104 protein-coding genes and 1 riboswitch (2 of these 105 running past the window's edge) are annotated in these 111,766 nt (G+C 72.0%); of the genes, 53 read left to right on the plus strand and 51 right to left on the minus strand.

The window, feature by feature from the left end:
- Positions 1-44, minus strand: the start of a protein-coding gene (locus HND91_RS08500) for a phosphatase PAP2 family protein (RefSeq protein WP_181706136.1). The gene continues 673 nt to the left of window position 1, outside the view; the window shows 44 of its 717 coding nt (coding positions 1-44); it begins with the start codon at positions 42-44; its stop codon lies off the left edge, out of view.
- Between the two features lie 312 nt (positions 45-356).
- On the opposite strand from HND91_RS08500, the gene HND91_RS08505 reads away from it, so the two are divergent.
- From HND91_RS08505 to HND91_RS08520, 4 genes are read left to right on the plus strand one after another with little or no spacing between them, the layout of a single operon-like run.
- Entirely contained in the window at positions 357-1,964 is a 1,608-nt protein-coding gene (locus HND91_RS08505) for a carboxyl transferase domain-containing protein (protein WP_181706137.1), read from the plus strand.
- Positions 1,961-2,734, plus strand: a complete 774-nt coding sequence (locus HND91_RS08510) for an enoyl-CoA hydratase-related protein (protein ID WP_181706138.1) — start codon at positions 1,961-1,963, stop codon at positions 2,732-2,734. The genes HND91_RS08505 and HND91_RS08510 overlap by 4 nt, the downstream gene beginning before the upstream one ends.
- A 3-nt stretch (positions 2,735-2,737) precedes the next feature.
- Positions 2,738-4,723, plus strand: a complete 1,986-nt coding sequence (locus HND91_RS08515; protein ID WP_181706139.1) for an ATP-binding protein — start codon at positions 2,738-2,740, stop codon at positions 4,721-4,723.
- On the plus strand, positions 4,720-5,619 hold the full coding sequence (locus HND91_RS08520) for a hydroxymethylglutaryl-CoA lyase (RefSeq protein ID WP_181706140.1): 900 nt from the start codon (positions 4,720-4,722) through the stop codon (positions 5,617-5,619). Before HND91_RS08515 ends, HND91_RS08520 begins: the two co-directional genes overlap by 4 nt.
- Before the next feature lie 273 nt (positions 5,620-5,892).
- On the opposite strand, the gene HND91_RS08525 is transcribed toward HND91_RS08520, so the two are convergent.
- The 6 genes from HND91_RS08525 to HND91_RS08550 form a co-directional block, all read right to left on the minus strand.
- Positions 5,893-9,378, minus strand: a complete 3,486-nt coding sequence (locus HND91_RS08525) for an indolepyruvate ferredoxin oxidoreductase family protein (protein ID WP_181706141.1) — start codon at positions 9,376-9,378, stop codon at positions 5,893-5,895.
- 107 nt (positions 9,379-9,485) lie between these two features.
- Complete coding sequence (locus tag HND91_RS08530) at positions 9,486-10,652, minus strand: isovaleryl-CoA dehydrogenase (RefSeq protein ID WP_181706142.1); 1,167 nt, start codon at positions 10,650-10,652, stop codon at positions 9,486-9,488.
- Between the two features lie 146 nt (positions 10,653-10,798).
- The gene (locus tag HND91_RS08535; RefSeq protein WP_181706143.1) at positions 10,799-11,728 is read right to left on the minus strand and encodes a phosphatidate cytidylyltransferase; all 930 of its coding nucleotides are present in this window, start codon (positions 11,726-11,728) and stop codon (positions 10,799-10,801) included.
- A complete protein-coding gene (locus HND91_RS08540; protein WP_181706144.1) occupies positions 11,725-12,399 on the minus strand; it encodes a lysophospholipid acyltransferase family protein in 675 nt (224 codons plus the stop codon). Before HND91_RS08540 ends, HND91_RS08535 begins: the two co-directional genes overlap by 4 nt.
- Positions 12,396-13,004: a CDP-alcohol phosphatidyltransferase family protein gene (locus HND91_RS08545; protein WP_181706145.1), complete on the minus strand. Its 609-nt coding sequence runs from the start codon at positions 13,002-13,004 to the stop codon at positions 12,396-12,398. Before HND91_RS08545 ends, HND91_RS08540 begins: the two co-directional genes overlap by 4 nt.
- 132 nt (positions 13,005-13,136) lie before the next feature.
- Entirely contained in the window at positions 13,137-13,457 is a 321-nt protein-coding gene (locus HND91_RS08550) for a hypothetical protein (protein ID WP_181706146.1), read from the minus strand.
- A gap of 161 nt (positions 13,458-13,618) precedes the next feature.
- Between HND91_RS08550 and HND91_RS08555 the strand changes: the two genes are divergently transcribed.
- From HND91_RS08555 to HND91_RS08575, 5 genes are all read left to right on the plus strand, one after another.
- Positions 13,619-14,386, plus strand: coding sequence for a response regulator (locus HND91_RS08555; protein WP_181706147.1), 768 nt, complete (start codon positions 13,619-13,621; stop codon positions 14,384-14,386).
- Positions 14,383-16,446: a hybrid sensor histidine kinase/response regulator gene (locus tag HND91_RS08560; protein WP_181706148.1), complete on the plus strand. Its 2,064-nt coding sequence runs from the start codon at positions 14,383-14,385 to the stop codon at positions 16,444-16,446. Before HND91_RS08555 ends, HND91_RS08560 begins: the two co-directional genes overlap by 4 nt.
- Positions 16,447-16,602: 156 nt before the next feature.
- Positions 16,603-18,033: an ATPase domain-containing protein gene (locus HND91_RS08565; RefSeq protein WP_181706149.1), complete on the plus strand. Its 1,431-nt coding sequence runs from the start codon at positions 16,603-16,605 to the stop codon at positions 18,031-18,033.
- Positions 18,034-18,063: 30 nt separating this feature from the next.
- A complete protein-coding gene (locus tag HND91_RS08570; RefSeq protein WP_181706150.1) occupies positions 18,064-18,435 on the plus strand; it encodes a response regulator in 372 nt (123 codons plus the stop codon).
- A 98-nt stretch (positions 18,436-18,533) separates the two neighbouring features.
- A complete protein-coding gene (locus HND91_RS08575) occupies positions 18,534-21,464 on the plus strand; it encodes a bifunctional diguanylate cyclase/phosphodiesterase (RefSeq protein WP_181706151.1) in 2,931 nt (976 codons plus the stop codon).
- 23 nt (positions 21,465-21,487) lie between these two features.
- On the opposite strand, the gene HND91_RS08580 is transcribed toward HND91_RS08575, so the two are convergent.
- Together HND91_RS08580 and parA are read right to left on the minus strand one after the other, a co-directional pair.
- The gene (locus HND91_RS08580) at positions 21,488-21,907 is read right to left on the minus strand and encodes a cupin domain-containing protein (RefSeq protein WP_181706152.1); all 420 of its coding nucleotides are present in this window, start codon (positions 21,905-21,907) and stop codon (positions 21,488-21,490) included.
- Positions 21,908-22,069: 162 nt separating this feature from the next.
- Complete coding sequence (gene parA / locus HND91_RS08585; protein ID WP_181706153.1) at positions 22,070-22,720, minus strand: ParA family partition ATPase; 651 nt, start codon at positions 22,718-22,720, stop codon at positions 22,070-22,072.
- A 285-nt stretch (positions 22,721-23,005) separates the two neighbouring features.
- Between parA and HND91_RS08590 the strand changes: the two genes are divergently transcribed.
- Positions 23,006-23,458: a hypothetical protein gene (locus HND91_RS08590; RefSeq protein WP_181706154.1), complete on the plus strand. Its 453-nt coding sequence runs from the start codon at positions 23,006-23,008 to the stop codon at positions 23,456-23,458.
- 71 nt (positions 23,459-23,529) lie between these two features.
- On the opposite strand, the gene cobD is transcribed toward HND91_RS08590, so the two are convergent.
- On the minus strand, positions 23,530-24,555 hold the full coding sequence (cobD, locus tag HND91_RS08595; RefSeq protein WP_181706155.1) for a threonine-phosphate decarboxylase CobD: 1,026 nt from the start codon (positions 24,553-24,555) through the stop codon (positions 23,530-23,532).
- Here cobD and cbiB point away from each other — a divergent pair.
- Positions 24,554-25,537, plus strand: a complete 984-nt coding sequence (gene cbiB, locus HND91_RS08600) for an adenosylcobinamide-phosphate synthase CbiB (protein WP_181706156.1) — start codon at positions 24,554-24,556, stop codon at positions 25,535-25,537. The two genes, cobD and cbiB, sit on opposite strands and share 2 nt — an antisense overlap.
- A 246-nt stretch (positions 25,538-25,783) precedes the next feature.
- Positions 25,784-26,746: a DMT family transporter gene (locus HND91_RS08605; RefSeq protein ID WP_181706157.1), complete on the plus strand. Its 963-nt coding sequence runs from the start codon at positions 25,784-25,786 to the stop codon at positions 26,744-26,746.
- Positions 26,747-26,800: 54 nt separating this feature from the next.
- On the opposite strand, the gene cobO is transcribed toward HND91_RS08605, so the two are convergent.
- Positions 26,801-27,418, minus strand: coding sequence for a cob(I)yrinic acid a,c-diamide adenosyltransferase (gene cobO / locus HND91_RS08610; RefSeq protein ID WP_343057226.1), 618 nt, complete (start codon positions 27,416-27,418; stop codon positions 26,801-26,803).
- A 111-nt stretch (positions 27,419-27,529) separates the two neighbouring features.
- Positions 27,530-27,746: riboswitch (cobalamin riboswitch) on the plus strand.
- 34 nt (positions 27,747-27,780) lie between these two features.
- Between cobO and HND91_RS08615 the strand changes: the two genes are divergently transcribed.
- From HND91_RS08615 to cobJ, 9 genes are all read left to right on the plus strand, one after another.
- A complete protein-coding gene (locus HND91_RS08615) occupies positions 27,781-27,999 on the plus strand; it encodes a CbtB domain-containing protein (RefSeq protein WP_246329372.1) in 219 nt (72 codons plus the stop codon).
- A gap of 19 nt (positions 28,000-28,018) precedes the next feature.
- Positions 28,019-28,786, plus strand: a complete 768-nt coding sequence (locus HND91_RS08620; protein ID WP_181706158.1) for a CbtA family protein — start codon at positions 28,019-28,021, stop codon at positions 28,784-28,786.
- A gap of 14 nt (positions 28,787-28,800) precedes the next feature.
- On the plus strand, positions 28,801-29,199 hold the full coding sequence (locus HND91_RS08625) for a DUF1636 family protein (RefSeq protein ID WP_181706159.1): 399 nt from the start codon (positions 28,801-28,803) through the stop codon (positions 29,197-29,199).
- Positions 29,199-30,263 (plus strand): cobalamin biosynthesis protein CobW, encoded by a 1,065-nt coding sequence (cobW, locus tag HND91_RS08630; protein WP_181706160.1) that lies wholly within the window; start codon positions 29,199-29,201, stop codon positions 30,261-30,263. Before HND91_RS08625 ends, cobW begins: the two co-directional genes overlap by 1 nt.
- 469 nt (positions 30,264-30,732) lie before the next feature.
- Positions 30,733-34,155, plus strand: coding sequence for a cobaltochelatase subunit CobN (cobN, locus tag HND91_RS08635; RefSeq protein WP_181706161.1), 3,423 nt, complete (start codon positions 30,733-30,735; stop codon positions 34,153-34,155).
- The gene (gene cobG, locus HND91_RS08640; protein WP_181706162.1) at positions 34,152-35,654 is read left to right on the plus strand and encodes a precorrin-3B synthase; all 1,503 of its coding nucleotides are present in this window, start codon (positions 34,152-34,154) and stop codon (positions 35,652-35,654) included. Before cobN ends, cobG begins: the two co-directional genes overlap by 4 nt.
- The gene (locus tag HND91_RS08645) at positions 35,651-36,352 is read left to right on the plus strand and encodes a precorrin-8X methylmutase (RefSeq protein ID WP_181706163.1); all 702 of its coding nucleotides are present in this window, start codon (positions 35,651-35,653) and stop codon (positions 36,350-36,352) included. Before cobG ends, HND91_RS08645 begins: the two co-directional genes overlap by 4 nt.
- The gene (locus HND91_RS08650; RefSeq protein WP_181706164.1) at positions 36,349-37,122 is read left to right on the plus strand and encodes a precorrin-2 C(20)-methyltransferase; all 774 of its coding nucleotides are present in this window, start codon (positions 36,349-36,351) and stop codon (positions 37,120-37,122) included. The genes HND91_RS08645 and HND91_RS08650 overlap by 4 nt, the downstream gene beginning before the upstream one ends.
- The gene (gene cobJ, locus HND91_RS08655) at positions 37,119-37,898 is read left to right on the plus strand and encodes a precorrin-3B C(17)-methyltransferase (protein ID WP_181706165.1); all 780 of its coding nucleotides are present in this window, start codon (positions 37,119-37,121) and stop codon (positions 37,896-37,898) included. The genes HND91_RS08650 and cobJ overlap by 4 nt, the downstream gene beginning before the upstream one ends.
- On the opposite strand, the gene HND91_RS08660 is transcribed toward cobJ, so the two are convergent.
- Complete coding sequence (locus HND91_RS08660) at positions 37,847-38,680, minus strand: cobalt-precorrin-6A reductase (RefSeq protein ID WP_181706166.1); 834 nt, start codon at positions 38,678-38,680, stop codon at positions 37,847-37,849. The genes cobJ and HND91_RS08660 overlap by 52 nt on opposite strands.
- Before the next feature lie 53 nt (positions 38,681-38,733).
- On the opposite strand from HND91_RS08660, the gene cbiE reads away from it, so the two are divergent.
- The 4 genes from cbiE to HND91_RS08680 all read left to right on the plus strand — a co-directional run bounded on the left by cbiE (position 38,734) and on the right by HND91_RS08680 (position 41,740).
- Complete coding sequence (gene cbiE, locus HND91_RS08665; RefSeq protein ID WP_181706431.1) at positions 38,734-40,038, plus strand: precorrin-6y C5,15-methyltransferase (decarboxylating) subunit CbiE; 1,305 nt, start codon at positions 38,734-38,736, stop codon at positions 40,036-40,038.
- A complete protein-coding gene (locus HND91_RS08670; RefSeq protein WP_343057228.1) occupies positions 40,035-40,484 on the plus strand; it encodes a cobalamin biosynthesis protein in 450 nt (149 codons plus the stop codon). The genes cbiE and HND91_RS08670 overlap by 4 nt, the downstream gene beginning before the upstream one ends.
- Positions 40,481-41,245, plus strand: a complete 765-nt coding sequence (gene cobM / locus HND91_RS08675) for a precorrin-4 C(11)-methyltransferase (RefSeq protein ID WP_181706167.1) — start codon at positions 40,481-40,483, stop codon at positions 41,243-41,245. The genes HND91_RS08670 and cobM overlap by 4 nt, the downstream gene beginning before the upstream one ends.
- A 120-nt stretch (positions 41,246-41,365) precedes the next feature.
- Entirely contained in the window at positions 41,366-41,740 is a 375-nt protein-coding gene (locus HND91_RS08680; RefSeq protein WP_181706168.1) for a GSU2403 family nucleotidyltransferase fold protein, read from the plus strand.
- A gap of 404 nt (positions 41,741-42,144) precedes the next feature.
- On the opposite strand, the gene HND91_RS08685 is transcribed toward HND91_RS08680, so the two are convergent.
- Together HND91_RS08685 and HND91_RS08690 are read right to left on the minus strand one after the other, a co-directional pair.
- On the minus strand, positions 42,145-42,480 hold the full coding sequence (locus HND91_RS08685; protein WP_181706169.1) for a hypothetical protein: 336 nt from the start codon (positions 42,478-42,480) through the stop codon (positions 42,145-42,147).
- A gap of 275 nt (positions 42,481-42,755) precedes the next feature.
- Complete coding sequence (locus HND91_RS08690) at positions 42,756-43,841, minus strand: cobalt-precorrin-5B (C(1))-methyltransferase (RefSeq protein WP_181706433.1); 1,086 nt, start codon at positions 43,839-43,841, stop codon at positions 42,756-42,758.
- Positions 43,842-44,074: 233 nt separating this feature from the next.
- On the opposite strand from HND91_RS08690, the gene HND91_RS08695 reads away from it, so the two are divergent.
- From HND91_RS08695 to HND91_RS08710, 4 genes are all read left to right on the plus strand, one after another.
- Positions 44,075-45,409, plus strand: coding sequence for a cobyrinic acid a,c-diamide synthase CobB (locus HND91_RS08695; RefSeq protein WP_181706170.1), 1,335 nt, complete (start codon positions 44,075-44,077; stop codon positions 45,407-45,409).
- A gap of 397 nt (positions 45,410-45,806) precedes the next feature.
- Positions 45,807-47,063 (plus strand): CynX/NimT family MFS transporter, encoded by a 1,257-nt coding sequence (locus HND91_RS08700; protein WP_181706171.1) that lies wholly within the window; start codon positions 45,807-45,809, stop codon positions 47,061-47,063.
- 250 nt (positions 47,064-47,313) lie between these two features.
- Positions 47,314-48,054 (plus strand): Crp/Fnr family transcriptional regulator, encoded by a 741-nt coding sequence (locus HND91_RS08705; RefSeq protein ID WP_181706172.1) that lies wholly within the window; start codon positions 47,314-47,316, stop codon positions 48,052-48,054.
- Positions 48,055-48,118: 64 nt separating this feature from the next.
- Entirely contained in the window at positions 48,119-49,228 is a 1,110-nt protein-coding gene (locus tag HND91_RS08710; RefSeq protein WP_181706173.1) for an HWE histidine kinase domain-containing protein, read from the plus strand.
- A gap of 36 nt (positions 49,229-49,264) precedes the next feature.
- On the opposite strand, the gene HND91_RS08715 is transcribed toward HND91_RS08710, so the two are convergent.
- From HND91_RS08715 to HND91_RS08725, 3 genes are all read right to left on the minus strand, one after another.
- Positions 49,265-50,110, minus strand: a complete 846-nt coding sequence (locus HND91_RS08715) for an endonuclease/exonuclease/phosphatase family protein (RefSeq protein WP_246329373.1) — start codon at positions 50,108-50,110, stop codon at positions 49,265-49,267.
- Positions 50,111-50,755: 645 nt separating this feature from the next.
- A complete protein-coding gene (locus HND91_RS08720) occupies positions 50,756-51,814 on the minus strand; it encodes a hypothetical protein (RefSeq protein WP_181706175.1) in 1,059 nt (352 codons plus the stop codon).
- A gap of 265 nt (positions 51,815-52,079) precedes the next feature.
- A complete protein-coding gene (locus tag HND91_RS08725; RefSeq protein WP_181706176.1) occupies positions 52,080-52,388 on the minus strand; it encodes a hypothetical protein in 309 nt (102 codons plus the stop codon).
- Positions 52,389-52,668: 280 nt separating this feature from the next.
- Between HND91_RS08725 and HND91_RS08730 the strand changes: the two genes are divergently transcribed.
- Complete coding sequence (locus tag HND91_RS08730; RefSeq protein WP_181706177.1) at positions 52,669-52,839, plus strand: hypothetical protein; 171 nt, start codon at positions 52,669-52,671, stop codon at positions 52,837-52,839.
- A 43-nt stretch (positions 52,840-52,882) separates the two neighbouring features.
- On the opposite strand, the gene HND91_RS08735 is transcribed toward HND91_RS08730, so the two are convergent.
- Positions 52,883-53,062, minus strand: a complete 180-nt coding sequence (locus HND91_RS08735; RefSeq protein WP_181706178.1) for a hypothetical protein — start codon at positions 53,060-53,062, stop codon at positions 52,883-52,885.
- Positions 53,063-53,235: 173 nt separating this feature from the next.
- On the opposite strand from HND91_RS08735, the gene HND91_RS08740 reads away from it, so the two are divergent.
- Together HND91_RS08740 and HND91_RS08745 are read left to right on the plus strand one after the other, a co-directional pair.
- Positions 53,236-54,048, plus strand: a complete 813-nt coding sequence (locus HND91_RS08740; RefSeq protein ID WP_181706434.1) for a transglycosylase SLT domain-containing protein — start codon at positions 53,236-53,238, stop codon at positions 54,046-54,048.
- Between the two features lie 346 nt (positions 54,049-54,394).
- Positions 54,395-55,213, plus strand: a complete 819-nt coding sequence (locus HND91_RS08745; protein ID WP_181706179.1) for a LysR family transcriptional regulator — start codon at positions 54,395-54,397, stop codon at positions 55,211-55,213.
- Here HND91_RS08745 and HND91_RS08750 read toward each other — a convergent pair.
- On the minus strand, positions 55,195-56,652 hold the full coding sequence (locus HND91_RS08750) for a multicopper oxidase family protein (RefSeq protein ID WP_181706180.1): 1,458 nt from the start codon (positions 56,650-56,652) through the stop codon (positions 55,195-55,197). The two genes, HND91_RS08745 and HND91_RS08750, sit on opposite strands and share 19 nt — an antisense overlap.
- A gap of 278 nt (positions 56,653-56,930) precedes the next feature.
- Between HND91_RS08750 and HND91_RS08755 the strand changes: the two genes are divergently transcribed.
- Complete coding sequence (locus HND91_RS08755; RefSeq protein ID WP_181706181.1) at positions 56,931-57,662, plus strand: copper homeostasis protein CutC; 732 nt, start codon at positions 56,931-56,933, stop codon at positions 57,660-57,662.
- 36 nt (positions 57,663-57,698) lie between these two features.
- Here the strand turns inward: HND91_RS08755 and HND91_RS08760 are convergent, their stop codons facing one another.
- From HND91_RS08760 to HND91_RS08790, 7 genes are all read right to left on the minus strand, one after another.
- A complete protein-coding gene (locus tag HND91_RS08760) occupies positions 57,699-58,631 on the minus strand; it encodes a mechanosensitive ion channel family protein (protein ID WP_246329375.1) in 933 nt (310 codons plus the stop codon).
- A gap of 147 nt (positions 58,632-58,778) precedes the next feature.
- Positions 58,779-59,942, minus strand: a complete 1,164-nt coding sequence (locus HND91_RS08765; RefSeq protein WP_181706182.1) for a YihY/virulence factor BrkB family protein — start codon at positions 59,940-59,942, stop codon at positions 58,779-58,781.
- Positions 59,943-60,107: 165 nt separating this feature from the next.
- Positions 60,108-60,950, minus strand: coding sequence for a metallophosphoesterase family protein (locus tag HND91_RS08770; RefSeq protein WP_181706183.1), 843 nt, complete (start codon positions 60,948-60,950; stop codon positions 60,108-60,110).
- A 175-nt stretch (positions 60,951-61,125) separates the two neighbouring features.
- A complete protein-coding gene (locus HND91_RS08775) occupies positions 61,126-62,307 on the minus strand; it encodes an OmpA family protein (RefSeq protein WP_181706184.1) in 1,182 nt (393 codons plus the stop codon).
- Positions 62,304-63,341 carry a hypothetical protein gene (locus HND91_RS08780; protein WP_181706185.1) on the minus strand — a complete coding sequence of 346 codons (1,038 nt, stop codon included), beginning with the start codon at positions 63,339-63,341 and terminating at the stop codon, positions 62,304-62,306. The genes HND91_RS08775 and HND91_RS08780 overlap by 4 nt, the downstream gene beginning before the upstream one ends.
- The gene (locus HND91_RS08785) at positions 63,341-64,171 is read right to left on the minus strand and encodes a hypothetical protein (protein ID WP_181706186.1); all 831 of its coding nucleotides are present in this window, start codon (positions 64,169-64,171) and stop codon (positions 63,341-63,343) included. The genes HND91_RS08780 and HND91_RS08785 overlap by 1 nt, the downstream gene beginning before the upstream one ends.
- Positions 64,152-65,597: a hypothetical protein gene (locus tag HND91_RS08790; protein ID WP_181706187.1), complete on the minus strand. Its 1,446-nt coding sequence runs from the start codon at positions 65,595-65,597 to the stop codon at positions 64,152-64,154. The genes HND91_RS08785 and HND91_RS08790 overlap by 20 nt, the downstream gene beginning before the upstream one ends.
- Positions 65,598-65,937: 340 nt before the next feature.
- On the opposite strand from HND91_RS08790, the gene HND91_RS08795 reads away from it, so the two are divergent.
- Positions 65,938-66,603 carry a thermonuclease family protein gene (locus HND91_RS08795; protein ID WP_181706188.1) on the plus strand — a complete coding sequence of 222 codons (666 nt, stop codon included), beginning with the start codon at positions 65,938-65,940 and terminating at the stop codon, positions 66,601-66,603.
- 31 nt (positions 66,604-66,634) lie between these two features.
- On the opposite strand, the gene HND91_RS08800 is transcribed toward HND91_RS08795, so the two are convergent.
- Positions 66,635-67,414: an SDR family oxidoreductase gene (locus tag HND91_RS08800; RefSeq protein WP_181706189.1), complete on the minus strand. Its 780-nt coding sequence runs from the start codon at positions 67,412-67,414 to the stop codon at positions 66,635-66,637.
- Between the two features lie 220 nt (positions 67,415-67,634).
- Here HND91_RS08800 and ku point away from each other — a divergent pair, with 220 nt between their 5' ends.
- Both ku and ligD read left to right on the plus strand, forming a co-directional pair.
- A complete protein-coding gene (gene ku, locus HND91_RS08805; RefSeq protein ID WP_181706190.1) occupies positions 67,635-68,786 on the plus strand; it encodes a non-homologous end joining protein Ku in 1,152 nt (383 codons plus the stop codon).
- Positions 68,786-70,537: a non-homologous end-joining DNA ligase gene (gene ligD, locus HND91_RS08810; RefSeq protein WP_181706191.1), complete on the plus strand. Its 1,752-nt coding sequence runs from the start codon at positions 68,786-68,788 to the stop codon at positions 70,535-70,537. Before ku ends, ligD begins: the two co-directional genes overlap by 1 nt.
- A gap of 14 nt (positions 70,538-70,551) precedes the next feature.
- Here the strand turns inward: ligD and HND91_RS08815 are convergent, their stop codons facing one another.
- From HND91_RS08815 to HND91_RS08825, 3 genes are all read right to left on the minus strand, one after another.
- Positions 70,552-71,994: a UdgX family uracil-DNA binding protein gene (locus HND91_RS08815; RefSeq protein WP_181706192.1), complete on the minus strand. Its 1,443-nt coding sequence runs from the start codon at positions 71,992-71,994 to the stop codon at positions 70,552-70,554.
- Positions 71,994-73,229, minus strand: coding sequence for a putative DNA modification/repair radical SAM protein (locus HND91_RS08820; protein WP_181706193.1), 1,236 nt, complete (start codon positions 73,227-73,229; stop codon positions 71,994-71,996). The genes HND91_RS08815 and HND91_RS08820 overlap by 1 nt, the downstream gene beginning before the upstream one ends.
- Positions 73,230-73,383: 154 nt before the next feature.
- A complete protein-coding gene (locus HND91_RS08825) occupies positions 73,384-73,791 on the minus strand; it encodes a DUF2177 family protein (protein WP_181706194.1) in 408 nt (135 codons plus the stop codon).
- A gap of 152 nt (positions 73,792-73,943) precedes the next feature.
- Between HND91_RS08825 and HND91_RS08830 the strand changes: the two genes are divergently transcribed.
- The 4 genes from HND91_RS08830 to HND91_RS08845 all read left to right on the plus strand — a co-directional run bounded on the left by HND91_RS08830 (position 73,944) and on the right by HND91_RS08845 (position 78,504).
- The gene (locus HND91_RS08830) at positions 73,944-74,300 is read left to right on the plus strand and encodes a hypothetical protein (protein WP_181706195.1); all 357 of its coding nucleotides are present in this window, start codon (positions 73,944-73,946) and stop codon (positions 74,298-74,300) included.
- A 463-nt stretch (positions 74,301-74,763) separates the two neighbouring features.
- Positions 74,764-77,007: an ATP-binding protein gene (locus HND91_RS08835; protein ID WP_181706196.1), complete on the plus strand. Its 2,244-nt coding sequence runs from the start codon at positions 74,764-74,766 to the stop codon at positions 77,005-77,007.
- Positions 77,007-77,474 carry a response regulator gene (locus HND91_RS08840; RefSeq protein ID WP_181706197.1) on the plus strand — a complete coding sequence of 156 codons (468 nt, stop codon included), beginning with the start codon at positions 77,007-77,009 and terminating at the stop codon, positions 77,472-77,474. The genes HND91_RS08835 and HND91_RS08840 overlap by 1 nt, the downstream gene beginning before the upstream one ends.
- A gap of 28 nt (positions 77,475-77,502) precedes the next feature.
- Positions 77,503-78,504: an HWE histidine kinase domain-containing protein gene (locus tag HND91_RS08845; protein ID WP_181706198.1), complete on the plus strand. Its 1,002-nt coding sequence runs from the start codon at positions 77,503-77,505 to the stop codon at positions 78,502-78,504.
- A 54-nt stretch (positions 78,505-78,558) separates the two neighbouring features.
- Here the strand turns inward: HND91_RS08845 and HND91_RS08850 are convergent, their stop codons facing one another.
- Positions 78,559-78,936 (minus strand): response regulator, encoded by a 378-nt coding sequence (locus HND91_RS08850; RefSeq protein WP_181706199.1) that lies wholly within the window; start codon positions 78,934-78,936, stop codon positions 78,559-78,561.
- A 296-nt stretch (positions 78,937-79,232) separates the two neighbouring features.
- Here HND91_RS08850 and HND91_RS08855 point away from each other — a divergent pair, with 296 nt between their 5' ends.
- From HND91_RS08855 to HND91_RS08875, 5 genes are all read left to right on the plus strand, one after another.
- On the plus strand, positions 79,233-80,420 hold the full coding sequence (locus HND91_RS08855) for a DNA topoisomerase IB (RefSeq protein ID WP_181706200.1): 1,188 nt from the start codon (positions 79,233-79,235) through the stop codon (positions 80,418-80,420).
- Between the two features lie 137 nt (positions 80,421-80,557).
- The gene (locus HND91_RS08860) at positions 80,558-82,666 is read left to right on the plus strand and encodes a VTT domain-containing protein (RefSeq protein WP_181706201.1); all 2,109 of its coding nucleotides are present in this window, start codon (positions 80,558-80,560) and stop codon (positions 82,664-82,666) included.
- 13 nt (positions 82,667-82,679) lie between these two features.
- Entirely contained in the window at positions 82,680-83,357 is a 678-nt protein-coding gene (locus tag HND91_RS08865; RefSeq protein ID WP_181706202.1) for an endonuclease/exonuclease/phosphatase family protein, read from the plus strand.
- Positions 83,358-83,465: 108 nt separating this feature from the next.
- Positions 83,466-84,437, plus strand: coding sequence for a ring-cleaving dioxygenase (locus tag HND91_RS08870; RefSeq protein WP_181706203.1), 972 nt, complete (start codon positions 83,466-83,468; stop codon positions 84,435-84,437).
- Positions 84,438-84,491: 54 nt separating this feature from the next.
- Positions 84,492-85,166 carry an alpha/beta hydrolase gene (locus HND91_RS08875; protein WP_181706204.1) on the plus strand — a complete coding sequence of 225 codons (675 nt, stop codon included), beginning with the start codon at positions 84,492-84,494 and terminating at the stop codon, positions 85,164-85,166.
- Positions 85,167-85,365: 199 nt separating this feature from the next.
- On the opposite strand, the gene HND91_RS08880 is transcribed toward HND91_RS08875, so the two are convergent.
- Positions 85,366-86,031 (minus strand): methyltransferase family protein, encoded by a 666-nt coding sequence (locus tag HND91_RS08880; protein WP_181706205.1) that lies wholly within the window; start codon positions 86,029-86,031, stop codon positions 85,366-85,368.
- A gap of 122 nt (positions 86,032-86,153) precedes the next feature.
- The gene (locus tag HND91_RS08885; protein WP_181706206.1) at positions 86,154-88,493 is read right to left on the minus strand and encodes a Tex family protein; all 2,340 of its coding nucleotides are present in this window, start codon (positions 88,491-88,493) and stop codon (positions 86,154-86,156) included.
- A gap of 244 nt (positions 88,494-88,737) precedes the next feature.
- On the opposite strand from HND91_RS08885, the gene HND91_RS08890 reads away from it, so the two are divergent.
- Positions 88,738-89,997, plus strand: coding sequence for a D-amino acid dehydrogenase (locus tag HND91_RS08890; RefSeq protein ID WP_210272634.1), 1,260 nt, complete (start codon positions 88,738-88,740; stop codon positions 89,995-89,997).
- Positions 89,998-90,100: 103 nt separating this feature from the next.
- On the opposite strand, the gene HND91_RS08895 is transcribed toward HND91_RS08890, so the two are convergent.
- The 3 genes from HND91_RS08895 to HND91_RS08905 form a co-directional block, all read right to left on the minus strand.
- Positions 90,101-90,403: a DUF2934 domain-containing protein gene (locus HND91_RS08895; protein WP_181706208.1), complete on the minus strand. Its 303-nt coding sequence runs from the start codon at positions 90,401-90,403 to the stop codon at positions 90,101-90,103.
- 124 nt (positions 90,404-90,527) lie between these two features.
- A complete protein-coding gene (locus HND91_RS08900) occupies positions 90,528-91,013 on the minus strand; it encodes a con-10 family general stress protein (RefSeq protein WP_181706209.1) in 486 nt (161 codons plus the stop codon).
- Between the two features lie 451 nt (positions 91,014-91,464).
- Positions 91,465-91,878, minus strand: coding sequence for a DUF2934 domain-containing protein (locus HND91_RS08905; protein WP_181706210.1), 414 nt, complete (start codon positions 91,876-91,878; stop codon positions 91,465-91,467).
- Positions 91,879-92,177: 299 nt separating this feature from the next.
- Here HND91_RS08905 and HND91_RS08910 point away from each other — a divergent pair, with 299 nt between their 5' ends.
- Complete coding sequence (locus HND91_RS08910) at positions 92,178-92,336, plus strand: DUF3309 family protein (RefSeq protein ID WP_181706211.1); 159 nt, start codon at positions 92,178-92,180, stop codon at positions 92,334-92,336.
- A gap of 72 nt (positions 92,337-92,408) precedes the next feature.
- On the opposite strand, the gene HND91_RS08915 is transcribed toward HND91_RS08910, so the two are convergent.
- The 4 genes from HND91_RS08915 to HND91_RS08930 all read right to left on the minus strand — a co-directional run bounded on the left by HND91_RS08915 (position 92,409) and on the right by HND91_RS08930 (position 94,011).
- A complete protein-coding gene (locus HND91_RS08915) occupies positions 92,409-92,720 on the minus strand; it encodes a hypothetical protein (RefSeq protein ID WP_181706212.1) in 312 nt (103 codons plus the stop codon).
- Positions 92,698-93,105 carry a hypothetical protein gene (locus tag HND91_RS08920; RefSeq protein WP_181706213.1) on the minus strand — a complete coding sequence of 136 codons (408 nt, stop codon included), beginning with the start codon at positions 93,103-93,105 and terminating at the stop codon, positions 92,698-92,700. The genes HND91_RS08915 and HND91_RS08920 overlap by 23 nt, the downstream gene beginning before the upstream one ends.
- Before the next feature lie 335 nt (positions 93,106-93,440).
- Positions 93,441-93,716, minus strand: a complete 276-nt coding sequence (locus tag HND91_RS08925; RefSeq protein ID WP_181706214.1) for a hypothetical protein — start codon at positions 93,714-93,716, stop codon at positions 93,441-93,443.
- An 82-nt stretch (positions 93,717-93,798) separates the two neighbouring features.
- Complete coding sequence (locus HND91_RS08930) at positions 93,799-94,011, minus strand: hypothetical protein (RefSeq protein WP_181706215.1); 213 nt, start codon at positions 94,009-94,011, stop codon at positions 93,799-93,801.
- Positions 94,012-94,190: 179 nt separating this feature from the next.
- Between HND91_RS08930 and HND91_RS08935 the strand changes: the two genes are divergently transcribed.
- Both HND91_RS08935 and HND91_RS08940 read left to right on the plus strand, forming a co-directional pair.
- A complete protein-coding gene (locus HND91_RS08935) occupies positions 94,191-94,694 on the plus strand; it encodes a ferritin-like domain-containing protein (RefSeq protein ID WP_181706216.1) in 504 nt (167 codons plus the stop codon).
- Between the two features lie 256 nt (positions 94,695-94,950).
- Complete coding sequence (locus tag HND91_RS08940) at positions 94,951-95,493, plus strand: sigma-70 family RNA polymerase sigma factor (protein WP_246329376.1); 543 nt, start codon at positions 94,951-94,953, stop codon at positions 95,491-95,493.
- Positions 95,494-95,613: 120 nt separating this feature from the next.
- Here the strand turns inward: HND91_RS08940 and HND91_RS08945 are convergent, their stop codons facing one another.
- The 6 genes from HND91_RS08945 to glgX form a co-directional block, all read right to left on the minus strand.
- On the minus strand, positions 95,614-95,841 hold the full coding sequence (locus HND91_RS08945; RefSeq protein ID WP_181706217.1) for a DUF2934 domain-containing protein: 228 nt from the start codon (positions 95,839-95,841) through the stop codon (positions 95,614-95,616).
- Between the two features lie 81 nt (positions 95,842-95,922).
- Positions 95,923-96,195: a hypothetical protein gene (locus HND91_RS08950; RefSeq protein ID WP_181706218.1), complete on the minus strand. Its 273-nt coding sequence runs from the start codon at positions 96,193-96,195 to the stop codon at positions 95,923-95,925.
- Positions 96,196-96,445: 250 nt separating this feature from the next.
- Positions 96,446-97,099 (minus strand): PRC-barrel domain-containing protein, encoded by a 654-nt coding sequence (locus HND91_RS08955; protein WP_181706219.1) that lies wholly within the window; start codon positions 97,097-97,099, stop codon positions 96,446-96,448.
- Positions 97,100-97,238: 139 nt separating this feature from the next.
- Positions 97,239-98,081 (minus strand): response regulator, encoded by an 843-nt coding sequence (locus HND91_RS08960; protein WP_181706220.1) that lies wholly within the window; start codon positions 98,079-98,081, stop codon positions 97,239-97,241.
- 13 nt (positions 98,082-98,094) lie between these two features.
- The gene (locus HND91_RS08965) at positions 98,095-98,268 is read right to left on the minus strand and encodes a hypothetical protein (RefSeq protein WP_181706221.1); all 174 of its coding nucleotides are present in this window, start codon (positions 98,266-98,268) and stop codon (positions 98,095-98,097) included.
- Positions 98,268-100,520: a glycogen debranching protein GlgX gene (gene glgX, locus HND91_RS08970; RefSeq protein WP_181706222.1), complete on the minus strand. Its 2,253-nt coding sequence runs from the start codon at positions 100,518-100,520 to the stop codon at positions 98,268-98,270. The genes HND91_RS08965 and glgX overlap by 1 nt, the downstream gene beginning before the upstream one ends.
- Before the next feature lie 706 nt (positions 100,521-101,226).
- On the opposite strand from glgX, the gene HND91_RS08975 reads away from it, so the two are divergent.
- On the plus strand, positions 101,227-101,649 hold the full coding sequence (locus HND91_RS08975) for a response regulator (protein ID WP_181706223.1): 423 nt from the start codon (positions 101,227-101,229) through the stop codon (positions 101,647-101,649).
- 117 nt (positions 101,650-101,766) lie between these two features.
- On the opposite strand, the gene HND91_RS08980 is transcribed toward HND91_RS08975, so the two are convergent.
- From HND91_RS08980 to HND91_RS08990, 3 genes are read right to left on the minus strand one after another with little or no spacing between them, the layout of a single operon-like run.
- On the minus strand, positions 101,767-102,852 hold the full coding sequence (locus HND91_RS08980) for a histidine kinase dimerization/phosphoacceptor domain -containing protein (protein WP_181706224.1): 1,086 nt from the start codon (positions 102,850-102,852) through the stop codon (positions 101,767-101,769).
- Positions 102,849-103,280, minus strand: coding sequence for a response regulator (locus HND91_RS08985; protein WP_181706225.1), 432 nt, complete (start codon positions 103,278-103,280; stop codon positions 102,849-102,851). Before HND91_RS08985 ends, HND91_RS08980 begins: the two co-directional genes overlap by 4 nt.
- Entirely contained in the window at positions 103,281-104,972 is a 1,692-nt protein-coding gene (locus HND91_RS08990) for a sensor histidine kinase (protein WP_181706226.1), read from the minus strand.
- 384 nt (positions 104,973-105,356) lie between these two features.
- On the opposite strand from HND91_RS08990, the gene glgA reads away from it, so the two are divergent.
- Genes glgA through treY form a run of 3 tightly spaced genes read left to right on the plus strand, consistent with a single transcriptional unit; the run spans position 105,357 to position 109,701 of the window.
- Entirely contained in the window at positions 105,357-106,778 is a 1,422-nt protein-coding gene (gene glgA / locus HND91_RS08995) for a glycogen synthase GlgA (RefSeq protein WP_181706227.1), read from the plus strand.
- A gap of 56 nt (positions 106,779-106,834) precedes the next feature.
- On the plus strand, positions 106,835-107,113 hold the full coding sequence (locus tag HND91_RS09000) for an early set domain-containing protein (RefSeq protein ID WP_181706228.1): 279 nt from the start codon (positions 106,835-106,837) through the stop codon (positions 107,111-107,113).
- On the plus strand, positions 107,110-109,701 hold the full coding sequence (treY, locus tag HND91_RS09005) for a malto-oligosyltrehalose synthase (protein WP_181706229.1): 2,592 nt from the start codon (positions 107,110-107,112) through the stop codon (positions 109,699-109,701). Before HND91_RS09000 ends, treY begins: the two co-directional genes overlap by 4 nt.
- Before the next feature lie 81 nt (positions 109,702-109,782).
- On the opposite strand, the gene HND91_RS09010 is transcribed toward treY, so the two are convergent.
- Entirely contained in the window at positions 109,783-110,970 is a 1,188-nt protein-coding gene (locus HND91_RS09010; protein ID WP_246329377.1) for a lytic murein transglycosylase, read from the minus strand.
- 111 nt (positions 110,971-111,081) lie between these two features.
- Positions 111,082-111,766 carry the 3' portion of a pirin family protein gene (locus HND91_RS09015; RefSeq protein ID WP_181706230.1) on the minus strand. The gene runs 221 nt beyond the window's last position, so only the last 685 of its 906 coding nucleotides appear in the window; its start codon lies beyond the right edge, outside the window — the gene reads right to left on this strand; it ends in the stop codon at positions 111,082-111,084.

Genomic DNA, 111,766 nt, shown 5'->3' on the forward strand with positions numbered 1-111,766 from the left:
AAGGGCAGCCAGCCGAGCCGGCGGCGAACGGCGTGTTCGGACATGTGGGTTCCGTCTCCTTCGTCCGCCGGATTTGGCGTCCCGCCGGACGACGGTCAACCCCACGATGAGGTTCCGGCCGATCGCACCGACCGCCGGATATTCTTCCCCGGGAAAGACGCTGTCATCCTTTCCCCCACCCGCCGCCACTCCCCCTCCCCCCTCGCGGGGAAGGGCCGGGGTGGGGGTCCCCCGCCGCCACGCCACTCCCTCTCCCCTCTCGGGGGAGGGGGAGTGGGGGTCCCCCGCCGCCACGCTCCCGCCCACCTTGACCCACCCTTTAAACAAACGTACGTTCGTTAAATCGGAGGTGCGCGATGGCGGTGATCGAGGACACGGTCGAACGGAAGAGCGATGCGGTCCGGGCGAACCGGGACGCCATGGCCGAGCGGGTGGCGGACCTGAAGGTCCGCGTCGCCCGGGCGGCGGAGGGCGGCGGCGCGGCGGCCCAGGCGCGGCACGCGGCGCGCGGCAAGCTGCCGCCGCGCGAGCGGGTGCGCCTCCTCCTCGACCGGGGCACGCCCTTCCTGGAGCTCAGCCAGCTCGCCGCCAACGGCCTCTACGACGACCAGGTGCCGGCCGCCGGCCTCGTCACCGGCGTCGGCCGGATCGCCGGGCGCGAGTGCATGGTGGTGGCCAACGACGCCACCGTGAAGGGCGGCACCTACTATCCGATGACGGTGAAGAAGCATCTCCGCGCCCAGGAGATCGCCGCCAAGGCGGAACTCCCCTGCGTCTACCTGGTCGACAGCGGCGGCGCCAACCTGCCGAACCAGGACGAGGTCTTTCCGGACCGGGACCATTTCGGCCGCATCTTCTTCAACCAGGCCAACCTGTCGGCCCGCGGCATCCCCCAGGTGGCGGTGGTGATGGGCTCGTGCACCGCCGGCGGCGCCTACGTGCCCGCCATGGCCGACCAGTCCATCATGGTGCGCGAGCAGGCGACCATCTTCCTCGGCGGCCCTCCGCTCGTGAAGGCCGCGACCGGCGAGGTGGTGACGGCGGAGGATCTCGGCGGCGCCGACCTCCACACCCGCACGTCGGGCGTCGCCGACCTCCTCGCCGAGGACGACGCCCACGCGCTCGGCCTCGCCCGCCGGGTGATCGGCGGCCTCAACCGGGTGAAGCCGCATGGGCCCGAGGTGCGCGCGCCGCGCCCGCCCCGGCTCGACCCGGACGACCTCTACGGCCTCGTCCCGGTGGATCCGAAGAAGCCGATCGACATCCGCCAGATCATCGCCCGCATCGTGGACGGCTCGGAGTTCGACGCCTTCAAGCCGCTCTACGGCCAGACCCTCGTGTGCGGCTTCGCCCACATCTGGGGCTATCCGGTCGGCATCGTGGCGAACGACGGGATCCTGTTCTCCGAGAGCGCCCTCAAGGGCGCCCATTTCGTGGAGCTCTGCGCCCAGCGCGGCATCCCGCTCCTTTTCCTGCAGAACATCACCGGCTTCATGGTCGGGCGGAAGTACGAGGCGGGCGGCATCGCCAAGGACGGCGCCAAGCTGGTGACGGCGGTCGCCTGCGCGGCCGTGCCGAAGATCACCGTCATCGTGGGCAACTCCTTCGGGGCCGGCAACTACGGCATGTGCGGCCGGGCCTACGATCCGGACTTCCTGTTCCTGTGGCCGAACGCCCGCATCTCGGTCATGGGCGGCGACCAGGCCGCCAACGTGCTCGCCCAGGTGAAGCGCGAGCAGGTGGAGGCGCGCGGCGGCGTCTTCTCGGCCGAGGAGGAGGAGGCCCTGAAGGCCCCCATCCGGGCGAAGTTCGAGGCCGAGGGCCACGCCTATCATTCCACCGCCCGGCTCTGGGACGACGGCGTCATCGATCCGGCGGACACCCGCCTCGTCGTCGCCCTGTCGCTCTCCGCCGCCCTCAACGCCCCGCCGAGGGAGACGCGCTTCGGCGTGTTCCGCATGTGACCGTCCGAACCGACACCCACGGCCCCGTCGGCCATCTGGTCATCGACCGGCCGGAGGTCGCCAACGCCTTCGACGGTCCCACGGTGCGGGCCCTCCACGGCGGGCTCGACGCGCTCGTGGCCGATCCCGCCGTCAGGGTGATCGTGCTCCGGAGCGTGGGCAAGGCCTTCTCCGCCGGGGCCGACCTCGCCTGGATGCGCCGCATGGGCGAGGCCGGCTTCGACGAGAACCTCGCCGACGCGGCGGCGCTCGCCGCCCTCCTCGCGGCCGTGGACCGGTCGCCGAAGCCCGTGGTGGCGCGGGTGCAGGGCGCCTCCATGGCCGGGGCGACCGGCCTCGTCGCCGCCGCCGACGTGGCGATCGCCTCGGAGGCGGCGGTGTTCGCCGTCACGGAAGTGCGGCTCGGCCTCGTTCCGGCGGTGATCTCGCCCTACCTCGTCCGCGCCATGGGCCTGCGCCAGACCCGCCGCCTCGCCCTGACGGCCGAGCGATTCGACGCCGAAACGGCCGCCGTCCTCGGCCTCGTGCACGGGGCCGTGCCCGCCGAAGAGCTCGACGCCCGGGTGGACGCGGTCGTGGCCGATTTCCTCAAGGCCAGCCCCGCCGCCCTCGCCGCCGCCAAGGACCTCTTCCGGACGGTCGCCCCCCTGCCCGGCGACGACCTTATCGCCGACACCGCCCGGCGCATCGCCGAGCGGCGCATGAGCCTTGACGCCCGCGAGGGCCTCGCCGCCTTCTTCGCCAAGCGCCCTCCGGACTGGAGCCTCTGACCCATGCGGCCGATCCGCACCCTCCTCGTCGCCAACCGGGGCGAGATCGCCGTCCGCGTGATGGCGACCGCCCGGCGCATGGGCATCCGCACCGTGGCGGTCTTCTCCGACGCGGACGCGACCGCGCTCCATGTGCGCAGCGCCGACCTCGCCGTCCGCATCGGCCCCGCGCCGGCGCGGGAAAGCTATCTCGACGCGGCCGCCATCCTGGACGCGGCGCGTTGCACCGGCGCCGACGCCATCCACCCCGGCTACGGCTTCCTGTCGGAAAACGCCGACTTCGCCGAGGCCGTGGACGCTGCGGGCCTCGTCTTCGTCGGGCCGCCCGCCGCCGCCATCCGGGCGATGGGCTCCAAAAGCGCCGCCAAGGCCTTGATGGAGACGGCCGGCGTGCCGCTGGTGCCCGGCTACCACGGCGAGGACCAGGACGACCGCCGGCTCGCCGAGGCCGCCGACGCCGTCGGCTATCCGGTGCTGATCAAGGCGAGCGCGGGCGGCGGCGGCAAGGGCATGAAGGTGGTGACCGCCCCGGCGGACTTTCCCGCCGCCCTCGCCTCCGCCCGCCGCGAGGCCGCCGGCGCCTTCGGCGACGACCGGGTGCTGGTGGAGCGCTATCTCACCCGCCCCCGGCACATCGAGGTCCAGGTGTTCGCCGACCGGCACGGCGATGCGATCCACCTGTTCGAACGCGACTGCTCGGTCCAGCGCCGGCACCAGAAGGTGATCGAGGAGGCGCCCGCCCCGGGCCTTTCCGCCGACCGCCGGGCCGCCATGGGGGCGGCCGCCGTCGCCGCCGCCAAGGCGGTCGGCTACGTGGGCGCCGGCACGGTGGAGTTCATCGCCGAGGGCGACGGCTTCTGGTTCATGGAGATGAACACCCGCCTGCAGGTGGAGCATCCGGTGACGGAGGCGATCACCGGCCAGGATCTGGTCGAGTGGCAGATCCGGGTGGCGCGCGGCGAACCGCTGCCGCTCGGCCAGGACGACCTGACGATCCGAGGCCACGCCGTGGAGGCCCGCCTCTATGCGGAGGACCCGGCGAGGGGCTTCCTGCCCCAGACCGGCCGCCTGGACCTCCTCTCCTTCCCGGAGGGCGTGCGGGTGGACACGGGCGTCGCGGCCGGCGACGCGGTCTCGCACCACTACGACCCGATGATCGCCAAGCTGATCGCCCACGGTCCGACCCGCGCCGACGCCCTCGCGGCGTTGGCCCGGGCGCTCGACCGGACGGTCGTCGCCGGGCTGCCCACCAATCGGGCGCTCCTCGCCCGCATCCTGCGCCACCCGGCCTTCGCGGACGCCCGCCACGACACCGGCTTCATCGAGCGCGAGGCGGACGGCCTCCTCGCCCCCGAACCGCCGCCCTCGGCGGACGAGGCCGCGCTCGCGGCGCTCGCCCTCCTCGCCCACGCGGCGGCCCGCCAGCCGGCCGCCGCCGCCGACCCGTGGTCGCCGTTCGCGACCGCCGGCCCCTTCACGCCCAACCTGCCGGCCGTCGAGACCGTGACGCTCGCGGCCGGCGACGTCTCGCTCGCCGTCCGAGTCGAGACCGACGGCGGCCGCCGCACGGTCTCGGTGGACGGCGCCGAACCGCGGGCCGCCCATGCGCGCCTGGAAGGCGAGCGGCTGGACGCCCGCCTCGGCGACCTCCGCGTCTCGGCGCGGGCGATCGTCCAGGACGATGCGGTCCACCTGACGCTCGGCGACCGGCAGATCGCCTTCCGGGTCGCGGATCCGCACGCCGGTGCCCATGCGGGCGCGGAGGCGGACCATCGGCTCGTCGCCCCCATGCCGGGCGCGGTCATCGCCGTGTCGGTCTCGGCGGGCGAGCGCGTGGAGAAGGGCGCTGCCCTCGTCGTCGTGGAGGCCATGAAAATGGAGCACGTGGTCCGCGCGCCGCACGCCGGAGTCGTCGCCCGCATCGACGTGGCGGTCGGCGACGTGGTGGCCGAGGGCACGGAACTCGTCGTGCTGGACGAGGCCGCATGAGCCGCGCTTCCGCCGTCACCGTCGTGGAGGTCGGCCCGCGCGACGGGCTGCAGAACGAGCCGACGCCCGTCCCGGTGGACGACCGGGTGCGCCTCGTGGAGGACCTCGCCGCCGCCGGCCTCCGCCGCATCGAGGTGGGCAGCTTCGTGTCGCCGAAATGGGTGCCGCAGATGGCCGGCACGGACGCGGTGCTGGCCCGCGTGCCCGCTCGGGCGGGGCTCGTCCGCTCGGTCCTGGTGCCCAACGAGGTGGGCCTTCAGGCTGCCCTCGCGGCGGGCGCCGACGAGGTCGCGGTGTTCGCCGCCGCGTCCGAAACCTTCTCGCGCACGAACACCAACGGCTCCATCGCCGACGTGCTCGCCCGGTTTCAGCCGGTGGCCGACGCCGCCCGGGCGGCGGGGGTGCCGGTTCGCGGCTACGTCTCCTGCGCGCTCGGCTGCCCGTACGAGGGCGCCGTGCCGGTCTCCGCCGTGGTGGACGTGGCGGAGCGGCTGGTGGCGCTCGGCGTCCGCGAGGTCTCGCTCGGCGACACCATCGGGGTCGGCACGCCGGACGGGGCCAAGGCCATGACCGCCGCGGTGATCGGCGCGATCGGCGTGGAGCGGGTGGCCGTCCACTTCCACGACACCTACGGCCAGGCCCTCGCCAACGTCCTCGCCTGCCTGGACCTCGGCGTCCGGGTGATCGACAGCGCCGTCGCCGGCCTCGGCGGCTGCCCCTATGCCATAGGGGCGAGCGGCAATCTGGCGACGGAGGATCTCGTCTACATGCTGGAGGGCCTGGGGCTGGACACCGGCGTCGACCTCGACGCGGTCATCCGCGCCGGCGAGCGGATCAGCCAGGTCCTCGGCCGTCCGACCGGATCGAAGACGGCGCGGGCGCGGACAAGCCGATAGGCCGAAATGCCTCATCCAACGAAGGAGCGCCACTATCCTTCCCCTCAGGGGAAAGTGGACGGCGGAGCCGGCCGGAAGGGGTCGTTTTGGGCCGACAGCCTTAACACGGACCTCGTCGGGTCAGCCGCTCGATAGCCAAAAACAAGAATACAACCCCTTCCGGCCCCTGCGGGGCCACCTTCCCCTGAGGGGAAGGATTATCTGTGCCCATGCAATACCGCCTTCCCCCTCACCACACCCCTGCCCTGCCCAACGGCGCGTCCGGCCTTTTCCCTACTCCGCGGCCACTCTCTCCACCGGCACCGGTCCGCGCGACATCCGTCCCACCAGTTCCTCGTGCCGCTTCTTCGCCCGCTCGGCGTTCGCCTGCTTCACCGGGCCGAAGCCCCGGATCGACTGCGGCAGGGCGGCGAGGTCCACGGCCGTGTCCAGGGTGTCGGCCGACAGCCGCGCCTCGATCAGGTCGAGGTCCGCCTCGAAGTCGGCGATCATGGCGCGCTCGTGCCGGCGCTCGGCCGTCCAGCCGAACGGGTCGACCGGCGTGCCGCGGAGGACGCGGCCCTTGGCGAGCATGCGGAACACCGGCAGCATCCAGGGGCCGAAGGTCATCTTGCGCGGCCGGCCGGTGGCCGGGTCCGTGCGGGCGAGGAGCGGCGGGGCGAGGTGGAACTCGATCCGGCTGTCCTTGCCGCGCTCGAACGTGTGGTCCAGGGAGGCGAGGAAGGCCTCGTCGGCGAAGAGCCGCGCCACCTCGTACTCGTCCTTGTAGGCCATCAGCTTGAAGAGGCTCTTCGCCGCCTCCCGGGTCAGCCGCTCGCCGCCGGTGCGGTTGTCCTCCAGGGCACGCAGGCGCTCGATCCGCCGCCGGTAGCGCTCCGCCCAGGCGGCGTTCTGGTAGGCCGTCAGGAAGGCGGCGCGCTTGTCGATGAGGGCGTCCAGCGTTTCCGCCTCGCGCGGGTCGGCCTCCTCGGTCGCCGGCAACGGCAGCACGGAAGGGTCGTGGGCGATCAGCCGGCCCCAGCGGAAGGCCGCCACGTTGGCGGCCACCGCCTCGCCGTTCATGCCGATCGCCTGCTCGATGGCGGCCGGCGTCACCGGCAGCAGGCCCATCTGGGACGCGACGCCCAGCATCAGCACGTTGGTCTCGATGGAGTTGCCGAGGAGGCTCGTCGCCACCGCGGTCGCGTCGAGGAAGCGGGTGGAGAGCGCCGTCGCCTCGATCGCCCGCCGGATGCCGGCGATCGGCAGCGAGAAGTCCGGGTTGCGGGTGAAGTCGCCCGGCATCACCTCGTGGGTGTTGACGAGGAAGTGGGTGCGCGCCCCGTCGGCGGCGGCGAGGATCTTCTTCGAGCCGGCCACCACCATGTCGAAGCCGAGCACCAGGTCGGCGCTCCCCGCCGACACCCGGATCGCCTTGATGGCGTCCGGCGTCTCGGCGAAGCGCAGGTGGCTGATCACCGCGCCGCCCTTCTGGGCGAGGCCGGCCATGTCGATGATGCCGACGCCCTTGCCCTCGATGTGGGCCGCCATGCCGAGCACGGCGCCGGCGGTCACGATGCCGGTGCCGCCGATGCCGGTCATCACCACGTTCCAGGTCCCGGCGGGGCGCACCACCGCCGGCTCCGGCAGGGCCGCCGCGAGGGCGTCGAGGTCGCTGCCGGCGCCGCGTCCCGCGTGCTTCCGCGGCTCGGCGTTCTTCACCGTCACGAAGGACGGGCAGAAGCCCTTCAGGCAGGAATAGTCCTTGTTGCAGCTCGACTGGTCGATCTGCCGCTTGCGGCCGAACTCGGTCTCCTTCGGCTGGATCGACACGCAGTTGGACTGGACGCCGCAGTCGCCGCAGCCCTCGCAGACCCGCTCGTTGATGAACACCCGGGTCTTCGGGTCCGGATAGGTGCCGCGCTTGCGCCGGCGGCGCTTCTCGGCCGCGCAGGTCTGGTCGTAGAGGAGGATGCTGACGCCATCCACCTCGGCGAGCTCCTTCTGGACCGTCATCAGGTCCTCGCGCGGGCGGATCTCGGTGCCCTCCGGCCAGCGCATGCCGGGCGGATACTTGGCCGGGTCGTCCACCACCACGACCAGCCGGTTCACGGCGAGCGCCGCCACCTGGCGGGCGAGCGCGTCCACCGTCAGGCCGCCCTCGTGGGCTTGGCCGCCGGTCATCGCCACCGCGTCGTTGTAGAGGATCTTGAACGTGATCGTGGTCCCGGCCGCCACGGCCGCCCGCACCGCCTGCACGCCGGAGTGGTTGAACGTGCCGTCGCCGAGGTTCTGGAACACGTGCCGGCGCCTGGAGAACAGGCTCTCGCCGATCCAGCTCGCCCCTTCGCCGCCCATGGCGGTGATGCCCTCGGTCTCCCGGTCCATCCACTGGACCATGTAGTGGCAGCCGATGCCCGCGATGCCGCGGGCGCCGTCCGGCAGCACGGTGGAGGAATTGTGCGGGCAGCCGGAGCAGAAGTGCGGCACGCGCTTGCCGATGTCCGGGGTCGCCGCGGCCCGGGCCTCCACGGCCTTCAGCCGCTCCAGCCGGGCGGCGATCCGCTCGGTCGGACGCAGGCGCTGCAGCCGCTCGCCGAGGGCGATCGCGATGGCGTTCGGGTCGAGCGCGCCCTTCACCGGGAACAGCCACTCGCCCGCCTCGTCCTTCTTGCCGATGCAGACCGGCATGTCGGGCAGGCCGAACAGCTCCTCGCGGAACTGCACCTCGATCAGAGAGCGCTTCTCCTCCACCACCATCACGAGCGTCAGGCCTTCAGCGAAGCGGGCCAGCTCCTCGCGCGAGAGCGGCCACGGGCAGGCGACCTTCAGGATGCGGATGCCGAGCGCGTCCGCCGCTTCGAGATCGAGGCCCAGCTCCTCCAGCGCCTGCAGCGTGTCGAGGTAGGACTTGCCCACGGTGAGGATGCCGATCACCGGGTCGGACCCGCCGGCAGTGACGGTGCGGTTGAGCCCGTTCGCCTTCACGAAGGCCAGGATCGCGTCCCGCTTCAGGTCGTGGACGCGCGCCTCCTGGGCGAGCGGCGTGTCGCCGAGGCGGATGTTCAGCCCGCCCGGCGGCATCGGAAAGTCCGCGGGCGTCACGATCTCGAGGTCGGCGAACGAGCCGTCGATGGAGCCGGTCGACTCGATGTTGTCCTTCACGCACTTCATCGCCACCCAGGTGCCGGTGAAGCGGCTCATCGCCCAGCCGTAGAGGCCGTATTCGATCAGCTCGTGCACGCCGGCCGGGTGCAGGATCGGGATCATCAGGTCGACGAAGTGGAACTCCGACTGGTGCGCGGTCGACGAGCTCTCCGCGTTGTGGTCGTCGCCCATCAGGGCGAGCACGCCGCCGTGGCGCGAGGTGCCGGCGAAGTTGGCGTGGCGGAACACGTCGCCGCAGCGGTCGACGCCCGGACCCTTGCCGTACCAGAGCCCGAACACGCCGTCGAACCGGCCCTCCCCGCGCAGCTCCGCCTGCTGGGTGCCCCAGACGGCGGTGGCGGCCAGCTCCTCGTTGATGCCGAGCGAGAACACGATGTCGTTGGCCGCGAGGTGCTTCTTCGCCCGGCGGAACTGGCCGTCGATGCCGCCGAGCGGCGAGCCCGGGTAGCCGGTCACGTAGCCGGCCGTGTTGAGGCCGCGGCGGCGATCCATCTCCTTCTGGGCGAGGCACAGGCGCACGATCGCTTGGGCGCCGGAGACGAACACCCGGTCCTCCGTCAGGTCGTACTTGTCCTCGAGGGAAGGCCGCCTCGGGGCGGATCCGTCAGCCATGGGTCTTCCTCCGGAAAAACCCGTCCCGGCTCTCGATGCTGGCCGTTCTTGCGCGGCCGGCCGTGGGCGGTCTCGATCAGTCCTGACCCCCGTTCGTCCGGGAGCCGTCAGCCCGAACGGGCGAAGAGCTCCCGTCCGATCAACATGCGGCGGATCTCGCTCGTTCCGGCGCCGATCTCATAGAGCTTGGCGTCGCGCAGCAGCCGCCCGGTCGGGTAGTCGTTGATGTAGCCGTTGCCGCCGAGGAGCTGGATGGCGTCGAGCGCCATCCGGGTGCCCGCCTCGGCCGCGTAGAGGATGGCGCCGGCCGCGTCCTCGCGGGTCACGGCGCCCCGGTCGCAGGCCTTCGCCACGCTGTAGACGTAGGCGCGGGCCGCGTTGAGCGTCACGTACATGTCGGCCATCTTGGCCTGCACCAGCTGGAAGGTGCCGATCGGCTGGCCGAACTGCCGGCGCTCGTGCACATAGGGCAGCACCACGTCGAGCGCCGCCTGCATCAGGCCGAGCGGCCCGCCCGCCAGCACCGCGCGCTCGTAGTCGAGCCCGGACATCAGAACTTTCACGCCGCCGTCCACCGGCCCGAGCACGTTCTCGGCCGGCACCTCGCAGTCGGTGAAGACGAGTTCGCCCGTCTCCGAGCCGCGCATGCCGAGCTTGTCCAGCTTCTGGGCCACCGAGAAGCCCGGAAATCCCTTCTCCACCAGGAAGGCCGTGATGCCCTTGGGGCCGGCGGCCGGGTCGGTCTTGGCGTAGACGATCAGCACGTCGGCCGAGGGGCCGTTGGTGATCCACATCTTGGTGCCGTTGAGGATGAAGCGGTCGCCGCGCCGCTCCGCCTTCAGCGCCATGGAGACCACGTCCGAGCCGGCCCCCGGCTCCGACATGGCGAGCGCGCCCAGGTGCTCGCCGGAGATCAGCTTCGGCAGGTGGCGGCGCTTCTGGTCGTCGGTGCCCCAGCGGCGCAGCTGGTTCACGCAGAGATTGGAGTGGGCTCCGTAGGAGAGGCCGATCGAGCCGGACGCCCGGGAGATCTCCTCCATGGCGACCACGTGCTCCAGATAGCCGAGCCCGGCGCCGCCCCAGTCCTCCTCCACGGTGATGCCGTGAAGGCCGAGCGCCCCCATGGCGGGCCAGATCTCGCGCGGGAAGCGGTCCTCCCGGTCGGTCGCCTCGGCGATCGGCGCGATGGTCTCGGCCGAGAAGGCGCGCACGCTGTCGCGGATCATGTCGGCGGTCTCACCGAGACCGAAATCCAAGCCGGTCGTCACGGCCATCGGCGGTCCTCCCCGGAGCGCTCGAACCGCCTCTTCGCCGGGCGGTTTCGACCCACCTACTGTCCGGCCGTTGCCGCTCAGAATCAATCGATCGTTCGTTTTTATTTTGGACCCGTTCCCGACCGAAAATTACGTCAGCATGGCTGTCACGATCCGTACCGGACCAGGTGGAAGAAGATCGGGGCGGCGAACACCACGCTGTCCAGCCGGTCCAGCATGCCGCCGTGCCCCTCGATCATGCGGCCCCAGTCCTTCACGCCGCGGTCGCGCTTGATCGCCGACATGACGAGCCCGCCGAAGAAGCCCATCAGCGTGATGACGAGCGCCATGAAGGCGGCCTCGAGCGGCGAGAAGGGCGTGATCCACCAGAGCGCCGTCCCGATCGCGACCGCGCTCGCCACGCCGCCGACGAGGCCCTCCCAGGTCTTCGACGGCGAAAGGCTGGGCGCCACCTTGCGCCGCCCGAACAGCTTGCCCCACACGTACTGCAGCACGTCGCTGATCTGGACGACGATCACCAGGAAGGCGATCAGCAGCAGTTCGCGGCCGTCGTAGCCTGGAATGTCCAGCGTCAGCAGCGCCGGCACGTGGCTGAGGCAGAACACGCAGATCATCAGCCCCCACTGCATCTCGGCGACGCGCTCCATGAAGTCGCGCACGTCGCCGCGCACCGCCACCACGATGGGCAGCAGCAGGAAGACCCAGACCGGCACGAAGATGGAGTAGAGCCCGTACCACTCGATCCAGATCAGGTAGTACTGCACCGGCAGCACCACGAAGATCATCAGGCTGAGGGCGAGGTGATCGGCCCGCCTTGTGTCCGTCAGGGTCAGGAACTCCCTCAGCGCCGCGAAGGACGCGAAGGCGAACAGCAGGATCACCCCCGCCTTGCCGGCCAGGAAGGCGATGCCGATCGCCGCCACCATCACCCACCAGGCCTTGATGCGGGCGTTGAGGTTCTCGATCGCCGGGCTCGGCGTGTCGCCCGCCCGCCGGGCGAGGATCGCGCCGATCAGGGAGGCGACCATCAGGACGGCGCCGATGCCGGCGAAGAGCGGAAGGGTCGGGTCGGTCATCGGGTCTCGGCGGGCGTGGAGGGGGAGGCCGTCCGGGGCGCGCCGCGCGGGGCGAGCGCGAGGAGCGAGGCTTCCGCCCGGGCGAGGAAGGCGGGCTTCGGTTCGCCGGCCCGGAGCCGCATGGGGGCGCCGAAGGTCACCGTGCAGAGAAGCGGCACCGGCACCAGGGCGCCCTTCGGCATCACCCGGTTGAGGTTCTCGATGTAGACCGGCACCAGGTCCACCTCCGGCCGGGCGGCCGCCAGATGGTAGAGGCCGGACTTGAACGGCAGGAGCGGCGCCTCGGTCATGTTGCGCGTCCCCTCCGGAAAGAGGATCAGCGAGGAGCCCGCGTCGAGGGCGTCGGTCATGCGGCCGATCGGGTCGGCGGCGCGGGCGGCGCGGTCGCGCTCGATCAGCACCGCGTCGAACACGTCGATGCCGAGGAAGCGGCGCAGCCTGTCCTTCAGCCAGTAGTCCGCCCCGGCGACGGGCCGGGTGCGCCGGCGGATCGCCGGCGGCAGCACGGTCCAGATCAGCACGAAGTCGCCGTGGCTGGCGTGGTTGGCGAAATAGACCCGCGGCGCCGGGTCCGGCAACGCGCCGACCCAGTTGGGCCGCACCCCCGTCACGACGCGCGCGAAGGCCGTGACGGCGACGGTGGCCGCCGCGGCGGCGAGCCGGCGCGTCATGGCGCGCCCGCTTCGGCAAGGCCCGCCCGCACGCGCCGCACGATGGTGGCGACGAGGCCGAGGGCGAGGAGCGGCATCAGGTAGCCCGCCCCGTCCGGCACCGGCAGGCCGAGGCCGATCCAGAGGCCGAGCGCGCCGAGAAGGAGCGCGCGGTCGCTCTTGCCGACCGGCCCGTCGTAGCGGCGCGAGGCGCCCACCATGAGGCCGAGGACACCGGCGAGTTCGGAGACAATCGCCAGCACCGCCACCAGGGCGACGCCGGTGGGATCGAACGCCGGCACCACCGCGAAGGGCAGGATGAGGGCGGCGTCCGACACCACGTCGCCGAGTTCGTTGAGGTAGGCGCCGAGGCGGCTCTTCTGGCCGAACTCGCGCGCTAGCATGCCGTCCATGGCGTTGAGCGCCATGCGCGCGAACAGCCACACGGGCAGCGCCAGGAAGGCCGCCCAGGCGGGCGCGGCGTGCGTCACGGCCAGACCGGTGGCGACGGACCCGACCGCCGCCACCATGGTCACCTGATTGGCCGTGACGCCCCGCTCTGCGAGACGCTTCACGATCGGACGCAGCAGGTCCTGGAACCGCGGCTTCAGAGCGTAGAGCGTCATGGGGAAATGTCCTTGCGGCCGTATGCCGGCCAGAATGAATTAGAAGTCGTAAATAGATCACCAGAAAAGGCAGTCGTCATCGAAAGATGATCACCCGGCGGCCGCTTCCGCCGCGCGCCCGCCCCGCCGCCCCTACTCCGCCACGACGGCCACGAGGGCGGACGCCTCCTCGCCGACGCGGGTCTCCACCGTCACCCAGCGCACCGGCGCCACGCGACGGCCGTCGGCCCGGTGCAGGCACTCGGCCGGGCGATAGGGCCACTGCGAGGTCCGGCAGACGGACGCGGCTTCGGGCAGGTCTCCACGCGGCGCCTCCGTAAGCGGAGGCGGCGTCGCGGCAGCTTCGGCGGTCGCGGTCACGGCGTGGGTCGGCGGAACCATGCCGGCAAGACCGGTTCCGACGGCGACGATGAAGGACGCGATGGCGGCCTGGCGAAGAAAGGCGAAAGACATGGCTGAAATCCGGTCTGTCACGTTGAGATGAGGCGTTCTAGTCCCCGCCGGTTTCAGGAATTTGCCGCGAGCCCCCCGACTGTGTTTCAATTGTTTCAATGAATGGGTCAGACAGGCCGCCCGTGCGGCCGGTGGCCCGTTCTCGCATGCGGGGCCGGGGGATGGGGCTCGAGACCTTCCAGACGACGGAGCAGGCGGCGGCCGAGGCCGCGCCCGTGCACGTCCTCGTCGTCGACGACGAGACGGAGGTGCGCGAGCTCGTCCGGGATTATCTCGTCCGCCACGGGTTCGCCGTCACGGCGGCCGAGAGCGGCGCGGCCATGCGGGCGGTGCTGGCGGTCCGCCCCGTCCACGTGGTCATCCTCGACCTGAAGATGCCCGGCGAGGATGGGCTCAGCCTCGCCCGCTACCTGCGCCAGTCCGGCGCGATCGGCATCATCATGCTGACGGCGAGCGCCGAGACGGTCGACCGGATCGTGGGCCTGGAACTCGGCGCCGACGACTACATGGCCAAGCCCTTCGACCCGCGCGAGCTGCTGGCGCGGGTGCGCAGCCTCGTCCGCCGGCTCGCGCCCGCCGACGGCGCGACGCCCCAGGCGCGGCACGGCCACGAAGTCCGGTTCGGCCGCTTCACCCTCAACCTGGAGGCCCAGCGGCTCTACAGCCTCGCCGGCGAGGAGGTGCCGCTCACCGCCATGGAGTTCGACCTTCTCAAGGCCTTCGCCGAGCGGCCGAACCGGGTGCTCAGCCGCGACCAGCTGCTGACCCTCGCCCACAACCGCGACGCGGAGGCGTTCGACCGCAGCATCGACATCCGCATCATGCGCCTGCGCAAGAAGATCGAGGACAACCCGGACAAGCCGCGCGTGATCCGCACCGTGCGCGGCGCCGGCTACCTGTTCGATCCGTCCGCCGCGGGGACCGCATGACCTCCCCCGGCGGCCTCGCGGACCCGGTCCGCCCCGGCGCGGACGACGACGGCCTCGCAGCCGGCATCGCCGACGTGGTCCGGCTGCTGCGCTCCAGCCGCACCTGGACGGCGCACATGGACGAGATCCTGGCGGGTCTCGGCCGCCGGCTGAGGGTCAGCCGGGTCTACCTCTTCCAGATCCACGAACTGCCCGGCGCCGGCCTCGGCCAGACCTGCCTGTTCGACTGGGCGGCGCCCGGCCTCGCGCCGCTCGCCACCGACCCGCGCAACATCGACGAGGCGGTCTCGCCCGATCCGGTGTTCGCCGACTGGACCGAGCGCCGCCGTCGCGGCGAGGCCATCATGGGCCACACGCGGGACCTGACAGGCTATCTGCGGGCCGACTTCGAGCACCAGCGCATCCTGTCGTTCCTGTCCATCCCGATCATGGTCAACGACGCCTGGTGGGGGCATATCGGGTTCGACGATTGCGAGCGCGAGCGCGAGTGGACCGCGGGCGAACGATCGGTCCTGCAGTCGGTCGCCTACCTGATCGGCAGCGCCATCGAGCTGTCCGGCTCCAGCCTGATGATGAGCGAGGCGAGCCGGCTCGCCATGCTGCGCTCCGCCCTCGACGCCATCGTGGTGATCGACGAGGAGAGCTGCGTCCTGGAGTTCAACCCGGCCGCCGAGGTCCTGTTCGGCTACCGGCGCGACGACATCCTCGGCCGCCCGCTCGTCGACGCCATCGTGCCGCCGGAGATGCGCAAGGCCCACGCGACCGGCTTCCGGCGCTACCTGGCGGGCGGGGAGTCGCGCCTGCTCGGCCGCCGCGTCGAGATGGAGGCGGTCACCCGCGCGGGCGGCCGCATCCCCATCGAGCTCACCGTCACGGAGATCCGCCCCAACCAGCGCCGCCTCTTCGTCGCCTACGTGCGCGACCTCACCGAGCGCAAGGCCGCTGAGGCGGAGGCGGCGCGCCAGCGCAACGCTCTCCACCAGAGCGAGAAGATGTCCGCCCTCGGCTCGCTCCTCGCCGGCATCGCCCACGAGCTCAACAATCCCCTGTCGGTGGTGGTCGGCCGCGCCGTGATGCTGGAGGAGGACTGCGCCGACGACCGCCAGCGCGACCAGTTGCGCCGCCTGCGCGAGGCGGCCGAGCGCTGCAGCCGGATCGCCCAGACCTTTCTCAAGATGGCGCGGCACAACCCGGTCTCGCGGCGGGCCGTCGCCCTCGACGAGCCGATCCGCGCCGCCCTCGACATGGTCGCCTACGCGGCCCGGTCGAGCGGCGTCACCGTCGCCCTGGAGCTCGACCCCGGCCTGCCGGCGGTCGACGCCGACCCGGACCAGATCGTCCAGGTGGTCGTGAATCTGGCCGTCAACGCCGTCCAGGCCATGGGGTCCGGGCACGGGCCGCGCCTCCTCACCGTCCGGACCGCGTCGGGGCCGGAGCCGGGCGAGGCGAGCGTCCTGGTGCTCGACACCGGTCCCGGCATCCCGGACGAGGTGATGCCCCGCATCTTCGAGCCCTTCTTCACCACCAAGGCGGTCGGCGCCGGCACCGGCGTCGGCCTCGCGGTCAGCCACGCCATGGTGTCGGCCCACGGCGGCTCGCTCACGGCCGGCAACCGCCCGGAGGGCGGCGCCTGGTTCCGGATGACGCTGCCGGCCGCCGCCCCCGGGGCTCTCGCCGCCGGATCCGCCGCGCCGGCCCGGCCGGCCGCGCCCGGCGGCCGCGCCGTCCTCGTCGTCGACGACGAGCCGGCGGTGGCCGACCTTCTCCGCGACATCCTGGAGCGCGCCGGCCATCGGGTGACCCTCGCGGAGAACGGCGAGGCGGGCCTCGCCCGGACTTCCGAAACCGCCTTCGACGTGGTGTTCTGCGACCTGCGTATGCCCGTCATGGACGGCCGCCGGTTCCGCGAGACGCTCGCCGTCACCCAGCCGGCGCTCGCCCGCCGGGTGGTGTTCGTCACCGGCGACCACTTCGGCTCCGGGGCGGACGCCGCCGCCCTCGACGCGCCGGTGATCGAAAAGCCCTTCCGCGCGGCCGACGTCCTCGCCGCGCTCGCCTGAAGATCCTGACGGCGCCGGTCGCGCGGGCCCTCGCCGCCCGTGCGTCGGCACGGGATGCTGCCTTGCGGCCGCCGCGGCGATCGGGCCCTTTTCGTGTCCCGCGAGAGGAATGTATGTGTTATTCAAACTTAATCATCACCGATGGGGAGCATCGGCGTGAGACAGCTGGACCGGCTACAATGCGGCATCGGGGGATTCGATGAGATCCTGGAGGGCGGCCTCGTCGCGGGCGCGTCCTACATCGTCCAGGGCCGGCCCGGCTCCGGCAAGACGATCCTCGCCAACCAGATCGCGTTCCACCACGCCGCCGGCGGCGGGCGCGTGCTGGTGGCGACCCTCCTGTCGGAGAGCCATGAGCGGCTCCTTCAGTTCCTCTCCACCCTGGCCTTCTTCGACCCCGCGAGGGTGGGCGCGGAGATCAGCTACGTCAGCGCCTTCGAAACCCTGGAGGACGAGGGCCTCGACGGCGTCGTCACCCTGATCCGGCGCGAGATCTCCCGGCACGGGGCGACGGTGCTCATCGTCGACGGGCTCCTCAATGCCCGCTCCCGGGCGGAGACCCAGCTCGACACCAAGAAGTTCATCGCCGCCCTCCAGGGCCACGCGGCCTTCGCGGGCTGCACCGTGCTCTTCCTCACCAGCGCCCGTCTGGAGGACAGCTCGCCCGAGCACACCATGGTGGACGGCGTGATCGAACTCGCCGAGGAGATCGTCGGCGTCCGCTCGGTCCGTCGCATGCAGATGAAGAAGACGCGCGGCACCGGCGCGCTCGGCGGCCTGCACGAGTTCGAGATCACCGGCCACGGCATCCGGGTCCACCCGCGCCTGGAATCCCGCTCCATCGGCTCGCGCGCGCCCGACGACCCGGAGGACAGGCGCGTCTCGACCGGCATCGGCGACCTCGACCGCATGGTCGGCGGCGGCCTGCCGGTCGGCTCGTCCACGCTCGTGATCGGCGCCTCGGGAACCGGCAAGACCTCCATGGCCCTCGCCTTCGCGGCCGAGGCCACGCGCGCGGAGCCCGCCGTGGTGCTCGGCCTGTTCGAGACCCCGCCCCGCCTGGAGGCGAAGGGCGCCGCGCTCGGCCTCGACATCGCCGGCCTGCGCGCGGCGGGTGTCCTCCACCCGGTCTGGGTGCCGCCGACCGACCAGATCCTGGACGCCATCGCCTACCGCGTCCTCGACACGGTCCGGGAGACCGGCGCCAGACGCCTCGTCATCGACAGCATCGGCGCCCTGGCGCGCCGCGGCAGCACGGAAGGCCGGGACGTGCCCTTCTTCATGTCGCTCTTCAACGCCCTGCGCAGCCTCGGCGTCACCGTCTTCGCCACCTGGGAGACCGCCGACATCGTCGGCACGCCCTCGCGCGCGCCGGCCCCGAACATCGCCAGCATCACCGACAACCTTCTTCTCATGCGGTTCGTGGAGCGCGGGACGGAACTGAAGCGGGTTCTGTCCATTGTGAAGATCAGGCACAGCGCCTATGACGCATCGGTTCACGAGTTCGTCACGACACCCACCGGGCTCCACTTCCGGCCGACCGGCCCTGTCGCGGCGTTCTCGCCGGGCGCCGCGCCAACGGCGTGAGCGCGTCATCGTTCAGGCCGGAGCCGAGACATGACGACGATCCTGGTCGCGGATGACGAGTATCTGATCGCCGACATCCTGGCCTTCGCGCTGGAGGACCTGGGCTATACGGTCGTGTCCGCCGGAAACGGCCGCAAGGCGCTCGACCTCTTCCGGAGCTTCGCGCCGGCTCTCGTCATCACCGACTACATGATGCCCGTCATGAACGGGCTGGAACTCGCCGAAGCGATCCGCCGCACCCCCGGCGGCACCGTCCCGATTCTCCTGATGAGCGGCGCCCAGGCCGAGATCGCCCGGGCGCGGGGCGATCTCTTCACGCACGTGTTCGACAAGCCGTTCGTGGTGGAGCGCATGGTGTCCGTGGTGCGCGAACTGGTCGGTCCGCCGTCGAAGGCCGACTAGCAGCCGGACCGACCGGCGACCCTGTCGGAGCCGACGTTTACCGCCTCAAAACACATGATAATTAGTGTGTCTGCAGCGCACATGAATTCGGCGGCTGCATGAGGTCCATCGGCACCAAGACATCCATCCTGATCTCGCTGGTGCTGACGGCGAGCCTGATGGCCGTGATCGGCGCCGCCGCCTGGTACACCGAGAAGACCACGCGCGCCTTCCTGGACCGGGAGATGATCACCAACGCGGACCGCTACGCCGAGCGGGTCCGCGCGCAGATCAACCGCGGCCGCATGGTGGCGCGCGGGCTCGCCAGCGTGGCCGAGGCGCAGCTCCTCACCGGCCGGACCGACCGCTGGCAGGTGATGCAGGCGCTGCGCCTGTCGCTGGAGAAGGAGCCGGCGCTCTTCGGCACCTGGATGGTGTTCGAGCCGAACGCGTTCGACGGACGGGACCGGGTCTACGCCGGCCAGCCCGGCCACGACGTCAACGGCATGATCAACTACTACTACATCCGCCAAGACGGCGCGGTGCGCCTCAACGTCTACGACGGGTCCACGGACCAGACGGACCAGCTCCAGCGCGACTGGTTCCGGGTGCCGCGGGAGACCGGCAACGAGGCGGTGATCGAGCCCTACCTGGAGACCTTCGACGGCGCCCAGGGCGACGCCAGCGTCATGATGACCTCCACGGCGGTGCCCGTCCGGGCGCCGGGCGGCCGGGTGATCGGCGTCGCGGGCGTGGACCTGACGCTCGCCGACATCCAGCGCTTCGTGACCCCGCTGCACCTGGCCGGCGGCGGCGAAACCGCGGTCGTGTCGGCCGCCGGCCTGATCGTCGCCCACGTGAACCCGGACCTCGTCGGCCGGCCCGCCGCGGAGGCGGGCTATTCGCCGGCGCTGCTGCGCTCGGTCAAGGCGGGCCGCACCCACCACGAGATGGCGACGTCCGAGGGCGGCTCGGTGGTCCGGATCGCCTCGCCCATCGACTTCGACCTCAAGGGCCAGACCTGGAGCTTCGTCGCCAGCGTGCCCATGTCGGTGGTGGAGGCCAACAGCCGCGACCTCTGGCGCGGCCTCTCCATCCTGGGCGCCATCCTGCTGCTGGGCGCCGGCACGGTCGGCCTGATCGCCGGGAAGGCGGTTTCCGCGCCGATCCGCCAGATGACCGACGTCATGCGGGACATCGTCGACGGCGATCTCGACACCCGCGTGCCGAGCACCGGGCGGACCGACGAGATCGGCGACATGGCCCGCGCCCTCACGACCTTCCGCGACCAGGCGCGCGAGCGGGCCCGCCTGGAAGCCACCATGGTAGACCTGAAGACCCACAACCGGGCGATCGAGGCGGTCAACGCCGAATACCACCGCCAGAACACCCAGTTCGACGCCGCGCTCCGGAACATGTCGCAGGGCCTCCTGATGCTCGACGCGACCCTGACCGTCACCGTGTGTAACGCCAACCTCCTGAAGCTCTACGGCATGTCCGAGACCGTGGTGCGGCCGGGCATTCCCATGCGGGCGCTCCTCGACCACTACTGCGACGTGGCCGGCCTGTCGGACGCGGAGCGGGAGCGGCACATCGCCGGCAGCTTCGCCCGCCTGGCGTCGCGCCACGCCTCGCTGGTGCACCAGACCCTGCCGGACGGGCGGATCATCGCGGCCAGCTACCAGCCGATGACCGACGGCGGCTGGGTCAACACCTACGAGGACGTGACGGAGCGCCGGAAGGCGGAGGAGCGGATCGCCTACCTCGCCCGCCACGACCCGCTCACCGGCCTGCCCAACCGGTCGCTCTTCCGCGAGCGGGTGGAGGAGGCGCTTGCGGACGTGCGGTCCGCCGGCGAGGCGGCCGCCATCCTCTATCTCGACCTCGACCGCTTCAAGCCGATCAACGACACCCTCGGGCATCAGGCCGGCGACGCGGTGCTCTGCGGCGTCGCCGAGCGGCTGCTCGGTCTGGTCGGCAGCGACGACACGGTGGCGCGGCTCGGCGGCGACGAGTTCGTGATCCTGTCGCGGTCGCGCACGGACGAGCCGGCCGTGCTGGCTCTCGCCGAGCGCGTGATCGCCGCCGTGTGCGAGCCGTTCGCCATCGGGGGCTATCAGGCGCAGGTGGAGACCAGCGTCGGCATCGCCCTCGCGCCGCGCGACGGGGCGGACCCCGAGGTGCTGTTCAAGGCCGCCGATCTCGCCCTCTACAAGGCCAAGGCGGACGGCCGGGGCGTCGCGCGCTTCTTCGAGCCGGTCATGGACGCGGGCATCCGCCGCCGCCGGCTCCTGGAGGCGGAGCTCATGACCGCGATCGGCACCAGCCAGCTGGAGTTGCACTACCAGCCGATCATGAACCTCGCCACCGGTCGGATCACCGCCTACGAAGCCCTGCTGCGCTGGGTCCATCCGCGCCTCGGCGCCATCTCGCCGGCGGAATTCATCCCGGTCGCGGAGGAGAGCGGCCTCATCTACGAGCTCGGCCGCTGGGTGCTCGAACAGGCCTGCCGCGACGCGGTCGGCTGGCCGCGCGGCCTGCAGGTCGCCGTCAACCTGTCGCCGGCCCAGTTCCTCGGCGACGACATCGCCAGCACCGTGCGCCGGGCGCTCGCCCTTTCCGGCCTGCCGCCGGAGCGGCTGGAGCTGGAGATCACCGAAAGCGTGCTGCTCCGCGACAGCGAGGCCACCGTCAAGGTGCTGGACGCCTTCGACGCCCTCGGCATCTCGATCGCGATGGACGACTTCGGCACCGGCTATTCCAGCCTCGGCTACCTGCGGCGCTTCCCGTTCGACACCATCAAGATCGACCAGTCCTTCGTGCGCGACCTCGCGGTCAGCGCCGACTGCCGGGCCATCGTCACCGCCATCGTGGGCCTCGGCTTCAGCCTCGGCATCGCCACCACGGCGGAGGGCGTGGAGACGGAGGAGCAGCTGACGCTCCTGAAGGCGCTCGGCTGCACCATGGCGCAGGGCTATGCCATCGGCCGCCCGCGCGCCCTCGCGGCCGTCCTCGACGACCTGCGGGCGCCCCGGGCCGCCGCCGGCTGACTCGTCGCTCCCGTGCCGCTCGCTCAGGGCATCCGGCCGTCGAGCTCGGGCAGCAGCACCACGCTCTCCTGCTCGTTCGGGTCCGTGCGGGCGATCACCGCCACGCAGGGCTCCGTCTCAGAGGCGTTGTAGGGCAGGTGGGGCATGTCGGCGGGGATGTAGAGGAAATCCCCCGCCACCGCGGTCAGGTGTTCGGTCAGGCCTTCGCCGTACCACATGCCGGACTCCCCGCTCAGCACGTGGATGGCCGTCTCGTGGCTGGCGTGCTTGTGCGCCCTGGCGCGCGCCTTCGGCGGGATGGTGACGATCTGCATGTGGATGCCGCGCGCCCCCACGGTCTCGGCCGAGATGGCCGGCGTGTAGGTGAGCGCCTGCTTGCCCACGAAGGCGGCGCCGGCCCGGACGACCCGGCAGGTGGGATTGGAAACGGTGTCGCTCGCCATGGTGAGCCTCCGGTCGGCGGATGGTCGGACGCGCCGGCCCGCGAGCCGGCGCCCCGTCATCCTAGGGCATTCTCCGATCAAGTTTGCACGACCCGGTCGCCGAGAGAATGCTCCAGCTTGTCGACTCTGGAGCGCTTTTCCGGCGGCGGGACCAAACAGCCGTCACGTGCCGTCGGGCCAGCCGAGATGCCGGCGCAGCTCCGCCGCCAGGGCGCGGATCTCGTCCGCCGCCTTGCCGCCCCCCGGCAGCTCCGTCGCCGTGCTCCCCTGGCCCATGCTGGACGAGAAGACCACCCGGTTGCCGAGGTGCTGGACGGCCATGGGGGCGTCGAGCGCCCGGATGGCGTCGATCACCGCCCCGGAGGCGGTCGCCCGCGGCGGCACCCGGTTGACGACGAGAAGCGCCGGCGGGCCGCCGCGTTCGATCATCGCCAGGGTGGCGCCGGTGGCCCAGAGATCCACCGCCGTCGGTTGCACTGGCACCGCGACGAGGTCGGCGGATTCGATCGCATGGCGGGCCTCGATGTCGGACTTCGGCGGCGTGTCCACCACCACGAGGTCGTGGTCGCGGGCGAGGCTGCGGGCCTCGCGCTTGGCGCCCCAGCCGCTGGCGGTCCGGAACGACAGGCCCGTCTCCCCTTCGCCGAGGCGATCCTCCCGGCGCTCGAACCACTGGCCGAGGCTGCCCTGGGGGTCCACGTCGAGGAGCGCCACCCGCAGGCCCTCGCCGAGCGCGAGCGCAAGGTGAGCCGCCACGGTGGTCTTTCCGGATCCGCCCTTCTGCTGGGCGACCGCGATGATCTTTCCGGCCATGAGCCCTCGCTATCCAGTCTCCGGCCCCTGGATCCCGTGTCGTCCAGCGGCCCCGGCCCCGCTTATACTGCAGCGCATCATCCATGCGGAGCGGGAAATGCACCTGCTCGACCAATAGACGGCCCCGTCGGGCCGGTCGTCTTGTCGGCCGGCGCGGACGACTTTCTCTCGATGCCCGAATTAACGACCCGTTCACCCTGTCCGGACGCCCGGTGCAACCGGTCCGCTCATCCGGGCGTAATCCCCACCAATGAGGGAGCGGACGGGGCAAAGCGAGGCTACGCCATGGGACAGTCCACCCACGCGCCGGAACTCTTGATCGTCAGCCAGAACCCGGCCACACGGGCGGATCTCTTCTCGCTCAGCGGCCAGTCCGGCCTGCGCCTCGTGTCGCTGGAAAGCGCCCCGGCCTGCCTCGATCGCCTGGAACGGCAGGCCAGCGACGTGGCCGCCGCCCTCATCGCCCTGGAGCCGGACTGCGAGCCTTGCCCCAAGCTCGTCTGGACCATCAACTCCAACTGGCCGTGGATCCGCCTCGTCACCGTCTGCCCGGCGGACATGCTGGACCTTCTGCCGTTCGAGTCCTGGCGCATCCCCTATCCGTGCCTGCCGCTCGACCTCCTGACGGCGCTCACCGCCGCGCTGGAGGACCGCGCGAGGCCGGGGCCGTCCGCGCGGCGCACCGCCGCCCGGCCGCTCTTCGGCGATCTGGTGGCCGCCCGCCTGCCGCCGGACTAGCCGCCGGATTGGGCGATGCACTGGGCAGTGGACTGGGCGCCGCTCCCGGCGCGGGCGCGGGCCGGGCGGGTTCAGGCGAGCGCCCGCTCCAGGCGCGCCCAGGCGGCCGCGTCGCCCGGAAGCCCGAACCGCAGCCAGCGGGGTGCGTAGTCGAACGGCCTCGTCAGGATTCCGGCCCGGGCGAGCCGGTCGAACCAGGCGCCCGCGTCCGCCGTCTCGGCCAGCCGGAACAGCGGCGTGCCGCCGGCCGGCCGCAGGCCCGCCGCGGCGAGGAGGCCGTCGAGGCGGTCCGCGTCCCGCCGCAGCCGGGCCATCGCGGCGTCGAGCCACGCCCGGTCGGCCAGCGCCCGGACGCCGATCGCGAGCGCCGGTCCCGGCACCGCCCACGGGCCGAGCGCCGCCCGGATCCGCGCCGCCTCCGGCGCCGGGGCGAGCGCGAAGCCGAGCCGCACGCCGGCGAGGCCGTAGGTCTTGCCGAACGAGCGCAGCACCAGCGCCGCGCCGAGGGCGTCCAGGTCCGGCGCGAGGCTGACCCCGTCCAGCCCGTCCGCGAAGGCCTCGTCCACCACCAGGAGCCCGCCCGACCGGCCGAGGTCCGCCGCCGCGGCCCGCAGGTCCGCCGCCGCCAGGACCCGGCCGTCCGGGTTGTTCGGGTTCACCACCACGACCACGTCCGCGTCCGCGACCCCGTCCAGGCTCGCCACCGTCCGCACCTCCGCGCCCGCCGCCGCCCAGGCGAGCGCGTGCTCGCCGTAGGTCGGGCCGAGCACCGCCACCCGGCGCGCCGGCCGGAGCCGCGGCAGGAGCTGGATCAGGGCCTGCGTGCCCGGCGCCGCCGCCACCATGCCGGCCGACGAGACCCCGTAGGCCTTGGCAGCCGCCGCCGCGAGCGCCTCCTCCGCCGCGCGCGACGGCAGGCGCGTCCAGCAGTCCGCCGGCAGGTCGCCCACCGGATAGGGCACCGGGTTGATGCCGGTGGAGAGGTCGATCCACGGCCGCGGCGCATCGCCGTAGAGCGCCATGGCGCTTTCCAGGTTGCCGCCGTGGGTGAGGATGTGCGACCGCAGAGCGTCCGCCTTCTCCGCCCGGTGTGTCATGGATCTTCCTCCGCCTCCGCTCGTCCTGGTGCTCGCCCTCGCCATCGAGGCGGCTGTCGGCTATCCCGAGGCCGTCTACGCCCGGATCCGGCACCCGGTCGTGTGGATCGGCGCCCTCATCGCATGGCTCGACCGCCGGCTCAACCGGCCGGAGCTCGCCTTCGCGGTCCGGCGCCGGCGCGGCATCCTCGCCCTCCTCATCCTCCTCGCCGTCACGGGCGGGGCGGCGCTCGTCCTGGAGCGGCTGGCCGTCGGCCTCGGCCCGGCGGCAGCCCTTCTCGTCCTCGGCCTCCTCGCCTCCAGCCTTCTCGCCCAGCGCAGCCTGCACGACCACGTGGCGGCCGTGCGCGACGGCCTGAAACGCCGCGGGCTGCCGGGCGGCCGGAAGGCCGTCGCCATGATCGTCGGGCGCGACCCGGAGAGCCTGGACGAGGCGGGGGTCTGCCGGGCGGCGATCGAGAGCCTGTCGGAAAACCTCTCCGACGGCGTCACCGCCCCCGCCCTCTGGACCGGCCTTCTCGGCCTTACCGGCGGCGTCCTCTACAAGGCCATCAACACGGCCGACAGCATGATCGGCCACAAGTCGGAGCGACACCACGCCTTCGGCTGGGCCGCCGCCCGCCTGGACGACCTCGTCAACCTGCCCGCCTCGCGCCTCTCTGCCGTCCTCATCGTCATCGCCGCCGCCGCCAGCCGCGGCATGGACGGCGGCGGCGCGCTGCGCGCCGTGCTGCGCGACGCCGGCCGGCACACCTCGCCGAACGCCGGCTGGCCGGAGGCAGCCTTCGCGGGCGCCCTCGGGCTGAAGCTCGCCGGCCCGCGCACCTACCCGTCCGGCCGCGTCGAGGCCGCCTTCATGGGCGACGGCCGGGCCGACGCCACCCGCGACGACATCGACCGCGCGCTCCGCCTCTACCGCCGCGTGCTTCTCCTCCAGGGCTTCGTGGCCCTCCTGGCGGCGGTCGCGGTGGTGCCCCACTGAGGCCGGCCGATTTCCTCGTCAAACCTGCGCATCGGCGAGGACCGGACCGTGCATCGGCCATGGCCGATCCTTCCGCCCCGCGACGCATGTCACCATCCGGTTAACGGATCGGCGGACGTTCATGCCGGGCGTGCATGGCAGATCCGCGTGAACTCGGGCGTTTCGCCATGGTTCGGACAATCCGCCTTGAGACTGTCTACCGGCGTCGGCGATGATCGACGTCCCTCCTGAACTGGCCACCGTCCCATGAGCCCTCCGCCCCCGGCCGCCGCCCTGGCCGACGAGCCCGCCTATGCTCCCGCTCCTCCGCTTGCCGTGCCTGCCGCGATGAAGGACGGAACCCTCCTCGGGATCCTGTTCATCCTGGCCTCCACGCTCTTCTTCGCGAGCGGCGACATCGCCGCCAAGGCGCTCACTGCCAGCGTGCACCCGGTCCAGGTGGCCTGGTTCCGTTATCTCATGTTCCTGGTGGTCCTGATTCCGGCGGTCCTTCTCTGGCGCGGCCCGGCCGCCATCCGGACCCGCCGGCCGCTGCTCCAGATCGCCCGCGGTCTCTGCGTGTCCGTTGCGGCCACCCTCTTCATCCTCGGGCTGCGCTACCTGCCGGTGGCCGATAACACGGCCATCAACTACCTGTCGCCGCTCTTCATCACCGCCCTCTCCATCCCGCTCCTCGGCGAGAAGGTCGGCCCGCGCCGCTGGGCCGCGGCCTTCGTGGGCTTCCTCGGCGTGCTCCTGGTGGTCCGGCCCGGGTCGGACGCCTTCCAGGTCGGGGCGCTCTTTCCCATGGGCGCCGCCCTGGTGTGGGGCTTCGGCGCCATCTTCACCCGCATGCTCGCCGACGAGCGGCCGGAGACGACCCTCGTCTGGACCGGCCTCACCGGCTTCGTCTCCATGGGGCTGCTGGTGCCCCTCGTGTGGGAGCCGATGGACAGCCATCAGGTGCTCCTCGGCATGGGCAACGGGCTCGGGTCCGTGGTCGGCCACGTGTTCGTGGTGCTGGCCTTCCAGCGCGCGTCCGCGTCGCTGCTCGCGCCCTTCTCCTACGCCCAGCTCCTCACCGCCACGGGTCTCGCCTACCTGGCCTTCGGCGACGTTCCGGGCGTGTGGACCGCGGCCGGCAGCCTCCTCATCATCGGCAGCGGCATCTACACCGCCCACCGGGAGCGCATCCGCCGCGCCGAGGCGGCCCTGAAGCCGGTCCGCTGAGCGCGCCACATCCCGCGAAGCGGGCCGGCCTGTGCGCCGGCCCGCCCGCCGCCCTCACCACTCGATGCCCGCCTGCGCCTTCACGCCGGCGGCGAAATGGTGCTTCACCTGCGTCATCTCGGTCACGAGGTCGGCGGCCTCCACGAGCTCCGGCTTGGCGTTCCGCCCGGTGACGACCACGTGGAGATCCGCGCGCCGGCCCTTTAGCGCCGCCACCACCGCCGCAAGGTCCAGGTGCCCGTAGCGGAGTGCGATGTTGAGCTCGTCGAGCACGAGCAGCCGCACCATCGGGTCCGCCATCAGGGCCTCCGCCGCCGCCCAGGCCCGCTCGGCGGCCGCGACGTCGCGGGCGCGGTCCTGGGTCTCCCAGGTGAAACCCTCGCCGAGCGTGTGCCAGCGCACCTCGCCCAGCCGTTCCAGCACCCGCCGCTCCCCGGTCTCCCAGGCGCCCTTGCCGAACTGGACGACGCCCACGGTCCAGCCGTGCCCGAGCGCCCGCACCACGAGCCCGAAGGCGGCCGTGGACTTGCCCTTGCCCGGCCCGGTGTGGACCATCAGGAGGCCCTTCTCGGCGATGGTCTTGCCGGCCACCTCGGCGTCCTGCGCCGCCTTGCGGGCGGCCATCTTGCGCCGGTGGCGCTCGGCGTCGTCGCTCGGCCCTTCGCTCGTCACGGCATGGTCCTTTCCGGGTCCTCGAATGCCCCGGTCCGCCCTATGGCACGAAAGCCCGGCGCGCCGAAAGTGTCACGGCCAGCGCCGTTGACTTCGCCGGCCGTTGCCTCCAAACATCCTCGTCGCGACGGTCCTTCGCCCACGAAGGTGAAAAGGGAATGCGGCCGGTCCGGACGGGACGACCCGTCGGGTCCGGGAGATCCGCAGCTGCCCCCGCAACTGTGAACGGGAAGTCGGGTGCCATCAGCCACTGGTCATCGGGGACCGGGAAGGCGGCAGCCGGCGGCGATCCGTGAGCCAGGAGACCTGCCGTCGCCGTTCGGGAACCTGATGCCGCCGGTGGGGCGGCAAGGAGAGAGATGATGGCCAAGATGTTCGCCTCCGCCGGCGCCCCTGTTTCCGGCACCCCGATCTCCAGCGCCCAGGCTGCCGGTGCGTCCCGCGCCGAAGTGCTGCGCGTCGCCCTGGTGGCGGGTGTGTTCGGCGCCGCCCTGGTGTTCTTCACCGGATTCGCCGGCGCCGACGTGCTGCACGCCGTGGCGCACGACTGGCGCCACGCCATGGCGTTCCCCTGCCACTGACGGCCGCTCCGGCGTCCTCATGCTGAAGCGCGTGTTGTCGGCCGCCTGCGCGGCCGGACTTGCCGCCGGGCTTGCGACCGCAGCCCTGCAGCACGTCACCACCGTTCCGCTCATCCTCGAAGCCGAGCGCTACGAGACCGCCGTCCTCGACGGCTGGTCCGCCCCCGAGCCCGGCCTCATGACGGCCGTCGCCGCCCACGGCGACGCCGCTCCCGGCCATGCCCACGGCGAAGGCGTGCAGGCCCACGGCGGGGGCGACCATGCCCACGGGGGCTGGTCCCCGGCCGACGGCCTGGAGCGGACCCTCGCCACCACGGTCGCCACGGTCGTGTCCGGCATCGGCTTCGCGCTCGTGCTGATCGCGGTTCTGCTCCTCGCCGGCGAGCGCATCACCGCCCGCACCGCCCTCGCCTACGCGGTCGGCGGCTTCGCGGCCACCGGGCTCGCCACCGGCGTCTGCCTCGCGCCGGAACTCCCCGGCAGCGCCGCGGCGGGCGTGGAGGCGCGCCAGCTCTGGTGGATCGGCACGGCCGCCGCCACCGCGGCCGGCCTCTACCTGATCCTCAAGACGCGGCACGCCGCGGCTTTGCCGCTCGGCCTCGCCCTCCTCGTCGTCCCGCACCTCGTCGGCGCACCGCATCCGGACGGCTACACGAGCACGGTGCCGGCGGAGATCGCCGCCCGGTTCGCCGCCACGTCGCTCGCGGTCCACGCGGCCTTCTGGGCGGCTGTCGGCCTCGGCGTCGGCATCCTCTGGCAGCGCGGCGAACCCCGCGCGGCCGCGTGAGCGCGGAGGCCGCCATGCCGGCCCTCGCCACCGCCCCGCCCGTCGCGGACCAGCCGGTGACGGTGCACGTGTGCGTCACCTGCCGGCTTGCCGCCGACGCGCCGGACGGCCCGCGCGCCGGCGCCCGGCTCGCGGCGGCGCTCCAGGAGGCCGCCGGTCCCGGCGTCACCGTCGTGCCGGTGGAATGCCTCAGCGTCTGCAAGCGGCCGGTCACGGTCGGCTTCTCGGCGCCCGGCCGCTGGACCTACGTCTACGGCGACTTCCCGCCCGAAAGCGCCGACCTAATCCTCGCGGCGGCGGCCCAGTACGCCGCCGCCCCGCAGGGCCTCATCCCGTGGCGCGAGCGCCCGGAGGCGCTGAAGCGCGGCGTCGTCGCCCGCATCCCCCCACCCGCAGATCCCGAGGCCGCCTGATGTCCTCCGCCCAGAATACTCCCGGCGCCGGCCCGACCGCCGGCAAGGTGCCGGTCACCATCGTCACCGGCTTCCTCGGCGCCGGCAAGACGACCCTCATCCGCCACGTGCTGGAGGCCGCCAAGGGCCGCCGGCTCGCCCTCATCGTCAACGAGTTCGGCGACGTCGGCGTGGACGGCCAGATCCTCAAGGCCTGCGGCATCGAGAGCTGCCCGGAGGAGGCCATCGTGGAGCTCGCCAACGGCTGTCTCTGCTGCACCGTGGCGGACGACTTCGTACCCGCCATCGAGGCCCTGCTCGCCCACCCGCGCCGGCCGGAGCACATCATCGTGGAGACGAGCGGCCTCGCCCTGCCGAAGCCGCTCGTGAAGGCGTTCGACTGGCCGGAGGTGCGGGCCAAGCTCACCGTCGACGGCGTGATCGCCGTGGTGGACGGCGCCGCCGTCGCCGAGGGCCGGTTCGCCGACGACCCGGAGGCCGTGCTCGCCCAGCGCGAGGCCGACGCGGCGGTCGACCACGACAATCCGCTGGAGGAGGTCTACGAGGACCAGCTCCTCTGCGCCGACCTGATCGTGCTCAACAAGGCCGACCTCCTCGACGGCGACGCGGTGGCGCGGCTCTCCGCCGAGATCGCCGGCCAGGTGCCCCGGGCCGTCAAGGTGGTGACGACCGCCGAGGGCCGGATCGACCCGGCCGTCCTCCTCGGCCTCTCCGCCGCCGCCGAGGACGACCTCGCCAACCGGCCCTCGCACCACGACGCGGAGCCGGACCACGACCACGACGACTTCGACAGCTTCGTCGTGGAGATCGGCGCCACCCGCGACCCGGCCGCCCTGGTGGCCCGCCTCGCCGAGGTGGCGGCGAGCCACGACGTGCTGCGGATCAAGGGGTTCGTCGAGGTGGAGGGCAAGCCCATGCGCCTCCTCGTCCAGGGCGTCGGCAGCCGCTTCCGCCACCACTTCGACCGCCCCTGGACCCCCGGCGAACCCCGCCGCGGCGCCCTCGTGGTGATCGGCGAGAAGGGCCTCGATCGGGAGGCGATCGAGAGCGCGCTCGCGGCGTGAGGTGAAGACGCGCGCGGCGTGACGTGAACATGAAGGAGTAACCCGGCGCCCGCCCCCTCCTCCCCGTCATCCCGGCGAACGCCGGGATCCAGCCGACGGAAAGGCCTGGAAGCGGACGGCGAGACGTGCAGACCGACGCAGGTCGCGGCGGCATGGAGTGCCATTGGATCCCGGCTTTCGCCGGGATGACGGACAACGGGTGGCGGTCACCGCCTGGGAACGGACCCGGCGCCCGCCCCCTCTCCCCGTCATCCCGGCGAACGCCGGGATCCAGCCGACGGAGGGGCCCGCGCCGCGCTTCGTCGCCCGCCCGCGACGCCGGCCGCCCCCTCCCCCTCGCGGGGAGGGTGAGGGTGGGGTCCTCGGCCCCCGCCCGGCCGGCCGGGCGGACGCCCTCACGGACGCCCCGCGTCCCCCACGCCCGCCGTCCGGACCCGTCCGGCCGGCCCATGACAAGGAACCGCCGACCATGCACATCCTGGCCGAACAGATCCGCTCGCTGGACGAGACCGTCCAGGCGGTGGAGCTCGGCCAGACGCCGGCCGAGGCGGTGATCCTGTCCTTTTCCGACAGCGACCTCGGCCTCGCCGCCGCCACCCACGCGACCCTCGGGCCGGATGCGCCCACGCTTCGCCTCGCCTCGCTCGCCGCCCTCCGCCATCCCTATTCGGTCGATCGCTACGTCGAAACGGTCGCGCGCCACGCCCGCGTCGTCATCGTGCGCTGCCTTGGCGGCGCCGACTACTGGCGCTACGGCCTCGACGAGCTCGCCGTCGCGGCCCGGGCGCACGGCGTCGACCTCGCGGCCCTCCCCGGCGACGGCCGGCCGGACGCGCGCCTCAACGAGGCCTCCACCCTGCCGCCGGAGACGCTGCGGCGCCTCGCCGGCTGGTTCGACGCCGGCGGCCCGGCCAACATGCGCGCCCTGTTCGGCTGGATCTCCACCCGGCTCGGCCGCCCGGCGCCCCATCCGGATCCGGTTCCGCTCCCGGCCCTCGGCTGCTGGCCGGAGGCGTGCGGCTGCGGCGGCGCGTGCCGGGCCTTCCCGGCCGGCGAAGCGCCCGCGACGGCACGGCCGGCGGTTCCAGGCCGCCCCGTCGCGCTCGTCCTCTTCTACCGCTCGCATCTCTCCGCCGGCGACGCCGCCCCGGTCGCGGCCGTCGCCGCCGCCCTGTCCGACCGCGGCCTCCTTGCCGTCCCGGTCTTCGTCACCTCCCTGAAGGACCCGGCGGTCGTCGCCCCTCTCGAAGCCGCGCTCGACCGGCTGAAGCCCGCGGTCGTCCTCAACGCCACCGCCTTCTCGGCCACCCTCGGCGACGGCGGCTCCGTCATTGACCGGGCCGGCGTGCCCGTCATCCAGACGCCGGTCGCCGCCACCTTCCGGGAGGCCTGGGCGGCCGGCGGGCGGGGCCTCTCCGCCGCCGACCTCGCCATGAACGTGGTGCTGCCGGAGGTGGACGGCCGCATCGACGGGCCAGCCCTCTCCTTCAAGGCCGACAGCGGCCGGTCCGAGGCGCTCCAGTTCACCCGGGTCGTCCACCGGCCGGAGCCGGACGGCGTCGCCCGCGCGGCGGATCTGGCCGCCGCCTGGGTCCGCCTCGCCGGCACGCCCCGGTCGGAGCGGCGGGTCGCCCTCGTCCTCTCCGACTATCCGGTCAAGGGCGGGCGCGCCGGCTACGCGGTCGGCCTTGATGGCCCGGCGAGCCTCGCCGCCATCGCGGACGACCTCCGCGCCGCCGGCTACGGCGTCGACGCCCTGCCGCCGCCGGACCGGCTCATCCGCGACCTGGAGACCGGCGTGCACGCGGTCGGCCTGCCGCTTTCCGACTACGCCGCCCTCTTCGCCGCCCTCCCGGCCGCCTTCCGCGACGCCGTCACCGCCGTCTGGGGCGACCCCGCCGACGACCCGGCCGTCACGTCCGGCCAGGACGTCGCGCCCGGCCAGGACGGGGAGGCCGGCGCCTTCCGCTTCAAGGCGCTCGTCGCCGGCCGGCTCGCGGTCGCGGTCCAGCCGGACCGGGGGCTCCGGTCCGCCCGCGAGGGCGACTATCACGACGGCGCCCTGCCGCCCCGGCACGCCTACGTGGCCTTCCACCTCTGGCTCCGGCACCGGTTCCGCCTCGACGCCCTCGTCCACCTCGGCACCCACGGCACCCTGGAATGGCTGCCCGGCAAGGCGGTGGCGCTCACGCCCGCCTGCGGGCCGGCGGCGCTCCTGCCGGCGACGCCGGTCGTCTATCCGTTCATCGTCAACAACCCGGGCGAGGCCGCCCAGGCCAAGCGGCGCATCGGCGCCGTCACCGTCGGCCACCTGACGCCCCCGCTCGCCCGCGCGGGCGCCCACGGGGCCACGGCCGAGATCGAGGCGCTGCTCGACGAGTTCTCCGCCGCCCAGAGCCTCGACCCGCGCCGGGCGAAGCGGCTCGCCGAAGTGATCCTGGAGAAGGCCCGGGACTCCGGCCTCGCCGCCGAGACCGGCCTCGCGCCGGACCTCGACGAAGCAGCGGCCCTCGCCCGGCTCGACGCCTTCGTGTGCGACCTCAAGGACATGCGCATCGGCGACGGCCTCCACGTGTTCGGCCGCGCGCCGGATCCCGCCCGCGCCGCCGCCACCGCCGAGGCGATCGGCGCGGATCCGGACCGGCTCGCCGCTCTCCTCCGCCGGTCCGCCGAGGCGGAACGGGCTGGCCTCCTCGCCGCCCTCGACGGCCGCTTCGTGCCGCCCGGCCCGGCCGGCGCGCCCACCGGCGGGCGGCTCGACGTGCTGCCGACCGGCCGCAACCTCTTCTCGGTCGACCCGCGCACCGTGCCGACGCGCGTCGCCCACGAGATCGGCGCCCGCGTCGCCGAGGAGGTGATCGCCCGCTACCTCCAGGACCACGGCGACTGGCCGCGCCGGGTCGTGCTCGACCTTTGGGGCAGCGCCACCATGCGCACCGGCGGCGACGACCTCGCCCAGGCGTTCGCCCTCATCGGCGTGCGCCCCACTTGGGACGCCGCGTCGGCGCGCGTGTCCGGGTTCGAGATCCTCGCCTCCGCCCGCCTCGGCCGCCCCCGGGTGGATGTGACGCTGCGCATCTCCGGCCTCTTCCGCGACGTCTTCCCCACCCAGATCGCCCTCTTCGACGAGGCCGCCCGCGCCGTGGCGGCCCTCGACGAGGACGACGAGACCAACCCGCTGAAAGGCCGGGCCGACCCGCGCATCTTCGGCGCCGCGCCGGGCGCCTACGGGGTCGGCCTCTCGGCCCGCATCGCCGCCGACGACTGGACCGACCGGGCCGACCTCGGCGAGACCTATCTCGCCGCCACCGTCCACGCCTACGGCGGCGCGTCCGCCGAGGCCGCGCCGTCGGATGCCTTCCGCACCCATGTGGCGACCGCCGACGCTTACGTGCACGTGGCCGACCTCCAGGGCCGCGACCTCCTCGACGGCGACGCCTTCGCGGACCACGAGGGCGGCTTCGCGGCGGCGGCCCACGCCCTGAACGCCGCCCCGGCGCTCTACCACGTGGACGCCACTGGCCCGGCCACGGCCGTCCGCACCGTCCCGGAGGAGATCGCCCGCGTCGTCCGCGCGCGCGCCACCAACCCGCGCTGGATCGCCGGTCAGATGCGCCATGGCCACCGGGGCGCCGCCGAGATCGCCGAGACGGTCGGCAATCTCCTGGCCTTCTCGGCGACGGCGGACGCCGTGGCGGCCCACCAGTTCGAGATGGTGTTCGACGCCACCCTCGGCGACGACCGGGTGCGCGACTTCCTCGTCGCCGCCAACCCCTCGGCCGCCGCCGCCTGCGCCCGCGCCTTCGACCGGGCGATCCGCCGCGGCCTCTGGGTCACCCGCCGCAACTCCGTCGCCGGCCGCATCGCCGAAACCCTGGAGGCCGGCCCGTGAGCGCCCCTGCCTCCGCCCCCGCCGCACCGCCCACCGTCAAGGGCTGGTGCCCCGGCGCGCTCCGTCCCATGGCGACGGGCGACGGCCTGCTCGTGCGCCTGCGCGTCTCCGCCGGCGTCCTGACGGCCGACCGCCTGCGCGCCGTCGCTGCCCTCGCCCGCGCCCACGGCAACGGCCTCGTGGACCTCTCCCAGCGCGCCAACCTGCAACTTCGCGGCGTCACGGACGCGAGCCTGCCGGCGCTCCTCGCGGCGCTCGACGACCTCGGCCTCCTCGATCCCAACCCGGACGCGGAAGCGGTCCGCAACGTCATCGCGCCGCCTCTCGCCGGCATCGCCCCCGCCCCCGTGGACGGCGCCGCGCTGGTCCAGGCGCTGGAGATCGCCCTCGTCGGCCGAACAGCCCTGCATGCCTTGCCCGACAAGGTCGGCTTCCTCGTCGACGACGGCGGCCCGGTCTCCCTTGCCGACGTCCCCGCCGATATCCGGCTCGACACCCTTCCCGACGGCACCGTCCGCATCGCCCTCGGCGGCACCGCCTCCGCCGCCGCAACCGCCGCCGTCGTCCCGGCATCCGACGCCGTCGACACCGCCCTCGCCTACGCCCACGCCTTCCTGATGCTGCGCGACCGCTGCACCCCGTCTGCACGCCGCATGCATGATCTGGTGCGGCAACTGGCCATTCCGGCAATCCAATCCGCCGCCGCCTCTGCCGTCACGCCGTCCCGCACGGCGCCCGCCGATCCTTCCCCTCAGGGGAAGGTGGACCGCCGCGAAGCGGCGGGCCGGAAGGGGTCGTCTTCCTCACTGGACGACCACCGCCGCGAAGCGGCGGGCCGGAAGGGGTCGTCTTCACCGGCCACCTTCGAGACGCCCGACGAAATTCCCGCCGAAAACGACAAAGACGACCCCTTCCGGTCGCTGCGCGACCACCTTCCCCTGAGGGGAAGGATCATGGCGCACTCCCCCCTCGCCGGCCCCGCCCTCCTCGGCGCCCACCGGCGCTTCCTCGGCGTCGGCGCCCCGTTCGGCCGGCTGACGGCGGACCAGATCGACACGCTCGCGGCCCACGCCCCCGGCGGCCTGCGCCTCACGCCCTTCCGCCTCGTCCTCCTCCCCGGCGCCGATCGCCAAGCCCTCCCGGCCCTCGCCGCCGCCGGCCTGGTCGTCTCGCCGGACGACCCGCGCCTTGCCGTCGCCGCCTGCCCCGGCGCCCCCGCCTGCCCGTCCGGCCAGGCCGACACCCGCGGCCTTGCCGAAACCCTCGCCCCGCTCGCCCGGCGCATCGCGCCGTCCGGCGTCACGCTTCACGTGTCCGGCTGCCCGAAGGGTTGCGCCCGGCCCGCCGCCACGGCGGTGGTTCTGGTCGGCCGGGACGGGCGCTATGATGCGATCCTGGACGGTCGCGCCGACTCGCCCGCCGCCACGACCGGCCTCGACCCGGCCGGGGCCGCGGATCTCCTCGCCCGTCACATACCGAAGAAGGAGGGCCGGCCATGACGGCCTCACGCCCCGACGACACTCCGGCCCCGCCGGCCGACGCCGCCGCGCAGCCCGCCTACAGACCTCGCGGCCGCGCCGACTACATCAAGGACGGCGCCGAGATCTACCGCCATTCCTTCGCGATCATCCGGCGCGAGGCGGACCTCGCCCGCTTCGCCCCGGACGAGGAGAAGGTCGCCGTCCGCATCATACACGCCTGCGGCATGGTGGAGGCCGCCGCCGACATCGTGTTCGCGCCGGGCGCGGTCGCGGCCGCGGCGGCCGCCCTCAAGGCCGGGGCGCCCATCCTCTGCGACGCCAAGATGGTGGCGAACGGCGTCACCCGGTCGCGCCTGCCCGCCGACAACCTGGTGATCTGCACCCTGGACGACCCGCGCACGCCCGGCCTTGCCGCCGCGCTCGGCACCACCCGATCGGCCGCCGCCATGGAACTCTGGCGGCCGCACCTCGCCGGCTCGGTGGTGGCGATCGGCAACGCGCCCACCAGCCTGTTCCGGCTCCTGGAGATGTTCGACGAGGGCGCGCCGCTGCCGGCCGCGGTCGTCGGCATGCCGGTGGGCTTCGTCGGCGCGGCGGAGTCGAAAGACGTCTTGATGGCGGACGGCCGCGTCCCTTACCTCGTGGTCCGGGGACGGAAGGGCGGCAGCGCCATGACCGCCGCCACCCTCAACGCGCTTGCGAGCGAACGCGAATGAACATGATCGACCCCGCCGCCCCCGCGCTTCCCCAGGCGTCGGTCACCGTCGGCACCCTCCACGGCGTCGGCCTCGGGCCGGGCGACCCGGAACTCCTTACCGTCAAGGCGGTGCGCCTCATCCAGGCCTCGCCGGTGCTCGCCTACTTCGCCAAGAAGGGCCGTCGCGGCAACGCCCGCACCATCGTGGACCCGTGGATCGCCCCCGGCACGGAGGAACTGCCGCTCCTCTACCCGGTCACCACCGAGGTCCATTTCGCCGACGAGGGCTATGTGCGCGAGCTCTCCGGCTTCTACGAGGAAAGCGCCGAGCGCATCGCCCTGGAGCTCCTGGCCGGCCGCGACGTGGCCCTCGTGGCCGAGGGCGACCCGATGTTCTATGGCAGCTTCATGCATCTCTTCATCCGCCTGAAGGACCGGTTCCGCGTCACCGTCACGGCGGGCGTCACCGGCATGGCGGGATGCTGGACCGCCGCCGGCCTGCCGATCACCTGGGGCGACGACGTCCTCACCGTGCTGCCCGGCACGCTTCCGGCCGACGCGCTCACGCAGCGCCTTCGCGCCACCGACGCGGCCGTCATCATGAAGCTCGGCACCAACTTCCCGAAGGTGCGCGCGGCGATCGAGGCCGCCGGCCTCCTCGGCCGGGCGGTCTACGTGGAGCGCGGCACCATGGCGGGCGAGAAGGTGCTGCCGCTGAAGGACAAGACCGACGACGCGGCCCCCTATTTCTCGCTCATCCTGGTGCCCGGCGAGGGCCGGCGGCCGTGAGCGGGCGCGTCCTCGTCGTCGGTCTCGGTCCCGGCCCGGACCACTGGCGCACCCCGGAGGTGGCGGACGCGCTTGACGCCGCGACGGACCTCGTCGGCTATGGCCCCTATGTGGACCGCTGCCCGGAGCGCCCCGGCCAGGTCCGCCACGGCAGCGACAACCGGGTGGAGCTCGACCGGGCCCGCCTCGCCCTCGATCTCGCCCGCGCGGGCCGCACGGTGGCGGTGGTCTCCGGCGGCGATCCGGGCGTGTTCGCCATGGCGGCGGCGATCATGGAGGCGCTCGACGCCGACCCGTCCGCCCGCGACCTGGACGTCTCGGTCCTGCCCGGCATCTCGGCCATGCAGGCCGCGGCGGCGCGGCTCGGCGCGCCGCTCGGCCACGACTTCTGCGCCATCTCGCTGTCGGACAACCTGAAGCCCTGGCCGCTGGTGGTGCGCCGGCTGACGGCCGCCGCCGAAGGCGACTTCGTGATCGCGCTCTACAACCCCGCCTCCAAGGCCCGGCCGACCCGCATCTTCGAGGCCTTCGACCTTCTGCGGACCCTGAAGGCCGGCGACACGCCGGTCGCCTTCGCCCGCGCGGTCGGGCGGCCGGACGAGCGCATCCTGCTCGCCACCCTTCGGGACGCCGACCCCGCCGTGGTCGACATGGCCACCTGCGTGATCGTCGGCTCGTCGGAAAGCCGCTTCATCGCGCGGCCGGGCGGCGCGCGGCCCTGGCTTTACACGCCCCGCTCGGCGCCCTTCTCCCCGTCGTCCGGAGAGGCCGGATGAGCCGCGCCGCCCTCGTCCGCCGCGAGCGCCGGTCCGCCCGCGCGGGCCTTACCGGCGGCGTCGATGAAGCGCAGCGCGGCGGCCGGGTCGCGCACGGTCGGCACGTCGGCGCGCGCGGGCGGCCGCACGATCACCACCGGCAGGCCCAGCGCCCGCGCGGCTGCGAGCTTGCCGCTCGTCGCCTTGCCGCCGGAATTCTTCGTCACCAGCACCTCGATGCGCTCGGCCCGCATCAGCGCCTCCTCGGCGCCGGCGTCGAACGGCGGCCGGTCCAGGATCACCCGGGCGTTCGGCAGGGCGAGCCCCTCCGGGGGGTCGATGGAGCGGACGAGATAGTGATGCTGCGGGGCGGCCTCGAACGCCTTCAGGCCCAGCCGGCCGACTGTGAGGAGCACGCGCCGGGGCTTCGCCCCGATCGCCTCGGCGGCCGCCTCCAGGCTCTCCACCTCCGTCCACCGGTCGCCCGGAATGGGCGTCCAGGGCGCCCGAGTCAGGGCCACCAGCGGCACGCCGGTGCGGTCGGCCGCCTCGGCCGCGTGGCGCGACATCTGCTCGGCGAACGGATGGGTGGCGTCCACCAGCACGTCCACGGCGGTCTCGGCCAGATAGGCCGCCAGCCCATCCACCCCGCCGAAGCCGCCGACGCGGGTCGGGATGGGCTGGCGCTTCAGCTCCGCCGTCCGGCCCGCGTAGGAGAGCACGGCGTCGAGGTCCCGCCGCCGCGCCAACAGGGCCGCGAGCGCCGTCGCCTCGCTCGTGCCGCCCAGAACCAGGATCCGCATCGCATGTCTCCAGGGGCGCGCCCATGACGCCCGCGCCCATCACATCTGTGCCCATGACGCCCGCATCGACAACGCCCGCGCCTATCGCGTCCGCGCCCCGCTGGCTCACGCTCGTGGGTCTCGGCGAGGACGGCCTCGACGGGCTCATCCCTGCCGCACGGGCGGCGCTCATGCAAGCCGAACTCGTGGTCGGCGGCGCGCGCCACCTCGCCCTCGCGGCGCCGATGACGCTGCAGACCGGCGCCGAAACCCTCCCGTGGCCGTCCCCACTGGAGGGCGCCTTCCCGGCCATCCTGGCGCGCCGGGGCCGGCCGGTGGCGGTGCTCGCCACCGGCGACCCCTTCTTTCACGGCATCGGCTCCGTGCTCGCCGCCCATGTGGACCCGGCCGAGATGGCCGCCTTCCCGGCGCCCTCCGCCTACGCGCTCGCCTGCGCGCGCCTCGGCTGGGCCGGGCAGCACGTGGTGCGCGTGTCGCTCCACGGCCGGGCGCTCGCCCGCATCCGCCCGCACCTCCACGACGGCGCCCGCATCCTCGCCCTGTCGTGGGACGGGTCCACGCCGGAGACGCTCGCCCGCCTTCTCGCCGCCGAGGGCTTCGGCCGCACGCGCCTCACCGTGATGGAAGCCATGGGCGGCCCGCGCGAGCGGATCGCCGCCGCCACCGCCGCGGGCTTCGCCCTCGCCGACATCGACCCGCTCAACACCGTCGCCCTGGAGGTGGTCGCCGACCCGGGCGCGCGCGCCCTTCCGTTCACCCCCGGCCTGCCGGACGACTGGTTCGAGAGCGACGGCCAGATCACCAAGCGCGAGGTGCGCGCCGTCACCCTGTCGTCGCTCCGGCCCACGCGCGGCCAGCTGCTCTGGGATGTGGGCGCCGGCTCGGGCTCCGTCGGCATCGAGTGGATGCTCGCCGATCCCAGCTGCCGCGCCGTCGCGGTGGAGCCCCGCGCCGACCGCGCCGCCCGCGTCGCCCGCAACGTCGAGGCGTTCGGCGTGCCGGACCTTCGCGTGGTCGCCGGCGAGGCTCCCGCCGCCCTCGACGGTCTCCCGGCGCCGGACGCCGTCTTCATCGGCGGCGGCGCGGGCGATCCCGGCGTCATCGACGCCTGCCTCGCGGCCCTGAAGCCCGGCGGCCGGCTCGTCGTCAACGCCGTCACCCTGGAGACCCAGGCGCTCCTCGTCGACCGCCACGGCCGCCACGGCGGCGACCTCGTCCAGCTCTCCGTCGCCCGCGCGGACCGGATCGGCGGCGCCGCCGGCGCCTTCAGGGGCCTTCGCCCCGCCATGGCGGTGCTGCAGTGGGTGGCCGAGCGCCCCCACGGGCCGGACGCGCCCGACGGAGCGCACCGCCCGTGACCGACGAGACCCCGCCGCCCGCCGCCGCCCCGACCCGGCCGGACCTGCCGCCGCCGCTCCTCGCGGTCGGTCTCGGCTGCCGGTCGGGCGTGTCGGCGGACGCGGTCGTGCGCCTGGTGGAGGACGCCCTCTCCCGGGTCGCCGGCCCGCTCCTCGGCCTCTTCACCATGGCCGGCAAGGAGCAGGAGCCCGCCCTTTCCGAAGCCGCCGTCCGGCTCGGCCTGCCGCTCGTCTACCTGCCGCGCGCCACGCTCCAGGCCGTGGAGGGCGGCGAGACCCGCTCGGAGCGCGTCGTCGCCCTCTTCGGAGTGCCGTCGGTGGCGGAGGCGGCCGCTCTCGCGGGCGCGGGCGCGGGCGCCCGGCTCGTCGTACCCCGCATCACGGCCGAGGGCGTCACCTGCGCCGTCGCCGCCGCCGGCATCACGCTCGGGACCATTCTGTCATGACCGTCCACTTCATCGGCGCCGGCCCCGGCGCCGCCGACCTCATCACGCTCCGGGGGCGCGACCTCATCGCGGCCTCGCCGGTCTGCCTCTACGCCGGCTCGCTGGTGCCGCAGGCGCTGCTCGCCCACTGCCCGCCCGGCGCCCGCGTCGTCGACACCGCCCCGCTCTCGCTCGACGCCATCGAGGCGGAGTTCGTCGCCGCCCACGCGGCCGGCCACGACGTCGCCCGCCTCCACTCGGGCGACCTCTCGGTGTGGAGCGCCATGGGCGAGCAGATCCGCCGGCTGGAGAAGCGCGGCATCCCCTACACGGTCACGCCCGGCGTGCCGTCCTTCGCCGCCGCCGCCGCCGTGCTCCGCCGCGAGCTGACCGTGCCGGAGCTCGCCCAGTCGGTCGTCCTCACCCGCACCACGGGCCGGGCCTCCTCCATGCCCCCGCGCGAGACCCTGCCGGCCTTCGCGGCCACCGGCGCCACCCTCGCGGTCCACCTCTCCATCCACGTGATCGATCAGGTCGTCGCCGACCTCACCCCCTTCTACGGCCCCGCCTGCCCCGTCGCCGTCGTCTTCCGCGCCACCTGGCCTGACGAACGCGTCCTCACCGCCACGCTCGGAACGATCGCCGAGGCGGTGAAGGCCGAGGGCCTGGAGCGCACGGCGCTGATCCTCGTCGGCCCGGCGCTGGAGCCGGGGGAGGCCAGGGAGAGCGCGCTCTACGCGGAAGGCTACGACCGCCGGTTCCGGCCGGGGGGCGGGGTGTGAAAGGGGAAGGCGGCCGGCCTCAGCCAGACGAGGCCAGCCAACCACCTGATCGGGCGCCGGTTCAACACCTCAGCCAAAAGTCGGCCCAAGTTGTTGAAACGCGACGGGGACGGAAGAACCATGGGGTTCAAGCTCCTGTCGACCCCTTTCAGGGGCGTCAACAGCGTCGCCATCGACGGGCTCGCCTGGCTCGAAAGCGCCCCGGCCTTCGAAGCGGTGGCGACCGACGAGCGCGGCGCCCCGCTCCGCCTCGTCGCCCCCGCCCCCCGCGTCTTCGCCGCCCACAAGCTCTGGATCTCCACCCGCCCCGACCTCGACCCGACCAAGCACCGGCGGGATGAAGCGCAGGCGAGAGCCGTCGCGGGGATCGTGGCGCGGTATCTGACGCATCTGCCGTTCGAGGCGGAGGCGTTGCGGATGATCCCGCGTGCGGTGTTCGAGGCGGCGCGGCCGCTGTTCGAGGGGGAGGCGGCGGGGGATGGGTTCTCGTTCTGAAGTCGCCCGCCGGCCCCGAATCCCTCCCCTCAGGGGGTGAGGCGCAGCCGAACGCCGGAGCAGGCCAGTGCCTGCGAAGGCCGGTGGTGGCCCGAAGGGCCGGAAGGGGTTGTCTTTGTTGTCGTTTTCGCCCGCTCGCATCGCCTGACCGGACGAAAAAAGCACACTGCCCCACGGAAAAACACAACCCCACCCCTGGCCTCCGGCCGGACCCTCCCCTGAGGGGAGGGATGTTGGCCGTTTCGCGTGCTCAGCTTATGCGCAAGGATCGCACGCGATCCACTCAATGAGGAATACGCGAGAACTCGACCAGACATCTGGAGTGATCCGCCCGCACGAACACTGGGACCGCATGATGGCCTTCCGAAGGCGCTCCGCGACCGTCAGTAACACAAACCGATTTTTCAAATTACTTGATAACGATGTTCGATGGGTAGAGATCTGATTGGCGATCGGACAAATTGGCCTGATTTTCTAACCATCAAGACAGCCAGGACAGCGATCTCACAGGCTGTGTTGTCCAGGACCTGTACTGTCGGCACCGTGAACGCACCAATGTAATGATATCGGGCTTTAATGTAGTTGTCGTTCGTGTCGATCATCTCCAGCACGCGCATGTCGTGGAGCTCGTTGAGCCCAAAGCCGACCTTATTGCAGGCGTTCGCTAAACTCGTGAACTTATGCCCAAGAGCACGCATCTGCGGCTCTGTATAGCCGACCGAAATCAATGCAGCCTTCATGTATAGTTCGATGCTATGATAGTAAAGATACCGGATCGGATCGCCGGCCCAGCCCCCCCGCCCTTGAGTTCCGTCGCGAGCAGCTGAGCTCCGGCTCTATATGCCTCCCCCTTGCCGATAAATCCGATCGGAGTTGTCGCAGTAAAATTCTCCTTCATTTTGTGCGCCCCGCTTCTTCAACCACATCTATTGCGGCTTGATCCTCATAAACTGAACTGGACGCGACCCAAGCATCGAGGGGCGGAGCCAACCCTGTTTCGGCTACGGATAGCCCTTCACCTTCTCCCCACCACCCCACCCCCTCGATCAAACACCACCACCTCCACCCTTCCCGCCCCGTCCCCCACCGCCTCCACGGCCGTCCGCCACGCCCACTCCGCCACCACGTCCCCCACCTTCACCCCCCGCTTCTCCGCCTCCACCAGCACCTCGTTCGCCGCGTTCGCCCCCGGCACCCACGCGGCGAAACTCTCATCCCCCCCGGCTTCGCGCACACGGTCCGCCAGCCAGGCCAGGTCCACGGGGCCGGCGCGGGAGTGGAGGTCGAGCATGCCCTGGCCGAGCTTCACCATCTTGGCGAAGCCGCCCGCCACGGTGACGGTGGGCACCGGGTTGCGGCGCAGGTATTTCAGCATGCCGCCGGCGAAGTCGCCCATCTCGATGAGGGCGGTTTCGGGCAGGCCGTGCAGGCGCTGCACGGCCGCCTCGGAGGTGGTGCCGGTCGCGCCGGCGATGTGGGTGAGGCCGGAGGCGCGGGCGACGTCGATGCCCCGGTGGATGGAGTGGATCCAGGCGGCGCAGCTGAACGGGATCACGATGCCGGTGGTGCCGAGCACCGAGAGGCCGCCCACGATGCCGAGCCGGCCGTTGAGGGTGCGGGTGGCGATCTGTTCGCCGCCCGGAATGGAGACGGTCACGGTCACGTCCGCCGGGCCGCCCACGGCGGCGCGGGCCTCCGTCAGGGCCACGCGGATCATCTCGCGCGGCACCGGGTTGATGGCCGGCTCCCCGGGCGGGATCGGCAGGCCCGGCCGCGTCACGGTGCCGACGCCCGGTCCGGCGCGGAACCGGACGCCCGCGCCCGCGGGCGCGGCCGCGACCGTCACCCACAGCATCGCCCCGTGGGTGGCGTCCGGGTCGTCGCCCGCGTCCTTGATCACGCCGGCGGAGGCGCCGTCCGCGCCCCGCTCCGTGCGGGCGAGCGCGAAGGCCGGCGTCTGGCCGCCCGGCAGGGTCACGGTCACCGGGTCGGGGAAGTCGCCCGTCACCCAGCCCACGAAGGCCGCCTTGGCGGCGGCGGTCGCGCAGGTGCCGGTGGTCCAGCCGCGGCGAAGGGTCCTCGGGTCGGGCATCTCGTCCATGGCCGAGTGATAGCGCAGCCGCGCCGCGCCGTCATGCCGCCCCGCGCGGATGGCGCGCCGGCGAATGGCCACGCCCCGCGCGCCAGCGGGCGGCCGCCCGGAGGCGTTCCCGCCGAAGGCCCGCGCCTCGCGCCCACGCGGGCGCTTGCCAGCCGGCCCGCCGCCCGCCATGGTCGCGGCCCGCTCCGCCGCCCGTCCGCGCGCCACCCGTCCCGCAAGCCCGGCCCCCGACGATGACCGCACCCGCCCTCGCCCCCGGCCTTCTCGTCGCCGCGCCCAAGTCCGGCTCCGGGAAGACCACCGTCACGCTCGGCCTGCAGCGGGCGCTCGCCCGGCGCGGGCTCACGGTGCGTGGCCTGAAGTCCGGGCCGGACTACATCGACCCCGCCTTCCACGCCGCCGCCACGGGCGCGAGCGCCGCCAACCTGGACAGCTTCGCCATGCCGCCGGCCCTCCTCGACGGGCTCGCCGCCGAGGCCGCCGCCGGGGCGGACCTCGTGGTGGCGGAAGGCTCCATGGGTCTCTTCGACGGGGTCGGCCACACGCCCGGCCGCACCGGCGCCAGCGCCGATGTGGCGGCCCGGCTCGGCTGGCCGGTGGTGCTGGTGCTCGACGTGTCGGGCCAGGCCCAGTCCGCCGCCGCCGTGGCGCTCGGCTGCGCCCGGTTCGACGCGCGGATCACGGTCGCCGGCGTCATCCTCAACAAGGTGGCGAGCGAGCGTCACCGCCGCCTCGTCACGGAGGGCATGGAGCGGATCGGCCTGCCGGTGTTCGGCGCGCTGTCGAAGGCCGCGGGCCTCATCCTGCCGGAGCGCCACCTCGGCCTCGTGCAGGCGGGCGAGACCGCCGACCTTGCCGCCCGGCTCGATGCCCTCGCGGACGCGGTGGCGGACGCCGTGGACCTCGACGCCGTGGTGGCCGCCGCCCAGCCCACCCGGGCCGCGGCCCCGGCCCATCCCGTCCTGCCGCTGCCGCCGCCGGGCGGGCGCATCGCCATCGCGCGGGACGCCGCCTTCAGCTTCGTCTACCCGCACGTGGAGGCCGGCTGGCGGGCGGCGGGCGCGTCGCTCCACCCCTTCTCGCCCCTCGCCGACGAGGCGCCGGACGAGACCTGCGACGCGCTCTGGCTGCCCGGCGGCTATCCGGAGCTCCACGCCGGCCGCCTCGCCGCAGCCGTGCGCTTTCGCGCCGGCGTGCGCCGCTTCGCCGAGACCCGGCCGGTCCACGGCGAGTGCGGCGGCTACATGGTTCTGGGCGAGACGCTGGAGGACGAGGCCGGCGTCGTCCACCCCATGCTCGGCCTCCTGCCGGTCGCCACCAGCTATGCCAGGCGCAGGCTGCACCTCGGCTACCGGGTGGCGACGCTCCTCGCCGACACGCCGCTCGGCCCCGCCGGCGCGGTGCTCACCGGGCACGAATTCCACTACGCCAGCGTCACCAGCCCATCGCCGGAGCCCCGCGAGGCCTTCGCCACCGTCACCGACGCCACCGGGGCGGTCCTCGGCCCCACCGGCCACCGCCGGGGCTCCGTCACCGGCACCTTCTTCCACGCTATCGCGCGCGGATAGCAGGAAGGCGCGCGGAAGGGTCGTCTTCGCCAGGCCACCCTCTGACGCGAAGACCACCTTCTGACGCAAAGACAGAACCGGCCCGCCCCGCCGCCCTTCGATCCTATCCTGCGCTCCCGAACCGTCACCCCGGCGCAGGCCGGGGCCCAACCGACCGCGCCGTCACCCTCGAGCTTCCGGCCAACGCTGCCGACGGCCGTACCCCGGCCTCCGCCGGAACGACGGCTCGGCACGGTGACGCGCCCCTTCGCCCGCCCCATCCCATCCCTCCCGCTCCCGCTTGATCCCCGCATCCGCAGCCCCTATACGAAACCGCCTATCCGTTGGGCACCTTGCCCACCTCCTCGGCGCCGGCGATCCGTCGCCCGTCGCCGCCTCCGGACCGCGTCCCCGCATCATGACCGCCGCGCCGATCGAAACGCCGCCCTCCGCGCCCCCGCCGGCGCGTCCGCCCCGTGGCCGGGCGGCCGTCGCGCTCCTCGGCGTCAGCCTGGTGCTGGTGTCCTTCAATCTCCGGCCGATCTTCCCGTCGCTCTCCGCCGTCCTGCCGGACGCGACGCGGGACCTGCAGCTGTCGGCGGCCTTCACCAGCCTCATCACCACCTTGCCGGTGCTCTGCCTCGGCCTGTTCGCGCCCTTCGCGCCGGGCCTCGCCCGCCGGTTCGGGGCGGAGCGCACGGTCATGCTGGCGATGACGCTGCTCGCCGTCGGCACCGCGCTCCGCGGCCACGGCAGCGCGGCCGGCCTGATGGTCGGGTCGCTCGCCGCCGGCGCGTCGATCGCGATCGGCAACGTCCTGCTGCCGAGCCTCGTCAAGCGCGATTTCCCGGCCTCCGCCGCCCTGATGACCGGCCTCTACACCATGGCGCTCTGCGGCGGCGCGGCGCTCGCGGCCGGCGTCACCGTGCCGCTGGAGCAGGCGGCCGGCGGCAGCTGGCGGTTCGCGCTCGCGGTCTGGGCCCTGCCGGCGCTCCTGGTGGCCGGGCTCTGGATCGTCCAGCAGCCGCGCAACGCGCCGGCCCCCGCCGTCCGCGTGGCCGGCGCCGGGCCGCGTCGCCGGCTCTGGCGCGGCCTCGCCCACGACCGGCTCGCCTGGCAGGTGACGCTCTTCATGGGGCTCCAGTCGGCCCTCGCCTACATCGTGTTCGGCTGGCTCGCCCCCATGCTGCGCGACCGGGGCCTCTCCGCCGTCGACGCCGGGCTGGTGGTGTCGGTCTGCGTCCTCGCCCAGACGGTGTCGTGCCTCGCGGCGCCGGGCCTTGCGGTGCGCGGGCGCGACCAGCGGCTGATCGCCGTCACCATCGTGGCCTGCGCGGTGTTCGGCCTGTTCGGCTGCTTCTACGCGCCGCTCTGGACCGTGTGGGGCTGGGCCGTCCTCCAGGGCATCGGCCAGGGCAGCCTGATCGCGGTCGCCATGACGATCATCGTGCTCCGCTCGCCGGACAACCTGGTGGCCGCCGAGCTGTCCAGCATGGCCCAGTCCGTCGGCTACTGCCTCGCGGCCGCCGGGCCGCTCCTCGCCGGCCTCCTTAACGGCTGGACGGGCAGCTTCACCGGCACCGCCGTGCTGGTCGGCCTTCTCGGCCTCGGCGCCAGCGCCGCCGCCCTCGGGGCCGGGCGCGCCCGCCTCGTCAAGGCCGATCCGCCCGGCTGACCGCCTCCGCCGGCCCGCCTCGCCCGACGCCGAAGCGACCCGCCCGGGCCGCCGCCCGCCCGCGTCTGCTCGGCTCGCGCTTTCGATCAATTTGTTCGGCTGTGTATGCTAGCAGACATACGGCCGCCGTTTCGTCATGTTAGACAATGCGCGTAGCATGCCGACGTTGTAATATGTTCGGTGGCGGGGGCGGGTGATGCAAGTCGTTGCAAGGAATGACGTTTTTTCTCAGGCGCGGTATCGGAACCGTTTGCTCGACGCGTTGAGGCAGCCGGATGCGGAGCTTCTCGCCGGCGCGTCGGAGCGGGTGACGCTGGAGCGCGGCCAGGTCCTGTTCGAGCCGGGCGACGACGTCGGCGTCGTCCACTTCCCGTGCGGGCCGACGATCGCGGCGCTCATCGTCACCATGGAGAACGGCGCCGTGGTGGAGACCGCCACCATCGGCCGCGAAGGCGCGGTCGGCGGCATCGTCAGCCAGGGCAACCTGCCGGCCTTCGCGCGCGGCGTGGTGCAGGTTGCCGGCCCGGCGATCCGGATCGACGCGACCCGCCTCCAGGAGCTGAAGGCCCGCTCGGTCGCCATGCGCAACCTGTTCGCCCGCTACGCGGACTGCCTGCTGGCGCAGATCCTCCAGTCGGTCGCCTGCAACGCGCTCCATCCCATGGAGGGCCGGTGCGCGCGCTGGCTCCTGGCCCTGCAGGATCGGATCGGCGGCGAGGACCTGCCGGTCACCCAGCAGACCCTGGCGGACCTTCTCGGCGTCCAGCGCACCTACCTGTCGCGCGTGCTCGCGTCCCTGCAGCGGCGCGGCCTCGTCCGGTCGAACCGGGGCGTGATCCGCATCCACAGCCGCGACGAGCTGGAGAAGGCCTCGTGCGAGTGCTACGCCGCCGTGCGCAGCCATTACGACGCCGTCCTCAGCGGCATCTACCCGACCGCGCCGCTCGCCACCGGCACCGGCGGCCCGGCCGCCCCGGGGGTGCTGCCATGACCCGCCGCGCGGCCCCGCCCCGCATCCGGCCGTCCGGCCGTCCCGTCCAACGGAGGCGCCCGCGATGACCGCAGCTCCCAGTCCGGCGTGCGAGGACCCGGTCGAGTCCCGCCTGGAGCGGGACGCCGCCCGGATCCTGGCCGAGACCGGCGCCACGAGCCTCACGGTGCGGTTCGCCGACCGGCCGGACTGGCATGCCGGCGCGCGGCCGCAGGACGACCTGGAGATCCTGATCGACACCATCCCGCACATCGCCTGGCGGGCCGACCCGGAGGGCCGGCTCACCTATGTGAACGCCCGCTACGTCGACTACATCGCCGACGACAGGACCGGCTCCCTCGGCGACCGCTGGCTCGCCATCGTCCACCCGGACGACCGGGAACTCAGCGCCGTCTCCTGGGCCGCCGCCGTGGCCGCCGGGCGCGAGCATCACCTGGAACACCGGCTGAAGGTCCGCTCCGGCGCCTATCACTGGTTCGTGTCGCGCGGCATTCCGGTGCGCACCGCCGACGGCACCATCACGGGCTGGTTCGGCACCGCCACGGACATCGAGACGGAGAAGCGCACCGCCGAGGCGCTGTCGCTCCTCAGCCGCGAGCTCGTCCACCGCATCAAGAACATCTTCGCGGTCGTCTCCAGCCTCGTCCACCTCAGCTTCCGCGGCCCCCTCGCGGCGCGCGGCGAAGTGGCGACGCTCCAGGAGCGGATCGCCGCCCTCGCCAGCGCCCACGAGCACGTGCGGCCGCAGAGCCCCTCGGACCGGCGGGAGGCCAATCTCCTCGCCCTGGTGACGTCCCTGATGGCGCCCTACCGCCATGCCGCCGCCGAACGGATCCGGATCGCGGGCGACGACCTGCCGGTCGGTCCGCACGCCGCCGGCGCGCTCGCCCTCGTGCTTCACGAGCAGGCGACCAACGCGGTCAAGTACGGCGCCCTGGCCGATCTCGGCGGCGAGGTGTCGATCCGCGTCGACGCCTCGGCCGACCACGTGCTGATCCGATGGACCGAGACCGGCGGCCCCCCGGTGGCCGGTCCGCCCCGCCGGCGCGGCTTCGGCACCGATCTGGCGGCCCGCAGCGTCGCCGACCAGCTCCAGGGCCGGATGGACTACGACTGGCGGCCCGAGGGCCTCGCCATCGAGATCAGCGTCCCGGCGCTCTCCCTCCACCGCTGACGCCGCCGCGTCGGCCCCGGTCGGGCGCCGTCCGGCTCAGGCCGGAACCGGCGCGGAGGCGTCGCCGGTCGGCAGCGGCACGGTCAGGTTCACGAGCGCCCGCACCGGCAGGTGGTCGGAGGCGACGCGGGCGAGCGGGCTCTGGTGCACCACCGTGGTCTCCACGGTGCCGTGCGGCCAGCCGAGAATGCGGTCGAGCGCGAAGATCGGCCGGCGCGACGGGAAGCTCGGGTGGCTCTGGAGGGCCGGCCCGAACAGGGGCTCCAGCTCCGCCAGCGGGCTGTCCGGCCGGCCGGGCCGCCATTCGTTGAAGTCGCCCATCAGCACCGTCGGCATCGGGTCGCTTCGGTCGATCGCCTGCACGAGCGCCGCCGCCTGCTGGCGCCGCGACTGGCGCAGAAGGCCGAGGTGCGCCGCCACCACCCGAAGCCGCCCGCCCGGCAGGTCCAGTTCCGCCATCACGGCGCCGCGCGGCTCCGCGTAGGGCAGCGTCAGGCGCTTCACCCGCATGGCGGTTCCGGCCCGCACGAAGATGGCGTTGCCGTGCCAGCCGTGGCTCGCCGGCCGCACGGCCACGGGCACCAGCGTCAGCCCCGCCTCCTTCTCGATCCGCGTGAGGTCGAGGAGGCCCTGGCGGATGCCGAGCCGCCGGTCCGCCTCCTGGAGGGCGAGCACGTCCGCGTCGAGCTCCCGGATCACCTGGAGGATCCGGTCCGGGTCGAAGCGGCCGTCGGTGCCCACGCACTTGTGGATGTTGTAGGAGGCCGCCACCAGCCGTCCGGCCCGGGCCTCTCCGTCGGGAAACAGCGCGGCGGCTTCGGCCCTCGGCAGCACGCTGTCCAGAAGTTCGGCGATTCGTCGGCGGCGCCCTCGCTGGCGCAAGCCATCGAAGGCTGTCCGGAACCTCGAACGTCTTTCGGTCATCGGCACCATCTCGTCCGTCAGTGAGGCCAGGCCGGCTGCTCGCGCTTGGAGCATTCTCCGATCAAGTTGCACGGCTTGATCGCCGAGAGAACGCTCCAGCTTCTTGAATCTGGAGCGATTTCTTGTCGACCTGACGATTCCGTCAGGTCGGAAAGCGCTTAGCCAAGAACGGCGCGAAGGGCAACCGGTCAACGGCGAACGCCCGGAGTGGGCCGCCCGTTCACCGCGCGCGCCGCCCTCGTGCGTCCGGGCCCGGCCTGGACAATCGATGGTGCAGAAAAACGGCCGCTCCGTCGCGCGGAGCGGCCGTGGATCAGCGGCGGCCCGTCGTCCGGGACGGAGAGCCGGGATCGTGCAAGGTCAGCCGGTCCGCGGGCGCGAGCGTCGCACCGATGGTGCGTCGCGCCGATTCGGCCGGCTTTGCTGCGGTCGGAGGAGAGGAAGCGATGCCAGGGAGGACGGCACCGGTTCCACCGGATGCGGTGGAATGCCCCCCACCGCGTGGCCAAGAAGAGCACGCGGCCCGCGCCGCCGAAAGTCGGGGCGAACCCTATCGGCATTCCTTCGCCGAGAGGCGGCGTAAAAACCAAGGCGTGTGGGGCATCAGGCAGCCGCAACCGGCCGTACCAGCCGCGAGCCCGGTGCCGCTGTCCGCGTCCTTCGTCTCGGCCGCGTGGCCCGGGCCAGCGCCCGGCCGGTCGCCGCGCTGGCGGACGCCAGCGTCAGCGCCCAGCCGATGCCGGCCGCCACCCAGGCGATCAGCCCATCGAGCCCGCGGCCGATCACGAGGGCCGATCGGCCGAGGATCTTCAGGGTCGCCCGGGTGCCGTCCCCGAACCGGTCGGCGAGGCGCGCCGCGCGCGACAGGTCGGCCGCGTCGTCGGCGACCTTCAGGGCGTCGGCCACGGCCGCGGCGCCTGCCCGCCCGTTGAGACGGGCCACGTCGCGGGCGAGCGCCAGCATGGGCGCGACGCCGTCCGCGCGCGTCGCCGCCTTCAGGGCGGCCCGGTCGCCGCTGCGGAGCGCCCGGCCGAGCGTTGCCGGGTCCACCGCCCTGCGGGCGAGCCGGGCGAGATCCGCCGCCAGATTGGCCGACAGCCGCCCGGCCCGGGCGGCGGCCTTCAGCACGGTCAGGCCGGCCCGCGCGGGGGTCGCCGCCCCGAGGGACGACCACGTGGCCGCCGTGACGGCGAGCCCGGCCGCCGACAGGCCGGCCACGAGCACGTCCGGTTCCTGGCCGTCCAGAAGCTTCCAGCCCTCGCGGCCGAGGTCGCGCACGTCGCCGATGCCGACGAGGTCGCCGGCGAGCGCCCCGGCGAGGCTCGCGCCGTCGTCCACCGCGCCCGTCGCCGCTCCGACGGCGAACGACCGGGCCGTCCGCAGGACGCCGCCCGCGGAGGCGGCCAGCACGGCCGCGCGCCGGCCAGCGTCCACCGGCACGGCCCGGTCGTCGGCGAGCGCGAGAAGGCTTGCGGCGAGGTCGTCATCGCCGTCCGCGAGGGCGGCGTCGATCTCGGCCGCCACCCGGTCCGCCGTCAGGTCCTCCGAGAGGCGCAGGTCCGCCAGCCGCGCCGGATCGTCCGCAGCGGCGACGAGGCGCGCGGCCACGATGGCGGGCGGCAGCACCTGGGGCGCGGCCGCCAGGAGACCGACGAAGGTCACCAGCAGCGCGAGAGCGCGAAATCGACGTATGAGGGGGGCCGGCGGATGGATCACGCCGGCGATGCTCGCGCGCCATTGCGGCGCTTTGAGGGGCGCGTCGGGCCGCCCGCGCGCGGCCCGGCCGGTTCTCGCCCGCTCCGGATCCGTCGTTCGGTAACCGCGTTCACGGCTCCGCCGTCACGGCCCGGTGTTCACAGGCCCATGTCCATAGGCCCCACGTCCATAGGCCCCATGTCCATAGGCCCCGTGTCTGTGGGCCCGGTGTCTACAGACCCATGTCGGGGGCGTAGAGGCAGATGGTCTTGGTGTCGTCCAGGCCGCCCACGGAGCAGCGGTGGAAGTCCCCGTCGCGGGAATGGCGCACGAGCGCGTAGGGGATCACCTCGCCGGTCTGGCGGATGCGCCACCCGACCCGGGTGGCCTGCACCTCGGCCGCCGACACCGGTCGGCAGTCCTGGCTACTGCAGCAGACGACGTCATAGGTCCATCCGGTCGCCGCCTCGTGGGCATGGGTGGCGGATGGCGGGACAAGCGCCGTGCCGAGCACGGCAAGACCGACGGCCAATGGCTTCATGGGGATTTCCTCGGATCGCCCCGACCGGCATCAACCGTTTGCCATCGTGATTGATCCCACTTTGAAACCCGAAATAAAGCGGGCATCCGCCGCCGCAGATCCGGGAATAAAACGGAGCGGGCCGGCGGGCATGCGCGCCGGAAAGTCGGGCGCGCGGGTTTTCGCCCCATCCTCAACCGGGCGGGTGGAACGATCCGGCTGCTTGGGCGTACCCGTCAGCCGGGCCGCCCCTCCGTCACCGCGTCGGTCCTGATCCCTTGCCGGCAGAAGGCCTGAATCGATGCCCCCAACTCCCCCCGACGGCCGGGCTCGCGTCGTCTTCGCGGCCGTCTGCGCCGCCGCCATCGCGGCGGTCCTCGCGATCGTGTTCCTGTCCGACGCCGGCCCGACGCGCACCGGCGGGGAGCCGGATCCCCCGTCGACCGGCAGCCTGCCGTCTGGCGCGCCCTGACGCCGACCTCGCGACGCCGCGCGAGGTCGGACGGGGTCGGTCCTCAAAGGACGGTCGGCACGCCCGGGATGGCCGGCACGGGGTCAAGGTCCGGCGTGGGATTGGGCAGGTCGCTCTGGGGCTCCCCGTCGATCACCTTCTGGCGCTCGACGTCGGTCGGGTCCTCGGGCATCTTCTCCGTCCCCGGGTTCGTGGGCTTGGGTTTCGGCAGTTCGGTCGGCATGACGGTCTCCCTCGTGTCGATCCTCGGGTCCATGGGTCAACCGGTGGCGGCTGGCGTGGTTCCGCACCGGCCGCCGCCCACGCGGGGATCCGGTCGGCTGCGGTCGGCCGGCGCATGAGAATGGAGGACGGACGGCATTGACCGGACGGCGATGGATCGCGGCGGTGCTCGGGATGGCGGTCGGGGTCGCGGCGTTGGCCGCGGCCCGTCCGGCCCTCGCCCGCGACGAGACGGTGCACGAGGCCATCTGCCGGCTGATCGAGACCGCGGCGGCGGAGCACGAGCTGCCGGTGCGCTTCTTCACCCGGCTGATCTGGCGCGAGAGCAGCTTCCGGAAGAGCGTCACCAGCCGGGCGGGCGCCCAGGGCATCGCCCAGTTCATGCCGGGCACCGCGTCGGAGCGCGGCCTCGTCGATCCGTTCGACCCGGAACAGGCCATCCCGGCTTCGGCGTCCCTTCTCGCCGATCTGAAGGCCCGGTTCGGCAATCTCGGGCTCGCCGCCGCCGGCTACAACGCCGGGCCGCGCCGGGTGGAACGCTGGCGGTCGGGCGAGGCCGGGCTTCCGTTCGAAACCCGCGCCTACGTGCGCTTCGTCACCGGAGCCGAGGCGGACGATTGGCTGGAGGGCGAGCCCGCCGCGCCGCCCGCCACCGAGCCGGAGCGCTGCCTCACCGTCGTGGCGGCCATCCGCACCGAACTGCCGTCGTCCGAAGGCCTCTACGACGGCCCGATGGCGCCCTGGGGCGTGCAGCTCGCCGGCAACTATTCCAAAGCCCGCGCGCTCGCCAGCTTCGCCCGGCTGCAGACCCGTCACGCCCGGGTGCTGGCCGACCTGGAGCCCCTCGTCATCGGCACCCGCGTCGGCGGGCGCGGGCCGAGCCGCTTCTACCGGGTCCGCATCCCGCTCCAGACCCGCGGCGAGGCGAACGCCCTCTGCCGCCGCCTCCGGGCCGACGGCGGCAGCTGTCTCGTCCAGCGGAACTGACGCCACGGCCGTCGCGAATCAGCGACGAAACACGAATATATCGACCGGTCCATCACAACCTGCACGCGGAACATCAACGAAGCTCATCAAACTGATCGGCTTCCGTTATCCGCCGCAAGCATACCCCGGAATTGCCTATAGGCTTCCGCGCTATGAAATCCGTAGTTGACGTTGCGCTTTCAGAACTATTGCATAGGGCTTGCAGGTGCGTTTAATTCCCTTCCGCCATGGCTGCTTCAGTTCTGGTCTTGCCGCGGCGGCAAGCCGTATCCACGCCGCTGAGCCAGGGCCGGCCCGGCGCGGCGGGATGGAAACGGCCCGGCTGCGTGGGGGGAGTTGGCGCCATATGCGGATCAGGGACATCGAAATCATCGTCCGCATTTCCGAGACGGGGAGCTTCTCCAAGACGGCGGACCTGTTGAGCATCTCGCAGCCCGCGGTCTCGCTGGCGGTCAAGCGCGCCGAGGACGAACTGAAGGCCCGCATCTTCGACCGGTCCGGCTCCAGCGTCACCGTCACGCCGGCGGGCGGCCAGATCGTCAAGTCCTTCGCCAAGATGCTGGACATCTACACCGAGGTGCAGATCACCTCCAACTCCGCCACCAAGATCAAGATCGGCATCTCGCCCCTCCTCAGCGGCCGGGACGTCACCAAGTTCCTGCGCCACGCCCTCAGCGAGGAGCCGGCCACCTTCGACATCGAGTTCCTGGACAGCCGCGACATCGCGCTCCGGACCGACTTTGACATCAAGATCGTGATTCCGGCGCTGCGCCGCCGCTCCAACCTCTACATCGACTTCCCGGCCCGCTGGATCGGCACCGACAACGGCACCTTCATCTATTCCAAGCAGGAATCCGCCGTTTGGGAGCGGGCCAAGTACGTGCTGATCGAGCAGGGCTTCCGGGTCGACAACGTCATCGAGGTGAACGACTGCGGCTACGCCTACCACATGGCCACGTCCGGGGCCGGATTCACGCCCTGCGTTATCACCAACGACATCGCCTTCGCAGGCTGCACCCTGGAGCACTATCCCGTGCTGCCGGACTTCCGGCTCGACATCTTCTCCACGCCGGAGCTCGCCGTCCGCCTGCGCAACAGCCTCCTCGGCGTGGACACGCCCGCCTACGACGGCGCCGCCCGACCGGCTCAGGCCACCCGCACGTAGCCCATCATGCCGGTCTCCTGGTGCTCGATCAGGTGGCAGTGGATCATCCAGTCGCCGGGGTTGTCCGCCACGAAGGCCACCTCCACCCGCTCCTTGGGATAGAGCAGCACCGTGTCGGCGTGGTGCACCGGCAGCGGCCGCTCGTTGGACGACAGCACCTTCACCGTATGCCCGTGCATGTGGATCGGGTGGATGTGCCGGGTGGTGTTGGCGAGCTCGATCACGTAGGTCGCCCCCCGGCGCAGCACCGCCAGCGGCGGCGGCAGCGACCGGTGCCCGTCCGCCGGCCAGGCGGCCTTGTTGATCGCCCAGAAGGTCCGGTCCGACAGGCAGAGGTCGTCGATCCCCGGCAGGGCCGGCCCGTCGCCGAGGCTCGCCCCCACCGCCGCCCCGGTCGCCGTGGTCGAGACCGCGAACGGCAGCCGCTCCGCCGCGCCGAGGTCCGGCTCCGGAATGCGCGCCCGCCGCAGCGGCGCCGGGTCGAACGCCCCCGCGCGCACCGCCGGTCCCTCCGCCGACAGGGTCGCGAGCACCACCGGCTTCGCCGGCCGCAGGTCGTGCACGACGGCCCGGCCGCCCGCCGCCGGCGTGCGCACGACGACGTCGACCCGCATGGCCGGACCGAGCGTCCAGGCCGCGAGCGGAAACGGCGCCACCGCCACCCCGTCGACCGCCACCACCGCCGCCTCGGCGCCCTCGATCCCCACCGTCACCACGCGCGATGCGTCGATGTTGTAGAGCCTGAGGCGCACGTCCGCCAAGGCCGGCACGGTCGCGGCGGCGAACGGCGCCCCGTTGACGCTGCGGACCGTGCCGAAGCTGCCGGCGCCGCTCGCGCCCCTGTCGGTCAGGAAGGGCAGGAAGCCGCCGTCCTCGCCGATCCGCCAGTCCCGCATGGCGAGCACCACCTCTCCGTCGTAGGGCTCGGTCTCGTCGCCCTCCACGATCAGGAGGCCGGCGAGCCCGCGACCGAGCTGTTCGGCCGTGTTGCAGTGGGTGTGGAAGAAGAAGCTGCCGGTGTCCGGCGGTTCGAAGTCGTAGGTGTGGCTCGCCCCGACGGCCGTCGGCGGCTGGGTCAGGTAGGGCACGCCGTCCTCCGCGTTCGGCAGGCGGATGCCGTGCCAGTGGATGGACGTGTGCTCGCCCGCCCGCGGCAGGGCGTTGACGAGCCGGGTGCGCAGCCGGTCGCCCAGCCTCATGCGGACCACCGGCAGCACGTCCGTCTCCGAGAAGGTCCAGAGCGGCAGCGTCCGGCCGCCGAAGCAGGGCAGCGACCGCGGCCGTTCCGCGGCCACGAGGTCGAGCGCCACGGTCCGGCCGGGGGCCGGCTCCGCCATCGGGCCGAGCGGCGCGGCGGCCGGCCGGCGGACCGGCGCCGCGGCGGCGCCGGCGGCCGTCATGGCTCCGGCTGCGAGGAGAAGCGTCCGGCGGGTGAGCAAGCGATGGCCTCCCAGGCGAGCGTCGGCGAGGAGCGTCTTCGGCTTGCGGCAAGGCTGGCGTGACGGCGATCCGTCATCCCAGACACGGGCGTCACCGTCAATCCGGGTCGTCGCGAACGCGGACCGGACGGCGGCCATCCCGCCCGGGCGCCCGGGCCTTTTGCCGGCCTCGGAAGCCTCGCGCGGGAAACAACGCGACAACGCCTGCGGGCTTGGCTATGGGATCGGCGTCCCCCGTCCCCGGCCGCCGCGCCCCGCGAAGAGGTTGAACGCCGCCCATGTCCATCGCGCTGGAAGTCTGCGTCAGTGACGTCGCCGGCCTCGACGCCGCCGTCGCCGGCGGCGCGGACCGGATCGAGCTGACGTCCGCCCTGGAGCTCGGCGGCCTCACCCCGAGCGCCGGCCTCATGGACGTTGCCGCCGGGGCCGCCGTGCCGGTCCACGCCATCGTGCGGCCGCACCCGGGCGGCTTCGTCTACGACGACCGGGCGCTCGACGTGATGATCCGGGATATCGGGGCGGCGCGCCGGGCGGGCCTCGCCGGGGTCGTCGTCGGCGCCAGCCGTCCGGACGGGCGGCTCGACGAGACGGCGCTCCGCCGGCTCGTGGCGGCGGCGGACGGCCTTTTCGTCACGCTCCACCGGGCCTTCGACCTCGCGCCCGATCCCCTGGAGGCGCTGGAGCTCGCGGTCGGCCTCGGCATCGGGCGCATCCTCACGTCGGGCGGCGCGGTCGCCGCCCTCGACGGCGCCGACACGATCGCCGCCGTGGTGCAGGCGGCCGCGGGCCGCGTCGCCGTCATGGCCGGCGGCGGCGTTCGGGTCGAGACGGCCGACCTCCTCGTCGGCAGAACCGGCGTCCGCGACGTCCACGCCTCCTGCTCGGTGCCGACCACGCCGGGCGATCCCCGCGTCACGGCGCTCGGCTGGGGACCGCCCCTCATGCGGCGGACCGATCGGGCCACCGTGGAGGCCATGCGTCACAAGCTGAACGGCGTCTTCGCCCGCTAGGATATCCTCCGGACCGCCCGATCGAAGGCGCTCCCGTCACGATGCCGGCTTGGCGGACAGTCCCGCGTGCGCGCCGGTCTCCGGCTGGCGCGTGCCCAGCGAGCGCTCGGTGATGAAGCGCGACGGGTCGCTCGCCGGCGGCACGGTGCGCACCACCTCGCGCGGCCGCAGCGTCTCGTCCCCGCTGGCGGCGAGTTCCCGCCGCACCGCGTCCACCAGGTCCCGCTGCAGGTCGCCGTATCCGGCGTGGCTCGCCCACAGGCGCCAGGTCAGCACGACGGCGTCGGCGGTCACCTGGTCCAGGAAGGCGACCGGCGGCGGGTCCTGGCGGATCGCCGGTCTGGCCGCCGCCACCCGGTCGAGCGCGTCCCGCGCCCGGTCCGGGTCCGCCCCGGCGGGCAGGCTGATCTGCAGGCTGAGGAGCCGGCCGGCGTTCCGGCTGTGGTTCCTCAGCGGCATGTTCCAGATGGCGCTGTTCGGCACGAACACGTAGATGCCGTCGAAGGTCTTCAGCTCGCACACGAAGAGGCCCACGTCCTCCACGATGCCGGCCCACTGTCCGTTCGCCACCTCCACGTAGTCGCCGATCCGGAACGGCCGCAGCCACAGGAGCATGATGCCGGCCGCGATGTTGGTGAGCGTGCCCTGGAGGGCGAGGCCGATGGCGAGGCCCGCCGCGCCCAGCACCGCCAGCAGCGAGGCGGTCTGCACGCCCACCTGCCCGAGCGCCGCCACCACCACCAGGATGATCACCGCATAGCGCACCACCGCCGCCACCACCGGCCGGACGGTCGGGTCCATGTGGGTGCCGCCGAGGATGCGCTGGACGATGCGGCCGATCCAGGCGGCCAGCATCAGGCCGACCACAAGGATGATCAGCGCCAGGGCGAGGCGCGGCAGGAAGGCGACCGCCCAGGTCCAGACCATGGCGGTATAGGCGTCGAGTTGGCTCGGCGCGTCTGTCGGCATCGGGGTCTTCCGTCCTGATGGTGCGTGTCGGTGGAGGATAGCGCGAAACGGCGCGCGCGTTCAGCCCATGCGTCCGGGCCGTGCCGGCGCCGCGGCCGCCGTGCGGGGCGGACGCGGCGCGGGATCCGGGAAGGCGCCAGGGGCGGGTCAGTCCTGGGGCGCGCCCACCGTGTCGGCCATCAGGGCGCCCCGCCGGCCCGCCGGCGCCGGCGGGCCGGTGGTGCTGTCCTTCAGGGTCTGGTGCTCGATCTCGGCATTGAGCTCGGCCCCGACCAGGACCACGGTCGCGGACAGCCAGAGCCAGGTCATGAAGGCGATCACGGCGCCGAGCGAGCCGTAGGTCTCGTTGTAGGAGCCGAAGTTGGACGCGTAGTAGGAGAAGCCCACCGACACCGCGACGAAGAGCACCGTGGCGACGACCGAGCCCCAGGTCACCCAGCGCCACTTGGCCGTGGCCCGGCTCGGGCCGTAGCGGTAGAGGGTCGCGATCGCGAGGCTCACGATCACGAACAGGATCGGCCAGCGGCCGTAGCGCAGCAGAAGCTCGCCGACGACGCCGAGCCCGAGCGCGTCGAGGACGGCGGGCAGCACGACGAGCACGCCGATCGCCACGATCAGGAACACCACGGTCAGCAGCGTGAACATCAGCGTCAGGGCGTTGAGCTTGATGAAGCTGCGCTTCTCCGTCTCGCCGTAGGCCACGTTGAGGGCGTCGAACAGCGCCTTCATGCCGGCGTTGGCGCTCCAGAGGGCGACCGCGAGGCCGAACACGAAGCCGAAGCCGAGGGCGTTGCTGTCGTTGGCGGCCAGTCGCTGCATCTGCTCGCCGAGGATGCCCATGGCTTCCGCCGGCAGCACGCCGGACAGGGTCTCAAGGTGCCCGCCCACGGTGGCCGGGTCGGCTACCAGCCCGTAGAGCGACACGAAGGCGGCGAGGAAGGGAAAGATGGCGAGGAGGCCGTAGAAGGCGACGCCGGCGCCGACCGCGACCACCCGGTCCGTGCCGATCTGCGACCAGGTGCGCCAGAGCACGTCCTTCCAGCCTCGCGCCGGGATTTCCGAGGGCCGCGTGGCGTGCCGGCCCCGGGCGGCGTCGTCCGCCTGCGCCGGGCGACCGGCGGCGCTCTCCGTCGCCGGATCGGGCAGCGACCGCTCCGACGTTCCGGAAAAACGATAGCGCGGCCGCGGACGCCCGGACGTCGCCTGCCAGGCGAGCCCGACCGCCACGGCCAGCGCCAGCGCGTCGGCGACCCCCTTGCGGTTGGCGCCGCTTCCGCGGCCGCCCGTTCCCATCACACCCTGGTCGCTCATGCCCAGCTCCGTTGTCCAGCCTTCGGGGGTGAAATGCGGCGGCGCACCACTTTGTTTCCGCCGCGCCGCCCGGTTTCCGCCCCGGCGGCGGCGTCGGCTCCCCAGGCGAAGCCCGTCCCGCGGGCGCAGCCCGCCCCGGCGGCGGGCCGCGCCGCCCGGCCGGGGTCACGCGATGGCGCGGAACTGCTGGGTCGTGTCCGGGTCCACCTCCACGGCGTGGTCGAAGCCCGCGCCGGACCAGACCCTGGCGCGGATCACCGCCTTGCCGTCCTCCACGCAGATGCGCTGGTAGGCGTTCGGCTCGTCGCGGAGCCGCGTGGAGGTGGCGGACGCGGTCTGCACCACCACCATCGGGGCGGCGTCGCGCGGGCGCACGTCCGTGCGCCGCGGGTCCACGGCCGCCGGCTCCACCACGCGCAGGTAGCCCCGGTGCAGGTGGCCGGCGAGGGCCAGGCGCACGCCGTGGTCCTCGAACATGCGCAGCGCCTCGTCGGCCCGGCCCACCACGCGGGTGTCCGGCGCGTAGGGCGGCGGCAGGAAAGGATGGTGGCCGACCACGATCTTGAACTTGTGGTCCGGCGCCCGCTTCAGCCGGCGGGCGGTGCGCTCGATCTGGTCGCCGCTGATCCGCCCGTGCGACCAGTCGAGCTCGAAGGCGGCGCGCCGGGCGGTGTTGATGCCCACCACGAACAACTCGTCGTCCTCGTAGGTCGGCTCCACCTCCTTGTGGATGTAGCGCCGGTAGCGCCGCCAGGGATCGAAGAAGCGCTGGAACAGGTGGTGGAACGAGATGTCGTGGTTGCCCGGCACGGCGAACCACGGCGCCTCCAGCCGTCCCACGAAGGCCTTGGCGTCGCAATATTCGCGCCGCTTCGCCCTCTGGGTGAAGTCGCCGCTGATGATCACCAGGTCGGGCGTATAGGCGTTGATGTCGTCGACGAGGGCCTCCACCACGGCGTCGTCGACCCGCCCGAAGTGAAGGTCGGAGATGTGGGCGATCCTCTTCATCGGCGGTCCTTCCGGCTCGTTGGCCGCCGGCTCGGGCGGCCCGGCCGCCACGTCCGGCGGCCCGAGCGGTCAACCACCGATGCCGGGCCCGGTTCCCGGCCACCCGCCTACCGGCCGCAGCCGGCCTGCGGTCGGCCGTCCCGGTCGGCCCCCTCAGGCCCGGGACGCGCCCGCCTCACCCCGCCGGGGCGCCCGACCGGCGCAGCCGGATCTCGATCCGCCGGCGCTCCGCCACATTGGCGAAGGTCGCGCCCTCGATCACCCGGCCGTCGGTGCCGATCAGATGGGCGGCGGAGAGCGGCAGGATGTCGAGCCCCTGCAGCCGGGCGTCCCCGGCCAGCGCCTTCGACACCGCCACCGCCCGGGCGAGCCCCAGCCCGGCGTTGTCAGCAGGCACCAGCCGGTCCACCGGCTGCCCGCCGCGCACCACGTCGAGGAGCGCCCCGTCGAGGTTCGACACCCGCTCGCGGGCGACCGGCTGCTCGTCCGTGTGGCCGATCACCTCGATCACGTCCACGTCGTAGCGGTCGACGAGCTCCTTCAGCCGCGCGGCGGTGCGGTCGTGCAGGCGGGCGGCGAAGTCGGGGCCGAGCGCAGCGCTGCCGGTCTCGAAGTAGAAGCCCTCCCCTTCGCGCAGCGTCAGGATGGGCGGCAGGTCGGTCGGCCTGCCGTCCCGGCCGGGTTCCACGTCCGCGAGGTCGTCGACCCTCTCGCGGAGCGCCGCCATCTCGCGCTCCGCCTCCACCAGCTTGCGGTTGACCGCCTCCTCGCGGGTCCGGCTCTCGGTCACGAAGTCCGCCACCGCGTCCACGGTCAGCGGCGCGTCCGGGGCGACGCCGAGACGCTCGCGGAGCGCGTCGCCGAGCGCCACGTCGGCGACCACCCGCTCCACGCCCTTCTCCTCGGCGAGCGGCGCCAGCGCCTTGATCAGGTCGCTGTCCTCGACGAGCCTGGCCGGGTCGAGCCCCGCCGCCTTCAGCGTCTCCACCGTCCCGTCCGCCGCCACCAGCCGGTCCCAGGTGTCCGCCGGCGCCGGGGCGACCGCCACCGGCGAGGTCGCCCCGAGGCCGTCCGTCACCGCCGCGTCGACCACCGTCGCGTCCGGCGGCGGGGCGAGGCTGGCCAGCCGCGCCTCGTCGCGGAAGCCGTCGAGGAGGGCGCGGGTCTGCAGCGTCTCCACCTTCGCCTGCTGCAGCGCGTCCTCCAGGCCGGCGAGCTTCAGCTTGGCGTCGGCGAGGAGCGCCGCGAGCGCGATCAGCAGGCAGAAGACCAGGAGGAGCAGGAGCTCCGCCATGGTGAGGCCCAGGATGAGGCCCTGGCGGTAGGACCCGTTCTGGCGGTCGACCCCTGGCGTCATCGGGCGGTCTCCTCGATCTCGGCGGCCGCGAAGGCGGCCGGGCTGCGGGTCTCCGGGGCTGCCGCCCCGGGCGGCCCCGGCTCGGGCGGCCTCGGCTCGGGCGGCCTCGGTTCGGGCGGCCTCGGTTCGGTGGGACGGTCCTCGGCCGCGGGCGGCCTCCGCTCGGGCGGGTGGTCCACCGGCGCGTACGGGGCCGCCGGGTCGCCGTCCGGCGGCTGCTCCAGCGGCGCGGTCAGCTGCTCGGCGTGGCGGGCGAGCGCGGCGGCCAGCCGGTCCATGGCGGCGGCGTGGTCGGCGAGGAGCCCGGCCATCCGGTCCACCGCCCGGTCCAGCCCCTCCGACCGCCCGCCGGCGGTCTCCACGGGCCGCGACCCGGCGAGCGGCCAGCGCATTCCGCTCCGCGGCTCCGGCGCGTCGCCGGCGCCGATCCGCCGCGTCGCCCCCTCCAGCGCCTCCGCGAGGGCCGCCGCCTGCTCGCCGAGTCGGCGCAGGTCGTCCAAGCCCTCCTCGGCCGACTGGCGGGCGCTGCGGCGGAAGTGGTTCATCTCCACCACCGTCCCGTCCAGCTCCCGGCGCACCCGCCGGGCGGCATCGGCGAGCTCCAGCCGGGTCACCCGCTCCACCTCCGCCGGATCGCGGCGCATCTGGTTCATGAAGAGGCGCAGCGCGATGCCGGCGATCGTGGTGGCGATCGCGACGCCGAAGTTGCGCACGATCTCCTCCGCCGCCCCCGACACGGTGAACTGCCACAGCGACACGCCGAGCGACGTCAGCGTGAACAGGAAGCCCATGTAGTAGAGGTTGTCGCCGGTCTGGTCGTCGCGCAGCAGCAGCCCCTTGGCGAGGCGCACGGTCGCCGCGTAGGCGATCATGATGGCGACCGGCACGAAGGTCACCCAGCCGGCCGGGATGCCCGCCGTCTTGGCGATCAGGATGTAGAAGGCCCCGAGCGCCACGAAGGCGATGAAGACGAGGGCGTCGAGGAAGCCGGTGGCGTTTCCGCCGTCCGGCGCGTCGGATCGGCCGCGGGCCATCAGCCTGTCCCCTGCAGCTTCACGGCCTCGGTCAGGTGGCCGTTCATGTCCGTCACCCAGCGCTCCCAGAAGCGGATGTGCTCGCCGCTGTCGAACGGCCGCGCGCCCGCCCGCCGCTGCACGTAGAGCACCGTCACGCCGGCGCCGCCGAGGTCCGTGCGCACGTCCGGATAGGCCGGCGAGGCGCGGAACCGCTCGAAGCTGAGGTCGCCGGCGTAGTGCGAATAGTCCGGCGTGTTCTCCAGCATGTCGGAGACCACCACCAGGGTCTTGTCCCGGCCCGCCGCCGCCCGCCCCTCGAAATGGTCGATGGCGATCCGCTGCACCGCCTTCATGATCGGCGACGTGCCGGCCGGGTTCGCCGGCAGGCCGTTGGCGAGGAGGTCCCCGAGCGGCCGGCGGAAGCCCTCCTGGAAGGCCCGTTGCACCGCCTCCGGGTTGGCGGTCAGCTCCGACAGCCCCTCCCCCGTCCCGGGGTTGCAGCGGGAGAACAGCACCCGGCCGGTCGCCCGGTCCGGCTCCAGCACGCGCAGCTCCAGGAGCCCATGGGTCGGCAGCGCGTCCGCGATGTCGAGGACGCGCGTCTCCACCTGCCGCCGCGCCGGCTCCGGCAGGTCGTCCGACACGTCGAGGAGCACCACCGTCACGGCGCGCGGCCCGTCCACCGGGCAGAGCGTCTCGGCCACGAGGGCCGGCGCCGCCTCGATGGAGGCGTTCAGCCACAGGATGGCGCCGAAGCCGGCGGCCGCCAGCAGCGCCAGCGCCGCGCCCGCGGCGATCTTCCAGCCGTCGCCCGCGCCGCCGCGCCGCCTACGCCGTCCGCGCGCCATGGGGCTCCTCCCCGATCAGGTCGTCGATCTGATGATAGCCGCTCACGGCGTCGTCGAAAGCGGCGTGCACCGCCGCCACCTCCCGCTCCAGCAACCCTTGCGTGTCCACGATGGCCTGCCGGAGGTCCGTCCGCGCCGGCCCGGCGAGGTCCGCCGAAACCGGCAGCCGGCGCAGCGTCACCCGCTCGGCGAAGCGCGCCGGCGGCGGCGTCGCCCGCGCCTCCCGGTTGGCGGCGCGATAGAGCGCCAGAAGCGTGTTCGCCGTCGTCTCCAGGTGCGCCTCGTGCGCCTCGAACAGGCGGATCAGCCGGGCGCGCTGGTCCAGGATGGCGTCGTATTCGCCGCGCCGCACGGCGAGGTCCCGGTGCGCGTCCTCCATGGTCTCGATGTTGTCGTCCCGCACTTCGAGGAGCGTGTCGATCAGCTCCTGCTTGCGCCGGATGTAGGTGTCCCGGGCGGTCGTCAGCCGGCGCTCGATGTCGCCGAAGCCCGGATAGGGGTCGACGGTCGCGAAGCCGTCGAGGAGCGCCACCACCGAGAAGAAGAAGCCGATGCCGAAGAAGAGCCACGACTTCACGTCGGCGAGGTCCGCCGGCGCCGCCGTCAGCCGCTCCATCACCAGTCGCCCGGCGTCCGCCTGCAGGGTCGCGGCCACCTCGCGGTAGTGGGCGAGCGCCAGGTTGAGGCCGACCGCGAAGGCGAACCAGGCGGCGAGCCCGACGAGGCCCACGAGCTTGCGGAACAGGTTCCGGTGCACCAGCTCCGGCACGGCGAGCCGGCCGATCAGGAAGCTCGCCATCACGTTCAGCATGGCGAAGGCGAGCGCCTCGGTGGTGCCGCCGAGAAGGCCGGTCGCCGACCCGCGCGCCAGGAAGGCGCCGTTCACCACGGTCTCGATCAGGAGCAGGAAGGCCAGCAGGCCGAACTTCAGCGCCTGGGCGCCGGCGGAAGGCGGGCGCGGCGAGCGCTCCAGCCGGTGCCGGCGCTTGAACGCGTCCTTCTCGGTCTCCAGGTCCCGCAGCGTGCGGCGCAGCCCGTGCAGTTCGTCCCGCCCGGTCGCCGCCTCGGCGCGGAACTCGCTCACCGCCGCCGGGGCCGCATGGCGGATCGCCGCGAAGCGGCCCTCCAGGTCCAGGCCCGCCAGCCGCTCGCCATAGACCTGCAGCTGGTCCATCAGCACCCCGTGGGAGGCCTTCAGCTCCGCGTCCACCCGCTCGACGATCCGGCTCTCCACCTCGTCCAGGGTGGCGCTGTCGGTCGGCGGCTCCCCGGCCGCGCCGCGCTCGCGCCCGCGCTCCTTCAGGCCGAGGTCGGCGGCCACCCGGTCCGGGTCGAGGTCGGCGAAAAGCTCGATGCTCGGCTTCAGGTCGTGCGGCTCCCGCCTCAGGCCCTGCACCAGTCGCGACAACGCATTGGATTTCGCCACGGACACCCTCGATCAGGCCGCGGCCCCTCGCTTCAGGGCCGTCGACTGCTTTCCTTCAGAACGGGTCACCCGGTCTGACTGTTTCTGAACCGGCCCCGCCGTCCCGCACGCGCCGGCGGCGCCCGGAGGTCCCGCGACGGGCGGGCGCCTCCTCCTGCCCGCATGTGCGGTCTTTGTGGCCTTTCTGCAACCGGCGGACCACTCAGCTTCGTCCACCGGCCCACGGCGGGGCAAGGCCTCTTCTTAAGATTGCGTTAACTTCTCGGACAATCTTTAAGCGCATAGTTCCGTCATGATATATCCTGGGGTGATTCGGTGAGATCCGCCCCGGGAGGGTGCCATGACGTCCGAATTCCTCGTGCCGCTCGCCTGCGCGGCTTTTCTTGCCTGCCTCACGCCCTCCGGAGCGACGGAGGCCGTCCGGGTGGTGGACGGCGACACGATCCGGATCGGCCGCGCCACCGTGCGCCTCCACGGCATCGACGCGCCGGAAGCCGGGCAGTCCTGCGCGGCGGCGAACGGGGGGCGGTGGAGCTGCGGCAAGGCCGCCGTTCGCACGCTGGAAAGTCTCGTGAAGGGGCGCTCGGTCACGTGCGACGACCGGGGCAGCGACGCCTACGGACGCACCCTCGCGGTCTGCGTCGCCGGCGGCAAGGAGATCAACCGGCTGATGGTGGACTCCGGCGCCGCCTGGGCGTTCCGCCGCTATTCGGACGATTACGCGGCGGCGGAGGACAGGGCCAGGGCCGCCCGGCGGGGCATCTGGCAGGCGCCGACCGAGACGGCCTGGGACTATCGCGCCCACCGGTGGGACACGGCGGCCGGCGCCGCGCCGGCCAACTGTCCCATCAAGGGCAATGTGTCCGACAAGGGCCGCATCTACCACGCGCCCTGGAGCCCCTGGTACGAGAAGACCAAGGTCAGCGTCGACAAGGGCGAGCGCTGGTTCTGCTCCGAGGACGAGGCGATCGCCGCCGGCTGGCGCGCGCCGGACTGGGGCGGCTGAGCGCCGCCCGGTCGCGAACGGCGGAACCGGATCACACGATCAGCGACTCGCCGCCGTCGATCCAGATCGGCGTGCCGGTGATGTGGCGGGAACGGTCCGAGGCGAGGAAGAGCACCAGGTCGGCCACCTCCTCGGCGGCCCCCTTCTCGCCGCCGGTGAGCGGGATCTCGCCCTCCGGATAGTCCACCTTCACCTCCGCCTCCTCCAGGTTCCGCTGCGACGTGTTGTCGGAGATCTCGGTCCCGATCGCGCCCGGGCAGACCACGTTCACCCGGATCCGGTGCTTGGCGAGTTCCAGCGCCAGAATCTGCGCCATCGCCACCTGTCCGGCCTTGGTGGCCGCATAGGCGATGGTGCCCGGGTTGGAGAAGGTGCGGGTGCCGTTGATCGACGACGTGATGATGATCGAGCCGCCGTTCCGCTTCAGGTACGGCACGGCGCAATGGAGCGTCAGGTAGGTGCCGCGCAGGTTCACCGCGATGGTCCGGTCCCATTCCTGCGGCGTCAGGTCGTCGATCGGCGCCCAAACGCCGTTGATGCCGGCGTTGGCGAACACCACGTCGAGCCGCCCGGCCTGATCCACCAGCTGCTGCACCGCCGTCCGCATGGCGGCCTCGTCCGTCACGTCGGCGAGAAGCGCGACGGCCCGTCCGCCGTCCGCCTCGATCTCGGCCACCGCCTCGCGAAGCTGCTCCTCCCCATGGCCGAGCACGCCCACCACGGCACCCGCCGCGGCGAGCGCGCGGGCGCTCGCCCGTCCGATTCCGGACCCGCCGCCCGTGACGAGTGCGACCTTGCCGACGAGTTCCATGGGAGGCTCCTGATCCGTTGGGGGACCGCCGGGGAACCCGCTCGCCGGCTCCCTGTTCCCGGCCGCTCGCGAGGCGTGCGCCTGCAGCCGCCACACGCCAGGCTGAGCCTTTGGCCGGACCACGGAACCGGAACGGCCGCGCCTCGTTCGAGTCCGCATCCTGGAAGAGTCCCGGCCCGCTTAGGGTGGCGCCGGTTGTGTCGAGGGAAGGGTCCTGACGATGGCCGAGAAATTCCGCACCATGTGGAAAGGCTTCCTGCGCCTCTCCCTCGTCACCATCCCGGTCAAGATGGTCACCGCCACCCGCGCGGCGAACGAGATCCACTTCCACCAGATCGACCGGAAGACGAACCAGCGGATCCGCTACCAGAAGGTCGTTCCCGGCAAGGGCGAGGTGGCCAAGGAGGATATCGTCCGCGGCTACGAGGTGGAGCCCGGCCACTACGTGCTCCTGGAGGACGAGGAGCTGGATTCGGTGAAGATCGAGAGCCGGCACACCATCGAGCTCACCCAGTTCGTGGAAGCCTGCGAGATCGACCCCCTCTATTTCGAGAAGCCCTATTACCTCCTCCCGGACGGCGACGTCGCCGAGGAGGGCTACCGCACCATCCGGGACGCGCTCCGGGAGATGGGCAGGGTCGGCATCGGCCAGCAATCCGTGCGCGGCCGGGAGAACCTGGTCACCATCCACCCGGCCGGCGACGGCCTCCTCCTGGAGACCCTGCGCTACGACGAGGAGGTGAAGGAGGCCGACGAGGTGTTCGCCGACATCGGCCGCCAGAAGCTCCGGGGCGACCTCCTGGAGATGGCCAAGGACCTGATCGACCGGAAGTCCGAGCGGTTCGATCCGTCCGCCTTCGAGAACCACTACGCCCAGGCGCTGCGCGAACTGGTCGACCGCAAGATCAAGAGCGGAAAATCGGTCGCCGTCGGCGAGGAGGAGGCCGAGGGCCCGTCGACCGTGGTCGACTTCATGGAGGCGCTCCGCCGCTCGGTCGCCAAGGAGGGCTCCGGCGCCGGTCCGTCCACCGCCCGCAAGGAGGAGGAGCGAGCGCCCGCCGCGAAGGCTCCGGCGGCCCGCGCGCGCGGGACCGGCCGGAAGGCCGAGCCCGCTCCCGCCAAGGCGCCTGCTTCCAAGACCCCTGCCTCCAAGGCGGCGCAGACGGCGCCTGCCTCCAAGGCGCGCGCCAGGACGGCCGCCGCGGCGAACGACCAGCCGTCCCGCTCCGAGCCCGCCGAGCCGAAGACGGCCCGCCGCGCGAAGCCGGCTCCCGAGGCGTCTCCCAAGCCCGCCGCCAAGCCCGCGCGGTCCAAGGGAGCGGCGGCCGGCGCCGATGACGCGCCGGCGCCCAAGCGCCGGAGGGCCGGCTGATGGCGCCCTCCCCGCGCGTCGAGCCGGCGACCGCCAAGGGCGGCGACAGCCTTGCCGCCTACCGGGCCAAGCGGGACTTCTCCCGCACCGCCGAGCCGGCCGACGGCGGCACCGTCGGCAAGGGCCTCTTCGTCGTTCAGCACCACTGGGCGCGGCGGGAGCATTTCGACTTCCGCCTGGAGCTCGACGGCGTTCTCGTCTCCTTCGCGGTCGCCAAGGGTCCGAGCCTCGACCCGTCCGTGCGCCGGCTGGCGGTCCGCACCGAGGACCACCCGCTCTCCTACGCGGACTTCGAGGGGACCATCCCGAAAGGCGAATATGGCGGCGGCACCGTCATGGTGTGGGACCGGGGCGTCTGGGCGCCCATGGCCGACGACCCGGCCGCCGCCCTCCAGAAAGGGGAGTTGAAGTTCGTCCTTCTCGGCGAACGCATGCAGGGTGCATGGGTGCTTGTCCGCATGAACGTGGAGAAGGGCCGCGAGAACTGGCTGCTGATCAAGGAGAAGGACCCCTATGTGGACCGTGTCGGCGACGACCTGCCCACACGGCACCACACGTCGATCCTGACCGGGCGCACCCGGGAGGAGATCGAAGCCGAGGAAACGCCTCACTCTTTCGCCGCCGACCGGGCCGCCGAGGCGGCGAAGGCCGAAGCCCCGCCCCCGACGACACGCCCCCATCGGGCCAAGGCCGCCGGCCCGAAAACCGCAACGAAACCAGCGACTTCGAACAAAGCCCCGAGCGACGTCGGCGACGACGCGTTATCGGACGACGGCACGAGCGGCAGGACGACCGACAAGAAGAGCGCCAAAACGTCCAAGTCGAAGCCGGCACCGACCCGCCGCACGTCTTCGTCCGCCACGGCGGAAGCGCCGATCCTCGCCGCCCGGATCACCCATCCGGAACGGGTCGTCTTCCCGGAAGCCGGTTATACGAAGAAGGACGTCACCGAATACTATGTGGCGGTCGCGGACCGGATCATGCGGCACCTGGACGGCCGGCCGGTCAGTTTCCTGCGCGCGCCGGAGGGCCTCGCCGGCGAGACCTTCTTCCAGCGCCATCCCCTGCCCGGCATGAAGAAGGGCGTCGCCCGGACGCCCGACCCGCAGGGCCGGCACGACGACTACCTGGTCGTCGAATCCGCCGAAGGCCTTGTGACGGCGGCGCAATTCGGTGTCATCGAGTTCCACGGCTGGAACGCCAGGCTGCCGGATCTGAACGCCCCCGACCGGATGGTGTTCGACTTCGACCCCGACGAGGACCTGGGCTTTTCCGCCGTCAAGGAGGCCGCCTTCGCGATCCGGGAGGTGCTGAAGGCGGTCGACCTGAAGAGCTACGTGCTCGCCAGCGGCGGCAAGGGCCTGCATGTGGTGGTGCCTCTCGACCGGACCCAAACGCTTGACGACATTGGCGATTTCAGCGGCGGCGTCGCCAAGGGCCTCGCCAGGGCCGAGCCGAAGCGCTACGTGGCAGTCGCCAGCAAGGCGCGCCGGTCCGGCCGCATCTTCATCGACTGGCTGCGCAATCGGCCCTATTCGACCGCCATCGTGCCCTGGTCGCTCCGGGCCCGCGCCAACGCCTCCGCGGCGGTGCCGCTGGGCTGGGACGAGGTCGAAAAGCTCAAGGCTGCCAACCAGTTCGACCTCAAGGCCGCGATCGCCCGGCCCGACCCGTGGGACGACTTCTTCGCCGTCCGCCAGCGGATCGACGCCGAGGCGCTGAAGTTCCTGAAGAGTTTGTCAAGCCGCTGAAGAACAAAGGGCTTTCAGGCGAGGACGCCGATCCGCTCGGCGACCCGCTTCAGGTCGTCCACGAACCGCTGCCGCTCCCGGGCCTTCAGGTCCGGGTCCGGCAGGCGCAGGAGATAGGACGGGTGCACCGTCGGGAAGACGGTGGTGTCGTCCTGGAACTCCAGGAACTGGCCGCGCAGTTCGGTGATCTTCACCGGCCGGTCCAGCAGGGACTGGAGCGCCGTGCCGCCGAGGGCCACGATGAGCTTGGGCTTGATGATCTGCAGTTCCTGGGCGAGCCACCAGCGGCAGGCCTCGATCTCCGCGCCGTTCGGCTTCTTGTGGATGCGCCGCTTGCCCCTCGGCTCGTTCTTGAAGTGCTTGACCGCATTGGTGACGTAGTAGAGCGTCCGGTCGATGCCGGCCTCCGCCACCGCCTCGTCGAACACCTGACCGGCCGGGCCGACGAAGGGACGGCCGGCCAGGTCCTCCTTGTCGCCGGGCTGCTCGCCCACGAAGACGACCTGGGCGGTGTCCGGCCCTTCCCCGAACACGGTCTGGGTGGCTCCCGCCCAGAGCGGGCAGCGGCGGCAGCCGTCCGCCTCGGCCCGGAGGCGGGCGATGTCGGTCTCGGCGGCGGTCTCCATCAGGGTCTCTCCTCGCGCCCGAAGCCGGTGATGGTGCGCCGGGGCTTCGGTCGGCGGGGCAGCGATCATGGACTGCACCCGCGCCTCCGCGCCGGCGATCAGGTCCGGAATGAGCGCGGCCTCCGGGAGGTTCCGCCAGTATTTCCTGGGCATCTCGGCAGTCATGGCCTTCACCTTCAGCCTGGCCGGATTGAAGATGCTGGCGAAATAGGTGAGCCAAAGCGCCTCGGCGGCATCGTCCGCCGGCGCGTCCTCGCGGCGGGCGCCCGGCCCGAATGCGAGGCTTTCCAGGTCCCAGTGGATCGACCGGCGCGGCGTCAGGATGGACCAGCGCATGGGCGCGAAGCGGCGGGCGAAGAAGCCGGCGGCGCGTTCCTCGATGAAGTGTTCCGGCTCGAACCAGGCGATGAAGTGCGGCCCGTCCGGCGTGGCGAGTTCGCGGAACCGCACGAAGGCGTGCATCTTGTGCACGTCCCGCCCGACGCTCTTCTCCATCCGCCGGGCGATCGCCACGTCCGGGTCGGAGGCGATCTCCAGGAGCCGGGGCTCGGAGAGGAAGCGGTACAGTATTCGGTAGAGTAGCGACAGTCGTTCCGGCGCGGAATGGCAGATCACCGCCTCCGCGAGCGGCACGAAGGCGCGCGGAACCCGCACCTCTGTCTCCGCCACAGTCGGCGGCGGCAGGTCCTGACGGGCGGCGAAGAGGTCGTCCGTCCCGCCGCCGGTGCGCCAGACCACCGCATCCGGCTTCACTCCGTGGGCGACGAGCCGCCGGGCGGCGGTCCGGAAGCCGGCGAAGTCGGTCTCGTGGGCGAGGTCGACGGTGTACATCAGAAGAGCGACAGCTGCCGGGGCTCGGGCGCGAGCCGGGCCTTCAGGTCGAGCCGGTCCAGGCTGGTCCCAGGGTGCCAGTCGGCGGCGACCACGAAGGGCCTCACCGCGTCCAGCGACTTCACCAGCCGGCCGAGGTCGGCGAGCCGGAGGCGCGTGTGGCGGCGCGAGGAGAGGAGCCGGTCCACGGATTTCACGCCGAGGCCCGGCACCCGGAGCAGGCTTTCCCGGTCCGCCGTGTTGACGTCGACCGGAAAGCGCTCGCGGGCCCGCAGCGCCCAGGCGAGCTTGGGGTCGATGTCGAGGTCCAGCATGCCGTCGGTCCGTCCCTCGACGATCTCCCGGCGGTCGAAGCCGTAGAAGCGCATCAGCCAGTCGGCCTGGTAGAGCCGGTGCTCGCGCATCAGGGGCGGCTTCAGAAGCGGGAGGACGCTGGTGGCGTCCGGGATCGGGCTGAAGGCCGAATAGTAGACGCGCTTCAGGGCGTAGCTGCCGTAGAGCATGGCCGACCGGTCCAGGATGGCGGCATCGGTGGTGGCGTCGGCGCCGATGATCATCTGGGTCGACTGGCCGGCCGGGGCGAACTTGCGCACCCTGGCGCGCGTGCTTTCCAGGTCCTTGTTGGCCTCGATCCGCGTCCTGAGGCCGCCCATGGCGCGGCGGATGTCGGCGGGGCGCTTCTCCGGAGCGAGGCGCACGACGCTGTCGTCGCTCGGCAGTTCCACGTTGACCGATACCCGGTCGGCGTGGAGGCCGGCCCGCTCGATCAGGTCCTGGCTGGCGCCGGGGATCGCCTTCAGGTGGATGTAGCCGCGGAAGTCGTGGACCGTCCGCAGCGCCGCCGCCACCTCGACCATCTGCTCCATGGTGTAGTCCGTGTCCCGGATGATGCCGGAGGACAGGAACAGGCCCTCGATGTAGTTGCGCTTGTAGAAGTCGAGCGTGAGCTGGACCACCTCGTCCACGGAGAAGCGAGCGCGCTCCACATTGGAAGACGACCGGTTCACGCAGTAGGCGCAGTCGAAGACGCAGAAGTTCGTGAGAAGGATCTTCAGGAGAGAGATGCAGCGGCCGTCCGGCGCATAGGCGTGGCAGATGCCCATGCCCTCTGTCGAGCCGATGCCGGTCCCCTTGCCGGATTTGCGCTTCTCGCTGCCCGACGACGCGCAGGAGGCATCGTACTTGGCGGCATCGGCGAGGACGGCGAGCTTTTCCACGAGTGTCTTGGCGGGCATGCGGCAGCGCTTGAGCTTGTTCCTGTTTTGTACATATGTTCTAGGGTCCACCCGACCCGGCGACAAGGGCGCGGGCCAGCTTTCGTCGGCCCGCCTGCCGGGCGGATGACGCGCCGAGGAGCGGGCCGGACGGGCCGGGACCGGACGAGGCCGGTCAGGCGGCCTTGGCCCAGCGGGCGAGTCGATAGCCAAGCGCCGCGGACGTGCCGGTCACCAGGGTTCCCCAGGTCATGTCCACGACCGCGACCGTCGCGCTGTAGCCGGCGAGCGTCGCCAGGTTGGTGAGGTCGTAGGTGCCGTAGGCGGTGGCGCCGAGGAGCGCTCCGTAGCCGAAGGCCGTGCGCGAGCGGCCGGACGCGACGGCCGGCCTGACCGCGAAGACCACGACGGAAGCCGCGAAGAAGGCATAGAAGCCGACAGCCACCGGCAGGTTGAATGTTTCCTTGAGGAGCGGGCCGAGTTCCGCCCGGTAGAGCGGCTCCGCCGCCAGGGTGAGCCAGACCGCATCGAACGCCAGGAACACGACGAGGACAGACACATAGCGGATGAGAGCGGGGCGCACGGCGATCGAACCTTCTCCAGGATGGTCGCCCGCTCGGCGGGACCGGTACGACCAAGGGCGCTGCAACGCTTGGGTCGTCCAGGCGTTCACCTGTCCTACGGTCGAGACGGCGCATCCGGTTCACGCGCGGGCCGGCATCGAAGGAATTGGACATGAACACGAAGACCTACAGAGCCATGAGCCGGTCCGCCCACTCGTCCGCCACCGCCGCCTTCGACGTCGCCACGACTCTCTGGTTCCGCATGCCCATCCTGTTCGCGGCGCCGACCGCCTCCTCCATGAAGGAATGGGAGCGGGCCTGGTCGGAGAAGGTGGAGGCGGCGATGAACGGCACCATCGCGGCCGGCCTCGCGACGCAGCGCATGGGCATGATGATGGCGGCCGGCATGGTGGCCGCGGAGGCGCTGCCGATCGAGATGCTGCGCATCACCGAGGCCGCGACGGCGCCCGGCTACAAGGCCGTGGCGGCGAATGCCCGCAGGCTGTCCCGGGCGAAGAGCCGGCGCTGACGACGAGGACCGCGGCGCGTCCGCGCCCGTTCGCGGCCGACCAGGCGACCTGACTGTCCGGCGAGCCGGGCGCTCGTCGCTCCGCGCCAGCTTCGCACCCCCTTGCCTTCCGGACCAGCCTCGTGAATCTTCGTATGAAGATGTCATGCAACTGTTCACTCGTTCAGGACGGCGCTGCGGCGCGCCTCGTCGGCCGGTCGCGGTCGGCGCTAGGAGCCGCGGTGGTTCTCGGCGGTTCGCACCGTCGGCAAGGGGAGCGCGCGGCCGGTCCAGGCCGGTCGCCGCCCGGTTCGGGACGGCTCGGCACCCCGGCGACGATTCGGCGGCCGGGCGGCAGCGCCCTCCTCCGGACGGCGACGCGCGCCTTCGGAGCGGCCGTTGACGGGAACGTGACCTGCACGGTGCGCACTTTTTTCGGCGCCGGCTATTTGTCCCACCCGGAAGCAACGAAGGGAGACCGCCCGTGCCGGCCGACCCCCGCCCCGACCTGACCGCCTGCGACCGGGAGCCGATCCACGTGCCGGGATCGATCCAGCCGCACGGCGTGCTGTTCGCCCTGTCGGCGGACCGCGTCGTCGAGGCGGCGAGCGCCAACGCGGACCTTCTCCTCGGCGGCCCGGCGGAAACCGCCCTCGGCCGCCCGATCGAGGCCGTGGTGACCGGGCTCGACCCGGCGCACCTCGACGCGGTCGTCGGCCCGCAGCCGTTCGACCGGGCCGTCCGCCTCGGGCCGGTCAGCCTGAACGACCGGACGTTCGACGCTCTCGCCCACCGGAGCGGCGACGTCACCATCCTGGAGCTGGAGCTGCTGGACGGGCCGCCCGAGCCGGCCGGGCCGGATCTTCGCCACGAACCGGTGGCGGCCCTCGTCGGCCGCATGCAGCTCGCCCGGCGCACGGGCGAGCTCTTCGACGACGTGGCGCGGGTCATCCTCGATCTCTCCGGATTCGACCGGGTGCTGATCTACCGGTTCGACGAGACCTGGTCGGGCACGGTGCTGGCCGAGGCGCGCAACGAGGCGCTGCCGTCCTACATGGACCTTCGCTTTCCGGCCTCGGACATACCGGCCCAGGCGCGGGATCTCTACCGCCGCAACCGCGTGCGCCAGATCCCCGACGCGGGCTACCGGCCCGTACCGATCGTGAGCCGGCTCGACAAGCCGATCGACCTCTCCAGTTCGGTGCTGCGCAGCGTCTCGCCCGTCCACGTGGAATACATGCAGAACATGGGCACGGCAGCGTCCATGTCCGTGTCCATCCTCAGCGAAGGCCGACTGTGGGGGCTGATCTCCTGCCACAACCGCGAGCCCAAGCGGGTCTCGCCGGCGGTCCGGGCCCAGTGCGACCTGATCGCCCAGATCCTGGCCATGCGGATCGCCGTCGAGGATGTTCACGGCGACGCGGCCGACCGGGTGAGCGTGCAGGCGGCTCAGGCCCGGCTCCTCTCCGCCATGGCTGCGGCGACGGACTTCGTGACCGGGCTCCAGTCGCTGCCGGACGCGCTTCTCGGCGTCGCCCGCGCCGAGGGCGCCGCCATCGTGCACGAGGGCCGGGTGACCCTGGTGGGCGCCGCCCCGGAGCCCCGGCAGGTGCAGGCGATCATCGCTTGGCTGATGGCGGGCGAAGAGGACGAACTGTTCGAGACCGCGTCGCTCGGCCAGGTGATGCCGGGCGGCGAGGCCTTCGCGGATCTGGCGAGCGGCGTCCTCGCGGTGTCGCTGTCGCGGGTTCACGCCAGCCACATCCTCTGGTTCCGCAGCGAGGTGGTGCGCACCGTGACCTGGGGCGGCAATCCGCACAAGCAGTTCGAGCCGATGGGCCCTGACACGCGGATCAGCCCGCGCAAGTCCTTCGCGGCCTGGGCGGAGACCGTTCGCGGCACCGCGCGCCCGTGGACCCCGGCGGAGATCGACGCGGCGCGCGGTCTGCGCCAGGCCGTCGTGGAAATCGTGCTGAAGCGGGCGGAGGAACTCGCCTCGCTGACGGAGGACCTGCAGCGGTCCAACCGGGAGCTGGAAGCCTTCTCCTACTCCATCTCCCATGACCTCCGGGCGCCGTTCCGCCACATCGTCGGCTATGCCGAACTCCTGGCCGAGCGCTATGGCGCGGGCCTCGACGACCGGGGCCGGCACTATCTGGCCAGCATCACCGAATCCGCCCAGACCGCCGGCAAGCTGGTGGACGACCTCCTGCACTTCTCCCAGCTCGGCCGGGTGCAGCTCAATCCGGTGCGGATCGACATGGACCGGCTGGTCCTGGAGATCCAGCGCTCGCTCGCGTTCGAGACCGGGCAGCGGCCGATCGAGTGGCGCCTCTCGCCCCTGCCGCCGGCCCGGGGCGACGCGTCGCTCGTGCGGCAGGTGATGTTCAACCTGGTCGCCAACGCGGTGAAATACACCCGCGGCCGCGAGCCCGCCGTCATCGCCATCCGCGGGCGGCGCGAAATCGGCGAGGCGGGCGCCGAAACCATCTACGAGATCGAAGACAATGGAATCGGCTTCGACATGACCTATGTGGACAAGCTCTTCCAGGTGTTCCAGCGCCTGAACCGGGCCGAGGACTTCGAGGGCACCGGCATCGGGCTCGCCCTGGTGCGCCGGATCGTGGATCGCCACGGCGGCCGCACCATGGCGCGGGGCGAGGTGGGCAAGGGCGCCATCTTCGCGTTCTCGCTGCCGGCCGAACCGGCGTCGGGAGGAAGCGCCTGATGGCCTCCACGCTCCGTCCTATCCTCCTGGTGGAGGACAGCCCGAAGGACATCGAGCTCACGCTCGCCGCCCTCGCCAAATGCCAGCTCGCCAACGAGATCGACGTGGTGCGCGACGGCGTGGAGGCGCTCGACTATCTCCACAGCCGCGGAAGCTTCGCCGGACGGAACACAGGCGAGCCCGCGGTCGTTCTCCTCGATCTGAAGTTGCCGCGCATCGACGGCCTGGAGGTGCTGGAAGCCATCAAGAACGATCCGAACCTGCGGCAGATCCCGGTCGTGATGCTCACCTCGTCCCGGGAGGAGCGCGACCTGGTGACCAGCTACAAGCTCGGCGTGAACGCGTTCGTGGTGAAGCCGGTCGGCTTCCAGGCGTTCCTGGAAGCCATCCAGGACATCGGCGTGTTCTGGGCCATCCTGAACGAGCCGCCGCCGCACCGGCTGTCAGGTGCCCCCCGTGAGAGTTGAGGCGGGCGAGGGTCGAGAGTTCACGCGTATGACGGTCCGCATCCTCCTTCTGGAAGACAGCTCGTTCGACGCCGAACTGATCGGCGAGCATCTGACCAAGGCGCCCTTCGACTGCCTGATCGAGCGGGTGGTGACCCGCGACGAGTTCGCCGACGCCCTGAGGGGCGGCGAGCACGACCTGATCCTGTCGGACTACGCCCTGCCGGCCTTCGACGGCCTCACCGCCCTCGACATGGCGCGCGAGCGGGTGCCGGACACGCCCTTCATCTTCATCTCCGGCATGTTCGGCGAGGAGACCGCCACGGAGACCCTGAAACGTGGCGCCACCGACTACGTGCTGAAGCAGCGCATGCACCGGCTGCCGGCCGCCGTCGGCCGCGCCCTCCAGGAGGCGGCGACCCGGCGGGAGCGGCGCCTCGCGGAGGAACGCACGCGCCTGCTCGTCGCCGAGCTCAGCCACCGAGTGAAGAACACGCTCGCCACCGTGGTGGCCATCGCCCACCAGACCTTCGCCAAGTCCACCACCCTTGAGGAGTTCCGCCCCGCCTTCATGGGCCGGATCGAGACCCTGGCGGAGGCGCACGCGCTGCTCTTCAAGGCGGACTGGAACGCCGTCTCCATCCAGGAGATCCTCGGCGCGGCGCTCGCCCCCTTCTCCCAGACCCGGGACGCGGTGACCCTCGTCGGCGAGCCGGTCGCCATCCCGCCCGGCCAGGCGCTGACGCTGAACCTGATCGTCCACGAGCTCGCCACCAACGCGTGCAAGTTCGGCGCCCTCAGCGTGCCGGACGGGCGCGTGCTGGTGCGCTGGCACGAGGAGCGCGGGGAGGAGCGCACCTGCGTGATGTTCTCGTGGGAGGAGTTCGGCGGCCCGCCGGTGGCGCCCCCGCGGGAGCGCGGCTTCGGATCGGTGCTGATCCAGCGGGCGATCACCTACGAGTTCGACGGGGAGAGCACCCTGGAGTTCCGGCAGACGGGGGTCGTGTGCAAGCTCTGCATGCCGCTGAAGACGCCGCCGCGCCTGCACTGAGGCCGGCGGCGCGGGAGCGGCGCCCGCGCTCTCGTGGGTCGCCGGCCCGGACGCTCAGGCGGCGGCGCCGCCGGCGAACACGGTCGTCAGGGTGTCGCGAAGCGCGCTCGGATTGTAGGGCTTAGCGATCTGCGGAAGCTTGTCGTACGGCGGCGGAATGGCGGAGGTGAGGGCGTAGCCGGAGCAGAGCACGACCGGCACGCCGCGCGCGATCAGCGCCTCGGCGACCGGGTAGACCAGCGTTCCGCGCACGTTAATGTCGAGGAGGGCGCCGTCGAGCCGTTCGGCCGCGGCCATTTCCAGGGCTGCGGCCACCGTGGAGACCGGTCCGACCACCTCGCAGCCGAGATCAAGAAGGATGTCCTCGAGCGCCATCGCGATCAGCGCCTCGTCTTCAACGACGAGAATTCTTGAACCGGCAAGACCCTGCATCAATAACTCTTTCCGGCTGGCCGGCTCGTGATTGGCCGGCGCTTTGGCCCGAAGTCCTGGACTTGGAACATGAGCGGTGCGGGCCCGCAGGGCGTGCGGGCCCGTGCACTAACGTCCGACCGTGGCATTCGGTTTCGGCAGGTGCAAAGAATTTTTCACGCGATCCGCCGCCCGGCCGGACGGCAGCGGCTCGGGAACGGCAAGGCCCCGAGGTCGTTGACCCGTCCTGGAGGTCCGGCGTGGTCATCGACCGGACCTGGAGAGGTCCGGCATGACCGGACCCTGAGAGGTCCGGCATGGGTCAGAACGAGCGCGAACCGGAAGCCGTCGAGAAGGCGGGCACGCCGGAAGTCCTGGAGGCGATCGGCCTCACCTACGGCAGCGACGAGGAGCCCGGCATCGTGCGGCGGCGCTCCGGCAAGGGCTTCACCTTCAAGCTGCCGGATGGCGCCACGGTGCGGGACAAGGCGGTGCTGGAGCGGATCCGCAAGCTCGTGATCCCGCCGGCCTGGACGCACGTCTGGATCAGCCTGGACCCGAACAGCCACCTCCAGGCCACCGGACGCGACCAGAAGGGACGCAAGCAGTACCGCTACCATCCGACCTTCAGCCTGCAGCGGGAGGCGGTGAAGTTCGAGCACCTGATCGAGTTCGCGTCCGTGCTGCCTGAGATCCGCGCCCGCACGCTCGCCGACCTCAGCAAGCGCGGCCTCCCGCGCGAAAAGCTGCTCGCCACGGTGGTGCGGCTGCTGGAGACCACCCTCATCCGCATTGGCAACGAGGACTATGCCAAGGAAAACAAGAGCTTCGGCCTGACCACCCTGCGCTGCCGGCACGTGGCCGTGGAGGGCCAGGCGATCCGCTTCTGCTTCAAGGGCAAGAGCGGCAAGGAATGGCGCCTGAAGGTGAGCGACCGGCGCGTCGCCAAGATCCTGAGGACCTGCCAGGAACTGCCCGGGCAGAGGCTGTTCCAGTACGTGGACGACGACGGGACCCTGCAGGCGATCGACAGTTCCGACGTGAACGCCTACCTGAAGGAGATCACCGGCAAGGACGTGACCGCCAAGGACTTCCGCACCTGGGCCGGCACCGTGCAGGCGGCCCTGGCGCTCGCCGGGACGGAGATGCCCGAGACGAAGACGAGCGTCCGCAAGGCGCTGCGCGCCGCCATCGTGGACGTCTCGGCCAAGCTCGGCAACACGCCGTCGGTCTGCCGCAAGTCCTATGTGCACCCGGAGGTGCTGACCGCCTTCGAGGAGGGCGCGCTGGCGCTCGCCATCGAGGAGCAGGCCGCCTCCGAGGCGGATGCGGCGGGCGGCCTGGAGCCCTACGAGCGGGCGGTGCTCGATTTCCTGACCGCCCGCATGGCCCTCGCCCGGGAAGCGGTGGCCGCCGAGGCGAAGCCGCGCCGCAAGGCCCGCCGGTCGGCGGCCGGATCGGCCGAGGCGGCGGCCGGACCGGTCGAGGCGGCAACCGCACCGTGACGCGAACCGCCCGGACAGACGGCCGATCGGTCGCGCGATCAGCCAGTTTTGAAGGCCCCGCGACCGCGCGGCCGGAACCCGCCTCTCCCGTCACGCGTCGTCCTGGCATTCCAGCAACGGAACCGGGTGCGCGGATCGTGAGCGAAACGCTTGGAGGGATTTGGCGGGTGGAGACGGCGACGCGGGCGACCGTGATCCGCGACGCCGCGCCCTACTATGGCGCCCTCCGGGAAGCGATGCTGAAGGCCGAGCGCCAGATCGTCATCGTCGGCTGGGACATCGACAGCCGCACGCCCCTGGTGGGCCCGACCGGCGCGGCCCCGGACGGCTATCCGATCCAGCTCGGCGCCTTCCTGAGCGCCCTCGTGGAGGATCGGCCGGACCTGCGGGTCCACATCCTGCTCTGGGACTTCTCCATGCTGTTCGCGGCCGAGCGGGAGATGTTCTCCTCGCTCGTGCTCGGCTGGTCGACGCCGGACCAGATCGAGTTCTGCCTGGACGACTGCATTCCCTTCGGATCGTCGCACCACCAGAAGCTGGTGGTGATCGACGAGACCACGGCGTTCGCGGGCGGGATCGACCTGACGATCCGGCGCTGGGACACGCCCGAGCATCCGTTCGAATGCGCCCTCAGGGTCGACCCGGCCAACAAGCCCTACCGGCCGTTCCACGACGTTCAGATGCTGGTGGAGGGCGATGCCGCCCGGGCGGTGGCGGACGTGGTGCGCGCCCGCTGGCGGCGGGCCCGCTGCGCCGACCTGCCGGCCGCCACGGCTCGCCGGGGCACCGCGTGGCCGGACACGGTGACGCCCCATTTCCGCGCCGTGAAGGTGGCGTTCGCCCGCACCGAGCCGGCGCACGGCGGCGCCGAGGAGGTGCGCGAGGTCGCGGCCCTGTTTGAAAGCCAGCTCCGCACGGCGGAGCGCACGGTCTACATAGAGAACCAGTTCCTCACCTGCACCGCCGTCGCCGAAGTGCTGGCGGACCGTCTCCAGGCGCAGCCCGAGCTGGAGGTGCTGCTGATCGGGCCGAAGCGCTACCAGACCTGGCTGGAGTCCCGGACCATGGGCGGCGGGCGCCTCGCCTTCATGAAGGTGCTGGAGGACGCGGGCGTCGCCCGGAGGGTTCGGCTCGTCCACCCGGAGGTCAGCCTCGGGGGCGCCTGCACCGACGTGATGGTCCATTCCAAGGTGACCATCGTGGATGACCGCCTGCTCCGGGTCGGGTCGGCGAACCTCAACAACCGGTCGATGGGCTCCGACACCGAGCTCGACCTCATGATCCTGGCCGAAACGCCCGAAGAGAGAGCCACCGTGACCCGACTGCGCGACACCCTGATCGGCGAGCACTACGGCACGACGCCGGAGGCGGTGTCCGCCGCCATCGCGGCGGAGGGCTCCATGCTCGGCGCCATGAAGCGGCTGGAGACGCCCGAGCGCCGGCTCGCGCCCATCGACGACAGCGATGCCGCCGCCCAGGACGCGCCGGCCGCCGTGGTGGCAATCGCCGACCCGGACCGCCCGCTGGACGCGGACGCGATCGTCACCACCGTGGCGGAGCCGAAGCCGGTGCGGCGCACCCTTTCGGGCTATTCCCGCCTTCTGGCGCTCTGCGCCGTCACCGCCGCCCTGGTGCTGGTGTGGCGGGTGACGCCGCTGAAGGAATATACCGACGTGGCGACGCTGCGGGCGGCCGCTGAGGAGCTCAACGGGGATCCGCTGGCGCCGATCTACGTGATCCTCGCCTACATGGTGCTCGGGCTGTTCGCCTTCCCGATCAACGTGGCGATCATCGTGACCGCGATGACCTTCGGCACCGCCCTCGGGCTGCTCTACGCGGCCATCGGCACCCTGGCGAGCGCTCTCCTCACCTATGCGATCGGCGCCACGATCGGAAAGGGCACGATCGACCACATCCTCGGGCCCAAGTTCGCCCGGGTGGGGCGGAAGATCCGCGACAAGGGCATCTTCGCCGTGGCGGCGATCCGGATGATGCCGGTGGCCCCCTTCACGATCGTCAACCTGATGGCGGGGGCGAGCCACATCCGGCTGCGGGACTACGCCATCGGCACCCTGATCGGCCTTGCGCCCGGCTTCATCGTGATCGCGCCGCTCGGCGGCCAGATCGCCCGGGTGGCCACCAATCCGACGTCCACGGACATCGCCATCCTGGTCGGCCTGTCGCTGTTCTGGCTCGCCGTCTCGTGGGGCCTGCAAAAGCTCCTGTCCCGTTTCTCCAACCGGTGATACCGGTGGCGGCATGCGGGTGATGACCTGGAACCTCCACAGCTGCATCGGCTGCGACGGGCGCCGCGATCCGGACCGGATCGCCCGGTGCATCGGGGCGGTGCGGCCGGACATCCTGGCCGTGCAGGAGGTGGACATCCGGCCGCGCTGGAGCGACCCGGTGCACCTCCTCGACCTTATCGGCGAACAGGCGGGCGTGCACCGGTTCGAGACCTGGACCATGAGCAGCCCGGAGCGCGACTACGGCATCGCCATCCTGTCCCGCTGGCCGCTGTCGAGGAGCGCGGTCGTCGACCTCGCCTATCGCCGCCGGGAGCCGCGCCGGGCGATCGACGCCACCGTGGAAACGCCGGAGGGTCCGGTCCGGGTGGTCTCGACCCACTTCGGCCTGACCGCCGGCGAGCGCTCCGACCAGGTGCGGCGGCTTCTCAAGGCCATGGGGCCGGTCGAGGGGCCGACCATCGCGCTCGGCGACTTCAACGACTGGTTCTGGCCGGGGGCGGTCGGCCGCGCCATGGCGCCCCATTTCCCGTCCATGATCACGGGACGCACCTTCCCGGCGCGCTTCCCGGTGTTTCCGCTCGATCGCATCTTTCTTACCGGCGACCTCAGGGCCCGGCGGGTTCCGGTCGACATTCCGTGGGTGGCGTCCGATCATCTCGCCGTGGTGGCGGACGTGAGCCGCGTCTGATCGTTCACGATCCAGAGACAGTGCGGCGCCGGATCGGCGCATTGCCCCACCGCCGCCGCGCCCGATATGCAGGGGCGACGAAACCTCATGCGGGAAAGGCGATACGCCATGACCGACACGACCGCTGCCGACGCCCTGGCCCTCCAGGGCATCCACCACCTCACCGCCATCACGGCCGACGCGCCGGGCAACCTGCGCTTCTACACCGACGTGCTCGGCCTGCGCCTGGTGAAGAAGACCGTCAACCAGGACGACACCAGCGCCTACCATCTCTTCTACGGGGACGGCGCCGCGACGCCCGGGTCTGACATCACCTTCTTCGACTGGCCGGCCGCGCCCGCCCGCCGCGGCACCCATTCGGTGGTGCGCACGGCCTTCCGGGTGACGGCCGACGCCCTCCCCTTCTGGCGCGACCGCCTGCGCGGCAAGGGCCTTCAGACCAGCGACGTACTCACCCTGGACGGGCGCGCGACGCTGACCTTCGAGGATCCGGAAGGCCAGCGGCTCGCGCTCGTCGACGACGGCGGCACCGGCGCGGCGCATCCATGGGAGAAGAGCCCGGTGCCGGCGGAGCACCAGATCCGCGGCCTCGGCCCGATCACCATGAGCGTGCCGGACCTGAAGCCGACCGCCGCGGTGCTGATGCACGTGATGAACATGGAGCCGGTTCGCGACTACGCCCTGCCCGCCGATCCGTCCCGCACCGTGGTGGTGTTCCGGATGGGGCCGGGCGGCGCCGCCGCGGAGCTGCACGTGGCCGTGGAGCCCGATGCGCCGGTCGCGCGCGAAGGCGCCGGTGGCGTCCATCACGTGGCGTTCCGCACGCCGGACTACGACGGCCTGAGGGCCTGGACCGAGCGGGTCCAGAGCTTCCGCGTGCCGTCGAGCGGCGAGGTGGAGCGCTACTACTTCCGCTCGCTCTACTTCCGGGAGCCGAACGGGGTGCTGTTCGAGATCGCGACGGACATCCCCGGCTTCGCGGCGGACGAGCCGGCCGACAGGCTCGGCGAGCGGCTCGCCCTGCCGCCCTTCCTGGAGCCGCGCCGGGACGCCATCGAACGCAACCTGAAGCCGCTCTGAGGCGGGCGGGCGCGATGCCCGCCCGAGCCCCGCCAACCGACGAGGACGAGGCCCATGACCGACACCACCACTCCCGACCGGGGCCCCCACGCCGGGATCCGGATCTATGCCCGCGGCCCGCGGCCCGATGACGCCGCGGCGGCCGTGATCCTCCTGCACGGGCGCGGCGCCAACGCGCCGGACATCCTGTCGCTCGCCGATCCGCTCGGTGGCGAGGCGGTCGCCTACGTGGCGCCGGAGGCGAACGGGCAGGTCTGGTATCCTCAGCGCTTCCTCGCGCCCACCCGGGCGAACGAGCCCTTCCTGTCGTCGGCGATCGGCGTGGTGGACGACCTCGCCCGCGGGCTCCACGAGGCCGGGATCCCCTACGAGCGGATGGCGATCGCCGGCTTCAGCCAGGGCGCCTGCCTGGCGCTGGAGTTCGCTGCCCGCAATCCGCGCCGCTACGGGGCGGTGATCGGCTTCTCCGGCGGGCTGATCGGCACGGACGAGGAGATCGAGGGCCGAACCGGCAATCTCGACGGCACCCCGGTCTTCCTCGGCTGCAGCGACGTGGACTTCCACATCCCGGTGGAGCGGGTGCACGCCAGCGCGCGCATCCTGTCGGAGATCGGGGGCGCGGTGACCGAACGGATCTACCCGGGCATGGACCACACGATCAACGACGACGAGATCGGCTTCGCCGCCGGCCTGATCGCCGCCATGGAGCGGGCCGTTGCGACGAGATGACCCTTGGCGACCACACGCATGCGTGATCATCTGACGAAAACCGGTTGCCGTCCCGTGACGTAACAGGCGGCAGATGATCCGACGCGATGGCCAGTTCCCCGACAGGCCGTCGGATCACAGGTCGGCCATCCCGGTTTCCCTCAACCGGGAGCACCCGGCTCGGAACTCCCGGCGCCTCGGCGCCGGGAGTTCTGCGTTTCTAGAGCGCCGCCGACGGGTCGCCCGGGTGGGCGTCGCTCCGGGACGCGTGCCGCCGCAGGGCGATCCATCGGGGCGTGGTGGCGCGATAGTCGTCGTAGGCCGGTCCGAACTGGCGTTTGAGCGCCTCCTCCTCCAGGGCGACTTGGCGCAGGATGACGGTGACGCCCACGACGAGACAAAGAAGAGTGAACGCCGACGGCAGCACCAGGAAGAAGCCCGCCTGGCCGAGCAGGATGCCGGCGAAGATGGGGTTCCGGCTCGCCGCGTAGGGTCCGCCGGTGACGAGACGCCGGGGCGGGCCGCCCGCGAGCCCCGACCGCCAGTCCGGACCGAGATAGGCGTGGGCGAAATCCACCAGGCCGAGCCCGAAGATCATGATCGCGAACCCCAGCCACCGACCCACCGCCTCGCCCGGATAAGGAAACGGCAGGAGCGCCGCGTCGACCTGCGGAAAGGGGACGCGGATCACGCAGACGAGGAGGATGACGGCCCGGAACAGGCGGAAGATGCGCTGGTGGACCGCGTTTCGAGACCGGGGCTCGCCGAGCTGGGCCCGGGAACTGCCGGTGCGCATCCTGAGGGCGAGCAGCGTCGCGGTGTAGTGCACCGCCACGTACCCGAAATAGCAGGCGAGGAAGACCCTCAGAATGCCGTCGCCGGACATTTCCGACCCCGATCGTCAGACGCGCGCCACCCCGATCGCGGCGCCCTCCGACCAGGGTAGCTATACACCGTTAACGGCGCGCTTGCATCGCCCCGACACCCGGCGGCGCCGGTCGCCGGCCGTCACTTGCCCTTCATGGCGGCGGCGAGGGCCGCCGCGAGCGCGTTGTTCTGCGCGCCCTTGGCGCCGCGATCGTCCCGCCGTTCGCCCGGGCGGGCGCCTGCGGGCGCCGGCTTGCCCCGCTCGTCGCTCCGCGAAGCCGGCCGGGCGGCGCCGTCGTCCTTGCGCATGGAGAGGGCGATACGCTTGCGCTTGGCATCCACCTCCACCACCCGGACCTTGACCACGTCGCCGGCCTTCACCACCGCGTGGGGGTCCTTGACGAACCGGTCCGCCAGCTGGCTCACGTGCACGAGGCCGTCCTGGTGCACGCCGATGTCGACGAACGCCCCGAAGGCGGTCACGTTGGTGACGGTCCCCTCCAGCACCATGCCGGGCTTCAGGTCCGCGATCTCCTCCACGCCCTCGGCGAAGGTGGCCGTCTTGAATTCCGGGCGCGGGTCGCGGCCGGGCTTCTCCAGTTCGGCGAGGATGTCGCGCACGGTCGGCAGGCCGAATCGCTCGTCCACGAAGACGGCCGGGTTGAGGCCCTTCAGGGTCGCGCTGTCGCCCATCAGCGCGCGCACGTCGCGCCCGCAGGCGGCCACGATCTTCTTGGCGAGCCCATAGGCCTCCGGATGGACCGACGAGGCGTCGAGCGGCTCGTCGCCGTTCGGGATGCGCAGGAAGCCGGCGGCGAGCTCGAACGTGCGGGCGCCGAGGCGTGGCACCTCCAGGAGCGCCTTGCGGGTGCGGAACGGGCCGACGCCGTCACGATGGCGGACGATGGCCTCGGCCAGCGAAGCGCCGAGGCCCGACACCCGGGCGAGCAGCGGCGCGGACGCGGTGTTGAGGTCCACCCCGACGGCGTTCACGGCGTCCTCCACCACGGCGTCGAGGGCCTTGGCGAGATGGGACTGGTCCACGTCGTGCTGATACTGGCCGACGCCGATCGCCTTCGGGTCGATCTTGACCAGTTCGGCCAGCGGGTCCTGCAGCCGGCGGGCGATCGAGACCGCCCCGCGCAGGGACACGTCGAGACCGGGAAATTCCGTGGCCGCCGTCTCGGACGCCGAATAGACCGAGGCGCCGGCCTCGCTGACCACCACCTTGGTGGGCTTCGGCGCCGGCAGGTCCTGGATGAGCGCGGCCGCGAGCCGGTCGGTCTCGCGGCTCGCCGTGCCGTTGCCGATGGCGATCAGCTCCACCTTGTGCTTGCGCACGAGCCGCGCGAGTTCGGCGAGCGCGCCCGTCACGTCGTTGCGCGGCTGGAACGGGTAGACCGTCGCGGTGTCGAGAAGCTTGCCGGTGCCGTCCACCACCGCCACCTTCACGCCGGTGCGGATGCCGGGATCGAGCCCCATGGTGGCGCGCGAGCCGGCCGGAGCGGCGAGAAGCAGATCCTTGAGATTGCGGGCGAAGACCCGGATGGCCTCCTCCTCGGCCCGTTCGCGAAGCGTGTTCATGAGCTCCACGGAGAGATGGAGCGACAGCTTCACCCGCCAGCACCAGCGGGCCACGTCCGCCAGGAAGGCGTCCGCCGGGCGCTTCGCCGGGACGACGATCCCGTAGGCGTCCAGGATGCGCCGTTCCACCGGCTTCACCGGCGAGGGGTCGTCCGCGTCCATCTCCAGGTCGAGGGAGAGGATCTCCTCGTTCCGGCCGCGCAGCATGGCGAGCGCCCGGTGGCTCGGCACCGCGGACCAGCGCTCCCGGTGGTCGAAATAGTCGGAGAACTTGGCGCCGGCCTCCTCCTTGCCGGCCACGACCTTGGACCGCAGCATGGCCCGCGCCTGCATGTCGGCGCGCAGGGCGCCGACGAGGGCGGCGTTCTCGGCGAACTGTTCGGTGAGAATGTCCCGGGCGCCGTCGAGCGCGGCCTTCACGTCCGGCACGGCCTCGCCCACATAGGCGGCGGCGGCCTCTTGGGGAACCAGGCCGCGGTCGGCGAGGAGCGCCTCCGCGAGCGGGCCGAGCCCCTTCTCCCGCGCGATCTCGGCCTTCGTGCGGCGCTTCGGCTTGAACGGGAGGTAGAGGTCCTCCAGTTCGGCCTTGGTGGCCGCGGCCGCGATCCGGCCGGCGAGATCGTCGGTGAGCTTGCCCTGGGACTCGATCGAGGCGAGCACGCTCGCCCGCCGGGCCTCCAGGTCGCGCAGATAGGTCAGCCGCTCCTCCAGCTTGCGCAGCTGGGTGTCGTCGAGGCCGCCGGTCGCCTCCTTGCGATAGCGGGCCACGAACGGCACCGTGGCACCCTCGTCGAGGAGGGTCACGGCGGCATCCACCTGGGCCGGGCGGCAGCCGATTTCCGCGGCGATCAAGGCGGCGATCCGGGTCTTCACGGCGGCGGGGGCGATGGTCGTCATCAGCGTCTCTTCGGGCCGGTCGCCCCGGGAACTCCCGGGACCTTGGGGGCGGTCTCGTCATGATCCCGTCAGGCACGGGACTTGCGTCGGGCGGGACCATAGGCCCATGGACGCGTCGCCTCAACCGCATCGGCGCGACAGTCCACGGGCCGGAGCGCACGATGGTTGATCCGCAGCCCCGTCGGGCTGCTACAAAGGGCCACGCTGGCGGGCACGGGCCCGCCGGTCCGGGTGTCGAGGGAGTATGGGCGTGAAGATCGCGGTTCTGGGCGGCGGCGTCATCGGCGTGACGACCGCGTGGTACTTGATGAAGGCCGGCTGCGAGGTCACGGTGATCGAGCGCCAGCCGGGCGCCGGCCTGGAGACGTCCTACGCCAACGCGGGCGAGATCTCCCCCGGCTATTCGACGCCCTGGGCCGGCCCCGGCGTGCCCGCCAAGGCCGTGAAGTGGCTGATGATGGAGCACGGCCCCCTCGTCATCCGCCCGCAGGTCGACCCGGCCCAGTGGCGCTGGATGCTGCAGATGCTGCGCAACTGCACAACGGCCCGCTACCACGTGAACAAGACGCGCATGATGCGCGTCGCCAACTACAGCCGCGACATGCTGCAGGCGCTGCGGGCGGAGACCGGCATCGCCTACGACGAGCGCACGCTCGGCACCCTGCAGGTGTTCCGCACGCAGAAGCAGCTCGACGGCATCGGCGAGGACGTGCGCGTCCTGAAGGAGATGGGCGTTCCCTTCGAGGTGCTCGATCCCGCCGGCTGCGTCGGCGCCGAGCCGGCGCTCGCCCGCGTCAAGGATCTCCTGGTCGGCGGTCTGCGGCTGCCAGCCGACGAGACCGGCGACTGCCACATGTTCACCCAGCGGCTCGCCCACATGGCGGCGGACCGGGGCGTCTCGTTCCGCTATGGCACAGGCGTGAAGGCGCTTCTCACCGACGGCGACCGGGTAACCGGCGTGGAGACCACCGCGGGCCGCGTGACGGCGGACGCCTACGTGGCCGCGCTCGGAAGCTACAGCCCGCTTCTCCTGAAGACGCTCGGCATCCGGGTGCCGGTCTATCCGGTGAAGGGCTACTCGCTGACCATCCCGATCACGAACTCGCAGCTGTCGCCCATCTCCACCGTGATGGACGAGACCTACAAGGTGGCGATCACGCGACTCGGCGACCGCATCCGCGTCGGCGGCACGGCGGAGCTCTCCGGCTACAACGACCGGCTCGATCCGAAGCGGCGGGCGACGCTGGAGAAATCCGTCGGCGACCTCTTTCCGGAGGGCGGCGACCTGAAGGCCGCGAGCTTCTGGTCCGGGCTCCGGCCGATGACGCCGGACGGGACGCCGGTGATCGGCGGCACGCGCTATCGCAACCTCCACCTCAACACCGGGCACGGCACGCTCGGCTGGACCATGGCCTGCGGCTCCGGCCGGGTCATGGCCGACCTCGTCACGGGCCGGACGCCGGAGATCGCCACGGACGACCTCGCGGTCGCCCGGTACGCATGAAGTCCGTCGCTCCGACGCCGAACGCCCCGCCGACGGCTCCGTCGGCGGGGCGGTGATCTGTCGAAACCGTCGGCGCGGAAAAAACTCGCTCGCGCTGCGGCGGTCAGCGGCGACGCTTGCGGGCGAGCGGCGGCGCGGCGTCGTTCGCCGGCTGGGCCGTATCATCGGCCTTCACGGAAGTGATGGGCTGGACGATGGCGGGCGGATCGCTGGCCGGGAAGCTCTCGATGCTTCCTTCATCGACGGCGTCACTCTCGCTGGTGACGACGGCCGCGTCCTCCTCGTCCACGATCCGGGCCGCGATGCTCCAGTGCACCTCGGCGCGATCGTCCGGTCGTCCTTCGCTTTCCCAGATCCGGTGGGCCCGTTCGCGTATGCGAGCCTCCCGGTCGGTGGTGCTTGTCATGGGGCATCCTCGGTTGAAACGTCTGGGCAGGAGGAAAACAACGCGCTCCCGCCATCCGTTCCCGACAAGGCCCCGTTTTCGCCACAGGGGTGAACGGCGGCCGTCGGGGTCCGCCGAAGGGCCGTCAGTGGGTCACGTGGTCGCCCTTGCGGGCAGCCGTCGACCGGCTGCGCGGCTTGGTGAAGCCGGCTTCCTCGGTCCGGGTCTCGCTGTCGGTCCGCGCCGCGGCGGTGCGGCGGGTGTCCTCCTTGGGGCGGGCCGGGGCGGCGGCACCGGACCGGCCGGCGCCGTGCGAGGCCTGGCCGCCCTTGCGGCCCGCGGCGGCGGCCAGCGAGTGATCCCGCGCGAAGGAGCGCTTCTCGCCCGGCACGCTCTGGCCGCCCTTGCGGCCGGCGGCGGCGGCCAGCTCGCGGTCCTGCGAGAAGGAGCGCTTCTCGTTCGGAACGCTCTGGCCACCCTTGCGGCCGGCCTCAGCGGCGAGCGACCGGTCCTGCGAGAAGGACCGCTTCGCGTGCGGAACGCTTTCGCCGCCCTTGCGGGCGATCTCGCGCTGTTTGTCGTCATCCATGGCCGCAAAGCCACGATTGGACTTCCTGCGTTCGTCAGCCATCCTCAATCTCCACCGATCCAACTGCTCACGAGCCACATGGCGTCAGCTCGGACTTGGAACACCACGTAGACGGCTTTGTTCCCCGTAAAAGCAGCGTGGATCAGCGTAGAATCGGCCGGCAGCTTGAGCGTGGCCGTGCGGCTGTGAATATAGTGAAACACCAATACATCTCGTTACCGCCCTGACGACTTTTAGCCTCATGTTCCATTCGGTTCTTTTGACGAAGAAGAAGCTCAATCGGCAGAGTGACGACGGTTCGAGACCATGAGGGGCGAAAGATGACGAGACGGGAAGCCGGCGCCGGGCGGTCATCGCCGCTTCGGCGATTCCGGCGCTCCGGTTATCCCCTCGATTGCACGGCGATCCCGAAAACGACCGAAGCCGCCGCGGGGGCCGCGACGGCTTTCAAAACCAACGCCGATCCGTTGTGCGCCTCGGCTGGGGGCCTGGGTCAGGCGCCTGCCGAGGCGGCCTTGCGGCGACCTTTCGGCTTCTCCGGCGGCGCCTCCGTCGTGCCTTCCACGCCGACCGTGCGGGACCGTCGCTTGCGTTTGGGGGCATCCTCCACGACCAGCTGGTCGGTCCGGCCGGCGTCGGCGGCCGCCTCCGTGGACGGGCCGGCCGGCGCGTCGCCCTGGTCGCGGATCTCGGGGAACTCACCCTGGTTCTCGATGCTGATCAGAGGCTCGACCGGATCCTCCAGGGTTTCGTCGAGGGGAACGAGCGTGGTGTCGTTGGCGTCCTGGAGGGCGATGATCTCACGCGCCTCAGTCCAGTGCGCCTCCGAACGACCCTCGGGCCGACCTTCCGCCACCCAAAGCTCATAGGCCTTCTCGCGGACGCGGCGTTCGGTGTCGTCGACCATGGGGATGCCTCCTGGGGAATCGGTTGCAAGGGAACACGGTCGGACCGGCATTGTTCCGGCTTCCGGCCGGTCTGCCAAGCCCCTTGGTTGCATCGCAGCTGAACGCGGCGACGCCGGTGTTCACCAGCAGGCCCGAGTGAGCGGGGCGTCGCGCCGTTCGGCTCTCTGGGGGGAACAAAAGCTCGACCGCTGCCGTTGGAGAGCGCTGGCGCGCGGCGAGAACCCTCCACGGGTCCCCGCGGCCGCCAAGGTCCGCCGCCCCGGCGGGCCGGACGATTCATCCACCGGAGTCCAGTCCGATGACCCTGTCGACCATCCTGATCATCATCCTGATCCTGCTCCTGATCGGCGTGATCCCGAGCTGGGGCTACAGCCGCGGCTGGGGCTACGGCCCGGGCGGCGTCATCGGCGTCATCCTGATCATCGTCATCATCCTGGCGCTGATGGGCCGGCTCTGACGAAAGCGGCCCGGTCCGCCGGACCGGGCCCCTCCCCTGCCGGGCGGCAGGGCGATCATCGATCCGCTTAGGTCAGGCGATGCTGCTCGGGGCCTCGTTCGGCTGGCGGTCGGCGGCGGCGATGATGTCGCGCGCGGACCGCAGCAGGCGCTCCATCTCGGCGTCGGCCGCCCGGGCGACCGCGAAGGCCCGGTCGGGCTCGAAGCCGGGATCCTCCTGCTGGTCCTGGTAGCCGAGCCGGCGTTCGATCTCGCCGATCGGGTCGGCGCCGGCCGGCCGGCCACTCGCCAGCACGGCGATCAGGATCTCCAGAAGCTTGCGATGCGCAATCAGGGCACCCTCGATCTCGGGCGGCCAGCTGTCAGCGGTCGGTCCGCTCGTCATCGCGCTCCTCCGTCTCGCGGCGGAAGGTGGGGAGGTCCCTGCGAACCTCGGCGGGCGTCTGGTCGCCGGTGGTCCGGTAGGTTTCCGGCGTCGACAATCCGCCGACGAAGCCATGCGTCTCCCGGTCGGGCGCCTCGTAACGCTCCGGCGACGGATCGGACGGCGCGCGTTCGGACGGCGGCGCCTCGATCACCGACTTGGGCAGGATCTCGAAGTGCGGGGGGCGCGGCCCCTTCGGCTCGCCGTAGACGAACTCCTCCGGGGCGCCCTGATTGCCATAGGGGGCGCCGCGGACGCCGTCGTCTCCCGGCGCCGCGGAGGTCAACGGGGACGTGTCGCCCCTGTCCTTCAGGCCGTCGCGGCCCTTGCGGTCGTCGATGGGCATCGGTCCAACTCCTTCAAGCGAAGTGGCCCCGCCTCTCGCCGCCCGGCCGTCGGTCGGGCCGTTGCGATCGGCGCGGCGCGCCGGCTCCAGCGGAGCCGGGGAGGGAAGGCGACCCGGTCCCACGATCCAGGCGGGCCGCGCCGATCGCATCCGGAACGGCAGGCCGGACGGGAATGTTCCCGGGGTGCGGCGCAAATCTTTTTCCTTGCGAACGAGCCGGCGCTGGCGCGCTGTCCGACCTGACGGACCCGTCCCGTCAACAACAAATCGCTCCGGATCGATACCTCTGAGCAGTCTCTCGTCGATCAGGCCGTTCGACCTGGCCGGAGAATTCTCTAACGTCCGCCGGTGACGTCCGTGCCGGCGGACCCGTCGCGGCGCTGGTCCGCGTCCGTGGGGCTGTCCATCGCCGGGTTGTCGTAATTCTCCCGCTCGGTCGAATAGGGCTTCGGGACCGTCTCGGAGCGCACGCCGGCCTCGGCGGCCGCGTCGTGGTCGCGCAGCTTGTCGGGCTTCAGTCCGTCCACCGACGCCGGATCCCGGTGGAGCCGCTGGGGCTCCTCCGCCGGCGACACGGGCCCGGGATGGTCCGTTCCGTTGCTTCCGCTCATCGCATCTCGTCCCTGGCGGCCGCCGGCACGTCCGGCGCCCTCGTCAGGGATGCAACGGCCCATGAAGGGGGTTCGTTCCGGCTCAGCCGGTGCGCTCGCCGTCAGGGTCGTCCACAACCACACGGGCGTTCGGATGCCGGGAGACGAAGTCCAGGTCGGCCGCGAGCTGGCGCGGGTAGACGGGGGCGATCTCGATGGTCACGATCTCGTGATACTCGTTGGTCGCCAGGATGCAGAGCATCTTCTCCTCCGGACGATACTCCATCTCCTCGATCCTGACGCGCAGCTTCGGCATGCTCATCCCTTCGTTGCGAACGGCGGGGCCGCTCCTGGTCTCGCCCGGCATGCCGGGCGGGTGGACCGTCCCCGCGTGGGATACGTCCGGTTGCCGCGTTGGTTCCCGGCGGTGCCTGAGGAACCGGTTGCGATCCAGCGCCGTTGGACGGGCATCCGCAACCTCGGAAGGAGGCCATCATGGCGACCGAGAATACGAAAGTCCGTGACGCCTTTGTGGTGGGCCTGCGCAACGCGCACGGCCTGGAGAAGCAAGCGCTCCAGATCATGAACCGCCAGTTGGAGCGGATGACCGACTATCCCGAGATCATCGCGCGCCTGAACCAGCACACCGAAGAGACGAACCGTCAGGTCGAGCGTCTCGAGACGATCCTCGGCCGCTACGGCGAGTCCCATTCCGCCCTCAAGGACACCGTCATGTCCTTCATGGGCAACATGGCTGCGCTCGGTCACGCTCCGGCCGAGGACGAGGTCTTGAAGAACACCTTCGCGGACCTCGCCTTCGAGGCCTACGAGATCGCCGCCTACAAGTCGCTGATCACCATGGCCCAGAGCCTCGGCGACCAGGAGGCCATCCGGCTGCTCACCGAGAGCCTGAAGGAGGAGGAAGCCACGGCCGCCTTCTTCGACCAGAACGTCTCGACGATCACCAACCGCTACCTCCAGCAGAGCCACGCGGCCTGATCCGGCGCGCGGCCTTGGCGGGCCGCGCCGCAGTCCGGGGCCCGGGCGACGGTCGCAAGCCACATCGGCGCGGCGACCGCCGCCCGGGCCCTTTGCCGTCCGTCGTCCGTCCATCGGGCGCCACAGGAACGAAGCTGTGAATCGGGCGTTACCGGAGAGCGCCGTTCGCTCTGGAGGAGGAGGATCGGCCGTTTCATCGCCCGGCCCCACGGGCCTGGGCCACCAATCCCTTTTCGAGCGGCGGGTGGATCCGAACATGACCGAGCAGATGTGGGACGCCAAGAGCGAGATCGCCGCCCTCATCCCGGCCCTTCGCGCCTTCGCCCGCACGTTGGTCCGAAATCCGACGGACGCCGACGACCTGGTGCAGGAGACCCTGATGAAGGGGATCGCCAACTCCCACCGGTTCCAGCCGGGCACCTCGTTGAAGTCCTGGCTGTTCACCATCCTCCGGAACACCTTCTACACGAACATCAAGATCTCCAACCGGGAACACCCGGGCGCCGCCGGCTGCGTTTCGGAAGACTGCATGCTTCTGCCGAGCCAGGAATGGTCGGTGCGCGGCCTGGAACTGCGCGAGGCGCTCGACCGTCTGCCGGAGGATCAGCGCGAGGTCCTGGTGATGATCGGCGTGCTCGGCATCTCCTACGAGGAGGCGGCCGTCATCTGCGGCTGCGCCGTCGGCACCATCAAGAGCCGGCTCAACCGCGCCCGCAACCGCATGCTGTCCTATCTGGAGGCGGAGACCCCGACCGAGCTGCTGGAGGACAACGAGCCGGCGCGCGGCCTCGCCGCCTGATCACCACGGCCGACCGAGGCGCCCGACCCGGCCGCCGGGTCCGGCGCCGGCCATCCGACGCACGAAAAGGCCCGGCCGGTCGGTCGGGCTACGTCATGGCGAAGCCGGCGAGGCGCCTGGTCAGCGGGCCGCGCGCTTGCGGCCCCGGCTCGCCTTCGCCTTCTGCTCGGCAGCCACCTCCGGCGAGGCCGCGAACGTGGGCGAGGCGTCGAGACCGGCGCCCTCGGGCACGTCGTCCACCATGCGGCGGGCTTCGGACCAGTGGTGCTCGTGCCGCCCGTCGGGCTGGCCTTCCGCCAGCCAGAGCGCATAGGCCTGCTCGCGGATCTTGGCCTCAAGGTCAGTCATCGGATCATCCTCCCCTGCATTGAACCGAGGGACCCAACGGCACCGCGGTCGAAAGGTTCCACGAGCTCGAGCTCGGGCGCCTCAATCGTCCGAAGGGCGGCCGTCGCCGGGTGCGCGCGTCCCGCCGGACGCCTGCGGCGCACCGGAAGACGCGGCGCGTTCGCCGTCGTTGGCCCGACACCGATCGGCAGCGGCCAGCTTTGCTTCCAGCGTGTGCGACAGCGCCATGATCTCTTCGGGCACGCGTTCCTCGATCAGGGGACGGTACAGGCGACGCAGTCCCTCTCCCAGCTCCGCCTGACGGGGATCGAGAGGGATGATCTTGTCGTCGGGCTTGTCGTCGGCCGTTGCCATCGAGCCGGTCCTGGTTCGCGCCGAGCGAATACGATCCACGACGGACCATGGATCAGGCCGGGCATGACCTCTCCGCCTGCCCGCCGAACCTGCGCGACGGGCACATTGTTCGGCCGGCCGCCAAAAAGGGGCGGCTTGTCGGCCTAGAAGACCGCCGCCCTGGAGCGCCGGCAACAGAAAACGCCCCGACCGGCCGGCCGGGGCGCTCCCTGTTGCGTCGTCCTGCGCGCGGCCCGGTGGCCGCGGCGGATCACTCCTGCGTGGCCGGGGGCGTGGTCATGCCGCCGCCGGTGCCGGCGTCGCTCGTGCCGGTCGCGCCGGTGGACGGGGTGACGCCTTCGGACGTGCCGCTCGATGCCTGGGCTTCGGCGTCCTCCAGGGTGCGGAAGGCCGGCGCCTGCTCCAGCTCCTCCTTGGTGGTCTGCAGCACGATCTGGACGTCGTCCGACTCGCCTTCCTCGCGATTGACGGTCAGCCGCTCGAACGGCACGGCCACGTTCTTCTCGCCGATGCCGAGGAAACCGCCGACGCCGATCACCACGGCGCTCGGGGTGCCGTCCTGTCCGAGGACGACGTCCTTCACGTCACCGATCTCCTCGTCGTTCTGGCCGCGGATATCCGCGCCCATGAGGTTGGAGGCGAGCCACTGGCCTTCCTGCTGCATCTCGACGAACTGCTCCGAGCCCGCGCCGGCCATGCCGGCCGTCGTCTCGGTGTCGGAGGTGCCGACCGGCGGCTGCGTCGTGGTGGCGGCCGGCGGGGTGGTGGTGGCCGGCGGGGTCGTCATGTCGGTCTGGGCCGGCGGGGTCTGGCCGGTGGTGGTCGAGGTGTCCTGCGCCATGGCGCCGCCGACCGACAGGGCGGCCACAAGGGCAACGGCGGACATCGAGGTCATCATCTTCATGGTGTTCTCCTTTCCATCCCAGCGCTGCGGGGCGCTGGAAAAAGAAGCGGCCGGCCAGAGTGTTTGTTCCGAACTTTCGCCGAGGCGGATCCGGCGGCGGCGTCGCCGGCGGCCGATCTGCGCGGCGCCGCGGGACAGCTCAGACGAGCGGGACCGGAGCCGCCGCCTCGAAGAAGAGCGCCTGGGAGATCAAGGCCTTCAGGGCCTCCTCGTCATAGGGCTTGCCGACCACGTAGGTCGGCTCCGGGCCGTCCCCGGTGAGCAGCCGGTCGCTGTAGCCGGTGACGAACACCACCGGCACCGCGAACGCCTTCTGGATCTCGATGACCGCCTCGATGCCGCCCGCCTGGCGGTCCAACTGCACGTCGGAAAGGATGAGGCTCGGCCGCAGGATGCGCGCCTGGGCGATCGCGGTGTCGCGGCGCGTCGCCATGCCGACCACCACGTGGCCCATGGACTCCACGATCCGCTTCAGGTCCGACGCGATGAACCAGTCGTCCTCGATGATCAGTACCCGGGCGTCGAACTGGCGGTCGAGGGCGGCCTCCGCGTCCGCGACGGAGCGGCGGATGTCGTCGGCCCTCATGCCGGTGATGGCGGCCATGTCCGGGACGTCGAAGCCTTCCATGGTGGCGAGCAGGAAGACCAGGCGGTTGACGGGCACGAGCGCCTGGAGGCGACGGTCGATCACGTGGCCGCCGATGCCGGGGGCGGACGCGACCTCGCCGCTGATCACCGTCCAGACCTGGAAGAACGCGCTGTAGAGGGCGACCCGCGGATCCGCGGCCCGGTCCATCCGGGCGCGGCCGTCGATGAGCGCCTTCAGGGTCTCGCTGACGAAGGTATCACCGAGCGTCCGCGACCCGGTGAGGGCGCGGGCGAACCGGCGAAGATATGGCACATGCCTGGCGATGCTGCCCATGGGTAGGTCGCCGCTGCGATAGGGGGCGGGCGGCCGTCCGACGGCCGCCCTTCGGGTCATGCAACGCCCGACTTCAAGGCCGCGTTCCGATGTAGGCCAGGAAGAAGGCGACGATCACGAGGGCGATGCCGATGACGAGCACCCAGCGCACGCGGTTGGCCGGCGCGGCCCCCCGGGCTTCGGTGGGGTTCTTCTCCGGGCTGGCGTCATGGGTCGGAGGCGTCGAGTTGCGCAGAGGGTCGGCCATCAGGTCGGCTCCTGTTCGGGTATGGCGGTCTGGGGTTCGGGGGACGTCTTTTCGGCGTCGGCCGTTGCCGGAGTCGCGCCGGGCTTCGCCTCGGCGCCGGCGCCCGACGCCTTCTCGGGAGCGCTCGTCTCCGGCACGGCCATCTCGGCCTCGTAGATGCGCAGCGACCGTCCGGCGAGGACGACGCTGTCGCCGGCCCGCTTGGGATCCTCGTGGCAGGTGTCGGCGGTGTCGACGAGGCAGAGCCAGTTCTGGTTGCCTTTCGGGATCACGAACTCCACGCCGTCCGGCGCGCCGTTCAGCATCACGAGCAGCGACGGTTCGCGCGGACGGGACGGGGCGAGGCGCACGGAGAGGCACTTGACGTGCGGCTGGGACCATTCGTCGGAGGCCATCCTCGATCCGGTCGAGGAGAACCAGGCCACGTCCGGCACGCCGCGGCTGCCGCGGTCGCCGGTCAGGAACTCCGCCCGCGCGATGGCCGAGCGGCGCCGGCGCAGGTCCGCCAGGGTGCGGATGAAGTCGACCAGGTCCTCGTCGGTCTTGGACCAGTCCACCCAGCCGATCTCGTTGTCCTGGCAGTAGGCGTTGTTGTTGCCGCCCTGGCTGTTGCCCATCTCGTCGCCGGCGAGCAGCATCGGCACGCCCTGGCTGAGGAAGAGGGTGGCGAGGAGATTGCGCTTCTGCCGCCTGCGGATCGCGTTGATCTCCGGGTCGTCCGTCTCCCCCTCGACGCCGCAGTTCCAGCTGCGGTTGTCCGAATGACCGTCGTTGTTGCCCTCGCCGTTCGCCTCGTTGTGCTTCTCCTGGTAGGTGACGAGGTCGTGGAGGGTGTAGCCGTCATGGGCGGTGACGAAGTTCACGCTCGACCACGGGCGGCGGTGGCCTTCGCCGAACAGGTCCTGGCTCGCCGCGAACCGGGTCGCGAAGGCGCCCAGCATGCCGCTGGTGCCGGCCCAGAAGTCGCGCACCACGTCGCGGAAGTCGCCGTTCCACTCGGAGAAGCCGGCCGGGAAGTTGCCGAGCTGGTAGCCGCCCGGCCCCACGTCCCACGGTTCGGCGATGAGCTTGAGGTTGCCCAGGACCGGATCCTGCAGGATGGCCTGGAAGAAGGGGTGGCGCGGGTCGAACCCGTCCGGCCGGCGGCCCAGGGTGAGCGCCAGATCGAAGCGGAAGCCGTCCACGTGATAGGTGTCGACCCAGTGGCGCAGGCTGTCGAGCACCATCTGCAGGACGCGCGGATGGTTGGTGTCGAGGGCGTTGCCGGTGCCGGTGAGGTCGTCGCAGTAGCGTTTGTTGTCCGGCATCAGCCGGTAGTAGGACATGTTGTCGATGCCGCGCCACGACAGGGTCGGGCCAAGGTGATTGCCCTCGCAGGTGTGGTTGTAGACCACGTCGAGGATCACCTCGATGCCCGCGTCATGGAGCCGGTCGACCGTCTCGCGGATCTCGCTGCGGTTGCCGTTGGAGAGATAGCGGGCTTCCGGGGCGAAGAAGGACAGGGTGTTGTAGCCCCAGTAGTTCGTCAGGCCCCGTTCCAGCAGGTGGCGGTCCTGCGCGAAGGCGTGCACCGGCATCAGTTCGACGACGGTGACGCCGATCCGCTTCAGGTGGTCGATGACCGGATCGGTGCCGAGCCCCGCGAATGTCCCGCGCAGCTTCTCCGGCACGTTCGGGTGCTGCATGGTGAGGCCGCGCACGTGGGCCTCGTAGATGATCGACTTCGGCCAGGAGATGCCGGGCGCCACGCGGCGCGTCGGGTGGTCGGCGACCACGCGCGCCTTGGGGATGAAGGCGGCGCTGTCGCGCTCGTCCTTGACGAGGTCGGCGTCGTCGCCGGCGCCGATGGTGTAGCCGTAGAGGGCATCGTCCCAGGTGAGCTCGCCGACGAGCTCCTTGGCGTAGGGATCGATCAGAAGCTTGTTCGCGTTGAAACGGTGGCCGTATTCCGGTGCCCAGGGACCGTCCACCCGGTAGCCGTAGACCGCGCCTTCCAGGATGTCCGGCATATAGCCGTGCCAGACGCCGTTGGTGCACTCCTCCAGGTCTATGCGGTCGATCTCGTGGCGGCCCCGGTCGTCGTAGAGGCAGAGGGTGACGCGCTCGGCGTGGTCGGAGAAGATGGCGAAGTTGGTGCCGTCCTGGTCGGGCGTGGCGCCGAGGGGATAGGGACGTCCCGAGCGGATCGACCGGCCGCGCCGGTGAACCGCCGGCGTTGGTACGAGAGTCTGTACTGGGACGACGTCCGTCATGTCCGCTCCTCTGCCCTGGGTAGCGACGACGAATTCCCCTCGGGAAGGCCTCGCTCCCGCATCCCGCCCGGCAGCGCCGGCGGGCGGTCGCACGAGGGGTCAGCCGCATCGCCGGGGGGTAACGTCCCCGTGCTCTGGATCGTTCCGCCGACGGTCTGGGTTGCAGTCGCGGGTGGCAGAAGCGCTCGGCCGACCATCGGGACACCGCACCATGCCGCGCCGCGGCATGGCTGCCATTCGCCAAGTGCATGGCGCAGATATGCGGAGCTTTGCCAGCAGCTGCCAAGACCGCTCGTCCGCCGCCGCGAGACGAGACGAGCGTTCAGACCGAGAAAAACCGTCCCGGAGCGGGATTTCGTTGCTTCAAGAAGCCTTGGCGCAGCGTTTCGAACCGGGAATGCAGGCGCTTTTGCTCGTGTCCGACAACCCGCGATTCACGATGTTGCCTGGGGTTCCCTCGCCCACGGTAATCCTTAGGTCTCATTTCGCCTTCGCCGCGCTGCGGCTTAGCATCACGGCCATACATGTCCGCCGGCCCCGAACGCCCCGGGCCGGGTGTTTCGCAGCCCACCTTTAACCTTGGCGACAGGCGGCCGATGGCCGGAGCGGAACCGTGGGCCATGCTGGCACGTTGGTTGCTCCGATCCTTAGGTCACTGAATTTCTTTTCGAAACAGAGCTTCCGGATTTTCCAATTGGAGACGCAGATGGCGACCCCGAACGTGCTCATCGTGGAAGACGACCCGATCTTCGCCCTGGATCTGCAGGACATCGTCTGGGAGTCCGGATGCACGCCGATCGGCCCGGCCCGTTGCCTGCAGGGCGCCCTGGAGCTCAGCCACAGCTTCCCGATCGACATCGCGCTCGTGGACACCACCCTGTCCGATGGCGAGACCGGCCTCACCGTCGCCCGTCTTCTCAGCGAGCAGTTCGGTATCCGCACGGTCATCGTTTCCGGCAGCATCCCGCCGGCGGACGCCATGGGGGACACGGAATTCGTGTTCGTCCAGAAGCCGGTTCCGGCGGAGGTGCTCGGCAAGATCCTGGCGCCGCTCGCGCGCTCCGGCGCCAAGCGCGGCCGCGCCGGCTACCGCCAGGACGCGGCCGAGGCGTCCGTCGCGGCGCTCTGAGCCACCTGGGCCGAAACGACGGCGGTTTCCCGAAGCGGCCCATGAGGCCGCTTCTCGCATTCCGGACGGATGCGGCCGCGACTTCGATCGTGGACAGGCGGACGCGGGTCCCGGGGCTCAGGCCTGCGCGGCCACGGCCTCGCTCACCTCGTGTTCGTCTGGAAGCGGCATGCGCATCACCACTCGGGTACCCCGGTGCGCCGGGTCGATCGTGGCGGCGGACTTCAGCGTGTCCAGCATGGCGCGGACCACCCGCATGCCGAGCCCGGACCCGCTTCGCGCGCCCTCCCCGCCTCGGATGCCGACCCCGTCATCCTCGACGGCAAGCACCAGCGCGTCGTCGCCGCGGGTGAGCGAGACGCGGATCTCGCCCGTTCCGTCCGGGTAGGCGTACTTGTAGGCGTTGGTGACCAGTTCGGCCACCACCACGCCCACCGAGACGGCCTGGTCGGTCGGGATCCGGACCGGGTCGGCCAGAAGGGTCAGCCGGTGAGCCCGTCCGGACGCCGACATGGCGGCCTCCAGTTCGGCCACGAGGCCGTGCATGTAGCTGTCCATCTCCACCGCGCTCACGTCCTTGGACGTGTAGAGCCGCTTGTGGATCTGGGCGATCGCCGCGATGCGCCCCTGCGTTTCCGCCAGCGCCGCCCGGGCGGCCGGATCGTCCACGCCCCGCTGCTGCATGGCCACGAGCGAGGCCACCAGCTGCAGACTGTTGGCCACCCGGTGGTTGACCTCGCGCAGCAGCATCTCGGCGCGGGCGCGGGCGTCGCGCATCTCCGCCTCCGCGGCCTCCTTCAGCTGGCGCAGCCGCACGGCCTCGATCGCCTGTTCCACGGCGGTGCGCAGGAGGTCGAGGAACACGCCGCCCACGTCCTTTATCACGTAGTCGGCCGCGCCGGCCTTCAGCGCCGAAACGGCGATGCGGCCTTCGTTGGCGCCGGTCACGTAGATGACCGGCGGCGGGCTTTCGAGCGCCTGGATCTCGGCGAGGACGTCCAGGCCTTCCCTGTCGGGCATGAAGTGGTCGAGCGCGATGGCGTCGAAGCGCTCGGACGTCAGCCGGGCGAGGCCGAGGTCGCCGCTCTCCACCGGCACGACATGGTAGCCGTGGCGGCCGAGGGTCCGGCCGACCAGACGGCCGAGCGCCGGATCGTCATCGATGTAGAGGAGCCGGATCGGGGATGCGCCGTCGGCCGTCACGGTGCCTCCGGGATCTGCATCACGGAGAGGAAGAGGCCGAGCTGGCGGATCGCCTGGGCGAAGCTTTCGTAGGACACCGGCTTAGTGATGTAGACGTTGCAGCCGAGATCGTAGCAACGCTGGATCTCGCGCTGGTCGTCCGTGGTGGTCAGCACCACGACGGGCGCACGGCGCATGCGCGGGTCGGCCTTGATGCGGGCCAGGATGTCGGTGCCGCTCATGTCGGGCAGGTTCAGGTCGAGGAGCACCAGGATAGGCCTCTCCTCGATGGACTCGCCGTTGAAGAGGTGCTCCACGGCGGCCGTGCCGCTGGCGAAGTGGCGGATGTCGTTGCACACGCCGGCGCGCCGGATGTTCTTCTCGATCAGTCGGGCATGCCCGTCGTCGTCCTCGATCATCACGATCGTGACCGGCCGCTGTATCGTCATTCAGGAACTCTGGAACTGGTCTGCGATCCGCCGTGGCAGATCGAGGGTGAAGGTCGATCCCTCGCCGTGGATGGAGGCGACCGTGATCCGCCCGCCCAGTTTCCGCACGAGCGCGCGGACGTGGGCGAGGCCGATGCCCTCGCCGGGTTTGTCCTGAACGCCGGCGCGGCGAAAAAGTTCGAACACCCGTTCGAAGTCCTTCTCCTCGATGCCGCGGCCGTTGTCCTTGACCGTGTAGACCACCCGGTCGCCGTCGGGGCGGCCGGACAGGCGGATGCGGCCCGGCCGCTCGGGCGAGAGATACTTGACCGCGTTTTCCACCAGGTTGGCGAAGACCTGCTCCAGCGCGAGGCGGTCGGACACGATGTCCGGCACCGCGGGGTCGATATCGATCGTCGCCCCCACAGCCGCCGCCTGGTGGGCGACGCCCGCCTTCACCTGGGCGAGGAAGGCCGCCATGGCGACAGGCTCCGGCGTCAGCACCCGCCGCTCGGCCCGCGACAGGGTCAGGATGGCGTTGATCAGGCGATCCATCTTCTCGGTGGACGAGCGGATGAAGCCGATCGCCTCGTCGAACTCCTCCCGGAAGAGCGCGTCGAGGCTCGGCGACGCCAGGTCGGGCGCCGTCTCGCGCGCCTTGGCGTAGAAGCGGCCGAGTTCGTCGCGCGCCGTCTCCAGTTCGCTCGTGAACCCCATGATGTTGACGAGCGGGGCGCGCAGGTCGTGGCCGACGATGTAGGCGAAGCGCTTGATCTCCTCGTTCGCCTGCTGAAGGTCCGCGGTCCGGGCCCGCACCGCGCCCTCCAGGTCGCGGTTGGCCGCCTCCAGGGCGGTCCGGGCCCTGACAAGTTCCGTGGTGCGCCGCTCGACCTTGGTCTCCAGAGTCTCGTTGAGCCGCCGCAGCGACGCTTCCGCGTCCTTCAGGCCGGTCACGTCGGTGTGGATCCCGACCCATTCCTCCACCTCGCCGTCGGCGCCGACGAGGGGCGTGGCGCGGACCAGCATGGAGCGGTAGACGCCGTCGCGACGGCGCAGCCGGTGCTCCACCGCGTAGAGGCTGCGGGTGAGGAGCGCCTTCGACCAGATCTGGGCGGTGAGCGACCGGTCGTCGGGATGGACCGCCGCGAGCCATCCCCATCCTTTCAACGCCTCGAAGGGCTGGCCGGTGAACGCCGTCCAGCGTGGCTGCTCGGTGTCGAAGCCGCCATCCGGGCGGGCGGTCCAGACCACGGCGTCGGTGGCCTCCACGAGCGACCGGAAGCGCTTCTCGGACCGGTTGAGCCGCTGCTCCACCGCCTTGAGGTCGTCGATGTCCGTGCAGGTCCCGTACCAGCGCTCGATCCGGCCTTCCGCGTCGCGAACCGGCATCGCCCGACCGAGCACCCACCGGTACACGCCATCATGCCGACGGAGGCGGTACTCGATCTCGTAGAGCTCGCCGGTCGCCAGGGAATGGCGCCACCGCTCCCAGGCCAGGTCCTGCTCGTCCGGGTGGAAGATCCCGTTCCAGCCCGCCCCGTCCGTGGACCCCTGCGGAACCCCGGTGAATTCGTACCAGCGGCGGTTGAAATAGTCGTGGTGGCCGTCCGGCCGGGTCGACCAGACCATCTGGGGCATGGTGTCGAGCGCCCGGTGCAGGGCACTGCCGCGGGCGGGCGCGGGGTTGGTCACGGCGTCGTCGCGTCGGGCCAAATCGATCCATCCCCCATCTGTCGGTCTCCCATCGATCCAAACCCTGTGAGCCGGCACGGCGGCGACCGCCGGCCACGAAGCCGGTCGAGACGGCGTGCGTCCATGGATCTATTCATGCAAATTGCATGCATATTTCTATGCGACACGCCAGCCTCCGGACATCGCAGGTCCTCGTCCAGGGATGCGGCGGAAACGAGGCGAGGCGCGCGATGTGGCGGTTGGGACCCGCCCGATTGCGGCGGCCTCGGGTCAACTTGCGGACGCAGGTGCGGCATCGGCGGAACAATTCTTTGCATGGCCGGTTCCCGCTTGCGACCAGGACCCGCCCAGGAAGGGTGCCGGGACCCGACCCGGTCCGTGTCCGAGGCGTCCGCGGGGCTTGAGATGAACGTTCTCTTCGTGACAAGCGAGATGGCGGGCCTTGCCAAGGTGGGCGGGCTCGGCGAAGTGTCCGCATCGCTGCCGCGCGCCCTCCAGGTCCGGGGGCTCGGCGTCCGCGTCCTCATGCCGGCCTACCCGTCCGTGCTGGCGAGCCTCACGGCGCGCGTCGTGGTCCGCTGGCTGCCCGGCCTCAACGACGTCCCTCCCTGCCGCATCGAGAAGGCCGTCACGCGCGGCGGCGTTCCGGTCTACCTCGTGGTCTGCCCCGAGCTCTACGAGCGCTCCGGCGGCGCCTACACGGACCAACGGTCGGCCGAATGGGTCGACAACGACATCCGCTTCGCCCGGCTCGGCCTCGCGGCGGCCCAAGTGGCCATGGACGGCGCCGAACCCGGCTGGGTGCCGGACGTCATCCACGCCCACGACTGGCCGACCGCCCTGTCGCTCGGCTACCTGCGCTGGTTCGGCGCGCGGCTGCCGACCGTCTTCACCGTCCACAACCTGGCCCATCAGGGGCTGTTCTCGCCTGAACGGATGGGCTCCCTCGGTATTCCGCCCGAAGCCTTCGGCCTCAACGGGGTGGAGTTCCACGGTCGGCTGTCCTTCATCAAGAGCGGCCTCTTCTATGCCGACCATGTGACGACCGTATCGCCCACCTACGCGCGGGAGATCACCGGCGAGCGGCTCGGCTGCGGGCTCCACGGCCTCCTGTCCGGCCTGTCGGACGAAGGCCGGCTCACCGGGATCCTGAACGGGATCGAGGACGGCTTTCCGGCCAACGACAACGACCCGGACCGGCCCGCCCGTCGTCCGAACCGCCGGCACGAGGCCCGCAACGTGCGCACCGGCTTCTGCCTGGAGCCTTCCGACGGGCCGCTGTTCGGTTTCGTGGCGCGCATAGACCCGCAGAAGGGAGTGGACGCGCTCGGCGAGGTGAGCCGCACCGTGGTGGAGAACGGCGGCCAGCTCGCCATCCTGGGCGAAGGAAGGCCCGACTTCGAGCGCCGTCTCGTCGACCTCGCCAAGCGCTTCCGCGGCCGCGTCGGTGCCTTCATCGGCTATGCCGAACCGCTCGCCCACCGGGTGTTCGCCGGCAGCGACTTCTTCCTCATGCCGTCCCGGTTCGAGCCCTGCGGCCTTACCCAGATGTATGCCCAGCGCTACGGCAGCCTGCCGATCGCCTATGCGACCGGCGGCCTCGCAGACACCATCGAGGACGGCACCACCGGGTTTCTCTACCACGACTATTCGCCTCTCGCGCTCAAGCGGGCGGTGCTGCGCGCCTTCGCGGCCCATGGCGAGGAGACGCGGCTGAAACGCATGCGCCGGGAGGCCCAGAGCCGCGATTTCAGCTGGTCCGCCTCGGCCGCCGCCTATGTGGACATCTACCGCCGGGCCCTCGCCCGCGCGCGGTCCGGTGAATGACAGGAGTTGCGTTGCAGATGCATGCGTTGTTCGGACCATCGCCGCAGGGAGGCGGAGTGGAGTTTCGGCTCCACGCGCCCGACGCCGCGACGGTGGAGCTTCTGCTCGGGTCCGACTCCCAGCTTGAGGAGCGGGACGGGACCGGCTTTTCCAAGGTCGTGGTCGCGGGGGTGGCTCCCGGGACGGACCACGCCTTCCGGGTGGACGGGCGCGACGTGCGCGAGCCGGCGGCCGACCTCTTCGGCGAGCCGGCCGCCGACACCGGCCTGGTCACGCGCGGGGGCGCCGGTCTCGGCCTGGGGCCGTGGTCCGCGGCGGTATGGTCCGGCCTATGACGAAAATCCCGCTCACCGGCACCTATCGGGTGCAGTTCACCCGCGAGTTCACCTTCGCCGACGCCGAACGGCTGGTGCCCTACTGGAAGAACCTCGGCGTCAGCCACCTCTACGCCTCGCCCATCTTCCGGGCGCGGACCGGGTCCCAGCACGGCTATGACGTGGTGGACCACGACGCCGTCAATCCGGAGCTCGGCGGGATCGAGGGCCTCAGGCGCCTGTCGGCGGCCCTGAAGGGCGCCGGAATGGGCCTCATCGCCGACATCGTGCCGAACCACGCCGGCGTCGGCGGCACCGGCAACGCCCGTTGGCAGGACGTGCTGGAGTTCGGTCGGCGGTCCCGCAACGCCCGCTTCTTCGACATCGACTGGGGGAGCGGGCCGCTCATCCTGCCGATCCTGGACGGCACCCTGGAGGAGGTGGCCGAGGCCGGCCGGTTCGGCCTCCTGCCCGACCGCAAGTCCGGGCGCGTCTACCTGACGTTCGAGGACCACCGACTGCCGCTCCGGCCGGAGACCATCGGCCGGCTCATCCGCGACGCCGCTGCGGCGACCGGGCGCGACGACCTCGCCGTCATCGGCGACCAGTGGGCGGAGCTGGAATCCATCCGGGCGGCCACCTCGGGCCGGCGGGCCCGGCGCGAGGCCCTCTCGGAAGCACTCGCCGACGACACGGTCCTTCAGGCCGTCCGGGCGGCGGCCGAGCCGTCCCGCATGGCGCAGATCGCCGGCTCCCAGCACTACCTGCTGATGCACTGGCGCGAGGGCGCGGAGCGGATCAACTACCGCCGCTTCTTCGACGTGAACGAACTCGCGGGGCTCCGCGTGGAGGAGCCGGTGGTATTCGACGCCGTCCACCGGCTGCCGCTCGCGCTGATCCGCGAGGGCATCCTGGACGGGCTCCGGGTGGACCACATCGACGGCCTCGCCGATCCGGCGGCCTACTGTCGGCGCCTGCGAGAGGCGGTCGGCCCCGACGTCACCCTCCACGTGGAGAAGATCCTCGGCGAGGACGAGCCGCTGCCCGACTGGCCGGTGGAGGGGACGACCGGATACGAGACGCTGAACCTCGTCAACGGCCTCTTCGTGGACCCGGTCGGCTACGACCTCCTCGCCCGGGACGCGGCGGCGAACGGGATCGAGGGCAGCGTGGAGGAGCGGATCCGAAGCGCCAAGGCCGAGATCCTGGAGCGGTCGTTCTCGGCCGAGCTGGACGTCCTGTCCCGCCTCGGCGCAGACCTCTGCCGGCACCGCGGCCACCCGGTGCGGCTGCGCACCATGCGGGAAATCCTGACCGGGCTGATCGCCGCCCTGCCGGTCTACCGGACCTATGTGACGGACACCGCCGGCGACCGGGACCGGGCCTACCTGCAGGCGGCCGTGGAGGCCGCCCGCCCGGACCTGAGGCGGGGCGGCAAGCGGGCGCTGAGCTTCCTCGTGCAGGTGATCCTGGAGGGCGCGCGCGACGAGGAATCCCGGGGCTTCATCCGCCGGTTCCAGCAACTGTCCGGTCCGGCCATGGCCAAGGGCTACGAGGACACGGAACTCTACCGCAACGTGGCGCTCGCCTCCGTCAACGAGGTCGGCAGCCATCTGGCCCGGCCCTATCTGTCGCCGGAGGTCTTCCACAAGACCCTGCAGGCGACGGCGGCCAGGGGGCTCACCTCGCTGACGCCGCTCTCCACCCACGACACCAAACGCGGCGCCGACACGCGGGCTCGCCTCAACGTGCTGTCGGAGATCGCCGAGACCTGGCTGCAACTGGCTCATCGCTGGCGCGCCCGCCACGCGGACCTGCGCAGGCCGCTGCCGCGCGGCGGCATGGCACCGGACGCGGCCGACGAGTCGCTCGTCTACCAGACCCTGTTCGGGGTCTGGCCGGTGAGCGCGGACCGGGTGCGCGAATACCTCACGAAGGCCCTGCGGGAGGCAAAGCGGCACACCACCTGGATCGACCAGAACGAGGCCTACGAGGCCGCCACCCTCGACTTCGCGACAGCGCTCGTGGAGGGCGAGGCGGGCGCGCCATTCCGGCGCGAGCTCCAGGACCTCCTGGCGACGGCCGACGAGGCGGGGCGACGCAACAGCCTCGCCCAGACCGCGCTTCAGCTGACCATCCCGGGCGTTCCGGACGTCTATCGCGGCTCGGAGTTCTACGAGTACGTTCTCGTCGACCCGGACAACCGTCGCCCGGTGGATTTCGAGATCCGGCAGGCGGCGCTGGAGACCAAGGGGCCGGAGGACGATCCGCCCGGCCGAGCCAAGCAGCACCTGATCGCGACTCTTCTCGGCGTGCGACGGACCTATCCGGACGTCTTCCTCAAGGGCGACTACGCGCCCCTGCCGGTGATGGGCGCCGACGACGTGATCGCCTTCGCGCGCCGCTACGACGGCGAGAGCCTCGTTGTGGTGGTGCCGGTGCGCGGCGCTGGCCCGACAGCCGGCACCGTGGTGGTGGACGTGGGCTCCCTGCCCCAGGCCCGGTGGCGGCCGATCGTGGGCGCGCGGGAGATCCGGGCGGAGGGCCGGCTGCTGCGGATCGGCCGCAGCTCCCTGTCCGCCGTGGTGATCTCCATCGCCCACGACTGAGGCGACGCTCCGAGCGACGAAGTTCCGGGACCGGGCCTGGCGGGAATGGCGTGCCGCGAGCCTCCTGCCGTCCGCCGATCCTTATCGCAGGGCGGCGAGGAGCGCGTGGTCCGGCCAGCCGTCGGCCGGCAGGCCGAGCTGCAGCTGGACCTGCCGGGTCGCCGTGCGCGTCTTGCGGCCGAGCTTGCCGTCGATCGGGCCCGGATCGATCCCGCGCGCCGCGAGCGCCTGCTGCACCTGCTTCAATTCCGCCGCCGAGAGGGCGTCCACCGGCCCGTTGCCCTTGCCCACCGGTCCGGCGCCGGCGAGGCGCGTGGCGAAGTAGGCGGCCGTCGTCGCGTAGACGAGGGACTCGTTCCATTCCAGATAGACGTCGAAGTTGTGAAAGGACAGGAAGGCCGGTCCGTTCCGCCCCATGGGCAGGTAGAGCGACGCCGGAAGGTTGGGCAGCGGCTTGCCGTCGGCGGCGCGCACGCCCGCCGCCTCCCAGTCGGCCGTGGCATGCTTGATGGACAGGTCCGCCTGTTCCCACGGCATGGTGGTTGGAACGTCGACCTCCCGCAGCCACGGCTCGCCCCGGCGCCAGCCGAGCTGGGCGAGGTAGTTGGCCGTCGAGCCGAGCACGTCCGGCACGGAGCGGATCAGGTTGCTGCGGCCGTCGCCGTCGTAGTCGATGCCGTAGCGCAGGTAGTTGGTGGCCAGGAACTGGGTCTGGCCGAGTTCGCCCGCCCAGGCGCCCCGCATCTCCGACGCGGACAGGTCGCCGCGCTCGATGATCCTGAGGGCGTCGAGAAGTTCCTCGCGGAACATCTCCGGCCGTCGGCAGTCGTGGGCGAGCGTCGCCAGCGAACGCAGCGTGTTCATGTCGCCGGTGTTGGCGCCGAAGTCCGTCTCCAGGCCCCAGACCGCCACGATCACCGGGGCGGGCACGCCGAAGTCGCGCTCGATGCGCTCGAACAGGGCGCGCTGCTTCTTGATCTGCGCGGCGCCGGTCTGCAACCGGTAGGAGGCGACCATGCGGCCGGCGAACTCCAGAAAGGTCTGGGAGAAGACGCCCTGGCCGCGGTCCTTGGAGATGACCGACTTGTCGAAGGTGACGCCGGCGAGCGCCGTCTCCACGGTGCCGGGCGAGATGCCGGAAGCGACGGCCTCCTCCTTGAAGTCCCGCAGCCATGGCCCGAAGTCGCTGCCGTTGCCGCACCTCGCCAGGGCCGGCGCCGTCAAGACGCCGAAGGTCAGCGCGGCCGCCGCCGCTGAGCATCGCACCATCCGCTTCATCATCGTGTCCCGAATCCCGGCTGTTCCATAGCCCCGGCGGACCATAGACCGAGGCGGCCCGCCGTTCCAAGGCCGGCGGGCGCCTCGACCGGGGCTTCGCGGTCAGGCCGGCAGCGGGATGAACTCGCCGTCGCCCGGCACCTTCGGGAAGGCGCCGGCCTTCCAGGCGGCCTTGGCGGCCTCGATCCGGTCCGGGTCGGAGGAGACGAAGTTCCACCAGATGTGGCGCGGGCCGTCCATCGGCTCGCCGCCGAGCACGAGCACGCGAGCGTCCTCCGCCGCCGTCACCGTGATGGCGTCGCCCGGCCGGAACACCAGGAGCCGCCCCGGCCCGAACGCGTCGCCGGCGATGGTCACCGTGCCGGAGAGTGTGTAGATCGCCCGCTCCTCGTGGGTGGCCGGGATCGGCAGGCTCGCGCCGGCGGACAGGATGGCGTCCGCATAGATGGTCTCGTGCAGCGTCTCCACCGGCGAGGTGAGGCCCCAGAGCGAGCCGGCGATCATCCGCACCTTCTTGCCTTCCGCTTCCAGGGCCGGCAGGTCGGCCTTGCCCACGTGGGCGAAGGCGGGCGCCGTCTCCTCGTGGGCCTTCGGCAGCGCGACCCAGGACTGGATGCCGAACAGGGAGCTTCCCGACGCCTTCAGGGCGGGGCTCGTCCGCTCCGAATGGGTGATGCCGCGCCCGGCGGTCATCCAGTTCACGTCGCCCGGGCGGATCGGCAGCTCGGTGCCGAGGCTGTCCCTGTGCATGATCTCGCCCTGGTAGAGGTAGGTGACCGTGGCGAGG

This window comes from Chthonobacter rhizosphaerae (genome assembly GCF_013839525.1).
GTDB lineage: Bacteria > Pseudomonadota > Alphaproteobacteria > Rhizobiales > Pleomorphomonadaceae > Chthonobacter > Chthonobacter rhizosphaerae.

Bases quoted from the DNA above. Each gene is read 5' to 3' on its own strand.
- HND91_RS08505 (WP_181706137.1), top strand. From the start codon at position 357: ATGGCGGTGATCGAGGACACGGTCGAACGGAAGAGCGATGCGGTCCGG.
- HND91_RS08515 (WP_181706139.1), top strand. From the start codon at position 2,738: ATGCGGCCGATCCGCACCCTCCTCGTCGCCAACCGGGGCGAGATCGCC.
- HND91_RS08520 (WP_181706140.1), top strand. From the start codon at position 4,720: ATGAGCCGCGCTTCCGCCGTCACCGTCGTGGAGGTCGGCCCGCGCGAC.
- HND91_RS08525 (WP_181706141.1), bottom strand. From the start codon at position 9,378: ATGGCTGACGGATCCGCCCCGAGGCGGCCTTCCCTCGAGGACAAGTAC.
- HND91_RS08530 (WP_181706142.1), bottom strand. From the start codon at position 10,652: ATGGCCGTGACGACCGGCTTGGATTTCGGTCTCGGTGAGACCGCCGAC.
- HND91_RS08535 (WP_181706143.1), bottom strand. From the start codon at position 11,728: ATGACCGACCCGACCCTTCCGCTCTTCGCCGGCATCGGCGCCGTCCTG.
- HND91_RS08540 (WP_181706144.1), bottom strand. From the start codon at position 12,399: ATGACGCGCCGGCTCGCCGCCGCGGCGGCCACCGTCGCCGTCACGGCC.
- HND91_RS08545 (WP_181706145.1), bottom strand. From the start codon at position 13,004: ATGACGCTCTACGCTCTGAAGCCGCGGTTCCAGGACCTGCTGCGTCCG.
- HND91_RS08550 (WP_181706146.1), bottom strand. From the start codon at position 13,457: ATGTCTTTCGCCTTTCTTCGCCAGGCCGCCATCGCGTCCTTCATCGTC.
- HND91_RS08555 (WP_181706147.1), top strand. From the start codon at position 13,619: ATGGGGCTCGAGACCTTCCAGACGACGGAGCAGGCGGCGGCCGAGGCC.
- HND91_RS08560 (WP_181706148.1), top strand. From the start codon at position 14,383: ATGACCTCCCCCGGCGGCCTCGCGGACCCGGTCCGCCCCGGCGCGGAC.
- HND91_RS08570 (WP_181706150.1), top strand. From the start codon at position 18,064: ATGACGACGATCCTGGTCGCGGATGACGAGTATCTGATCGCCGACATC.
- HND91_RS08575 (WP_181706151.1), top strand. From the start codon at position 18,534: ATGAGGTCCATCGGCACCAAGACATCCATCCTGATCTCGCTGGTGCTG.
- HND91_RS08580 (WP_181706152.1), bottom strand. From the start codon at position 21,907: ATGGCGAGCGACACCGTTTCCAATCCCACCTGCCGGGTCGTCCGGGCC.
- parA (WP_181706153.1), bottom strand. From the start codon at position 22,720: ATGGCCGGAAAGATCATCGCGGTCGCCCAGCAGAAGGGCGGATCCGGA.
- HND91_RS08590 (WP_181706154.1), top strand. From the start codon at position 23,006: ATGGGACAGTCCACCCACGCGCCGGAACTCTTGATCGTCAGCCAGAAC.
- cbiB (WP_181706156.1), top strand. From the start codon at position 24,554: ATGGATCTTCCTCCGCCTCCGCTCGTCCTGGTGCTCGCCCTCGCCATC.
- cobD (WP_181706155.1), bottom strand. From the start codon at position 24,555: ATGACACACCGGGCGGAGAAGGCGGACGCTCTGCGGTCGCACATCCTC.
- HND91_RS08605 (WP_181706157.1), top strand. From the start codon at position 25,784: ATGAGCCCTCCGCCCCCGGCCGCCGCCCTGGCCGACGAGCCCGCCTAT.
- HND91_RS08615 (WP_246329372.1), top strand. From the start codon at position 27,781: ATGGCCAAGATGTTCGCCTCCGCCGGCGCCCCTGTTTCCGGCACCCCG.
- HND91_RS08620 (WP_181706158.1), top strand. From the start codon at position 28,019: ATGCTGAAGCGCGTGTTGTCGGCCGCCTGCGCGGCCGGACTTGCCGCC.
- HND91_RS08625 (WP_181706159.1), top strand. From the start codon at position 28,801: ATGCCGGCCCTCGCCACCGCCCCGCCCGTCGCGGACCAGCCGGTGACG.
- cobW (WP_181706160.1), top strand. From the start codon at position 29,199: ATGTCCTCCGCCCAGAATACTCCCGGCGCCGGCCCGACCGCCGGCAAG.
- cobN (WP_181706161.1), top strand. From the start codon at position 30,733: ATGCACATCCTGGCCGAACAGATCCGCTCGCTGGACGAGACCGTCCAG.
- HND91_RS08645 (WP_181706163.1), top strand. From the start codon at position 35,651: ATGACGGCCTCACGCCCCGACGACACTCCGGCCCCGCCGGCCGACGCC.
- HND91_RS08650 (WP_181706164.1), top strand. From the start codon at position 36,349: ATGAACATGATCGACCCCGCCGCCCCCGCGCTTCCCCAGGCGTCGGTC.
- HND91_RS08660 (WP_181706166.1), bottom strand. From the start codon at position 38,680: ATGCGGATCCTGGTTCTGGGCGGCACGAGCGAGGCGACGGCGCTCGCG.
- cbiE (WP_181706431.1), top strand. From the start codon at position 38,734: ATGACGCCCGCATCGACAACGCCCGCGCCTATCGCGTCCGCGCCCCGC.
- cobM (WP_181706167.1), top strand. From the start codon at position 40,481: ATGACCGTCCACTTCATCGGCGCCGGCCCCGGCGCCGCCGACCTCATC.
- HND91_RS08680 (WP_181706168.1), top strand. From the start codon at position 41,366: ATGGGGTTCAAGCTCCTGTCGACCCCTTTCAGGGGCGTCAACAGCGTC.
- HND91_RS08685 (WP_181706169.1), bottom strand. From the start codon at position 42,480: ATGAAGGCTGCATTGATTTCGGTCGGCTATACAGAGCCGCAGATGCGT.
- HND91_RS08690 (WP_181706433.1), bottom strand. From the start codon at position 43,841: ATGGACGAGATGCCCGACCCGAGGACCCTTCGCCGCGGCTGGACCACC.
- HND91_RS08695 (WP_181706170.1), top strand. From the start codon at position 44,075: ATGACCGCACCCGCCCTCGCCCCCGGCCTTCTCGTCGCCGCGCCCAAG.
- HND91_RS08700 (WP_181706171.1), top strand. From the start codon at position 45,807: ATGACCGCCGCGCCGATCGAAACGCCGCCCTCCGCGCCCCCGCCGGCG.
- HND91_RS08710 (WP_181706173.1), top strand. From the start codon at position 48,119: ATGACCGCAGCTCCCAGTCCGGCGTGCGAGGACCCGGTCGAGTCCCGC.
- HND91_RS08725 (WP_181706176.1), bottom strand. From the start codon at position 52,388: ATGAAGCCATTGGCCGTCGGTCTTGCCGTGCTCGGCACGGCGCTTGTC.
- HND91_RS08730 (WP_181706177.1), top strand. From the start codon at position 52,669: ATGCCCCCAACTCCCCCCGACGGCCGGGCTCGCGTCGTCTTCGCGGCC.
- HND91_RS08735 (WP_181706178.1), bottom strand. From the start codon at position 53,062: ATGCCGACCGAACTGCCGAAACCCAAGCCCACGAACCCGGGGACGGAG.
- HND91_RS08740 (WP_181706434.1), top strand. From the start codon at position 53,236: ATGGCGGTCGGGGTCGCGGCGTTGGCCGCGGCCCGTCCGGCCCTCGCC.
- HND91_RS08745 (WP_181706179.1), top strand. From the start codon at position 54,395: ATGCGGATCAGGGACATCGAAATCATCGTCCGCATTTCCGAGACGGGG.
- HND91_RS08755 (WP_181706181.1), top strand. From the start codon at position 56,931: ATGTCCATCGCGCTGGAAGTCTGCGTCAGTGACGTCGCCGGCCTCGAC.
- HND91_RS08760 (WP_246329375.1), bottom strand. From the start codon at position 58,631: ATGCCGACAGACGCGCCGAGCCAACTCGACGCCTATACCGCCATGGTC.
- HND91_RS08765 (WP_181706182.1), bottom strand. From the start codon at position 59,942: ATGAGCGACCAGGGTGTGATGGGAACGGGCGGCCGCGGAAGCGGCGCC.
- HND91_RS08770 (WP_181706183.1), bottom strand. From the start codon at position 60,950: ATGAAGAGGATCGCCCACATCTCCGACCTTCACTTCGGGCGGGTCGAC.
- HND91_RS08775 (WP_181706184.1), bottom strand. From the start codon at position 62,307: ATGACGCCAGGGGTCGACCGCCAGAACGGGTCCTACCGCCAGGGCCTC.
- HND91_RS08780 (WP_181706185.1), bottom strand. From the start codon at position 63,341: ATGGCCCGCGGCCGATCCGACGCGCCGGACGGCGGAAACGCCACCGGC.
- HND91_RS08785 (WP_181706186.1), bottom strand. From the start codon at position 64,171: ATGGCGCGCGGACGGCGTAGGCGGCGCGGCGGCGCGGGCGACGGCTGG.
- HND91_RS08795 (WP_181706188.1), top strand. From the start codon at position 65,938: ATGACGTCCGAATTCCTCGTGCCGCTCGCCTGCGCGGCTTTTCTTGCC.
- HND91_RS08800 (WP_181706189.1), bottom strand. From the start codon at position 67,414: ATGGAACTCGTCGGCAAGGTCGCACTCGTCACGGGCGGCGGGTCCGGA.
- ku (WP_181706190.1), top strand. From the start codon at position 67,635: ATGGCCGAGAAATTCCGCACCATGTGGAAAGGCTTCCTGCGCCTCTCC.
- ligD (WP_181706191.1), top strand. From the start codon at position 68,786: ATGGCGCCCTCCCCGCGCGTCGAGCCGGCGACCGCCAAGGGCGGCGAC.
- HND91_RS08815 (WP_181706192.1), bottom strand. From the start codon at position 71,994: ATGTACACCGTCGACCTCGCCCACGAGACCGACTTCGCCGGCTTCCGG.
- HND91_RS08820 (WP_181706193.1), bottom strand. From the start codon at position 73,229: ATGCCCGCCAAGACACTCGTGGAAAAGCTCGCCGTCCTCGCCGATGCC.
- HND91_RS08830 (WP_181706195.1), top strand. From the start codon at position 73,944: ATGAACACGAAGACCTACAGAGCCATGAGCCGGTCCGCCCACTCGTCC.
- HND91_RS08840 (WP_181706197.1), top strand. From the start codon at position 77,007: ATGGCCTCCACGCTCCGTCCTATCCTCCTGGTGGAGGACAGCCCGAAG.
- HND91_RS08845 (WP_181706198.1), top strand. From the start codon at position 77,503: ATGACGGTCCGCATCCTCCTTCTGGAAGACAGCTCGTTCGACGCCGAA.
- HND91_RS08850 (WP_181706199.1), bottom strand. From the start codon at position 78,936: ATGCAGGGTCTTGCCGGTTCAAGAATTCTCGTCGTTGAAGACGAGGCG.
- HND91_RS08855 (WP_181706200.1), top strand. From the start codon at position 79,233: ATGGGTCAGAACGAGCGCGAACCGGAAGCCGTCGAGAAGGCGGGCACG.
- HND91_RS08865 (WP_181706202.1), top strand. From the start codon at position 82,680: ATGCGGGTGATGACCTGGAACCTCCACAGCTGCATCGGCTGCGACGGG.
- HND91_RS08870 (WP_181706203.1), top strand. From the start codon at position 83,466: ATGACCGACACGACCGCTGCCGACGCCCTGGCCCTCCAGGGCATCCAC.
- HND91_RS08875 (WP_181706204.1), top strand. From the start codon at position 84,492: ATGACCGACACCACCACTCCCGACCGGGGCCCCCACGCCGGGATCCGG.
- HND91_RS08880 (WP_181706205.1), bottom strand. From the start codon at position 86,031: ATGTCCGGCGACGGCATTCTGAGGGTCTTCCTCGCCTGCTATTTCGGG.
- HND91_RS08885 (WP_181706206.1), bottom strand. From the start codon at position 88,493: ATGACGACCATCGCCCCCGCCGCCGTGAAGACCCGGATCGCCGCCTTG.
- HND91_RS08890 (WP_210272634.1), top strand. From the start codon at position 88,738: ATGGGCGTGAAGATCGCGGTTCTGGGCGGCGGCGTCATCGGCGTGACG.
- HND91_RS08895 (WP_181706208.1), bottom strand. From the start codon at position 90,403: ATGACAAGCACCACCGACCGGGAGGCTCGCATACGCGAACGGGCCCAC.
- HND91_RS08900 (WP_181706209.1), bottom strand. From the start codon at position 91,013: ATGGCTGACGAACGCAGGAAGTCCAATCGTGGCTTTGCGGCCATGGAT.
- HND91_RS08905 (WP_181706210.1), bottom strand. From the start codon at position 91,878: ATGGTCGACGACACCGAACGCCGCGTCCGCGAGAAGGCCTATGAGCTT.
- HND91_RS08910 (WP_181706211.1), top strand. From the start codon at position 92,178: ATGACCCTGTCGACCATCCTGATCATCATCCTGATCCTGCTCCTGATC.
- HND91_RS08915 (WP_181706212.1), bottom strand. From the start codon at position 92,720: ATGACGAGCGGACCGACCGCTGACAGCTGGCCGCCCGAGATCGAGGGT.
- HND91_RS08920 (WP_181706213.1), bottom strand. From the start codon at position 93,105: ATGCCCATCGACGACCGCAAGGGCCGCGACGGCCTGAAGGACAGGGGC.
- HND91_RS08925 (WP_181706214.1), bottom strand. From the start codon at position 93,716: ATGAGCGGAAGCAACGGAACGGACCATCCCGGGCCCGTGTCGCCGGCG.
- HND91_RS08930 (WP_181706215.1), bottom strand. From the start codon at position 94,011: ATGCCGAAGCTGCGCGTCAGGATCGAGGAGATGGAGTATCGTCCGGAG.
- HND91_RS08935 (WP_181706216.1), top strand. From the start codon at position 94,191: ATGGCGACCGAGAATACGAAAGTCCGTGACGCCTTTGTGGTGGGCCTG.
- HND91_RS08940 (WP_246329376.1), top strand. From the start codon at position 94,951: ATGACCGAGCAGATGTGGGACGCCAAGAGCGAGATCGCCGCCCTCATC.
- HND91_RS08945 (WP_181706217.1), bottom strand. From the start codon at position 95,841: ATGACTGACCTTGAGGCCAAGATCCGCGAGCAGGCCTATGCGCTCTGG.
- HND91_RS08950 (WP_181706218.1), bottom strand. From the start codon at position 96,195: ATGGCAACGGCCGACGACAAGCCCGACGACAAGATCATCCCTCTCGAT.
- HND91_RS08955 (WP_181706219.1), bottom strand. From the start codon at position 97,099: ATGAAGATGATGACCTCGATGTCCGCCGTTGCCCTTGTGGCCGCCCTG.
- HND91_RS08960 (WP_181706220.1), bottom strand. From the start codon at position 98,081: ATGACCCGAAGGGCGGCCGTCGGACGGCCGCCCGCCCCCTATCGCAGC.
- HND91_RS08965 (WP_181706221.1), bottom strand. From the start codon at position 98,268: ATGGCCGACCCTCTGCGCAACTCGACGCCTCCGACCCATGACGCCAGC.
- glgX (WP_181706222.1), bottom strand. From the start codon at position 100,520: ATGACGGACGTCGTCCCAGTACAGACTCTCGTACCAACGCCGGCGGTT.
- HND91_RS08975 (WP_181706223.1), top strand. From the start codon at position 101,227: ATGGCGACCCCGAACGTGCTCATCGTGGAAGACGACCCGATCTTCGCC.
- HND91_RS08985 (WP_181706225.1), bottom strand. From the start codon at position 103,280: ATGACGATACAGCGGCCGGTCACGATCGTGATGATCGAGGACGACGAC.
- glgA (WP_181706227.1), top strand. From the start codon at position 105,357: ATGAACGTTCTCTTCGTGACAAGCGAGATGGCGGGCCTTGCCAAGGTG.
- treY (WP_181706229.1), top strand. From the start codon at position 107,110: ATGACGAAAATCCCGCTCACCGGCACCTATCGGGTGCAGTTCACCCGC.
- HND91_RS09010 (WP_246329377.1), bottom strand. From the start codon at position 110,970: ATGGTGCGATGCTCAGCGGCGGCGGCCGCGCTGACCTTCGGCGTCTTG.